Source organism: Paenibacillus paridis, assembly GCF_006345825.1.
Lineage (GTDB): Bacteria > Bacillota > Bacilli > Paenibacillales > Paenibacillaceae > Pristimantibacillus > Pristimantibacillus paridis.
Window position 1 is genome coordinate 403,701 of sequence record NZ_VCIX01000091.1, and the last position, 115,343, is coordinate 519,043.

At 46.1% G+C, this 115,343-nt stretch carries 80 protein-coding genes and 1 riboswitch (1 of these 81 only partly in view); of the genes, 72 read left to right on the top strand and 8 right to left on the bottom strand.

All coding sequences use genetic code 11. The annotated features are described in order from the left end of the window. The 6 genes from FJQ58_RS21895 (at position 1) to FJQ58_RS21920 (ending at position 4,582) form a co-directional block, all read left to right on the top strand. On the top strand, positions 1-744 hold the full coding sequence (locus FJQ58_RS21895) for a M23 family metallopeptidase (RefSeq protein ID WP_139996935.1): 744 nt from the start codon (positions 1-3) through the stop codon (positions 742-744). Positions 745-933: 189 nt separating this feature from the next. Then, a complete protein-coding gene (gene spoIIID / locus FJQ58_RS21900) occupies positions 934-1,221 on the top strand; it encodes a sporulation transcriptional regulator SpoIIID (protein ID WP_053373789.1) in 288 nt (95 codons plus the stop codon). Between the two features lie 124 nt (positions 1,222-1,345). Continuing rightward, positions 1,346-2,338, top strand: coding sequence for a rod shape-determining protein (mreB, locus tag FJQ58_RS21905; RefSeq protein WP_139996936.1), 993 nt, complete (start codon positions 1,346-1,348; stop codon positions 2,336-2,338). Positions 2,339-2,511: 173 nt separating this feature from the next. Then, complete coding sequence (locus tag FJQ58_RS21910; RefSeq protein WP_139996937.1) at positions 2,512-3,375, top strand: flagellar hook-basal body protein; 864 nt, start codon at positions 2,512-2,514, stop codon at positions 3,373-3,375. 33 nt (positions 3,376-3,408) lie between these two features. Further along, positions 3,409-4,251, top strand: coding sequence for a flagellar hook-basal body protein (locus FJQ58_RS21915; protein ID WP_139996938.1), 843 nt, complete (start codon positions 3,409-3,411; stop codon positions 4,249-4,251). Positions 4,252-4,267: 16 nt separating this feature from the next. After that, the gene (locus tag FJQ58_RS21920) at positions 4,268-4,582 is read left to right on the top strand and encodes a DNA-directed RNA polymerase subunit beta (RefSeq protein WP_238404245.1); all 315 of its coding nucleotides are present in this window, start codon (positions 4,268-4,270) and stop codon (positions 4,580-4,582) included. Positions 4,583-4,735: 153 nt separating this feature from the next. Here FJQ58_RS21920 and FJQ58_RS21925 read toward each other — a convergent pair whose 3' ends face one another. Next, the gene (locus FJQ58_RS21925; protein WP_139996939.1) at positions 4,736-6,943 is read right to left on the bottom strand and encodes an Ig-like domain-containing protein; all 2,208 of its coding nucleotides are present in this window, start codon (positions 6,941-6,943) and stop codon (positions 4,736-4,738) included. 216 nt (positions 6,944-7,159) lie between these two features. Between FJQ58_RS21925 and FJQ58_RS21930 the strand changes: the two genes are divergently transcribed. The 17 genes from FJQ58_RS21930 to FJQ58_RS22010 all read left to right on the top strand — a co-directional run bounded on the left by FJQ58_RS21930 (position 7,160) and on the right by FJQ58_RS22010 (position 37,003). Next, the gene (locus tag FJQ58_RS21930; protein ID WP_139997027.1) at positions 7,160-7,732 is read left to right on the top strand and encodes a CDP-alcohol phosphatidyltransferase family protein; all 573 of its coding nucleotides are present in this window, start codon (positions 7,160-7,162) and stop codon (positions 7,730-7,732) included. A 174-nt stretch (positions 7,733-7,906) separates the two neighbouring features. Then, entirely contained in the window at positions 7,907-8,338 is a 432-nt protein-coding gene (gene fabZ / locus FJQ58_RS21935; protein WP_138753720.1) for a 3-hydroxyacyl-ACP dehydratase FabZ, read from the top strand. A 32-nt stretch (positions 8,339-8,370) separates the two neighbouring features. Further along, on the top strand, positions 8,371-10,098 hold the full coding sequence (locus FJQ58_RS21940) for a phospho-sugar mutase (RefSeq protein ID WP_139996940.1): 1,728 nt from the start codon (positions 8,371-8,373) through the stop codon (positions 10,096-10,098). A gap of 35 nt (positions 10,099-10,133) precedes the next feature. Continuing rightward, complete coding sequence (locus FJQ58_RS21945) at positions 10,134-12,281, top strand: DUF5693 family protein (protein ID WP_139996941.1); 2,148 nt, start codon at positions 10,134-10,136, stop codon at positions 12,279-12,281. Next, positions 12,242-13,420 (top strand): polysaccharide pyruvyl transferase CsaB, encoded by a 1,179-nt coding sequence (gene csaB, locus FJQ58_RS21950; protein ID WP_139997028.1) that lies wholly within the window; start codon positions 12,242-12,244, stop codon positions 13,418-13,420. The genes FJQ58_RS21945 and csaB overlap by 40 nt, the downstream gene beginning before the upstream one ends. Positions 13,421-13,484: 64 nt before the next feature. Then, positions 13,485-14,189, top strand: a complete 705-nt coding sequence (locus FJQ58_RS21955; RefSeq protein WP_139997029.1) for a WecB/TagA/CpsF family glycosyltransferase — start codon at positions 13,485-13,487, stop codon at positions 14,187-14,189. A 103-nt stretch (positions 14,190-14,292) separates the two neighbouring features. Next, positions 14,293-15,435 (top strand): glycosyltransferase family 4 protein, encoded by a 1,143-nt coding sequence (locus tag FJQ58_RS21960; RefSeq protein ID WP_139996942.1) that lies wholly within the window; start codon positions 14,293-14,295, stop codon positions 15,433-15,435. Positions 15,436-15,696: 261 nt separating this feature from the next. Next, positions 15,697-19,842: an S-layer homology domain-containing protein gene (locus FJQ58_RS21965; protein ID WP_139996943.1), complete on the top strand. Its 4,146-nt coding sequence runs from the start codon at positions 15,697-15,699 to the stop codon at positions 19,840-19,842. Between the two features lie 522 nt (positions 19,843-20,364). Continuing rightward, the gene (locus FJQ58_RS21970) at positions 20,365-22,914 is read left to right on the top strand and encodes an S-layer homology domain-containing protein (RefSeq protein ID WP_139996944.1); all 2,550 of its coding nucleotides are present in this window, start codon (positions 20,365-20,367) and stop codon (positions 22,912-22,914) included. 209 nt (positions 22,915-23,123) lie between these two features. After that, positions 23,124-25,214 (top strand): hypothetical protein, encoded by a 2,091-nt coding sequence (locus FJQ58_RS21975; RefSeq protein WP_139996945.1) that lies wholly within the window; start codon positions 23,124-23,126, stop codon positions 25,212-25,214. A 78-nt stretch (positions 25,215-25,292) separates the two neighbouring features. Then, on the top strand, positions 25,293-25,790 hold the full coding sequence (locus tag FJQ58_RS21980; protein WP_139996946.1) for a hypothetical protein: 498 nt from the start codon (positions 25,293-25,295) through the stop codon (positions 25,788-25,790). Positions 25,791-25,903: 113 nt separating this feature from the next. Then, positions 25,904-26,182 carry an alpha/beta-type small acid-soluble spore protein gene (locus FJQ58_RS21985; protein ID WP_139996947.1) on the top strand — a complete coding sequence of 93 codons (279 nt, stop codon included), beginning with the start codon at positions 25,904-25,906 and terminating at the stop codon, positions 26,180-26,182. Between the two features lie 159 nt (positions 26,183-26,341). Continuing rightward, positions 26,342-27,556 (top strand): methionine adenosyltransferase, encoded by a 1,215-nt coding sequence (metK, locus tag FJQ58_RS21990; RefSeq protein WP_139996948.1) that lies wholly within the window; start codon positions 26,342-26,344, stop codon positions 27,554-27,556. Positions 27,557-27,741: 185 nt separating this feature from the next. Then, positions 27,742-32,124 carry an Ig-like domain-containing protein gene (locus FJQ58_RS21995; RefSeq protein WP_139996949.1) on the top strand — a complete coding sequence of 1,461 codons (4,383 nt, stop codon included), beginning with the start codon at positions 27,742-27,744 and terminating at the stop codon, positions 32,122-32,124. 197 nt (positions 32,125-32,321) lie between these two features. After that, positions 32,322-35,030: a stalk domain-containing protein gene (locus FJQ58_RS22000; protein ID WP_139996950.1), complete on the top strand. Its 2,709-nt coding sequence runs from the start codon at positions 32,322-32,324 to the stop codon at positions 35,028-35,030. A gap of 76 nt (positions 35,031-35,106) precedes the next feature. Beyond that, on the top strand, positions 35,107-36,267 hold the full coding sequence (locus FJQ58_RS22005) for a sensor histidine kinase (RefSeq protein WP_139996951.1): 1,161 nt from the start codon (positions 35,107-35,109) through the stop codon (positions 36,265-36,267). 7 nt (positions 36,268-36,274) lie between these two features. Further along, a complete protein-coding gene (locus FJQ58_RS22010; RefSeq protein ID WP_139997030.1) occupies positions 36,275-37,003 on the top strand; it encodes a response regulator in 729 nt (242 codons plus the stop codon). A 203-nt stretch (positions 37,004-37,206) separates the two neighbouring features. On the opposite strand, the gene FJQ58_RS22015 is transcribed toward FJQ58_RS22010, so the two are convergent. Continuing rightward, positions 37,207-38,916 (bottom strand): SpaA isopeptide-forming pilin-related protein, encoded by a 1,710-nt coding sequence (locus FJQ58_RS22015; RefSeq protein ID WP_139996952.1) that lies wholly within the window; start codon positions 38,914-38,916, stop codon positions 37,207-37,209. Between the two features lie 31 nt (positions 38,917-38,947). Further along, positions 38,948-39,032, bottom strand: a riboswitch (cyclic di-GMP riboswitch). 249 nt (positions 39,033-39,281) lie between these two features. Here FJQ58_RS22015 and FJQ58_RS22020 point away from each other — a divergent pair. The 15 genes from FJQ58_RS22020 (at position 39,282) to fliT (ending at position 51,212) form a co-directional block, all read left to right on the top strand. Further along, a complete protein-coding gene (locus FJQ58_RS22020; RefSeq protein WP_139996953.1) occupies positions 39,282-39,743 on the top strand; it encodes a hypothetical protein in 462 nt (153 codons plus the stop codon). A 184-nt stretch (positions 39,744-39,927) separates the two neighbouring features. Next, a complete protein-coding gene (locus tag FJQ58_RS22025) occupies positions 39,928-42,036 on the top strand; it encodes an ATP-dependent helicase ComFA (RefSeq protein ID WP_139996954.1) in 2,109 nt (702 codons plus the stop codon). Then, on the top strand, positions 42,033-42,923 hold the full coding sequence (locus FJQ58_RS22030; RefSeq protein ID WP_139996955.1) for a ComF family protein: 891 nt from the start codon (positions 42,033-42,035) through the stop codon (positions 42,921-42,923). Before FJQ58_RS22025 ends, FJQ58_RS22030 begins: the two co-directional genes overlap by 4 nt. 113 nt (positions 42,924-43,036) lie before the next feature. Next, a complete protein-coding gene (locus tag FJQ58_RS22035; RefSeq protein WP_139996956.1) occupies positions 43,037-43,453 on the top strand; it encodes a TIGR03826 family flagellar region protein in 417 nt (138 codons plus the stop codon). A 111-nt stretch (positions 43,454-43,564) separates the two neighbouring features. After that, on the top strand, positions 43,565-43,843 hold the full coding sequence (flgM, locus tag FJQ58_RS22040; RefSeq protein WP_139996957.1) for a flagellar biosynthesis anti-sigma factor FlgM: 279 nt from the start codon (positions 43,565-43,567) through the stop codon (positions 43,841-43,843). A gap of 16 nt (positions 43,844-43,859) precedes the next feature. Continuing rightward, entirely contained in the window at positions 43,860-44,357 is a 498-nt protein-coding gene (locus FJQ58_RS22045; protein WP_139996958.1) for a flagellar protein FlgN, read from the top strand. A 15-nt stretch (positions 44,358-44,372) separates the two neighbouring features. Then, positions 44,373-45,902, top strand: a complete 1,530-nt coding sequence (flgK, locus tag FJQ58_RS22050; protein ID WP_139996959.1) for a flagellar hook-associated protein FlgK — start codon at positions 44,373-44,375, stop codon at positions 45,900-45,902. A 61-nt stretch (positions 45,903-45,963) separates the two neighbouring features. Next, positions 45,964-46,872 (top strand): flagellar hook-associated protein FlgL, encoded by a 909-nt coding sequence (flgL, locus tag FJQ58_RS22055; RefSeq protein ID WP_139996960.1) that lies wholly within the window; start codon positions 45,964-45,966, stop codon positions 46,870-46,872. Positions 46,873-46,986: 114 nt separating this feature from the next. Then, positions 46,987-47,430, top strand: coding sequence for a flagellar assembly protein FliW (gene fliW / locus FJQ58_RS22060; protein ID WP_139996961.1), 444 nt, complete (start codon positions 46,987-46,989; stop codon positions 47,428-47,430). A gap of 1 nt (position 47,431) precedes the next feature. Continuing rightward, positions 47,432-47,668: a carbon storage regulator CsrA gene (gene csrA / locus FJQ58_RS22065; RefSeq protein ID WP_139996962.1), complete on the top strand. Its 237-nt coding sequence runs from the start codon at positions 47,432-47,434 to the stop codon at positions 47,666-47,668. Between the two features lie 119 nt (positions 47,669-47,787). Beyond that, the gene (locus FJQ58_RS22070; protein WP_139996963.1) at positions 47,788-48,555 is read left to right on the top strand and encodes a flagellin N-terminal helical domain-containing protein; all 768 of its coding nucleotides are present in this window, start codon (positions 47,788-47,790) and stop codon (positions 48,553-48,555) included. Between the two features lie 132 nt (positions 48,556-48,687). Then, the gene (locus FJQ58_RS22075) at positions 48,688-49,050 is read left to right on the top strand and encodes a flagellar protein FlaG (protein WP_139996964.1); all 363 of its coding nucleotides are present in this window, start codon (positions 48,688-48,690) and stop codon (positions 49,048-49,050) included. A 16-nt stretch (positions 49,051-49,066) separates the two neighbouring features. Next, complete coding sequence (gene fliD / locus FJQ58_RS22080; RefSeq protein WP_139996965.1) at positions 49,067-50,458, top strand: flagellar filament capping protein FliD; 1,392 nt, start codon at positions 49,067-49,069, stop codon at positions 50,456-50,458. Positions 50,459-50,483: 25 nt separating this feature from the next. Beyond that, positions 50,484-50,885: a flagellar export chaperone FliS gene (fliS, locus tag FJQ58_RS22085; RefSeq protein WP_139996966.1), complete on the top strand. Its 402-nt coding sequence runs from the start codon at positions 50,484-50,486 to the stop codon at positions 50,883-50,885. Continuing rightward, the gene (gene fliT, locus FJQ58_RS22090) at positions 50,886-51,212 is read left to right on the top strand and encodes a flagellar protein FliT (protein ID WP_139996967.1); all 327 of its coding nucleotides are present in this window, start codon (positions 50,886-50,888) and stop codon (positions 51,210-51,212) included. Positions 51,213-51,285: 73 nt separating this feature from the next. Here the strand turns inward: fliT and FJQ58_RS22095 are convergent, their stop codons facing one another. Then, complete coding sequence (locus tag FJQ58_RS22095; protein WP_139996968.1) at positions 51,286-53,229, bottom strand: tetratricopeptide repeat-containing glycosyltransferase family 2 protein; 1,944 nt, start codon at positions 53,227-53,229, stop codon at positions 51,286-51,288. A 233-nt stretch (positions 53,230-53,462) separates the two neighbouring features. On the opposite strand from FJQ58_RS22095, the gene FJQ58_RS22100 reads away from it, so the two are divergent. From FJQ58_RS22100 to argH, 19 genes are all read left to right on the top strand, one after another. Continuing rightward, entirely contained in the window at positions 53,463-54,527 is a 1,065-nt protein-coding gene (locus FJQ58_RS22100; RefSeq protein ID WP_139996969.1) for a glycosyltransferase, read from the top strand. Positions 54,528-54,706: 179 nt separating this feature from the next. Then, positions 54,707-55,489 carry a glucose-1-phosphate cytidylyltransferase gene (gene rfbF, locus FJQ58_RS22105; RefSeq protein WP_139996970.1) on the top strand — a complete coding sequence of 261 codons (783 nt, stop codon included), beginning with the start codon at positions 54,707-54,709 and terminating at the stop codon, positions 55,487-55,489. Between the two features lie 52 nt (positions 55,490-55,541). Further along, positions 55,542-56,261 carry an LbetaH domain-containing protein gene (locus FJQ58_RS22110; protein ID WP_139996971.1) on the top strand — a complete coding sequence of 240 codons (720 nt, stop codon included), beginning with the start codon at positions 55,542-55,544 and terminating at the stop codon, positions 56,259-56,261. Further along, positions 56,236-57,138 (top strand): NAD-dependent epimerase/dehydratase family protein, encoded by a 903-nt coding sequence (locus tag FJQ58_RS22115; protein WP_162341675.1) that lies wholly within the window; start codon positions 56,236-56,238, stop codon positions 57,136-57,138. Before FJQ58_RS22110 ends, FJQ58_RS22115 begins: the two co-directional genes overlap by 26 nt. 118 nt (positions 57,139-57,256) lie before the next feature. Continuing rightward, the gene (gene rfbC / locus FJQ58_RS22120; RefSeq protein ID WP_139996973.1) at positions 57,257-57,823 is read left to right on the top strand and encodes a dTDP-4-dehydrorhamnose 3,5-epimerase; all 567 of its coding nucleotides are present in this window, start codon (positions 57,257-57,259) and stop codon (positions 57,821-57,823) included. Position 57,824: 1 nt separating this feature from the next. Beyond that, positions 57,825-59,639 carry a glycosyltransferase gene (locus FJQ58_RS22125; RefSeq protein ID WP_139996974.1) on the top strand — a complete coding sequence of 605 codons (1,815 nt, stop codon included), beginning with the start codon at positions 57,825-57,827 and terminating at the stop codon, positions 59,637-59,639. Between the two features lie 46 nt (positions 59,640-59,685). Then, a complete protein-coding gene (rfbG, locus tag FJQ58_RS22130) occupies positions 59,686-60,786 on the top strand; it encodes a CDP-glucose 4,6-dehydratase (RefSeq protein ID WP_420799857.1) in 1,101 nt (366 codons plus the stop codon). A gap of 474 nt (positions 60,787-61,260) precedes the next feature. Then, positions 61,261-61,458 carry a cold-shock protein gene (locus tag FJQ58_RS22135; RefSeq protein ID WP_028608231.1) on the top strand — a complete coding sequence of 66 codons (198 nt, stop codon included), beginning with the start codon at positions 61,261-61,263 and terminating at the stop codon, positions 61,456-61,458. A 251-nt stretch (positions 61,459-61,709) separates the two neighbouring features. Then, a complete protein-coding gene (gene hpf, locus FJQ58_RS22140) occupies positions 61,710-62,255 on the top strand; it encodes a ribosome hibernation-promoting factor, HPF/YfiA family (RefSeq protein WP_139996975.1) in 546 nt (181 codons plus the stop codon). Between the two features lie 139 nt (positions 62,256-62,394). Next, on the top strand, positions 62,395-64,902 hold the full coding sequence (gene secA / locus FJQ58_RS22145) for a preprotein translocase subunit SecA (RefSeq protein WP_139996976.1): 2,508 nt from the start codon (positions 62,395-62,397) through the stop codon (positions 64,900-64,902). A 66-nt stretch (positions 64,903-64,968) separates the two neighbouring features. Further along, a protein-coding gene (gene prfB / locus FJQ58_RS22150; protein ID WP_139996977.1) for a peptide chain release factor 2 occupies positions 64,969-66,076 on the top strand; the annotation gives its coding sequence in 2 pieces (ribosomal slippage) (positions 64,969-65,040 and positions 65,042-66,076; 1,107 coding nt in all). 87 nt (positions 66,077-66,163) lie between these two features. Further along, a complete protein-coding gene (locus FJQ58_RS22155) occupies positions 66,164-67,048 on the top strand; it encodes a YitT family protein (RefSeq protein ID WP_139996978.1) in 885 nt (294 codons plus the stop codon). A 479-nt stretch (positions 67,049-67,527) separates the two neighbouring features. Beyond that, positions 67,528-68,577, top strand: coding sequence for an N-acetyl-gamma-glutamyl-phosphate reductase (gene argC / locus FJQ58_RS22160; protein WP_139996979.1), 1,050 nt, complete (start codon positions 67,528-67,530; stop codon positions 68,575-68,577). A gap of 65 nt (positions 68,578-68,642) precedes the next feature. Further along, positions 68,643-69,884, top strand: coding sequence for a bifunctional ornithine acetyltransferase/N-acetylglutamate synthase (gene argJ, locus FJQ58_RS22165; protein ID WP_139996980.1), 1,242 nt, complete (start codon positions 68,643-68,645; stop codon positions 69,882-69,884). Positions 69,885-69,935: 51 nt separating this feature from the next. After that, entirely contained in the window at positions 69,936-70,721 is a 786-nt protein-coding gene (gene argB / locus FJQ58_RS22170; RefSeq protein WP_139997032.1) for an acetylglutamate kinase, read from the top strand. 6 nt (positions 70,722-70,727) lie between these two features. Further along, a complete protein-coding gene (locus tag FJQ58_RS22175; protein WP_139996981.1) occupies positions 70,728-71,930 on the top strand; it encodes an acetylornithine transaminase in 1,203 nt (400 codons plus the stop codon). A gap of 41 nt (positions 71,931-71,971) precedes the next feature. Then, positions 71,972-72,931, top strand: a complete 960-nt coding sequence (argF, locus tag FJQ58_RS22180) for an ornithine carbamoyltransferase (RefSeq protein ID WP_139996982.1) — start codon at positions 71,972-71,974, stop codon at positions 72,929-72,931. A gap of 241 nt (positions 72,932-73,172) precedes the next feature. After that, a complete protein-coding gene (locus tag FJQ58_RS22185) occupies positions 73,173-74,402 on the top strand; it encodes an argininosuccinate synthase (RefSeq protein WP_139996983.1) in 1,230 nt (409 codons plus the stop codon). 26 nt (positions 74,403-74,428) lie between these two features. Further along, positions 74,429-75,844 carry an argininosuccinate lyase gene (argH, locus tag FJQ58_RS22190; protein WP_139996984.1) on the top strand — a complete coding sequence of 472 codons (1,416 nt, stop codon included), beginning with the start codon at positions 74,429-74,431 and terminating at the stop codon, positions 75,842-75,844. 104 nt (positions 75,845-75,948) lie between these two features. Here the strand turns inward: argH and FJQ58_RS22195 are convergent, their stop codons facing one another. Then, positions 75,949-77,400, bottom strand: coding sequence for a VanW family protein (locus tag FJQ58_RS22195; protein WP_238404248.1), 1,452 nt, complete (start codon positions 77,398-77,400; stop codon positions 75,949-75,951). A 298-nt stretch (positions 77,401-77,698) separates the two neighbouring features. Here FJQ58_RS22195 and ftsE point away from each other — a divergent pair, with 298 nt between their 5' ends. The 5 genes from ftsE to FJQ58_RS22220 all read left to right on the top strand — a co-directional run bounded on the left by ftsE (position 77,699) and on the right by FJQ58_RS22220 (position 83,609). Beyond that, on the top strand, positions 77,699-78,385 hold the full coding sequence (gene ftsE / locus FJQ58_RS22200) for a cell division ATP-binding protein FtsE (protein ID WP_139996985.1): 687 nt from the start codon (positions 77,699-77,701) through the stop codon (positions 78,383-78,385). After that, the gene (ftsX, locus tag FJQ58_RS22205; RefSeq protein ID WP_139996986.1) at positions 78,375-79,292 is read left to right on the top strand and encodes a permease-like cell division protein FtsX; all 918 of its coding nucleotides are present in this window, start codon (positions 78,375-78,377) and stop codon (positions 79,290-79,292) included. The genes ftsE and ftsX overlap by 11 nt, the downstream gene beginning before the upstream one ends. Positions 79,293-79,304: 12 nt before the next feature. Then, entirely contained in the window at positions 79,305-80,564 is a 1,260-nt protein-coding gene (locus tag FJQ58_RS22210; protein ID WP_238404249.1) for a murein hydrolase activator EnvC family protein, read from the top strand. Between the two features lie 159 nt (positions 80,565-80,723). Then, a complete protein-coding gene (locus FJQ58_RS22215; protein ID WP_476641273.1) occupies positions 80,724-82,202 on the top strand; it encodes a S41 family peptidase in 1,479 nt (492 codons plus the stop codon). 105 nt (positions 82,203-82,307) lie between these two features. After that, positions 82,308-83,609, top strand: a complete 1,302-nt coding sequence (locus FJQ58_RS22220) for a PDZ domain-containing protein (protein WP_139996987.1) — start codon at positions 82,308-82,310, stop codon at positions 83,607-83,609. Positions 83,610-83,801: 192 nt separating this feature from the next. Here the strand turns inward: FJQ58_RS22220 and FJQ58_RS22225 are convergent, their stop codons facing one another. After that, positions 83,802-90,779: an SdrD B-like domain-containing protein gene (locus FJQ58_RS22225; RefSeq protein WP_162341677.1), complete on the bottom strand. Its 6,978-nt coding sequence runs from the start codon at positions 90,777-90,779 to the stop codon at positions 83,802-83,804. A 515-nt stretch (positions 90,780-91,294) separates the two neighbouring features. Here FJQ58_RS22225 and FJQ58_RS22230 point away from each other — a divergent pair. The 3 genes from FJQ58_RS22230 to uvrA all read left to right on the top strand — a co-directional run bounded on the left by FJQ58_RS22230 (position 91,295) and on the right by uvrA (position 97,563). Then, positions 91,295-92,446, top strand: coding sequence for a response regulator (locus tag FJQ58_RS22230; protein ID WP_139996989.1), 1,152 nt, complete (start codon positions 91,295-91,297; stop codon positions 92,444-92,446). Between the two features lie 220 nt (positions 92,447-92,666). After that, positions 92,667-94,667 carry an excinuclease ABC subunit UvrB gene (gene uvrB / locus FJQ58_RS22235; protein WP_139996990.1) on the top strand — a complete coding sequence of 667 codons (2,001 nt, stop codon included), beginning with the start codon at positions 92,667-92,669 and terminating at the stop codon, positions 94,665-94,667. Between the two features lie 16 nt (positions 94,668-94,683). Next, a complete protein-coding gene (gene uvrA / locus FJQ58_RS22240) occupies positions 94,684-97,563 on the top strand; it encodes an excinuclease ABC subunit UvrA (RefSeq protein ID WP_139996991.1) in 2,880 nt (959 codons plus the stop codon). A 78-nt stretch (positions 97,564-97,641) separates the two neighbouring features. On the opposite strand, the gene FJQ58_RS22245 is transcribed toward uvrA, so the two are convergent. Beyond that, positions 97,642-98,661, bottom strand: a complete 1,020-nt coding sequence (locus tag FJQ58_RS22245; protein ID WP_139996992.1) for a DUF7309 domain-containing protein — start codon at positions 98,659-98,661, stop codon at positions 97,642-97,644. A 461-nt stretch (positions 98,662-99,122) separates the two neighbouring features. Between FJQ58_RS22245 and FJQ58_RS22250 the strand changes: the two genes are divergently transcribed. Further along, complete coding sequence (locus FJQ58_RS22250; protein WP_139996993.1) at positions 99,123-99,338, top strand: hypothetical protein; 216 nt, start codon at positions 99,123-99,125, stop codon at positions 99,336-99,338. Between the two features lie 66 nt (positions 99,339-99,404). Here the strand turns inward: FJQ58_RS22250 and FJQ58_RS22255 are convergent, their stop codons facing one another. Then, the gene (locus tag FJQ58_RS22255) at positions 99,405-100,373 is read right to left on the bottom strand and encodes a sugar phosphate isomerase/epimerase family protein (RefSeq protein ID WP_139996994.1); all 969 of its coding nucleotides are present in this window, start codon (positions 100,371-100,373) and stop codon (positions 99,405-99,407) included. A 312-nt stretch (positions 100,374-100,685) separates the two neighbouring features. Here FJQ58_RS22255 and FJQ58_RS22260 point away from each other — a divergent pair, with 312 nt between their 5' ends. The 4 genes from FJQ58_RS22260 to pcrB all read left to right on the top strand — a co-directional run bounded on the left by FJQ58_RS22260 (position 100,686) and on the right by pcrB (position 107,318). Beyond that, positions 100,686-101,801, top strand: coding sequence for a S1C family serine protease (locus tag FJQ58_RS22260; RefSeq protein WP_139996995.1), 1,116 nt, complete (start codon positions 100,686-100,688; stop codon positions 101,799-101,801). 55 nt (positions 101,802-101,856) lie between these two features. Continuing rightward, complete coding sequence (locus FJQ58_RS22265) at positions 101,857-103,770, top strand: stalk domain-containing protein (protein WP_139996996.1); 1,914 nt, start codon at positions 101,857-101,859, stop codon at positions 103,768-103,770. 142 nt (positions 103,771-103,912) lie between these two features. Continuing rightward, complete coding sequence (locus FJQ58_RS22270; protein ID WP_139996997.1) at positions 103,913-106,447, top strand: U32 family peptidase; 2,535 nt, start codon at positions 103,913-103,915, stop codon at positions 106,445-106,447. A 175-nt stretch (positions 106,448-106,622) separates the two neighbouring features. Beyond that, on the top strand, positions 106,623-107,318 hold the full coding sequence (pcrB, locus tag FJQ58_RS22275) for a heptaprenylglyceryl phosphate synthase (RefSeq protein ID WP_139996998.1): 696 nt from the start codon (positions 106,623-106,625) through the stop codon (positions 107,316-107,318). A gap of 939 nt (positions 107,319-108,257) precedes the next feature. Here the strand turns inward: pcrB and FJQ58_RS33490 are convergent. After that, complete coding sequence (locus FJQ58_RS33490) at positions 108,258-108,485, bottom strand: DUF6199 family natural product biosynthesis protein (RefSeq protein ID WP_476641274.1); 228 nt, start codon at positions 108,483-108,485, stop codon at positions 108,258-108,260. 367 nt (positions 108,486-108,852) lie between these two features. On the opposite strand from FJQ58_RS33490, the gene FJQ58_RS22280 reads away from it, so the two are divergent. Continuing rightward, entirely contained in the window at positions 108,853-114,084 is a 5,232-nt protein-coding gene (locus tag FJQ58_RS22280; RefSeq protein ID WP_139996999.1) for a hypothetical protein, read from the top strand. A 120-nt stretch (positions 114,085-114,204) separates the two neighbouring features. Next, a protein-coding gene (locus tag FJQ58_RS22285) for an S-layer homology domain-containing protein (protein ID WP_139997000.1) crosses the window boundary here: on the top strand, positions 114,205-115,343 show its 5' end (the start). It continues 6,496 nt past the right edge of the window; 1,139 of the gene's 7,635 nt are visible here — the first part of the coding sequence; its start codon is at positions 114,205-114,207; its stop codon lies off the right edge, out of view.

Sequence of the window (115,343 nt, forward strand, 5' to 3'; positions counted from 1 at the left end):
ATGAATGATCAAAACAAACCGAAGCAAAAACCAGAAGAAACTCCCAAAACAGTTCTGGGAGGAACGTCTGCCGCCAAATCTAGCAGTGGATGGAAGAGCCTTTTTGCAAAGCGATGGGTATCTCCAGCAATCTTCATGGCCGCGGCAGCAATTATCGTAACCTTAATGTGGATCTATCAGGGAGCGGATCAGACAAGCACACCTACAACAGGAAAAACCGATACTACTGAAGTTTCACAAGGTGAAGAAGTTACTGCACCAGAAGGCAAAGGCGAAGATACACTCCCGGTCATCGCCGGCGGCGAGCAAATGAAATGGCCTTTGACGGATAAGGCCGCACTGCAAGTCGAGCTTCCGTTCTATGATGAGAAAGCGACAGATGAAGAAAGAGCTGCCGCTGTGGTACAAACCGGAACCAGCTTCTCCCCGCACATGGGCATGGATTTTGTAGACCCGGATGGGAAAACGTTTGACGTGCTTGCCGCATTATCCGGTAAAGTAACCCATGTTGAGCAGCACCCGACGAATGGCAACATCGTTGAAATTACACACGAAGGCGGTCTCGTGACCGTGTATCAAAGCTTGGCGGATATCGCGGTGGCAGAAGGCGATGATGTTGAACAAGGAACCATTATTGCCAAAGCAGGCCGCAACGAGCTCGAGCGTGATCTCGGCATCCACCTGCATTACCAAATCTTGAACAACGGCAAGGCGATTAATCCAAGCTCATTGATCGTGGAGTAATCGGTACAAGCGAAACGGCTTTCGAAAAAAATAGGTCTTTAGACGTACAGGCAGGGGTGAAAACCCTGCCTGTTTTACGTTTTTATGAAAATTTATTCACATTCAGGCTTGTTAGGCTTGACCACAACGAATATATACGTGACCTACTCATATAATGTACCAAACTATCTCGAGTAGGGAGGCGGGAACGTGCACGATTACATTAAGGAGCGAACCATTAAAATAGGCCGCTGCATCGTGGAAACGAAGCACACGGTGCGAACGATTGCCAAGGAGTTCGGCGTATCCAAAAGCACGGTGCATAAGGACTTAACTGAGCGGCTTCCTGAAATAAACCCCGATTTGGCTGATCAGGTGAAGCACATTCTCGAGTACCACAAATCCATTCGCCATTTAAGGGGAGGAGAAGCAACCAAGATAAAATACAAGAAAACGAGTACGAAGAAACGCGAAGTGCTTGCGGCAGGAAAGCTATGAAGTTTTTTCTCGAATTATAGAGGAATTTTGTCTTATTTGGCGAATAATGAACGTTAGCGGTTTCTGCGTCATGGGAACCAAACGTACGTTTTGTAATTATTATTCGTTGGGGGACTTAAGCCTTATGTTGAGCAAGGATATTGGGATTGATTTGGGCACAGCCAATGTTTCCATTCATGTGAAAGGAAGAGGCGTTGTACTCGATGAGCCTTCAGTCGTAGCGATTGAAAGCGATTCGAAGCGCGTACTCGCTGTTGGCGAGGAAGCCCACCGAATGGTAGGCCGGACGCCTGGCAATATTATAGCGATTCGTCCGCTGCGTGACGGTGTTATTGCGGATTTTGAGATTACTGAAATTATGTTGAAAGCTTTTATTGACCGTGTCGAGGGACGGAAGTGGTTTAGCCGTCCCCGAATTCTTATTTGCGCGCCGACGAACATCACTTCGGTTGAGCAAAAGGCGATTCGCGAGGCTGCAGAACGCAGTGGCGCAAAAGAAGTGTTTCTTGAGGATGAACCGAAAGCTGCCGCTATCGGGGCTGGAATGGATATTTTCCAGCCTAGCGGCAATATGGTCGTAGACATTGGCGGGGGCACGACAGACGTGGCCGTTCTTTCCATGGGTGACGTTGTTACCGCCTCTTCAATTAAGGTTGCAGGGGACAAGTTCGACGATGCCATCATGAAGTTTATCAAAAGTAAGTACAAGCTTCTTATCGGCGAAAGAACAAGCGAAGATATTAAAATCAAAATTGGCACCGTGCTGGAATATGGCCGCCAGGAAGAGATTGATATTCGCGGGCGGGACATGGTCTCCGGGCTGCCGCTTACGCTGACCATTCGTTCAGGAGAGATTCGCGAAGCGCTGTGGGATCCGATTATGTCGATCGTCTCAGCTGCCAAGTCGGTGCTTGAGCGTACGCCGCCAGAGCTTTCGGCGGATATTATTGACCGTGGCGTTATTTTGACCGGTGGGGGAGCTTTGCTGGACGGACTTGATTCACTTCTTGCAGAAGAACTCAAGGTACCGGTCCTTATTGCGGAAGATCCTATGCATTGCGTAGTCAAAGGGACTGGCATCCTCTTAGATAACTTGGACAAGCTCGGAAAGAAGTAAGGGGCGACAGCGGCCAATAACTATTCATATGCGCGGGTAGGGAGCCTTAGGGGGGCGTAGCCGAGGCGTAAATGAGTCGTTGGTCGCATGGACAAGCTATTCAGCCAGCCTTGCTTTCAACCGATAACATATATAGGTAAGTTCGATTGGAAGCGGCCAAGGAGGTAACAACGATGTTAAGAGGATTATATACCGCAGCATCAGGCATGATTTCTCAGCAGCGCCGGCATGATACGGTAACCAATAATATTTCAAATATAAATACGCCTGGTTATAAGCAAACCAATGCGGTTACGCGTTCGTTTCCGGATATGATGCTGTCCTTGACGGGAGCAGGCGAACAAAATTTTAAACAGATCGGCAAATTGACGAACGGCGTGTTTGCGGAGGAAAGCTTGTCTATCCATCTTCAAGGAGATTTGACGCAGACGAATAACTCATCTGATTTTGCCTTGATATCGAATATTGATCTGAATGGCTTGTCTTTTGATGCATCAGGTAAAAATGTAGGCCCAGATGGCGAGGTTACGTTCCAGCCGCAAGCGTTTTTTACGATCCAGGATCAAAACGGCGAAACACGGTATACCCGGGGCGGGAAATTCACGTTAACGGAGGATGGCTTCCTTATGGCAAGCGATGGCTCCAGCGTGCTGGGAACGGACGGGCAACCGATCCAAATGCCTGCTGGCGTAGGTCTGGATAGCTTGATTTTGACTCGTGATCAGCGTTTTGTAGATGCGAATGGCGAGGATATCGGCGTTCAATTGTTGATCACCCGCATTGACAACCCGAATCTTCTAGTACGCGAAGGCAACGGCAGCTTCCGCTTCTCGGGCGAAGAGGGCGAGACTGTAGCGATCGCAGCGGATGAGCGAGTTGAAGTCAGACAGGGCTATGTAGAACGCTCTAACGTGGACGTGGCCCAGGCGGCAGTTGATCTGATGTCGGCGCTTCGTGCCTATGAAGCCAACCAGAAGGTTATTCAATTTTATGATCAGAGCTTGAGCAAAGCGGTGAACGACGTAGGTCGTGTGTAGCATGAGGCTTAATGCAGCGGAGGTGCACGAACAATGAACAGCTCAATGATTAACGCTATGGTATCAATGAACGGACTTCAGCAAAAGCTAGATATGCTCGCGGATAATATAGCTAACGTAAATACAGTAGGCTACAAACGCAAAGAAGCTACCTTTGAGGATCTTCTGACAAATCTAAGAAGCCAGCCGGAGGCGTTCAGCCAGCCAGGGCGGCTTACGCCCATGGATTTCACGCAAGGCTGGGGATCGCGGATGACTGCTGTACAGCCTAACCTTTCACAGGGACCTCTGCAAGGCACGGATAAGGATACGGATATCGCTATCGAAGGAAATGCGCTGTTTGAGGTTGAAGTGGACGGGGCGGGAAATCGCGCTTATACGCGTAATGGGGCGTTTCAGTTGACGGTCAGCGAAAACGGTGATACGATTTTGGCAACGGAGGATGGCTATCCGGTTGTCGCTAACGTGAGAGAGCCTCTGACTAACCGTATCGTCGAGGGCAATATCGTATTGCCGCAAGGCTTTAGCCTGCGTGTAAATACGGATGGAACGGTGCTGGGTGTTTCCTCCGACCGTACGGTTGAGCTTGGGAGCATCAAACTGCTGAAGGCTTCACGCCCAGCGGCGCTCACTGCGGTTTCTGACAACCTGTTTGTTGTTGCGAACGGAATTAATACAGGCGACGTGGTTCAGCAGATCGTACCGGATTCGGAAAATCTCATTTCGTTGCGCCAAGGCTCCTTGGAGCAATCGAATGTCCAGCTTACGGATGAGATGACCGAGCTTATTAATGTGCAGCGGGCTTATCAATTGGCAGCTAGAGCGTTGTCGTCAAGCGATACGATGATGAGCCTCACCAACGGGCTGCGCGCATAAGGATAGGATGATGTTAATGAGTATGGCCGATGAACGAATCGACCGTGAAGCAAGCGGATTCGGGAGTCAAGCGGATGAGGGCGGCTCCGAGAAGAAGAAGCGCGCTAGTCGCGCAAAGACGAACGGAAGCGTCAAGAAGAAGCAACGGCCCAAAGGGGTAAGAGTGCTGTTGTGGTTTTTACGCAAGAGCATCGTACCGCTCATCATGGTGATTATGCTTGTCGCAGGACTATATATTGGTTATGTTGTTGTGGGCAAGCAGCCTGAAGATGAAGTGTTTAGCTGGGGCACATGGCAGCATATCTATGATTTGATTTTTGCCGACGCTTAGTCATTATACAATAGAGGGTTGCTCAGAAAGCGGAATGATCTGCTCTTTGAACAACCCCTTTTTTTGCCCAAAAAGTCGCGAATACGGTATATAGTAGAAAAAGCAGATCACGGTTATGTCCGTGGTCTGCTTTTTCTCTGCTGTTGTTTATTCTTATTTCACGGTCACGCGAATCGTTACGCTTTTGCCTGCATAGGTTGCTTTAATGGATGCTGTGCCTTTGCCGACAGCAACAATTTTTCCTGCTACGACTGTTGCGACGCTTGCTTTGGAGGAAGTCCAAGCCGCATCGTCGGTTACGTTAGCGGGATTGCCCGTCGTGTAATTGGCCTGCAGCTTGGCAGAATAGGAGCCGCCAGCACTAAGCTGTACCGATTTGGTCGAAAGAACAAGCGATTTCAGCTTTTGAGAAACGATGACAGGCACGATGATGGTTTGCCCTTGGTAAGTACCGGAAATTTTGGTTGTACCTACGGCAGCGCCTTTAACCGATGTGCTGCTTACGCTCGCTACATTCGGATTGCCGGATTCCCAGTTCATTCTTGAACCTAGGGATACCTGTTTGCCGCTCTTATAATAACCAGTAACCTTGACTGACTTAGACTTGCCTGGATATAGCTCGATCGTCGTCGGTTCTACGACAAACTTAACGATCTCTTCCTCGATCTTCACTTTTACGCTGACGCTCTTCGTTAGGTACGTGGCTGTTAGCGTAACGCTGGAAACATCGAGCCCCTTCATAACGGTATCCTTTAATACAATATCTTCGGACGTCGTTTTCCATTTCACCCTGCTTGAAACGTCTTCCTCTTCACCATCGTCGTTAATGACTGTAACGGATGGGAAAGGCGTTTCTTTGCCTAAAATGACGCTAAGATCCTTTACGCTGGCTACAAGCTTCAATGGCTTGACGTGTACGATCAGGTCCACTTTTGCCTTGTAACCTTGCACGGTTGCGGTAAGCTCAGATTCGCCAAGTGCTTTGGCTGACCATTGCGCGTCTTTAATGACAGCGATCTTCTCATCCTCGCTTGTCCAGGTCGCAAGCTTGGTCACATCGACCTTTGTCCCGTCAAACGTGGTTGCCATTACTTTAGGCAGATCCTCGCTGATGCCAACAAATCCGTCAATAGTTTCCGTTTCAATGGAAATTGCGGTAATGCTTGGATATACGGTGATATCAATACTGCGGCTAATTCCTTTATAGGTTGCCGTAATCTTAGCTGTGCCAACGGCCTTGGGAGTGACTTTGCCCCCATCGACCGTAGCAACTACGACGTTGGAAGAAGACCATTCAGCAGTACTTGTTACGGGCAAGGTAACGTTTGAATTGCTAAGCACCTCGGCTGTAACTTGAAGCGGCGTGTCCTGCAAGAGTAGGTGGTACTCCTTCTCAGGCGATAGCTTGATCGATTGGTAAGCGGTACGTACCACAACATCAATCGTGGAGGAAACTCCTTTATAGGACACCGTTATCGTTGTTTTGCCTGCGGCAACGGCGGAGACGACTCCTTTTTTGACCGTTGCGACCTTTTCATTCGCGCTTGTCCATGTGGCTGTATCTGTCACTACAGACGTCCCGCCTGTTTTTTCTGCAACAGTCGCGGTCAGCTTCTGGTCATCAGAGCCGATGTCCATTTCGATTAGCGAGCCGGGTTTTTCCGGAGTTATCGTGATGGATTTGTAAGGCGACGAGACGGTAACGGTGATGGCATCGGATTTTCCTTTGTATTTTGCCGTGATTGTTACGGCACCAACGCCAAGCAAGGTCAGGGTTCCGTCGTCGACGGTAGCAATGGCCGAGTTGGAGGTTGTCCATACGGCATCATCAGTAATATCCTTTGAGACATTTGACTTCGTGCCGTTTAATTTAAAGCTCAGCGCTTGTCCGATTTCGATATCAGTCTTATCAGGAGCGGTTAGGCCATTCTGTATAAGGGTTACTGAATCGTAGACATAATCAGAAGCAACTTTGATGGAAATGGTGAAGCCTTTATAAGTAGCACTTACCGTCGCAGTTCCTTTGCCGACACCGGTAAGCATTCCGCTTTCTACTTTGACGAGCGAAGCGTTGGATGTTTTCCATGTGACATCTGATGTGACATCCTTCTTCGACGAAGATCCTGAAATGGAAGCAAAAACGGATAAATTGACTTTATCATCTTCAACGAAAGCTTGGAGCGATGATGTGCTGCTGTTGTAATCGGACGCATCGTAAGTAAATTCAATGCCGGTTACGGTATCCTCTGCTGCGTTCACGACGCTAGTTAATGAAGTCATAATAAGTACAAAAGCGAGCAGAGCGGCTAACCACCTGCGAGTATCTTTCAACGACATGCCAAAGCGTAAACTAAAATTCACTACATCCCTGTCCTTTCTTGTTTGAAGTAAGTTTGAAGTAAAAGGTCTTCTATTAATAACGGTAAATGGAAGGTGAAAATGAATAACGATTCCAAATTCTTACAATAAAAGTTTTGTTAAGCTCGGAGCTTTGTTGTTTGTCCCTCAAGTTCTATGGTCATGGGAGCAGCGATAGTTTTATTTTTACGGGAGGTAGTTGTATAATAGTTGGGAACCATGGTGAGCAGTCAGCAACAGGTAGAGGAGCGTGAGAGTTTGAATCTGCCGAATCTATTAACATCATTGCGTTTTGTATTGATTCCAGTCTACATAGCGGTTTTTGCAAAGGGGTATATGATTCCTGCCTTTGTGATTATGGTCGCAGCGGGCGTTACCGATGTGCTTGATGGTTATATCGCACGACGTAGCGGGCAGGTTACCAGACTAGGCATGATGCTCGATCCGCTCGCTGACAAATTGATGCTCATAACCGTTATCGGATCGCTGCTTATTTCCGGCCATATTTCATGGGCTGCTGCTGCAGCGATGTTTTTGCGCGATTTGGGCATGATAGCGGGGGGCCTATATTTTCATTTTCGAGGAAAAAAGACGGTGCCCGCCAATTGGATGGGGAAATTGACTACCGTGCTGTTCTATGTGGCGATTATGCTTATTTTCTTTGAAGTGCCGGACGCACATTCGTATCTGTGGGCCGTCATTGCGTTTTCCTTTGTTACTTCCATTATGTATATTGCAATGTTTAAGGCGCTCAATAAGCCGGCAGCGAAAACGCCAACCGGGCATTTGTGATCATCCTAGGCTTCTACATATGAACAAAGAGGCTTGGCGTAGGACACTTCTGGTCCAAGCAGCCAAGCCCCTTATCTTAACCTTCATAAACTGCAGTTTTATGAGGGATATGTATAGTGTCGTACATTTAGGCTTTTTTTATACTACATCACATCCGAAAGGGGTTTATTTGACATGTTGGATATCAATCAAATTCAAGAAATTATTCCGCACCGCCCGCCTTTCCTGTTAATCGATCGTATTTTGGAGGTTGAGCCAGGCGTACGTGCTGTCGGTCTCAAAAACGTGACGATGAACGAACCTTATTTTGTCGGCCACTTTCCAGGTTATCCGGTTATGCCCGGCGTGCTTATTGTAGAAGCGCTTGCCCAAGTAGGTACTGTGGCTATGCTGATGATTGAAGCGAATAAAGGCAAGCTGGGTTTTTTTGCAGGCATCGACGGCTTCCGTTTTCGCGGACAAGTTAAACCGGGCGATACCTTGACGCTCGAAGTTCAAATTACAAGGCTTAAAGGTTCTATTGGCAAAGGGCAAGGCACAGCAAGGGTTGGCGATCAAATCGTTGCTGAAGGCGAGCTTATGTTTGCTTTATCTAATCCTTCATAAATTAAATTCATGAATGAAAGAGGCTGCTACTTATGACGAATCCGACTAATGATACGGTTATTGCTAAATATGAGGCTTGGCTGAATGATCCGCTCATCGATGCTGCGACGAAAGAAGAGCTTCGCGGTCTGGAGGGACAGGAGAAGGAAATTACGGACCGTTTTTATCGTGACCTTGAATTCGGGACGGGCGGCTTGCGCGGCGTCATGGGCGCGGGTACGAACCGTTTGAATGCATATACGGTAGGCAAAGCTACGCAGGGTCTTGCAAATTGGCTGCTTGCGGGAGCGAATGCAGACGGATCAGGCTCATCTGTCGTGATTGCCCATGATTCGCGTAACTATTCGCCAGAGTTTGCGCTTGATGCTGCCTTGGTGCTTGCTGGGAACGGCATTACCGCTTATTTGTTTAGCGCGCTTCGCCCCACGCCACAGCTTTCCTACGCGGTGCGTGCGCTTAAAGCGTCTAGCGGTATCGTGATTACGGCAAGTCATAATCCGCCCGAATATAACGGTTATAAAGCTTACGGCGCGGATGGCTGCCAGCTTATTCCGGAAGAGGCGGAGCAAGTTATTACGGCAATCGGAGAAATTTCCGGCTTTGATGAAGTGAAGAGAATTACTCGCGAGGAAGCAGAAGCCAAAGGTTTGCTTCGCTGGCTGGGCGAAGAGGCTGATCAGCAGTTCATTGATACGGTTGTCGCTCAGAGCTTGAATGCCGACCTTATCCAAGGCGGGATTGGCGAGAAGTTCAGCGTCGTTTTTACGCCGCTTCATGGGACAGGCAATATGCCGGTTCGCGAGGTGCTGAAGAAGGTAGGCTTCTCCAATGTGCATATCGTACCGGAGCAGGAGCAGCCTGACGGTTATTTCAGCACGGTGAAATCGCCTAACCCGGAGGAGCGTGAAGCATTTACGCTTGCAATTAAACTGGCTCAGCAGGTGAATGCTGATATTATCATCGGTACGGACCCGGATGCGGACCGCATGGGCGCCGTAGTGAAAAATAATGAAGGCGAATATGTTGTGCTTACCGGCAATCAGTCTGGCGCCTTGATGGTTCATTATGTGCTTAGCCAATTGAAAGAACGCGGCCAACTGCCTGACAATGGCGTGGTTGTCAAAACGATTGTCACTAGCGAGCTGGGAGCGGATATTGCGCGCTCTTACGGCGTTGACGTTGAAAATACGCTGACCGGTTTTAAATATATTGGGGAAAAAATGACCCGCTATGAACAGACAGGCGAGCGTACTTTCTTGTTCGGATATGAAGAAAGCTACGGTTATTTGACAGGTACTTATGCGCGGGACAAAGATGCCATCGTTGCGGCCCTATTGATCGCAGAAGCGGCTGCGTATTATAGCAGCCAGGGCAAAACGCTTTATGATGTCCTTTTGGAGCTATATGCGCAATTCGGCTTCTATTTGGAGGGGCTGGAATCGCGTACGCTCAAAGGCTTTGACGGCGTGCAAAAAATCGGCGCAATCATGGACGATTGGCGTCAAAACCCGCCGGCTGAGATTGGCGGTGTCAAGGTTGAGCAAGTTCTCGATTACGGCAAAGGGCAAGACGGCCTGCGTCCTGAGAATGTATTGAAATATTTACGCGAGGACGGATCTTGGTTCTGCTTGCGGCCTTCGGGCACCGAGCCGAAGATCAAGGTTTATTTTGCGGTCAAAAGCGAGTCGAAGGATGCCGCTGCTGCTGCGCTGGAAACGCTGAAAGCTGCCGTTATGGAACGGGTAGACCGGAGCGAATAGAACGATAATCAACCTGTTTAGAACGGAGGAATTACGTGTTTTTACGTTGGCAGCAATGGAATCGGCGCGCAAGATTTGTACTATGGGTAATTGCATTGATCGGAGTAGCGGCAGCTTTGCCGCTTGGCGCGGTTCGTATGGATATGGAGAAATCATCGAAGCAAATCGAGTATGTATTTGATTACCGGGATATCATTGAGGTGGCCGAGAAACAGCCGAGGCCTCAGATTTTTCTCGCTGAAAAGCTAGCTATGCTGAAGGAAGCCGGCATTGCGACGATGGCGGTCTATGAAAGCTCGCTGAAAGAGCTGCAGATTTCAGGCAGATTGACGTATTACAGCTCCAGAGATGCAGCGCTTCTTCAAGGGAAATTTGAGCCGCTAGGTCAAAATTTCACTTATATCTTGTTTAATGGGCCGGAGGAAGAAGAAAAGATCGGGCCGATCGTAAGGGAAGCGTTTGATCGTTCCGACGCTGCCTATAGCAATTGGTCGTACGGTGGCCGCAATGGCATTGTCGTAGAGATTCCGATCGCCGAAGCGATTATGAAAACGCTGGATTTCGATCCGATGTCCCTCGAAACGATACATGATGCCGGTTTTGGCATCCTGCCGCGTTTGTCGGACCGTATCAAGCCTTATGACGAAGCGGCGACGGAAGCGTTGCTTGCCAAATTAAATGGCTACGGCGTCAATCGGGTCTTGTTTGACGGCGACAAAGTAAAAGGCGCCTCGGATCAAGCGACGGATAAAAGCCTTGATAAATTCGGGGAATTGTTGAAAAAATACGATATGGGCGTCGCAGCCATTGAAAATTTGAAAAAACCTCAACAAGGCATAAATAAATTAGCATATATTACAAACTATAACGTAGTCAGACTGTATTCCTTGTCTGAGAACGATGGTATGACGATGGAGCCTGAGGCGATTGCCGATCGTTTTCTGCTGGCAGCCAAGGATCGGAACATCCGGATGTTCTTTATAAATGGAACGGTGGTGTCCAACACCGACAAAGCAAAAATCGTTAACTCCTTGGATAGACTGAGCGAAGCGATGAGCGGCAAGCAAGGTATCGTTGCCAAACTGGCGGACGCGGGTTTTACTCCGGGAACGCCGAAGGCGTTTGACTATGATCCGCCGTCATGGAGCAAACCTGTTCGTGCTGTCGTGGCCGTTGCAGCTGTTGCTTTGATCGCATTATTGGTAGGGGCATTCATTCCGGGAGTATACATTCCTGTATTTATAATTGGGCTACTTGGCAGCGCGGCGCTGTACAAGCTTAACAGCTCGGTTATGGAGCAAGGGCTTGCCTTAGGCGCAGCGATTGCCGCTCCTACGCTAGGATTGGTATGGGTCATGAACCGCATTTATTCCCGTACCGTTGGCGATCGTCGAGTTGTCGGCGGCGCAAGCTGGTCCATTGGCCGGAGCAAGCATGGACAAGCTGCTCCGCAGCCTGGCGCTGTTTATGAAAATACGAGCCGGATGAAATGGGTGTTCCCGGCTTTATCCACGGGACGCCGTTTCGGACTGGCATTGAATTGGTTTATCGTGGCGACGCTGATTTCACTTATGGCTGTACCGGTTGTGTTCGGATTGTTGAGCAACATTACGTACAATTTGGTATTGGAGCAGTTCCGCGGAGTAAGTCTCCTCCATTTGGCTCCGATCGCGCTCGTGGCCGTTTATGTTCTGCTTTATAACGGGCAGTTGTCGATCGGGAAGCTTAAACCGCTGTTATCCAAGCCAATTACGCTGACCTGGATTATTTTGGCCGGAATCATTGGTGTCATCGGTTATTATTACTTGTCTCGCACAGGGAATAGCGGGCAAGTTACTTCACTTGAACTTGTGATTCGACATTTTTTGGAGTCGAACTTTGGCGTTCGTCCTCGCTTTAAGGAGTTTTTGCTGGCGCATCCGCTGCTTCTGCTCGGATTGTTCCTGTCGCTGCGTTACCGCGCGGCATGGCTGCTTGTCATTGTGGGCTCGATTGGTCAGCTTTCGATGGTGGATACATTCGCGCATCTTCATACGCCGCTGTACATTTCCACCATTCGTGTTCTGCTTGGCCTAGGTACGGGCCTAATTATCGGTTGTATCTTAATCGTGGCATGGCAGCTAGTGGAAGGAGCATTACGCAAATGGGCACCGGCAATCGTTCGCAAGTTTACCGAATCGTAATTTCAGGCTATTACGGCTTCCACAATAGTGGTGACGAAGCTGTGCTGCGTTCGATTTTGCTTGCTCTTGGTGAGGAAGGTGAGGCACAAGGCGTTCGGATCGAACCGATCGTCTTATCGGCTGACCCTGCTTGGACAAGCCGGATGTATGGCGTTGAATCGGTTCGGCGCATGCATCCGGGAGACTTATGGCGAGCGCTGCGAAGCAGCGATGGGTTGATCAGCGGTGGCGGAAGCCTGCTGCAGGATGCGACTAGTGCCAAGACGATCCCGTATTATACGGGCGTCATGAAGCTGGCGCAGTTGCTCGGCAAACCCACGTTTGCTTATTCGCAGGGCATCGGCCCGGTCAACCGCCGTTGGATGGATCCGCTTATAAAAGGCGTGATGAATCGCAGCGCTTATGTATCCGTTCGTGATGCGGAATCGGCTGCGTTGCTAGGGCGCATCGGTGTTCCGGCTGAAAGGATCGACGTTGTGCCCGATCCGGTCATGGGCTTGCCGCTTCCGGCGGGCTCGCAGGAAGCGGCGCTTGGCGCGGCGCCTGCGGGACAAGCCGCAGGCGCGCTCATCGCGCAGGCGCCGCCGCTGGTCGGCGTATCGCTGCGCCGCTGGCGCGGCGATGGCGCCGACCTCGCTCGCGCCGCCGAAGCGCTGGTCGCGCTGTCGAAGCGCCAGCCTGTGCGGCTGCGCTTCCTGCCGTTCCACACCCCCTCCGACACGGAAACGTCGGAGGAAGTGATGGAACGGCTGCGCGGCCGGCTCGGCGACGGCTCCACCGCCGAGCTGGCCGCGCCCGGCGACGACCCCCAGCAAATGCTGCTGGAGGTCAGCCGGTGCGACGCTTTGCTCGGCATGCGCCTCCATGCGCTCATATATGCCGCAGGCCAAATGGTTCCTATGATTGGCCTCTCCTACGACCCGAAGATCGATCAATTTCTGAATCGACTTGGGCTAAAGGCGATTGGCACGACGGAGCACCTCGATGCCGATGCATTCGCGGCAGCGGCAAGCGCGCTGCTGGAAGACAAGGCAGGCTGGCAAGCGAAGCATAAGCCGGCGATCGACCTATTAAAACAACAATCGCAAAAACCGGCGCAACAAATCATTCATTTATTGCGTCATACTTTATCGAGGTGATTCCCTCTTGTCGAAACAACTACCGACAGTGCCGATTTATGGCATACCGTTCTCCAAAGCGAGCATGGATGAGACGGTCGATTATTTAACTTCTGCTATCGAAGCAAAACGAATTACACATGTCATTACAGCAAATCCGATCATGATTATGTCTGCGGTTGAGGATGCGAAGTACAGTACAATGATCCGCAAAGCAGACCTTATCGTACCCGACGGCGCAGGTGTTGTATGGGCTGCGAAGCATGTAGGAACGCCTGTTGCGGAACGGGTGACGGGCTTTGATTTGCTGCACCGTCTTCTTGAGCAAGGTGAATCCCGCAAATGGAAAGCTTACTTGCTTGGCACCTCGCAGGAGATTATTGAAGCCGCAGCCGAAAAACTGCAGCTGCAGTACCCTCAGGTGAAAATTGTTGGCTATCGCAATGGTTTTTTTGGGGCTGAGCAGGATGAGGAAGTCGTAGAAGCCATTCGCGAGGCCGCGCCTGATTTATTGTTTGTCGCCCGTGGGGCGGATACCCAAGAGCCGTGGATCGTTAAATACAAGCAAAGGCTTGGCGTACCGCTGATTATGGGCGTCGGCGGCAGCTTCGACGTCGTGTCAGGCAAGCTGAAGCGAGCGCCGATGGCGTTCCAAAAACTTCGTCTGGAGTGGTTTTATCGTCTGCTTCAAGAGCCGAAAAGATACAAAAGAATGCTCGTTTTGCCGAAATTCGTAGTGAAAGTGCTTCGCGACAAAGAAAACGTAACAAAACCTAGGCCTACGCCGTGAAAATCTCGTTAAAACCATGAAAATTGGATGAAAACGGAGTTGGTATTTCTTTTTCAATCGGAGTATAATTCTCTTCGGTAGAAAGAAAAGGGGAGTTGCACAGATGCCGGTTGGCTTGTTGTATACGATTGGGTTCATTATCGCACTAGTTCTTGCCGTTGCGATGACGCCGCTTGTTAAGAAATTTGCTTTCAAGGTTGGCGCAATAGACAAACCAAACCACCGCAAAGTACATACGCGGATTATGCCGCGTCTGGGCGGTCTAGCTATTTATATTGCATTTGTTGGCGCGTTCTTTATTTTGTCGCCATTTATACCGGACGGCTTGCTTCGTCCTCAGGATTCGAATATGATCAACGCTCTTCTAGTGGGCGGAACGATGATTATTATTTTAGGAGCCTTTGACGATCGCTTTGAGCTTTCCGCCAAAGTAAAGCTACTTGGTCAAGTAGCAGCGGCATGCGTTGTCGTCTTTGGCTTTGATGTGAAGATTGATTTGCTGAACATTCCGTTTGGTGAGACGATGCAGCCGATTGCCGGCTGGATCAGCATTCCGCTTACGATTTTGTGGATCGTTGGCGTAACCAATGCCATTAATTTGATTGACGGCTTGGACGGGCTGGCGGCGGGTGTCTCCGGCATCGCAATCGCAACCATTGTTGTGATGGCTTCGCTTATGGGCTTCCAACCGGTCATTCTGCTTAGTACTCTTCTTCTTGGGGGAATCGTAGGGTTTCTGGTGTTCAACTTCCATCCGGCCAAAATTTTTATGGGCGACTCAGGCTCACTGTTTCTCGGCTTCAGCTTGGCAACACTATCTATGCTCGGCTTCAAGCAGGTAACGATCGTCTCATTTGTAACGCCTTTGCTTATTATTGGAGTGCCGCTTTCGGACACTTTCTTCGCCATCGTGCGCCGCTGGGTGAACAAGAAGCCGATATTCGCTCCGGACAAAGGCCATTTGCATCACAGGCTTCGCGACCTTGGTTTTAGCCATCGCCGTACGGTCCTCATTATTTGGGGTGTAGCGGCTATCTTCGGCGGTTTGGCAATTGTACAATCCGCAGTCGTGCAGTCGAGCGCTGCCAACTGGATTACCTTTGCCGTTATCTGCATGCTGATGTTTTTCCTGCAGATCGGTGCTGAGGTTACCGGTATCGTGGACAAAACGCGTAGACCGCTTATCAATTTCCTGAATCGCATGAGGCACCGCCTCAAGGTGGATGCGGAATCCCGTTCGAAATAAGCAAGTGCTCTGGCTCCGATCTGGCGGCCAGGGCTCTTTTTTTTGTGCGAAAGTGCTGAAATAACTAAAAAAATGGGAGTTCGAAACCGATAACAACAATACAGAACTTTTCTGCAGTCAGCGAGTCTAACTGCAAAGCAACGAAAGCTGACCAAAGAGGAAAAGGGAGGAAGGTTTATTCGGAGATAGGCCGCATAGTCGTCAGTCCACTCACTATTTAAATACTAATGCTTGTTATATACATAAAGGAGGAACACTGTTTTGAAAAGAATTCTTTCATTAGCCCTAACGCTGGCATTGTTAATCACATTGCTGCCGCCGTTCGGTTCATCGCAAGTGGCAACAGCCGCAACAGGCAGCTTCAGCTTTCCGACCGAGAAGGATTTATCCACGCAAGCGAGAGTTACAACAGACCCAAGCCTAACGCTGACCGGATCGATTACAGGGGTAGACCCGTCATCGGTTTCTTACAGCGTTGTTCAGGTTATTAATAACAAAGGCAATGATGACCCCGCAGACGATCAATTAGGCTCCAAACGCGAAAATATTACAAGCAACATTTATATCAACGGCTTCAATATTCAAGTGTATAACGTAGAGCTATTTCCTGGCTTGAACCGCATTACCTTTAGAGGTATTCAAGGCGGAGGGGAAGTAACCAACTCTATTTATATTGAATATCACAATGGACCAGTATTCTATGATCTAGTAGCACAACTCGACGGCAACAAATTCAACATCGAAGAAGCTGGCACAACAGTCGTTCACTCCACGGCTTCTGCTGGCCGCCAATCGGCAGATATCAGCCTTACAGGCTTCGCGCCTAATGCGCAGCAAGTAACGGTTGTTGTCAATGGCAGCAGCAAAACCTATTCGGTGAATAGCTCGAACAGCTACCAGTTTGCGGCATCTCCGATTACGCTGCAAAAGGGTAAAAACCTAGTGACGATTAAAGTCCAAAATGCCAACCAAACGGTAGAAACGACACGTGAGGTTGCTTTCTATAATGGCGAGGTCACTTTTTATGATGTGAATTTGAATGGAATTAACGGCGCAGGAACAGCGATTAACTCCTCCGAGCCGCTTGAGTACAATCCTAACTTACTTGTAACGAATACGAACTCGACACAAGTTAAAGGTAAAATTATTGTTCCTAACTTTTTGAAGGATGATTCGGTTCCGCCTGACGGTACTTTGGAGCCCCACCCAAATCCTACACAGAACATTCCTATTAAGTATACAATTACGGGTGGCGGTGTAACGCAGCCGGCGACACCGATTTCACAGGTCGCTACTCCAGTGGGCACCTACACGGGCAACGAGGCCTTCTTTATTTATGAATTTACTGCACCAATCGGTACAGCGTATTCGTTAGCTTTTGATAAATCATACAATATTCAATTCACAGCGAAGAATGCAAGAAAAACAGCGCTTGGCCAGCCTGATGACGAAGGAACCGGCCTTATGGGCTTCTCGCTTCAAAATGCTAGCGCTCGTTTTATCGATACGATTAGCTACTTGAGTGGTTATCGCTCAGGAAACGGCGAGGCGCTGACAGGAACACCTCTTGAAGGGGCGAATCTTTATAGCGTTCCGTTTGCGATGGAAGTGCTGGTAGGCAATCCTGTTCTATCGGATGTTAGTGATTTAGTGACCGTAACGGATATCAAAAATGTATCTAATGCTTCTGCAACTGGCTATGACTATGCTGCGGCTGGAAATATCCAAAACATGTCGTCTAGTCTTGTTAACAAATTTGTTAATGTAAACGGCAAGATCTACAAGCGTGAAATCCTTGTATTCAAGAAGCTTCCTTTTGAGGGCACACAAACGATCACGCTTAATGTAGGCGGAACAACGGGTGTTACGAAGCAAGTCAAATTCACAATGCTTTTTGGCCCTTACGTTAGCTATACAAGCGCATTTGATAATATGACCGTTTATGACGATACAAATAAGTTGAAAACAGAACGTATTGCCGATGCCATCACGACTACTTTGAGTGATTTTAAAGGTATTCTGAATAATATCAACAATACTTCAGAAATCCGTTATGATTTTGACAGTGCGACAAACGCAGCCCAGACCGTATTCTTTTATGTGAATAATACGCCGATTAAGCTGCAGCAGGATGGTTCTGCAACGAACTTTAAGATTTTAACTACGGAACGCGAAAAAGCTTTTGATGCTTTGTTCAGCGGGGAAAATGAAATTAAGTTCCTTTTCCAGGGAAGTAAAAATTCCTACGAGAAAAAAATTAAAGTATATATGATTCCTACGAATCTCCCTGTCATTCCTGTGGAAGGCACAACGATTTATCCTTACGGAATCAATTACACAGAACCACTGCCAAATGATCCAAACTTCGTGAACCGCGGCGGGATTTATACGACTAATGAAGCAAATATGAATGTGTTCGGTACTTTTGACTTCATTGATTTTATCGCTTCTGGCCAAACGAATGCCGATATTGTGAATACGATTCAAAATAAAATCAATCAAATGAAAGTAACAACGAATGGCCTTACCACACCCGATAAATATATTTTGAAAATAGAAAGCAGCGCGTTTACGGCTCCTATTCGCTGGGACCTGAACAAGCAGCTCATTATTATGGACGGTCCTACGGTTATAGGTTCAGTTAACAACACGGCAAATAACGACGTTGCTGGTCTTGCTGTCAGATATGACTACAAAACGAAAACTTTCTCATTCATTTTAGGCGGGCAAGCACTTAATTCGGATGGCAGCTCGAGCGTCTATACGTTTACGGTGTACAATAACGGAGAGACAGGACCAAAAGCTTCTTACCGTTTAGAGGTCGATCCGACATCGCTCCCGTATACAGTTCTTCGTCCGATTTTGCCTAACAAAAGCATCGTTAACCAAAACTATGTAGAAGTTATCATTGACGCACCTGGTGCGACATCCGTAGTTATTAATAAACAAAATGCTGAAAAAATCGATTTCGATTCTGATAATAACCCTGCAACCGTTGAGCAGTTATACAAAAACTCTTACCGAGTATTTGTAGACAAGTTGAAGGTTGGCAAAAATAAGATCGATTTTGTTATCTCAAGCGCTAACGACAAAGTACAAAGCAGCATTGAGATCACTTATGCACCGACCAATATTCCAGGCGCGCAATATTTGGAGACGATGGCTAGCAGCCATAAAGTTTTCGAGGGCGCAGTCAACTTGAAATTTGAAAAAGGAACGACGTTGATCCGAACAGACTTTAACGTTCCAGCTGCGCTGAAGAACCAAGTATTTACAGGCCATAATCTATTGTTTGCCATTGCCAACTCGGAAGATGGAGTCGTTGACCGTCGCGAGCTTGAAGCGCTACCACCGAACTTCAATATTATATTGGAGAGCTTTGGCACAAGATTCCGATTGTCTTATCCAACGCGCTTTACCAAAGCAAGCCCGGTTTACTGGATTGACGCAGGACTTGCCGATGATCCGGCAACGACCCCATATGATCCATTAACAAGGGGTGTTGACCCTTACCAGTTCCCTAACGCAAAAGGTACGGGCGGCACTAAAATACCAACTTATGATGAGCGACCAGACAACCGTGAATTAGTTACTTCTAAGGTCGGTACCCTGACGCTTTCATTTGATCCAAACATGAAAGACAGTGTGGGAACGATCATTACGGTTTACCGTTATGATGTAAAAGCGAAATATTGGGAAAATATCGGCGGTGTCGTCGATGTCAAGAAAAATACGATCACTGTACCATTCAGTAAGTTTGGATATTATGTGGTTGGCAAGATGGTTTACTCTTATACCGATATGACATCGCATCCTTACGCGAGAAATTATCTGGAAGCAATTTTTGCCAAAGGCATTATGAATGCTGCGGGCTTTGACGATTTTGGTTCCAATATCTACATTTCACGTGGTGAGTTTGCACGAATGATGGTTAAGGCACTGGATATTCCGCTTAACTATGAGCTGAGTAAGCCACATTTCGATGATGTGCCTGCAATCATTAATCCAGATGCGTTGTGGGATTACCGCTATGTCGAGACAGCAGCAAGGGAGGGCATCATTCGGGGGACTGGACCGCGTACCTTCCAGCCAAGTGCTAGCCTAACGCGTGAAGAGGCTTCGGTTATCATTGCAAGAGCACTCGATATGAAGCTGGCTACTGACACCGCAAAAATCGACAAGGATCTTGAGAAGACGTTTAAGGATGGCGCTAACGTCAATTACTATGCGAAGAGCTCCGTTCTTGCGATTGCCAAGAAGAAATACATTCTAGGCTCTCTCGTTGATCCAAGCAATCCGAAAGCAGGCTCGGTATTCGAGCCAAGATCAAACCTGCTTCGTTCTGATGCTGCAATTATCGTAGCTCGCATCCTGGCAGATTTGAAGAAGCTTCCAAGCATCGGTTAAATATCTTTCACAATAGAAAAATCTGGTCGTTTAGATTTTTAGACGGCCAGGTTTTTTCGCATAAAGCTTGGATTTTTTGTTCGTGTGAAACATTATCCATGGAAAATGTTTTGCATCGACGCTTTCTATGAAAACAAGCTATACTTACAAAGTATCCAAGTACAAGCGCGCGTGAGGCGAGTCGGTGTCACTAACTGACAACGAAAAAAACTTTAAAAGTTTTTTTCGAAACATCGCAACTTTTCATTGTAACGTGCGTTTAAATACATAGCGTGGTTACATACGCCCTGGATTGATACGCAGGACCTACACTTGCTGGAAAGAAATTGGAATGAATTCTCAACTTCCTCTTTACGGTACGACCTGCCCATTGTATAATGTTATAGTGGTGCAGCGACTCTAGCATTTTTCTACTCATTTTTACAAGTTTCTACGACATGATCTTACAAATGGGTTTATCATGATTGTAGACATCATTTATATCAAATCTATGCTCAACTCTGGAAAGGGGGTGAATCGGCTATGAGGGAAAAGAGCAATTCACTATTTAAACAAAACTCTCAACAACCGCACGTATTTAGAGGAGGAGAAATAAAGGTTATGAAGAAAAAAATAGCAGCATTCGTATTAGCCGCAGCGCTAGTACTTCCAACATCTCTAACAGCTTTCGCAGCAACACCATCGGATGTAGTTGGCAAACCAATTCAATCCGCTGTAGAAGAGCTTACAGCTCTTGGCGTTATTGCAGGATATGAAGATGGTACATTCAAACCTGAAAACACAATTACTCGCGCTGAGCTAGCAAAAATCATCGTTATCGGTTCCGGTAACGAAGGCGCTGCTAACTTGATGCAAACAGTTAAACCAACATTTAAAGATGTTAAAGCAAATGTTTGGTACACTGGTTACATCAATGCAGCTGCTACTAAAGGCTTCATCCAAGGTTACAACGGCAACTTCCGCCCAAGCGACCCTGTTAAATTTGAAGAAGTTGTAGCGGTATTGGTTCGTTCCCTTGGTTACCAAGAGAAGAAATTGTCAGGCGTATGGCCTTATAACGTTCTATTGAAAGCACAAGATATCAATTTGTTCGACGGTGTTGATCTGAATGTTGGCGGCCAAGCACTTCGCGGTGTTGTAGCACAACTAACTTCTAACACACTTAACGCTAAACTGGCTTCGTACAATGTTGATGGCAACGAAGTACTTTCCAGCAGCACATTGATTTCGAAATTGGGTAACACATCTTCAGCTGAACTTCTTGCAGCTTCACTTTCCGACGGTAAAGTTAAACTTCGTTGGACTGAGAAAAACACTGCAGGCGTTGATGAAGTGAAAACTCAATCCATTGCTACTGCTACTAATTTCATCGTTACTGGCGGCAAAACACTAGTTGATTTGCTTGGTCACAACGTAACAGTTGTTAAGAACAAAGCTGGTCAAGTTCTTGCAATTACTGATTCTCAAGATTCTGCTGCTACTTTGACAGGTACTTTGGAAGCTGGCCAAGTTGCTGGTTCCGTTAAAATCAAAGTTGGAACAGAAGTTAAAACTAAAACTACTGCAACTAACGCAGTTTACTTCGTAAACGGTGAAGAAGTTGCAATCTCCAATGCAAGCACAGGCGACAGCGTAACATTGTACTTGGTTAATGATCAAGTTCGTGTTGCAACTGCTGAAAAATGGTCCATCAAGGACGCTCTTGTAACTTCGGTTGAAGAGAAAAATGCTTACCGTGATGCTCGTGTTAACACGAACCAAATCAGCGCATTCATTAACGATGCTACATCCGTAACTATCGATGGTAAAGCGGCTAAAGTTGCTGACCTGAAAAAAGACGATGTAATCAGCGCTGTTTCAAAATCCGGTAGCGTAGCGGTTAAAGTTGCTGTAGTTCGTAACACTGCTACGGGTAAACTTGAGCTTGTAGGTAGCTCAAACGGAACTCCTAAATACACAATTGGTGGTAAAGTATACGAAGCAACTTCAAATGCTGTAGCTGCTGATATTAACACTTTGATCGCTGCTAACATTGGTAAAGAGTTTACTCTTCTACTTAACGCAGACGGCAAAATCGTTAAAGCAACTGCTCCAGAAGCGGCTGTTAACAAACCATACGTTGTAATTCTTGAAGCTAAAACAGCTCAAGTTCTTGAAAATGAAGCAATCGTTGCAAAAACAAAAGTAACTTATTTCGATATTAAAGCTAACAAAAACGAAGTGAAGTACACTGATGCTGCACTTGCGAATTTCCCTGAAAACAGCTTGGTTGAGTTGGTATTCACTGATTCCAAACTTACTGGCGCTACTGCTAAAGTAAACGTAGCAGGTGCAGGCCGTAATGTTGCTAAAGTGTCTTCTACTCAAATCGACCTTGATAACCCAACAACAACTTACCTAATTGATTCCAACACTGTTGTAATCGATGCTACTAAACTTGGTGCGGCTAACCTTGATGACCGTAAATTGTCTGTAGGTACACTTGCTCAAGTAACAAAAGCGGATCTAGTATATGTAAGCACTAATGGTGCTACTGCTGATTACATCGTATTGAAAACTGATACTGATGCAAACGCAGAAACTGGCGCAGCAATCTACGGCTTGTTCGTATCTGCTGACAAACAAAGTGCTACAACAACTACTTCAACTTACAGTGTTACATTGAACGTAGCTGGTCAAGAAGTTAAAACTGAAGTTACTGACACAGCTTACAACGCTGTTGTTGGTACTGCTAAAAACACTATCGTTGAATTGACTGATACTCCTAACTCCAGCAAATTGTATGATGTTGCTGCAGTAGTAGGTACTAGCCTAACTTCAGTATCTATTTCTAACACTCAAACTGCTAACACATTTGGTAGCAGCAACGGTGACTACATCATCTCTGGAAAAACTGCTGTTTATGTAATTTCCGCAGATGGTAACACAATCTATGTAGGTAACTACACAGATGTTAAAGAACAAAACGGTGCAGTACCTAACGCTTCAGTTTCTAGCGTAACTGTAGCTGGAACTGGCAGCAACATTGCTGGCTTCAAAGAAGCTGCTGTAATCGTTGTTAAAAGAAAATAGTAATCATGCTTGCATGATGGAAAAAGGCTGAGGGCTAGTTCCTCAGCCTTTTTTTTGTTCATACATAGTTCATAAACAAAAGTTATAGTATTAGGAATAGCAATATCCAATTCACTTTGAAAGGAGATATGTAAATAAATTTTGTGTGAATCGAAACTTCTTGCTGACAGTTTGCGTCTAGATAGGTATACCAAAAGATACGGAGTGAAATGAAAATGCAAATGGGTTTTAGAAGAGTGCCTATCTTATTATCGTTAATCCTTACATTAGCGTTACTAGTAAGCTCTATTCCTGTTCCGAAAACTGTCGCAGCTGCAGCCGATGTTTTTAAGAAGGTTAGTATTACTAAGGCTTCTTACATACAATTAACGGATGCGAATTTAATTCCTAGCGCAAGTGGTGCCACTGCTAGTTTTACTTTTTCCATTTATAACGGTGACAGTAGTGCTATTAATTTAGTTGATTATTGGGCACGAATGAAAACGACAGGTGGAACGAAATACACTTTGTCTTTACTCGACGCAGATAAGAAGAAAAAAGTTCTTCCTAAAACAACAACCACTTTAACTTATTATAGTGAAGTAGGATCGAAAGTGACGTTGGATCAGTTAATAGTAAACTTTATTAAATTTGATTTCAGCGTGTCTGGTTATGAGAGAACGATAGGACAGTTTACCTTTCCAAAAGGGTACTCGAATTTCGTGAAATCAGGCGGATATAAGGGAGTAATGGCAAATAACTCGTTAGTTAATATTCGAGTTGATCAAATTAATGTAACCAAGTCTGCTAAAAACTACAATTTCAACTTAACTTATGTCGCACGAAATACTGGGAAGTTTGGCGTTGCTTTACCTCAATACAATTATTATGCACAAACAGCTAAAGGATTATATAAGCTATCCTTAAGAAACAAATCAGACGAAACGTTAACGCTAGAGCCCTCTGTACTTAATGCAGTACAACTTACAGGATCTATCCCATTATCAGTTGCAACAACTGGTTGGAGGCTAATTGTAACGAATAATGTCGGTGCAGAAACGAATAAAGTTGAACTGCCAGTTGCAACCTTTGATATTCCATTTAAAGTGACGACCACAACATCAACATCAACTAAAACAGCTTTTACGAATGATAATGGTACTTATGAAGTAGAGTTGGGTGCAGTACAAAGACTACCCTGGAATAATAGTGATAATGTTATTGCAGAATTAGTTGTGAGAAATAATGGTTCAGTCTATTTACCTTTGCCTGATTTAACAGGAACACTTATCGTAGATGATAATATTAAACTGGAAGGCAAAGCGATTAAAAAAGTTGGTGACATCGGATTAGCGCCAGGCGCCTCAACAACGATTAGTTATGTGGGATCTATCCCATATAATTATACTTGGAAAAAATTCAAAATTAGTTTATCTCAGAAGGCTGGAGAAACGGTGACGGAGATCGGTGAACTTACCCGATCAACGATTGTGCCTGTTAAGAAAGTAGAGCTAGGTGCAGTATTTGTTCAGCAAAATAATGGAGCTCCTTATCAAGCACTTATAACTGACGTGAAAACATATAGTGGCGAGAAAACAGATATGTACGCTGTATATGTTGAAATGACTAATAAGCAAAAGAGAATTGCCTCTCTTCCATTATTAGCTGGTTATTTTAAGACAAATGACGGCAATCTATATGAGGCCAAATTTACGAGAGCAACCAATACGATTAAGTCTGAGAGCAAGGAGCAGCTTATCGTTTGGACAGAACTGCCACAAAATGTTGATCGATCAGATATTCAGCTTTTAATAGGCGAAGCGTTTGACGATAATGGACTTCTTCAAGGTACTGCAACAGCCAAAGGATTCTTGCGTGCTGCGCAATTTGTATTGCCCGAAGAGAGAGCAACTAGTACGAGCTTCAAGGACCTTAAGGTTGGACCATATACTGTAGATATGAATTATTTTAATGTCTGGTTAAATGGATCGAAACTAGGCATCAAAATTGGTGCTGATGTTAAAAAGGATTTAAATTATGATGGCTATACTCAATCTAAATTTATTTATGAGCTCGAGTACGAAGCGACAAAGCAAGTCATATATTCTCAAGTTGTAGACCTCGAAGCGAAAGCTGAAAATAGCTTGAAATGGAAGCTTGGAGTTAATTACAGCGATTTATCTAAAGAAATGGGAGACACTTTACTTTGGGAAAATTATCAATTGAATGTTTATGAAGAGTTTAATGGTAATCGCAAAAAGCTAGCTTCAATGCCAATTACGTTCTCACCTGTTACGAACTGGCTTGACGGCTTACACTAATAATTGAAGAAAAACTGGTTTCTCCTACTTAAATCTAGTATCTTTATAGGAGATGCTAGATTGAGAGGAGACTACGTAGTGAAACAAAAGGTTTTACGCGGAATAGCTGCAGTTGTGTTGATTGGAGCCGGCGTTTGGGTCGGCGTAAACTTTGCTTCGCCGCTTGAGGCGGAATCGAATGCGCTGACTCCGGGCTCTGTAGAAGATCCAGTTGTAACGAAAAGTTATGTGGACGAGCAGCTTGCGAAATTAGGCGGTGGCTCGCCAGGAGGCGGTACAACGCCTACTACGCCTGTTGCCGATGCTTCATTGGAAGTAGTTAATGTACCTGTTGGCAAGACGCTAATGGCTGGTCAAGGCACCGAGGTTATCGTTCGTGTGGGCAAGGCCATTGCTTATAGCTCGGATGCAAGCGGAATTGCGGATCTTACAGGAGGAACGGATTTGGTTAAAGGCAAAGCGATTCCTACGAATCACCTGCTCTTGTTTCCAAGAGAAGGCCGAGGGATATTGCCGGATCCTAATCAAAAAAATGGCCTCACTGTACTTGTTAAAGGAAGCTATACCTTGCAATAATTTGGTTGGACAACCTACATTTTACCCGCAATGACAATAGATTATACGCTTCAAAATTGATGACGTGATGCACAATAGAAATGTGCTTTACATTCATTTGGAGGTGTCATATCATGAGTCGTTCGAATAAGGTAGTAGTGCCAACAAGCAAAGCTGCTCTAGATGCATTAAAGTATGAAATCGCAGCAGAATTCGGTTTGACTTCAGGAGCCTATGCAGGCACTGGAGAGGACACGGAGTTTGCTGGTGAATTAGGGGCGTCTTCTGGCGCTGGTGGCGGACAAAGCGTACATTGGTCTGCTCTCTCCACAAGGCAAGCAGGCTCTGTGGGCGGAGAGATTACAAGAAGGCTCATTGCCCAAGCCCAATCGGTACTTGGAAGCTACCAATAATTGCTGGAAATACCGGCGTCCATTGACACAAAGCGACATTTTCGGTATCATACTGTTTTAGAAGAGTTGTCAAACAACCTTTTCCTACGGGAAAAGGTTCATTTTTTGTGTAGAATGTCCGCACTTATTTCATACTATGGTTGTAGGAGGTTGATACGGATGTCGGTTAAAGGACGCCACTTGTTTACATCAGAGTCAGTAACTGAAGGCCATCCGGATAAGATCTGTGATCAAATATCCGATGCTGTCTTAGATGCATTCCTAGAAGCAGACCCTTATGCGCGTGTCGCTTGTGAGGTTTCTGTCGCAACAGGTCTTGTTTTGGTTATTGGTGAAATTAGCAGCCGCGCAGATTATGTTGATATTTCAGCTATCGCGCGCCGCACAATCAAGGAAATCGGCTATACGCGCGCTAAATTTGGCTTTGATTCCAGCACTTGCGCAGTATTGACATCGCTTAATGAGCAGTCTGCTGATATCGCCCAAGGCGTTAACGCAGCGCTTGAGACTCGTGATGGCAAAGATATGAAGCAAGAAAACGAAGATATCGGTGCAGGTGACCAAGGCCTTATGTTCGGTTTTGCAACGAACGAAACTCCTGAGCTTATGCCGCTTCCAATCGCGCTTTCACACCGCATCGCTCGTCGTTTGTCTGAAGTTCGTAAGAACGAGACACTTGCATACCTTCGTCCAGATGGTAAAACGCAAGTTACGATTGAATATGCCGATGGCAAGCCAGTACGTGTAGATACGATCGTTGTATCCACGCAGCATGCAGAAGAAATTACGTTGGAGCAAATTCAACAGGATATTCTAGAGCATGTTATTAAACCGGTTGTTCCGGTTGAATGGCTTGATGCAGAAACAAAATATTTCATTAACCCAACTGGCCGTTTTGTCATTGGCGGACCACAAGGCGATGCAGGTCTTACTGGCCGTAAAATCATCGTTGATACGTACGGCGGCTATGCTCGTCATGGCGGCGGCGCATTCTCAGGCAAGGATCCTACGAAGGTTGACCGTTCAGCGGCTTACGCGGCTCGTTACGTAGCTAAGAACATCGTTGCTGCAGGCCTTGCTGACAAATGCGAAATCCAATTGGCTTACGCGATTGGCGTTGCTCAACCGGTTTCCATCAATGTGGATACTTACGGTACAGGAAGAATCGGAGAAGACAAACTTGTTGATTTGATCACAAGCAACTTCGACCTTCGTCCTGCGGGCATTATCAAAATGCTTGATCTTCGTCGTCCGATTTACAGACAAACAGCTGCATATGGTCATTTCGGCCGTACAGATGTTGATCTTCCTTGGGAACGCGTTGACAAAGCTGACAAACTTAAAGCAGACGCTGGCGTAATTAGCGGAGTTTAATTTTTCAGCTGGCATGCTGTTCTAACAATAAATATATCTAAAAGCCGTAAACCAAGAAGCTGTGTTTCTTGGTTTACGGCTTTTTTGTTTGCCATTCAACACAAAAAAGGGGAATAACCTAAATTTTTCATATCAACTAACCGACAAATAAGGTACGAGTGTAATTTTTTGAGGAGTGAATTGAAATGAATCGAACCAGCAAGCTATCTACCCTTATCGCTGTCATGCTGTTGCTTCAAATAAGCCTGGCAGGCTGGTCTTCGGACCTCCAGCAGGTTGCAGCCGCACCTGCCGGTCCAGTGGTGCTTAGCTTAAGCCCAGCGGATGATTTAACAAATGTTTCGATAACCGCAGATCTCAAAATGACTTTTGATGAGAATGTCACGAAAGGGTCCAATTCAACATCGGTATCCATTTATGATTACGGAACTAGTAATCTGGTTGAAACGATTCCTATGTCATCGAGCCGAATCTCGATTGACGCAACGCAGCGAATCGTAACCATCGACCCTGTTAATAATTTTGCATTAAATACGAATTATTATGTAATGGTAGATGCAGGCGCTTTTTTAAACGTATCTAATGGCGCAGGCTACAGCGGCATTACGAGTGCCAGCAGCTGGAACTTTCGTACTGTTGCTGAAGTAGACGTAACAAGACCTTCCCACACAAGTTTAATACCAACTAGTGGTTCCATTCCAGTTACATCCGCCATTGTTATCACCTTTGACGAAACGGTATATGTTGCAAGCGGCAGCATCCAACTTAGCTCAACTGAGGATAATAGAAGTATTGCCGTTACCTCGAATGCGGTAAGAGGGAGTGGCACGAACCAAATTGTCATTCAGCCGCCGGCTGCCCTTCAGCCTAAGACCTTATATAACGTTACGATTCCAGGAACAGCCTTCCAGGACGCAGCTGGTAATCTTTATGTAGGCACAACTTGGAGCTTTACAACCAATGCGGCACCTGTTAATGTGGCTGCACCGTTTGCTCCAGCAGATAATGCGACCTCGGTTCCGGTCAACTCGACTCTCGGAATTACGTTTGATCAAAACGTTCAGGCCCGTCCTGATAAATTTATTGAAATACGTCGTATTAGCAATAACACAACATTTGAGCGTTTTAGCGCTCAGTCTTCCCGTGTCGTCGTTAATAAGAATCAGGTACAGATCTCTCCAAGCTCTTATTTGGAAGCGAACACGGGTTATTACGTGTTGATTGATGCAGGTGCGTTTACGCAACCTGATCCAAATGGAAGTCAATGGTATCATGGAATTGCTGGCGCTTCGATCTGGAATTTCAGTACAGACCCGGGTTATGAAACGACTCCACCTGCAGCGACAGTGGTATCGCCTGTGGCAGGAGGTTCGATTACAACATTAAATTCTTTGCTGCAAATTACCTTTAACGAGCCTGTTTTTCCGAGTAGCGGAGTTATTGAAATTAGAGATGCAGCGAACGGATCATTGTTCCGTTCCATCCCGGTGACTTCTGAGCGTGTAACAGGTGGAGGAACATACCAACTAACAATAGACGCGAATAAGGCTATTAATGGAGAAGTAGAGAAAGCATTTGTCAATAACACGAAATATTATATTACGATAGGTAACAGGGCGATTCGAGATGCGGCAGGAAACTATTACGCAGGAATCTCGGCAACTACTGCGTGGTCCTTTACAGTGTCTCAGGATACCGTTAGGCCAACACTTGTGCTACTAAATCCGTTGAATAATGCGGTTTCTGTCAGCCTTACCCAGTCATTTACTGCAGTGTTCAGCGAAACCATCAAGAAGGGCGATACGGGGGCCATTACCTTCCATCCTTATGGGGACAATAATCTCCAACCGATCCCGGCTAATTATTATGTTGATGGAACTCATAATAATATGTTGGTCATCACGCCTACACGGGCATTCGAAGCCAATACGGGCTACTATGTCACGATTGATGCGAGTGCGGTTACGGATCTCGCCGGCAATACATTCGCTGGAATTTTGAATGAATATCAATGGACTTTCCGTACGTTCGGCTCCGATACGACGGCACCGGTTGTCAGTAAGCTGGAGTGGAGCGGCTCGACGATTACGATGACATACAACGAAGATTTGAACATTTATGCGGTTCCTTCTATGGGCAGCTTTTATGTGACGGTCAATGGCGCTCCGCGAGCAGTGACAGGTGTCCAAATTAAAGGTGAGGCCGTTATTCTGACATTGGCAAGCCCTATCGTAGCAGGCCAAGTAGTGAAGCTTTCATATTCCAAAGCAGCTATAGGCCTTATACAGGATACCTCAGGCAATCAAGCGATAAGTATTGCTAATCAGGATGTTGCAGGGGCCAAAGACGTTTCAGCACCAACCATCGTAAGCGGCAGTGCTTCAGGCAGTGCAATTACATTGTCATTCAACAAGGATTTAATGACGGTTAACAGTTATGCATACTTACAGTTCTCCGTAAGCGTTGGAGGTGTTAGTTACAGCACGACATCGATTTCCAGCAACGGAGGCAATATTTTGCTTACGATTAACGGCTCGATTCAAAATTATTCGAATGTTAATGTAACCTATACGCCTAGCTCATATCCAATAAGGGATACAGCAGGCAATTATCTGGCAGGGTTCAGCAACTACAGTATATACAGCGTGCCTGACACGGCTATGCCAGCGCTTCAGTCGGTCAGTGTGAGCAGCAACATCGTTACGCTGAAATATAATAAAATCCTGAACTCGCAAAGCGTGCCTTCGGTTAGTCAATTTAGCGTTTTAGTGGATAATATGGCACGATCAGTTCTTCAGGTAAGGATTTCCGGCGATTCGGTTTTATTGACCTTAGCATCAGCCGTGACTACGGGACAAAACGCTTCCGTATCCTATTTGGCTTCGATGTCGTTAATTACTGATCTTGCAGGAAACGCAGCCCCGTCATTTAATAACGTAAGCACAGGCGGCGGAGGCAGCGGCGGCCTGAACGGAACGATTTATAGTGTCATTGCTAAAGGTTCTACGTTGACCTTAACCTTTGCCGAAACGTTGAACAGCGGCTATGTGCCGTCTACGAGTCAGTTTACGGTTACGGGGAACAGCTCCGTTAAAACGATCTCGCGAGTGGATATGAGCGGTTCGTCCGTTATTTTGACGATGGCATCACCATTCGCTGTTGGCGAATCAGTGGCCGTCACTTATTATTCCAGCACTTCTGGTCTCAGAACGAACAGTGGTACGACGATTAACAGCTTTACGAACATAAGCGCAGCGAATCAAACCACCTTAATTGATGGATTGTCAGGCGATTATGAATCATCTGCTGGCGGCGGCGTCGGACTGAAAACATCGGCAGCAACGACGATGATGGATATTTCGCCAGCTGGCAATCAAGCAACCCGATATACCGTATCTGGTGAAAAGGTGCTGACAGCGTTCCAGACGGCCCGTGCCGCGGGTCTCACCGTGCCGCGTGTGGCATTCCAGGTACCGGAATCGGAACGCGCAGCGATCGTTGCCGTTGCTATAAGTACGTTGGATACCGCCTATCGCTTAAGTCCCAATTCCGTATTCGCTGTCCAGTATGGCGACGTGACCTACGAGCTCCAACTGAACTCGGCAGATTTCACGAAAATTAATTCACTGCTTGGCGGAAACAGTTCAACCGGACAGCTTCTCATTCGAATCGATCAGGGCTTGTCTACATTAACCGGAAATATCAGCTCGAAAATAAACAGCTCGAATACCAGTCTGCTAGCAGGACCTTATCACTTCGACGTGACCGCAGTAAATGGCAACGTCCAAAAGGAAGTAACGGACTTTAACGGCTACGTATCAAGGACGCTGCAAACGTATCAGACGGTGGACAGCAGCAAAACGGCAGTCGTATGGTTTGATCCGGCAACGGGCGGGCTTTCTTATGTGCCAACAGAACTCTCGACTAGCGGTGGGAAGACAAGCGTTACGTTCAAGCGCAAAGGCAACAGCGCATACGCCCTTGTATCCAATTCTTCCAGCTTCACCGACCTTTCCAAGCATTGGGCGGCAAGCTCGATTTATATAATGTCGAGAAAATTTATCGTGGAAGGTCGGACGGCATCTTTATTTGAGCCGAATAAATCGATTACGCGCGGTGAGTTTGCCACCTATATTGCAAAGGGGCTCGGTCTAAGCGCGGATAAGGCTTCTGCCGCTAAGTTCAAAGATGTGAATACGAATACAGCGATGGGTGCCTATATAGGCGCTGCGTCCGCGGCTGGAATCGTCGCAGGCAATACGGATGGCACTTTTAAGCCGAATAATCCGATCACACGGCAAGAGATGGCTGCGATGATGATCCGGGCTGCCAAGGTAGCAGGACTTACCGTTGATCTTCCGCAATCAGCCGCTTCTTACCTTCAAAAGTATACAGACCGTGGCAAGGTGGGTTCTTGGGCTCAGACAGATGTGGCGAAATCAGTATATATCGGAGTGATCAGCGGGAAAACGGCAACTACGTTGAGCCCGCAAACGAATGCGACTCGCGCAGAAGGAACCGTCATGCTAATGCGATTGCTGCAGAAGGTTAAGTTCTTAACACCATAATTAACTAACTAAGGGGCTCAACATGCGATCAGGCATGTTGAGCCCTTTGTTATTTCAAGAAGGAAAAAAGTGAGATTAACATAGGGGATATCTATCAGGCTACAAAAAACGATAGCACTCTTTTATCGGACGGAACTTTTCTACCACTCTTGTAGTCTATAACTATTAGATTATGAGATGGGAGAGTTGCTAAACTCATGGGTAAGGTTCACAAAATCATCGGTAGGCAGACGGAGAGCTTGGGGAAACGGGTCATCATTGTTGTATTAGGCGGAGCTTTGCTAGCGCAGCCGCTTGCTTCGGTACTGCCCGGCAATTGGAAGACGTCAGTTATTGAATCCACAGAGGCAGCAGCCAGTGATCCTGTATTAAAGCTGTCCCAGCAATCGTTCGTAACCGCAGGAGCTAAACGGCTGGATTACGTCTTTCATACCACACGAGGCAGCTCAAAGGTGCAAACCGATGTGCATGTCATCGAAATTGATCTAACCAATCCCTACGTATCGCTAAATGCGATGAGCGGAAAAAATAATAGCATTGGACAAGTCAACACCATACTCAATATGGCAAAGGAAAATGGAGCAGTAGCAGCCATCAATGCAGACATTTTTGTGATGGGTAACGAAGGAGCGCCGATGGGCGCGCAGGTGACTGCTGGAACGTTTATGTCAAGCCCATCAAAGCTGACGGGCATGTACGCATTCTCGGTATCGAAGGATCGCAAGCCGATGATCGATGCGTATAATTTTGAAGGTAAGGTTACCGCAGCGGATGGCTCTACTTTTCCACTGGAAGGCCTTAATCAATCGGCTTACGTTCCGGAAACGACGGGTACGGCGTTCAGCCATGTAAATATGATGTATATCTATACAAGTGCCTGGGGCGGGGCTGAGCGTCCGAAGAACTCAGGGTCGACTCCGACTGAGGTGCTGGTTCGCAATGGCGTTATCGAGGAGATTTCGATCGACAAAGCGATTGCCGGTCAGGCACCAACGGATGGTTATATCCTGAGAACACATGGCCTTGCGGCAACGTATGTGAAGGAGCATTTGCAAATCGGCCAAGCGATTACGGCAAACTATTCGCTTGTTTCTCAGACAACAGGAGCAAAAGCAGACCCAACCTCCTTTGAAATGATGGCAGGCGGCCATACGCTGTTGGTAAATGCAGGAGCTGCGACAGCTTTCTCGCGGGACGTTACGGGAGTCAGCGGCTCCTCCTACACCTCCCGTTCGGGTATCGGTTATTCCAAAGACGGAACGAAAGTGTATCTCATTACAAGTGAGCGGAGTGGCAGCAACACCGGTGTAAGCTTAAAGGAGCTTCAACAAATCATGGTACAGCTTAGCATACATAAAGGAGTGAACCTCGATGGCGGCGGATCGACTACAATGGTTGAGCGGCCACTAGGCAGTAATTTGCTGCAGCTTTCCCATTCTACGCAGTATGGCACCACGCAGCGGAGCGTCGCTAATGGAATCGGCGTGTTCACTTCTGCTCCGAAAGGAACGCTTAAAGGCATCTCCGTAAGCGGAGCTAAGTCGCTTGTGATCGGACAGAAAACGGCCTATGCCCTAACAGGCTACGACAACTATTACAACCCTTATGAGGTGGATAATGCAGGCGCGGCATGGAGTGCCGATAAAGCAGTAGGAACGTTCAAAGGAAACGAATTCACGGCGACAAAGGCAGGGAAAACAACGATAACGGTGAAGTCCGGCGCCGTTACGACGAAGCAAGAGGTGGAGGTCGTCGGACAAGACCAAATTGCTTCATTAACGATCGATACTGCAGCGGGAGTATTGGCTAAGGGAGCCACGGTTTCTGTTCCGCTTACTCTTAAGCTGAAGAACGGCAGTACCCATAAGCTTAGCGGCGACTCTGTAAAATGGGAATTTGTTGGCTTTAACGCAGCAGTGAGCGGCGACACGCTAACCGTACAATCGGTGACGGCTGGCGCGACGACGGGTTATGCGATCGCTCGCTACGATGGCTATCCGGTGATGATTCCATTTACACAGGGCGAAGCAGTAAGCACATTTGAGGATTTTGAGAAATCCACGTATCCGATCACCTCGCAGGTGACGCCAGCCGAAACCGCAGGCAGCGTAAAGCTGGTGTCTGACTTACCGGGACAGACAACGGCCAAAGCTTTGAAAATAGAGTATGATTTTACAAACGGTACGGGAACCAAAGCGTCATACGCCGTGTTTAACACATCTGGCCGAACAATTGAAGGCTCGCCCACCTCAATGACTGTTGATCTTTACAGCGATAACAGCTTAAATTGGGTGCGTGCAGAATTTATTGATGCGGATGGCAAAGCCCATTTGCTTGATTTGGCCAAGCAGCTCGATTGGAACGGCTGGAAAAACGTGAAGTTAAACCTTTCATCCCAAGGCATGAAATTCCCGGTTAAGCTGAAACGCGTCTATGTCGTGACAATCGCCGAAGGCCAAGACGAGCGGGCAGCTTCTGGTTCAATCGGACTAGATAATATGAAGCTTCAATACCCGCCTACGGTTACGGTTGATTCAAACGCAAAGGTTGAAATGACGGTTGGCAGCACGGCGGCATCGATAAGCGGAAAAGCGCTTAAGCTGGATGCGGCTCCGCTCGTACTGGCAGGTACGACGTATGTGCCCGTTCGTTTCGTCTCGGATGCTATGGGCTCCAAGCTGCTGTTTGATGGAAACACGGGTCAAATTACGGTATTGCGCGGCAACAAGCTGCTCGCGATGACTATAGGTAAAAAGGATCTGATTCTGAATGGCGTGCGTCAGTCTTCAGACATAGTACCGATTGTACGCAACAATCGTACTTTAATCCCAGTCCGTTTATTCTCGGAGAAACTAGGGCTTAAAGTGGCCTATGACGGCAAGACCAAAAAGATTACCATCGATTAACGATGGACGAAATCGTTCCAATCTGTGGTATGATAGAGTAGATTAACCTTTAATAAAGAAAGGTTGCCGATCTATTGTGGACCACCTTACTGTAGATATAAATAGAGTGATTAAAAATGCAATCGAAGTAATGGAAGACAGTAATTACCAGATTTATGAAATATGTGAATCGGCGCGCACGGAGCTGGAGTCGCTTGAGCAGGAGCTTGAGATTGTGCTTCAGGAAACGGTCAAGACGATTGAAAAAGTCGATCAGCTTGAGCAGGATTATCGCCGTGCGCGTATCCGATTGACGGAGGTAAGTCGCGATTTTGTGCGATACAAGGAAGATGACATTAAATCGGCCTATGAGAAGGCAACGCAAATTCAGCTGGATCTAATGGTTTACCGTGAGAAAGAGTCCTATTTAAAGGCGCGCAGGGACGATTTGCAAAAACGCGTTCGGAATGTAGAGAACTCCATTGAGCGTGCTGAAACCATTGCTTCGCAAATTAATGTGGTGCTCGAGTATTTGGCAGGTGACCTGAATCAGGTTACGAGGATATTGGAATCGGCCAAAACCAGGCAGCTGCTGGGCTTGAAAATTATTTTGGCCCAAGAGGAAGAGCGCAAACGGATCGCCAGAGAAATACATGACGGTCCCGCGCAATCCCTTGCGAATATCGTTCTTCGCACAGAAATTGCAGAACGTATGCTTATCAAGCAGGAATTTGTGATGGTACAGGAAGAATTAGTAGATTTGAAAGGACAGGTTCGCTCCGGACTAGAGGAAATCCGCAAAATTATTTTCAATTTGCGTCCAATGGCGCTGGATGATTTGGGTCTTGTTCCGACCCTGCGCAAGTTTACGCAGGACTTTGAGGAAAAAACGAAAATACATACCGTATTCGAGCTGATTGGCAAAGAAGCCCGAATGCCCTCAGCAATGGAAGCGGCGATTTACCGCTTGGTCCAGGAAGCCTTTACCAATGCCCTAAAGCATGCGAGTGCTTCTCATGTATTGCTCGAAATTAACTATCAGCCGAGTCAAATTTCACTTATTATTCAGGACAACGGCATTGGATTTCACAGCGAGTTAATCGAGCAGGAATCTACCCGGAACGCACATTTTGGTTTGGTCGGGATGAGAGAACGTATCGAGCTGATAGAGGGAAGGATGGATATAGACTCAAATCCCGGTAGAGGGACGAAAATTATGATAGATATACCTACTACTGCCGAATCTAGAAAGGAGTAAGATGATGATGATCCAGAAACCTGCAAGCAATGTGAATACAATCAAAATTTTACTTGCGGATGACCACCAGCTATTTCGCGAAGGACTCAAACGGATTCTGAATATGGAAGACGATCTTGAAGTCATCGGCGAATGCGGAGACGGCATTCAAGTGATGGAATTTTGCAATCATACGATTCCAGAAATCGTTTTGATGGATATTAATATGCCGATCGAGAACGGCGTCGTAACGACAGAGCGTCTGAAGAGCTTATTTCCTGATGTGAAGGTTATCATTTTATCTATTCATGACGATGAGAGCTACGTGTTCGAGACGCTTCGCAAAGGGGCCACCGGCTACTTGCTGAAGGATATGGAAGCGGAGTCGCTGATCAACGCGATTCGTTCAGTTGTTCAAGGCCATGCCTATATCCATCCGAAAGTGACGGGCAAGCTGATCAATCAGCTGCGCCGGATGACTTACCTTGATGAGATGGGAATTGTATCAGGAGCTGCAGCCGCTCAAGAGCCAGGCGTTAAGTTTGTAGCTGGTGATGAAAGCCCGCTGACTCGCCGCGAGGCAGAGGTGCTAAGGCTGATGGCTGAAGGCAAAAGCAATAAGCTTATCGGAGAGTTTTTGTTTATTAGCGAAAAAACGGTTAAAAACCATGTCAGCAGCATTTTGCAAAAAATGGAAGTCGATGATCGCACGCAGGCTGTTATTCAGTCGATTAAATATGGTTGGGTGACATTGTAAAGCATTTTCGCCAAAAGCACTTAAGCAATGAACGCAACATAAAGCGTATTTGAGAGTTGTAGGATACATATTACAAAAATCCCGTATCGGTTGATACGGGATTTTTTGTACGTCATCAGAGCTAAAGCGGCAGGTGCCAAAACAAAATCCGAAGCTGCAGTCGCAGCTTCGGAGAGGATAGAAGTTTATTCGGCTAAATGGCCTTACCTTTGTTTTCTTTGCTTACGCAGCGTGAGGAATCCGGCTGATATGGCAAAGGCACCGAGAAGATAGTAAGTAATTGGACTGGTATCTCCTGTTTTAGGCAGTGTTGCCAGTGGAACCTGGTCATCCTCAGAGTCAATAACGGTATCGATTTCATCATCGGTTCCAGCATTGACGCCGCCGATCGGAGTATCTTCATCGTCGATTTCAACAATTGTTGTTGGCTCAGCCGATGGAGGATCGGAAGGCGGAGCCGTCGGCGATGCTACAGGCGTAGCGGTGGTCGTTGGTGTTGGTGATGAAGTAACTGGTGGCGTAGATGGTGGTGTTGTGCCTGGTGTGTTGTTAGGCGTTGAAGTAGGCGTATTCTCTGGTGTAGGTGTAGCAGATGGCGGTGCTGTAGGCGTAGTCTCAGGTGACGGTGACGGAGTAGCAGATGGCGGAACCGTAGGAGTAGTCTCAGGTGATGGTGATGGTGAAGCAGATGGCGGTACTGTAGGTGTAGTCTCAGGTGAAGGTGATGGTGAAGTAGATGGCGGAACCGTAGGCGTAATCTCTGGTGTAGGTGAAGGAGTAGCAGATGGTGTAGTTGTAGGTGTAGGCGTTGGGCAAGCCTCTCCCTCGCTTACTAGAGTAAGCTCCTTCGCATTGCTCCNTGTAGTTGTAGGTGTAGGCGTTGGGCAAGCCTCTCCCTCGCTTACTAGAGTAAGCTCCTTCGCATTGCTCCAGTATACATTCAAGGTGTTGGAACCTGGAACAGCATTTGTTGTAATGGTGACGGAGGCTTTCGCAGGTATGCTGCCTGCGCCTATTTGGGTGGTATTCGGAATTTGCCAAGTATACGGAACGTCAATGTTGCTTTCGTTGCTTACAATCCAAGTTCGAGCTATATTCGGATCTGCAGAGCAAGCGTTAGCTAGTTTTAGCTTAGGCGTGTTAATCACGATTTTGAGTGCGGATGAATCCACTGTAACTGGTATCCGTTCCTCTACGTTTAAGTCGGTAGTGAAGCCGTCTAGAGTGAGCTCCTTCAGCGTATAAGTACCAATAGGAAGATTATTAAATTGCAAAACGCCATTGCTTCCCGTAACTCCGCTTTGGACGAACTTGCCGTCTTTCCAAAGTTCAAAGGTAATGCCTGCATGCGGCGCGCCTTCTACATTGTTTAAATGTTTGTTAATTACTATGTTACCTGTGCAGGTATTCTGAAGCTTCAGCTTCCATGCTTTAATCTTATCCCCATGTGCGCCAGTGCCTAGGTTAATGAGCAGCAATCCGCTGTAAATATCCAATTGATAAGGAAGGCACTTGGGAATATTAATGGTGACGGTATGGGTTCCGGCCTTTGAATAAACAATAGACTGACCGTCAAAATGAGTTTGCTTGTTATAAGGGATGGTTAGATCATTAGGGCCGGCGATCCAATCGGGTGCGGCTTCATAGGAAGAGAAGCTGACTCTTACGCAGTCTTGTGTGGTTTGAAAGGTTGCTGTTGCGGTACCGTCGCCATTGACTACGATATTGGAATGGTTTGCAATAACAAAATCGCGGTTGGAAGAGTACTCGGGACAGCTGTTTTCTATGGGAGGTTCGGTACCGGCAGATCCGCCGGTATTTAAAGCTTCTGCTGTGGCGAGAGATCCGAGCGCCAATGAAAACAATAATAGAAATGCCAAGCTTAATGAAATCCGCTTTTTAAAATCACGCATGATACACTCTCCTCTTAGATTAGGTGTGTGGTTCTAAGAGGGCCGGTTACACTACTCGCTCCATATAATCCAAGTGTCCAAATTGCAGATTATATATCATCGCTTCCCTAGCTGTTCAAGATGTTTGATGTCCACCTTCTCCCCGTCCTATCTGCTCGCAAACGTACGGATTGCAAGGATGTAGTAAGATGATAACATATATTGTAAATTGCTCAAGGGTGTTTCTTTGTCGTAATTTGACTATTAATTTTAAATCTATGCGGGCATTCCCGAGTGTATTCTGCACATTTTGTCGTCTTGTCCACGGATAGCGTAACCGATGGGCTCTTTGCGGCATATAGTGTCACAAAGAGGAGGTGGCCGCTATGTTTGAGCTTCTGATTTTAGTCATCGGCTGCTATGTTCTGGCTGCATTGTCGGTGCATCTGGCTTATCGCATCTGGCGGAAAAAACAGCAAAGCAGCAAGCATTATGTGTTGATTGCCAACGTTAGCCATAAAAATATCGAATGGCATGCACGCTCGTTGTTTTCTTTTTCGAAGCGGATGGGCCGGAATGTTCGTTTAACCATCTTGGATCGGGGAGTCACGGAGGAAACGCGCGCGATCGTTGAACGCCTGGCGAGGGGCGGCAGAGAGGTCAATGTACATCAAGAGGAGCTAATACCGGAGGCGACGAAGAAGGATGGTAAGCGCTCTCACACAGCAGAGGTAGACGGGACGCAGCTGCTGTGGATGCTTCAGGCTGAAGGCATTGTGTCGCAGGCAGACCATGCGGTGCTCGTTGATTTGCAAAATCCAACGGATTTGTCGAAGATGCCATTTTAAGATATAATTTTGGTAATTCAATATTCAGGGTGAGGCACACTCCATAACGCAGGCTGCGTTGTTGGGTGTGTCTTTTTTGTTTGGGATCGAACCAAAAAAGTGTCACCCTCGCTGTCCTTCGCGGTTATGGCAAGAGCTCCAATTAACATGCTGGTGTTGAAATGCTGAAGGGGAGTGAGCGTACATGAAGGCTCAAGTGTATATCGTGGAGTTGGGCGGGGAATGGGAAGCTCGGCTGACGATTAATTCGGAGGTAGACAAGCATTACTGGCTAGTAGGGAGCTACGGGCATTATGGAAATTTGAATGGCAAGCTTGCCGGTACCGGTTGGTTGATGAAAGAGGAGCTCCCGCTTGGCGATGCCTGTCGCGTTGTTGAGCTTTGGGGCACGGCTAGCAAGAGGAGTAGGGAGAACGAACAAGGCAGCAGACCTGCTTATGCTGGAGACAAAGGTCTACTCCAAGCCATTAGGCTGTTGCTGGCTTGCTCCGAGGAAGCTAGACGAGAGGCGGCTAACGTTGTCGAAACCACTAACCAAAGGTGGTGGCAGCGAAGTGGGCCGCGCTTGCGTGAATTGGAGACGAGTAAGGAGAGCTTGCTGTCGTTAGGCGAATTGTGGTTGACTCAGGGGCATAAGGCTAGAGGCGGGAGTAGGAGAGAGGATCAGTTGGCAGGTCATATGCCAGGAGGGATGAGGGCAAATCGAGAGGAAGCGGGAGACCAGCAGTTCGATAGAGGGCTTGAGGAGCTTGCGGCATGGACGCTGCTTGCCGCAGATGTGATGCAGGGACGTGCGCTATTGCGAAGCGAGGCGCACGCCCTGCTCCTCAGGGCGGCCGGTCCCGGCGCCGCGGCAGGCTGGAGCGGAGTGCTCCAGCTGGCCGCGCTGCTCGGGCGGGTCCGCCTTGGCGGATCGGTCGCCGCCGGTGCTGGCGGGCGACCGGACGCTTGGAGGCGCCGCAGGCGCGAGCGCAGGTGCCAGCGCTGCGGGAGCGGTGAGGCGCTGCTGCACCGCACGGCATGTGCCGCGTGCGGGCGGGAGTGCGCCTATTGTACGGCGTGCATTGGGATGGGGCGGAGCCGGGAGTGCGAGCTGCTCGTGACCGGGCAGCGCAGCTTGCAAGTAGAGAGCCGTCCGCCGGTGCTTCAGTCTTCAGTAGAGCAGCGTCTAGTCAAATGGGGGCTTAGCCCAGCGCAGAGCGCTGCGGCGGCGAAGGCACTAAACTTTGTGGAAGAACAGGCTCCGAAACCCGTGCAAACCAACTGGGATGAGGCTTCAGTAGCAAGGGATTTTCTGCTATGGGCGGTTACGGGAGCGGGAAAGACGGAAATGATATTTCCGCTGGTGGAATCGGTGCTGCTCCGGGGCGGAAGGGCGCTCATTGCTACGCCGCGCCGCGATGTTGTCATTGAGTTGGACCCGCGGATCCGAAAAGCTTTTCCAGATGCTTCAGTCGTTACCCTTTACGGCGGCAGCGAACAGCGCTGGGAGAGCGGGGATATTACGCTTGCTACCACTCATCAACTGCTTCGTTTTTACCGAGGCTTCGATTTGGTTATCGTAGATGAGCTCGACGCTTTTCCTTTTGTGGGAGACAAAATTCTTCATTACGCAGCGGACAAGAGCTGCGCACCCGGGGCTGCAAGGCTGTTGCTGTCTGCCACGCCGCCAAGCGAGCTGCAGCGCGCGGCGCGGCGCGGCAAGCTCCAGCATGCGAGGGTACCGGTGCGGTATCATCGCCATCCGCTGCCCGTTCCGAAGTTATATCAAACGCCGACGGTTTTGCAAATGCTTCAGCAGCGGAAGTTGCCTGTCAAGCTGCAGGCGGCGATGCTGGGGTCCCTGAAACGCGGTGCCCAGCTGTTCGTTTTTGTGCAGAAAATTGCCCAGACCGAGCCAATGGCGGCTATGCTGCGCAATCGATTACAGCACTCTTTTGTAGAGGCAACATCTTCGCAGGATGCAGAGCGTACGGACAAGGTGAAACGGTTTCGATCACGCGAAATCAGGGTGCTAGTTACGACGACAATTCTAGAAAGAGGCGTCACCATTCCGAAGAGCGATGTCTATATCCTCGACGCAGATGGCGGTTTATTTGACGAGGCCTCCTTAGTCCAAATGGCAGGTAGAGCGGGGCGCTCAGCGGATGATCCGTTCGGACAGGTGTATTTTTGCAGCCGAGAGCGCAACCGCGCACAGCTCTCAGCCGTGCGACACATCCAAACAATGAACCGCATGGCTCGCAAGCAGGGCTTCCTGCTCCCCACAAGCAAAGGAGGCTCGGCCAAATGAAGGCCTCGCCTCTCAGCTGGCTCCAGCGCCTTCCGGCCGCATTCGCCACAGCCGCGCAGCTGCTCGCTCCACGATCAGCGGTTTGCCTGCTATGCGGCAAACCGCATGATTCGGCCCGCAGCGCGGCCACTGCGGGCCAAGCGAAGCTGACTTTCCAGCTTCGGCAGTCCCTTTGTGGAGCGTGCCTCTCCGCAATCCCCTGGCTTACCCGCATCGCGTGCAGTCGCTGCGGGCGAGGCATCCCTTGCGATGACTGCATTCGCAGTCCGCAGCGTACGTTCGTATGCAACCGCAGCGCGGTTCGCTATAACCCAGCTATGAAGGCGATGCTCGCTCTTTATAAATATCGTGGAAACGAGCAATTAGCGCCGTTGCTAGGCGATATGCTGTTTCCGGTTTTTGAAGCTATGACCGCTGAATTGCCCCTAGAAGTTAGTACCGCGGCAAAAAGAAAAGCTGCCATGAGAAACCCCGCCGACTACTGGGATGCCATCACGTATGTGCCAGTAAGCACAGAGCGGGCAAGAGAGCGGGGTTTTAATCAAGCGGAGCAGCTGGCGAGCCACTTGGCTGCGCATTACCGTCTGCCTCTTGTACATGTGCTGCTGCGGGCCAGACACTCCGAGAAGCAAAGCTTCAAGTCGCGCTCGGAGAGAATGCGGGATACGAAAGCTCTTTTTAGCTTCAATGAGGTGGGGCTTAATACGATTCGAATATTGTCTTCCGCTTCTTCGGAAAAGTCGCATAAAGTTAGCGAATTCATAAGAATCCTGCTAATTGACGATATATATACAACAGGAAGCACGGCAGAGGCTTGCGCCCAGGTATTAAAACAACAAGCACAAGCTCCTCTGGAGATCTATGTATTAACATGGGCTCGCTCCTAACGCATTGATGATGTAGAAGATGTTTAGATAGATAGGTAGTGAAAAAGTTAACACTATCGATTAGAATGGAAATAACAGATTATTAGATTGAACGAAAAAGGGGGCTCAGCGCGATGAATTTAGACAATTGTCCTCGCTGCGGAAAGCTATTTGCCAAAAATTTTAGAGATGTGTGTCCTACATGTATACGTGACATTGATAAAGAGTACGAGCTTTGCGCAAACTACTTACGTGAATTCAAGGGTTCGATTATTACTGAGGTTTCTGATGCTACCGGCGTATCTATCAAGCAGATTACTAAATTCATCCGCGAAGGCCGGATTTCCATTATGAACGCTCCTAATATGTCTTATCCTTGTGAATCCTGTGGCTCGCTCATCCGCGAGCACAACCTTTGCGATAACTGCCGTCATCGTATTGAGAAGGATAAGAAACACATGTTTGATGATTTAGCAAGAAAAGAGCAGCTAAGAGGTTTCGATAAAGCAACTGGCGTATACAAAGGACTCGAAAGATACAAGGATAAATAATTGATTTCTTGCTAATATTCTATTGACTATAAAAAATCACTTGACTGAAGCCGATAATACTTGTAAAGGTAATCGGCTTTTTTAGTTCTTGTAAATAATGAGGTGGATAAAATGAAAATAAATGAGACGAATCAGATAAACAGGTTAAATTCTTACCAGAAGCAAAATGAAGCGCGCGTCAGCGGAACGAGCAAGGCTCGTCAGAAGGACGAGGTCCAAATATCCGCAGCCGCCAAAGAAATGCTTACAACGAGTCAAATGACTAGTGCGGAGAGAACTCAGCAAATCGAGCAGCTTAAAAGCTCGGTAGCATCGGGTACCTATCATGTAGAAGCTGGCAAGATTGCCGAGAAGCTTCTTCCGTATCTTAAAAACAACCAATCGGAATAGGAACGGGTGAAGCGGCATGTCTATCTCCCATATTGTGGCGACACTTGAGCAGCAGCTTAAGCTGTATGAGCAGCTTCTTGAGCTGGAAGTGAGTAAGAAAGCGCTTATTATGCAAAATAGTATCGTCCAGCTGAATAGTGTCACACAGAAAGAAAAACTGTTGACTGCTCAGGCTGAGAGTCTGGAGCAAAGCAGAATTTTAATGACCGCCCGCTATTTCATTGACAATGGTTTTCGGAACCGCAGTGGAATATTATCGGATTTAGTTAAGTTAGTCAGTAACGCGGAAGATAAACAACATCTTATGCACCTGCATGAGACTTTAACGAAAGTGCTTAAGGAATTGAAGCATGTCAACGATTTAAATCAGCAGCTAGTTAAGCAATCACTTGATTTCATAAATTTCTCAATTGACTTAATGGTCGAAGATCCCAATGAAGAACTCGTTTATCAGCATCCAATGAAACAGCTATCGGGAAATCGTAGTAATCGAATATTTGATAACAGAGCATAATTAGGAGGGAAAACGGTGACCTCAACGTTTCATTCACTAGAAACATCAAAGCGAAGCTTAATTACCCAGCAAGTTGCTTTAAACACATTAAGCCATAATATCTCCAATGCCAATACTGAAGGTTATACAAGGCAAAAGGTTACGATGGTAGCGACAAGACCAATTGAAGCCTATGGCATGTCTAAATCAACGGCTCCGGGACAATTGGGTACTGGTGTGGAGTACACTTCTATTACACGTATCCGTGATGCATTTTTGGATGAGCAGTATCGTAATCAATCAGACATATCAGGAAGTACGGAAATTCAAGCCGATACACTAAGTAAGCTTGAATCATTTGTGAATGAGCCTTCCAATACGAGTATCCGTACGGTTCTTTCACAATTTTGGAGCGCATGGTCTGATCTAAGCAAGGATCCCGAGAATGTAACAGCTCGTGAGATCTTAATCGAGAGGACGCAAGCGCTAACGGATACATTTAATGGTTTAAGCGGGCAGTTGGCAGACCTCGATTCGGATATCAATACAACCATTAACACAACAGCTGCGACAGCTAATTCGATAACGAGTTCAATAGCGGCTCTTAATGACCAGATCAAAAAGATTGAAATGCTTGGCGATCACGCAAATGATTTACGCGATCAGCGTGATCTGCTTACGGATCAGCTATCTAAGCTTGTCAATATAAAGGTAACGGAAACTAATGATGGTTACTCTATAACGATGGGCGGGGCTCCTCTTGTAGAAGGCGGGCAATCGAACGAACTGACCCCTGCTTCATTGGAGAATGCATACGCATCTGGAACGTTAACAGGCGGAAAAATACACGGTATGTTTGTCTCGCTGGATAACGTAGAGGAATTTGTTAAACAGTTAGATACACTGGCTAACACGATCGCAAACGGTGAGTTTGAGGTAACGATTCCAGCAGGCTCGGTTCTTCCAGGGACGACAGTTCCAACGGCAGCAGAGCAGAAGATGATAGTAAAAGGTATAAATGGTTTGCACAAGTTAGGATACACTTTATCTGATCCGGCAACTGCTGGTGGAGATATTTTCACGATAAAGGATGGCGCAACCACCATTACCGCTGCAAGCATTCAGTTAAATAAAGATATTGCAACGAACTCAAATAACATCGCATCTTCTATGCGGACAACGACTATTAATGGTGTTACAACCGTAATAGCAGGAAATAATAGTATGGCTTTGCTCATGTCACAGTTGTCGGATACAAAGTTTTCCTTCGACGAAACAGCATCTGGAGGTACTGTGAAGAGTGCTACTATTGGCGACTTCTATAGCGCTGTTGTAGGAGCACTCGGTGTGAAAAGCCAAGCTGCTACTCGTGAAAATGCGAATGCAGAAGCTCAGCTGGCTCAAGTGGATGGCAGCAGAATGTCGATTAGCGGCGTGTCATTGGATGAGGAAATGTCAGACATGATCAAATATCAATATGCTTATACCGCCTCTGCACGTTTTATGACGGCTTTTGACGAAATGTTGGATAAATTGATTAACGGAACAGGAACGGTCGGCCGTTAATGATATTGAAAGCATTCAATAATGACCAGTTACAAACAGTTTAAAATAGGAGGTAACGGCAATGGCTCTTCGCATTACGCAAGGTATGATGCATTCGCAGCTTACCCGAAACATAAATAAGAACCTGAATACAATGTCCGGAATTCAGCAACAATCCTCTTCGGGACTTAAACTGAATAAAGCTTCTGATGATCCCGTTGGGATCACATACTCGCTTCGTTACCGCTCAGAGCTGGCTGCAAACGAGCAATTCCAAAAAAATACAGACCAGGCTCTCTCGTGGTTGGATTTTTCAGATTCAGTCATTAGTCAAGCGGGTGATGTTATGCAGCGGTTAAAGGAGCTTGCCACAAAAGCGGCGAATGGTACTAATCCACAAGAGGCACTTAATGCGATTCAAAGTGAAATATCAGAGCTCAAAACGCAACTTGTCGATATTGCCAACAGCAAAATGAATGGAAAGTACATTTTTAATGGAGAAACTTTCAACAAAATTCCTTATGATACGACTGATCCTCTTTTTGATGCTAAAACGGTGCAGACGGATAGCGGTCAGGTCAATTACGCACTTGGAACAAATGTAACAGTGGGGATTAGCTTGACTGGTAATCAAGTTTTTGGGGATGCCAATTCAACTAATAATGTGTTTGCGGTACTCGACCGTATTACGTCAGCTTTAATCAATGGGGACTATAGTGGCGTATCTGCTGAAATTAAAAATATTGAAAATAGTTATGATACGATGCTAAATGCACGAGCTCAAATAGGTGCTAAAACGAATCGTGTTGAGTTGATGCAAGCTAGATTAGCTGATTTTAACCTCAGTCTTACGGATATGCAGTCCAAAGTAGAAGATGCAGACTTGGAGCAAGTGCTTATTGATTCTACAACAAGTCAGACAATTTATGAAGCTTCTTTATCTGTTGGTGCTAAGGTTATCAGTAGATCATTGGTTGATTTCTTAAGGTAACCTAGTCTGTATGTTGCATTTAGTATACGAGAATGGTCATAAATTCTGAAGCTATGGAATCGGTAACGATGCTATAGCTTCTTCTATTAATACAATCTTTGGAGCGTGAATGAGATGGTAATTGAAACAAGCAGATTTGGTTTATTGGATATTGAAGAAGAACAAATTATTTCCTTTACTGGCGGAATTCCGGGATTTAAAGATTACGAGCGCTATACGATTGTTACAATAGAGGATAGTCCATTCCAATATTTACAATCCATTGAGGAAGGCTCTCTGGCCTTCATTATCGTTTCACCGTTTGATTTTTTTAAAGAATATGAATTTGATCTGCCTGAGCAGTTGAAGAGTGAAATGAATATTAGCAGAAATGACCAGATTCAAGTTTATAATATAGTGAATGTACACGGTGATCTCGCCTCAGCGACTATAAACCTAGCAGCTCCTGTCATAATAAATACAGTCGATCGTATAGGCATCCAGTATATATTCCCGAATGGGGCTTATTCGATTCACGAAGCTTTGTTTGGTAAGCATCTATCGGCAGGAGGAGAGTAACATGCTCGTATTATCTAGGAAGAAGGGCGAAGCTGTACTCGTTGGAGAAGATATTGAATTTAGCATCTTAGAAATAATAGGCGATACTGTTAAGATTGGAATCAAAGCCCCCTCAGAAGTTGGGATTTTGCGCAAGGAGCTCTATGTTTCTGTTGAGCATATGAATCAAAATGCAGAAAAATCTAGCATCACAGCAACGGAACTAATGAATCAATTTAAACAAATAAAAAAAAAATGAAAAGGCTATAAACATTTCCCTAATTATACCGATAATATATTTAGAGCTAATAAGGGAAACCGAATTAAGCTTACCACATGGATGTGGGACTAAATAACCATTTCAGGGAGGAAATAACAATGCGTATTAATCACAACATTACTGCTTTGAACACTCACCGTAACATGGGCCTTAACAACGCCGCTGCCGGTAAATCAATGGAAAAACTATCTTCAGGTCTTCGCATCAACCGTGCAGCTGACGATGCTGCTGGTCTTGCAGTCTCTGAAAAAATGCGTGGCCAAATTCGTGGTCTTGAGCAAGCTCAAAAGAACGTACAAGACGGAGTATCGTTTGTACAAACAGCTGAGGGTGCAATGAACGAAGTTAGTTCCATGCTTACTCGTATGAAAGAGCTTAACGTTCAAAAATTGAACGGTACTTATTCCACAGGAGATACAGCTAACATTGATGTTGAGCTAGGTCAACTTGGAACACAAATCGGCAAAATTATGACGGATACGAAGTTCAATGGTATGGCGATCACAGGTGGAGCTACGATTCAATCGGATGATTCACTTCAACAAATCGCTATTAACTCCATCACTACTGCGAGCTTTGCTTCACTGACATCTGCTTCTACACTTACTGCTGTTGAAACAGCTATTTCAGCTGTTTCCACTGAACGTGCTAAGCTTGGTGCTGTTCAAAACCGTTTGGAATACACTTCAAACAACCTTGGAACGACTGTTGAGAACCTTACTGCTTCCGAATCCCGTATTCGCGATACAGATATGGCTTCCGAAATGGTCAAACTTACAAAGGACAACATTCTTCTTCAAGCGTCTCAAGCTATGCTGGCTCAAGCCAACTCGCAACCACAAGGCGTATTGTCCTTACTTCGTTAATTTGTTTCAAAGGGAAGAGGCCTTGGTGTTTACCAAGCGCCTCTTTTCTATTTAAATAGCAATAGCATCTAATAAACCGGGCATCAATGTCCGATAATATAATTAAATAATAATTGTAGGGGTGGGCATAGGATGATAAATATCTCATCTGTAAACACTACGGCTGCATTCACTTCTGAGGCGAAATCAAACATCGGACCGAGAAAAGAAATAGGAACGGATCCTGTTGCAAAACCCGTTAATAGGGATGATATGGGCGGGGTAACTGTAACGGAAGAATTTGTTAGAAAAAGTATTGATAAAATTTTATCTGCAATTAAATCCCCCGAAACAACAATTGATCGTTCCATACATGATGTTACGAAGCAGGTTATATATAAAATAAGAGACAAGCAAAGTGGAGAGATTATTAGACAATTTCCAGAAGAGAAACTTGTTGAAGCAGCAGCTAGACTTATTGAGCTTACGGGCATGGTATTAGACAAAAAGGCGTAACAGGAGGTATCTAAGAATGAGAATATCCGGATTAGCATCTGGTCTTGATGTGGATTCAATGGTCAAAGAGTTGATGAAAGCTCGCAAATCCTCATATGACACCATGATTAAAAAGAGAACTCAAGTCGAGTGGCAACGGGATGATTATCGATCAATTAGTTCGAAAATTGTAGATTTCAGAAACAATAAGCTTTCAAATTATAACCTTTCTAATGCAATTAATGCTAAAACTTCACAGATTGCTGGAGATACGAGTGCGATTAAAATGAATACGACATCTTCAACTGCTGCTGGTATAATGACGGTAAATGTGGATCGTGTTGCTACTAGTGCTAGAGAAATATATACTGTGGGACAAGGAAGTTTGGGAGCGACTACGATAACAATTAATGGTGAACCGATTACACTAGAGGCCTCGGCTTCAACGGGTGCAGATCTGGCTGCTGCAATAAATGCAAACATGAGCAAGACAAAGGCGACTGCGCTGTACAACGCCAATACGGGTGAATTATCAATTACTGCAACTGAGACAGGCAAGGATAAACTAATTATATCATCTGGCCCTCTTGTACCTACGAATAACCCTGGAAATGTAGAAGGTGTGGAAGCGAGAGTTATTATTAATGGTATGGAATATATTCAAGATTCAAACCGTTTTGTTGTAAATGGAGTTGATTTCACTGTCAAGGCAAAATCAACCGTAGATACTACAATATCAGTAGAAAAAGACACGAGTAAAATTATGGATACAATAAAGTCCTTTGTATCGGAATACAATAACTTGCTCGGACTGATTAACGGTGAACTGAGTGAAGAAAAAAACCGAACTTATTTACCATTGACAAGTGATGAGAAGGCAGCGCTTTCGGATAAAGAAGTCGAACAATGGGAAGTAAAGGCGAAAAGTGGAGCATTACGTGGTGATTCGACTCTGTCCAAATACGTTTCTGATTTAAGGAATATAGTAACTTCTTTAATTGGTGGAGCAGATCTTGGTGGGGGCCAGCGCTTGTCAGTGGGCATAACAACGGCTAGCTATACGGAAAAAGGCAAGCTCGTTCTAGATGAGGAAAAGTTACTTAAAGCGTTAGAGTCGAATCCAGACGAGGTCACTGCATTGTTCTCAGATAGTACAACTGGAGTATTTAGAAAGATGATGGACACATCTTTAACTACTTTAACTGATCTATCTAAAATTGCGGGTACATCTATGTCTAGTTCAGATGCTAATGCTAGCTTTCTTGAAAGTTCATTAATTGGTGATCGAATAAGAGATATGAAGTCGAAAGAATCACTAATGTTGGCGAGACTTAACAGTCTCGAGACAACATATTACAAACAGTTTTCCGCTATGGAAAAAGCAATTAACAATTTTAATAGCCAATCTTCTGCCATTTCAAAATTATAGTAGGTAAGTTAAGGAGTGATTCAGCATGATTAATTCGCCATATCAAATATATCAACAGTCTTCCGTTCAAACTGCGAATGGTGGACAGCTTATCATTATGCTTTATGAAGGTGCCATTCGTTTTACAAAGGCTGGAATTGAGGGCATTCAAACTCGCAATTATGAGAAGGCTAATACAAGTCTAAAGAAAGCCCAGGCGATTATTCATGAACTGATTGCTGCCTTAAACTACGATTACGAAATTTCTAAGGATCTACTACAAATTTATGAATATTTGCTTTATCAATTAATTGAATCAAATATGAAGAAAAATGAAGTAATGGCACACGATGTCGTCGCTCATCTGGTAGAACTTAGAGATGTGTGGAAGCAAGTCATAAAAGGACCTGTATCATCAGAAACTAGAATTGAATCTGGAGTAAAATAAATGACGCTACAGTTAGAAACACTACACAAATTAACATTAAAGATTGCTCAACGAATTGATAATACTAATATTGAAGAATTGTTATCCCTAGTACAACTTCGAGATGATGCTATAGAATCTCTAAATGCAAAGAGTATTATCTCTGAGGTAGAACAAAGTCTCCTTCAGCAAATTCGAAAGGAAGACGATCTTATTCTCTCTCGCATGACGGCACTGAAAGATGAGGCTGCTGAAGGACTTAATAAAATTGCAAAGATTCGGATTCAGAAAAAGACTTATGAAAAAATGTACGCAGGGGACAGTTATTTTTTTGATAAGAAAGAATAAAGTATTTTTAATTTTAATTTATTATCGTGTAAACAAACAAACCGTCGGATTTTACTCCGGCGGTTTGTTTGTTTTAGAAAAGCGATTGTAAAAAAGAAAGTTTACGGTATTGAGGGAAGCGATCAAATAGTTGTTTCCAATATTGTTTTTTAATATCTTGATCTTTACAGTGAATTAACAATTGAATATATAGGTGTCTAGAGTTGGGTGATATCTTAATGGCCTCTTCGTAAAATGGAATGGCATCCTCATAAAGTTCATCATTTACATGAATAGAAGCTAAATTTATATAACTCAGAAAAGACAATTCGTTTGAATTAAGTAGGTTATTATAATAGCTAATGGCAATATCATACTTATGCTTAGAATAGAAGTAGTTAGCTAATAAATCAATCATACTCGGATTAGTAAATTTAGTGATGTAAGTATCGAATATATCATACTGTCCTAATTGGAATAAGTCTGTGATTAACTGGAATAATTGAGCTTGGTTTAGTTCAATCCATTCATTAGTGAACTTTTTACTAATCAGCTCTTGATAAAATTGATTATTTGTACGCAGCGGATCGTCATCTTTATCTATTAACAATGAAGTATCAATCTCAATATTCCAGATTAAATTAGCAAGTGCAAGCACATGAAGTACATCTTTATCTACTAGCTTGATCTTACGTTCTTTGAGAATCTCTTCAAACATGACTTTTTTCTCACATAATATTGCAAACCGAAGAGTATCGTGAAGCGAAAATAAATCTTTATTTGGAACTAAGTTGTAATAGGTTGAAGCTAAATCAAGCTGTCCAAGTGTTAGGAAGACTTTGAATAATAAATAGTAATCTTCTAGTTTGGCGTTAGGGAATAATAATTCAATAAATTTTTTAACGGCTACGTCGTCTTGATAATTTAGCGTTAATTCTAATAATTGAACTAACGAAGCATAATCTGTGGGATCACTTTGAACTTTTTTTGTTAAGTAGTAGGTCGTTTCCTGAACATTGTGCTCTGTCATTGAAATAGTGACTAGCTTCGTTAGTGGTATTTCCAATGCGAAAGCTGGGTTTACTAACCAAAATATAGGTTCTTTGGTAGCTAACGCTTCAGATTTAGTTATTGCAGTCTTAAAGGATTGTTTTGCTAGCTCGAATAAACCTAAAAACTCGTAAATGATGCCTTTCATACAATGGTAGTCAGGATAGTGATGTTTGTCTCTATTTTCTTTTTCGAGTAACTCCCATGCTTCATTTACTCGATCTAATCTTAAATAGTTATTGATTATTTCAAATACGCATAGATAATGCCAAATGGTTGATGGGTCTGTTTTTTTATAGGCTTTTTCGTAATAATATAATGCTTTCTTAAAATCATTTTGCATAGAATATTCATTTCCGATTGTAAAATAATCATAGGATGTAAATCCGGATTTACTTTTTAATTGATTAAATATTTGTTTGTTTCTAGAAGATTTATCTTTCGTACTCATAGTTTCATCTAAATAGCCGGTATGAAAAATATTTATAGCAGCCTTTTTAGAAAAGAGAGGAAGACCTTCTTGGGAGCGGAACTGTTCATGAATTGGTCTATCAAATCGTATACCGAAATGGTTTGGGATTAATCTACCTACAGCACCCTCAGTGATTTTCCCCTTACGAATGTTTTCCCCAAGAAAGCTGAATACAGAGACTACATAAATAGTATTCGATAAAGGTGTTTCTTCTTGTAAAAATTCTCGAATAGAAGGTACTTCTTTGATCTCAATATATTCATCTGCATCAAGCACTAATACCCATTTGGATGTCGCATATTTTAAACTTTCGTTACGAGCTGCAGAAAAGTCATTACACCATTTAAAATCATACACATGCTCCGTATATTGTTTTGCTATTTCTTTTGTACGGTCGGTGGAGCCGGTATCTATGATAATTATCTCATCTGCTAGAGTGCTTATACTTTTTAGACAGCGTTCTAAAACCTCCTGTTCATCTTTTACTATCATACAGATAGAAAGTAATTTACCCATAATATCTCCTTTACAATACGTGGTAATGAACACGATGAATATACTTCATATATCGACATTATATCAGTAATTATTACATGCAGATATTAGCAGTATAAAATCCTACAGTATTTATCTGAATATGACGATAATAAACATAAACACTTATAGACAAAGGAGGATAGCACTTGAAATACTTGCGTTTTATAGCTTAAAACCTTTTAGCACATCGATAATTGTACAAGGAGTAAGTTATGAAAACACTATCTATAGTAATGATAGTCCGAAATGAAGAGAAGGTACTTGGACGTTGTTTAGAAAGTATAAAGAACTTAGTTGATGAAATTATTGTCGTTGATACTGGTTCAAAAGATACAACGAAAGAAATTGCTACTTCATTTGGTGCAAAGATTTATGATTATGAATGGAATGATAGTTTTTCCGATGCTAGAAATTATGCTTTAGAACAAGCAACAAGTGATTGGAATCTAGTATTAGATTCGGATGAATATTTATCTAATGAATCTGCTGATGAGATACATAATTTTATTAATAATAATAACAATACAATAGGGAGAGTTAAGAGAATAGACAAGTTTAAGGATAAGGCGGGAGACTCTTTTGCACAAACGTTCATTTCTCGTCTTTTTCCAAGAAATTTACGTTATAAAGGAAAAATACACGAACAGATTGATTCGAGCCTGCCCCGAGTTAAGCTTTCAGTTGAGGTACAGCACGATGGATACTACAATCAATCCCGTTCAGAGCGGAATATTCCACTTTTGTTACATGAAATTAAAGTAGCACCTCAAGAAGCGTACTATCATTACCAAATAGCTAAAGAATACAGAGGGTTGGAAAAACATGAACTATCGTATCATCACTTGAAACAAGCATATTCTTATATAGATAAGACAACTAGTTACTATCCTAATACTATTGTTGATTATATTTATGCTGGAATGGCTAGCGGCGAATTGGATGAGATATTACAGGTGATAAACGATGAAAATAATCGCTTAAGCGATTTCGCTGATTATCAATTTGCATCGGCTTTATATTATTTAGAGATTATTATGAAGAATACCAATAAGTATGTACATCTATTACCGGAAATTGAAATCTGTTACCAAAAGTGTTTGCAAATTGGTGAAACGGATAAGTATGATAGCGTAATGGGTACTGGTAGCTTTTCAGCACTACATAATCTAGGTGTATTCTACGAAGTAACAGGTCAAACAACTAAGGCAATAGAATGCTATAAAAAAGCAATTGAATATGATTATAAGCCTTCATTACAAAGACTTCAGAATTACTAGATGTTATTTACAAAAAATCTATAACCCACAGACATATTGAATATTAATATTTATCGCTATTTATTAAGAATATAAATAATTGAAAATAGCAATTATGTAATTAAGGATTAAAATATTTTAAAATCTTCTAATGATTAGGATATATGGTTAAATAAAATCAGACGGGGAAGTGAGCAGACATGAAGGTTGTCATATTGGCTGGTGGCAGGGGGACACGAATAAGTGAAGAATCGCATCTAAAACCGAAACCTATGATTGATATTGGTGATGCCCCAATTTTATGGCATATAATGAAGACCTACTCCTATTACGGTTATCACGAATTTATTATTTGTTTAGGTTACAAAGGTTATGTTATTAAGGAGTATTTTGCAAATTATTATAGACATATGTCTGAAGCGGTCACATATGATTTTACTTCTGGAAACGCCGTGGAAGTTCATCAAAATATGGTGGAACCATGGAAAGTGACTTTGGTAGAGACAGGTCTTAACACTATGACTGGTAGTCGCATTAAGCGAATCGAACCATATATCGGGAATAATCCATTCATGCTTACGTATGGAGATGGTTTGGCAGATATTAACATTAACCAACTTATTCAACGTCATAAAGAAGGTGGTAAGCATGCAACTATAACTGCTGTGCAGCCCGATGGAAGGTTTGGACGTCTAGAATTGGACGGAGACAGGGTAACAGGTTTTACTGAAAAAGTTAAGGGAGACGGCGGCTGGATAAATGGGGGATTTATGGTTTGTGAGCCTCAAGTTTTTAACTATATACAAGATAAAGAAACAACAATTCTTGAACAGGAGCCTTTACAAAATTTAGCTCGAGATGGCGAACTTAATGTTTACCAGCATGATGGATTTTGGCGGCCAATGGATACTATTAGGGAAAAAATTATGCTCGATGAGCTTTGGGAAAACAAAAAAGCGCCATGGAAAGTATGGGCAGAGTGATATCTAGATATTTAGATTTTGCAAAAGAAGACATTATTTCAAGGAGATGACTATGTTTAAACTGTCCCTACCAGCAGATGATTTACAGACCTATATTTTTAATCAGTTAGGTCATTTTTATCCAGACAACCGATTGTCTCCCAAGGATGAAAGATTCACCAAGTCTTTTCAACAGGCTTTGGAACGTACGGAATATTGTTTTAAGCATGTGGCATTAAAAGCATACCATAACGAAGGTACAACATTTTTTTCTCATCTTCATTCTGATCAATATTCGTTGTTCTTATGGTTTTTGTCTAATTCAGTATGGCGCGAATTTGAGGACATAGAACTTGCCTCCAAACTCTTTAATTTAAATAAGACTTTAAACGGCGTAATATGCATGTATGATGCGGAGATGCCTAACATCTTTCTAATACTTCATGGTGGAGGTGTGGTATTGGGAAAGGCATCCTATAATGATTTTTTTGTGTGTTGTCAAGGATGTACAGTTGGGGCAGTAAAAGGCGTTTATCCTGTTTTAGGTAAAGGGGTAGCTATGGCCCCGCAGTCAACGATTGTAGGGAATTGCATTGTTGGTGACCATACGACCATCGGAAATCAGGCGTTATTACGAAATACAAACTTGAGTAGTGGTTCATTATATTATAGGCATATTGATACTGGGAAACACGAGATACAGCTAAAAGACCAACCTTGGGCGCAGTCATTTTTCAATGTTCCGATTCCACGTAATGGAGAAAGTTATGAGAATAAAAACTGTATTGATTAGTGGTGCTGATGGATATATAGCGCTTCATATGACTCAGATGTTAAGAAAGCATAACTATAAGGTTATAACTGCAACAAGAAATGAGTGTGGGGATTTCAGAATGGATTTTTCAAATCCAATTGAAATAGCATTGTTGAAGAAAAGTGGAATCGACGCCATGTTACATATGGTTTCTCCTAATGAAACGCTTTACAAAACTAATCCTTATCGAGCATTATCAGAAAATGCAACAGGGATACACGCTGCACTTGATTTTTGCAAAAGCAACAGTATTGGAAATTTTATATACTTATCCAGCTTTCACGTTTTTGGCACACAAGAAGGGAGATTGACTGAGAATATTTCAGTTGCTCCACGCAACGACTATGGATTGGCTCATTATACCGCTGAGCAAACCGTCCAGATGTTTGACCGAACTAAACAGGTTAACGGTTGGATAGTCAGGCCATCAAATCTTTTTGGTGTTCCAATGAATCTTGAAAAGTTTAAACGTTGGAATTTAGTTCCTTTTTTATTCTGTAAAGAAGCTGTAGAGAGCAATACAATAACGCTCCTGACTCCTGGTAATCAGCTTCGAAATTTTGTAAGTGTATCTGACGTATGCAAGAAAATATTATGGATATTGGAGCAGAGACCTACGGAACATATATATCATGCCTATGGAAACGAAACATTAAGCGTTTTGCAATACGCTAAGTTAGTACAGAAAGTTGCAAAAGAAATATTTCGTCTGCCAGTACAAATTATTCGTCCAGAAGGGAATGATCAAATAGTAGATTTTGAGTTCACTAGTCTAATCAAGAATCCTATTATTGAGCCTACAGAGAATTTGGAGACTTTTATAAAGGAAATGCTTAAAGTATTGCTCAACAGATAAATGTGCAGTTATTTATCTAATATGTGAAAAATGAATGTTGGTATTATTATATATTACTAATATGTAAGGCTTATCTATAAGCTTTTTAAATAATTTTCAAGGTATAAGGAGAATGCATATGTTAGTTCAACCTATACTTTTGCATCGGGCAGCGATAATAGAAATGGAGCCCATTAAGGACAGCCGAGGTCATTTTTCTAGGAGTTTCTGTAAAAAAACGTTAGAGAATCATGGAATATTTTTTGATGTTGTTCAAACCAATATGGCATTTAACCGTCATCATGGTACGATCAGAGGAATGCATTTTCAGGTCCCTCCTTTTAGCGAAGATAAGATTGTTTCTTGTTTTCAAGGTGCTATTTACGACGTTATCGTAGATCTTAATCGTGAAAGCCCCACCTTTGGAAAATGGTTTGGAATAACTTTATCTGCGGAAAACAACTTATCTTTATATGTACCGAAAGGCTTTGCACACGGATATCAGACGCTTACTAATAACACGAGTATTCATTATATGGTTAGTGAGTATTACACTCCTTCTCATGAAGCTGGAATTCGATGGAACGATAAAGCAATTGGAATTGAATGGCCTCTTAAAGATGACCTTATTATTTCATCGAAGGACGAGCAATGGAGAGAGTTTAATACAAGTGTTGATGGAATGATTTTATCTGAGGGAGACTGAAATGGATCATAATATTACTACGCAGATAATTGGAATATTAGAAACTGGATATGAGGCAATTTGTTATTTGGAAGATTGTATACAGAATGGTGAGCTAAACCTATCAGATATTAAGGTACTGGATAACATGCTTGAATTGGTGGATGCGCTTGACAAAGTGACAGTGAATGTATCAGTTCCAAATCGGGTTAAAGAGATAAATGCGAATATTATATTCTATATTAATCAACTGGAACAGAGTGTAATGAATGATAAAATAAACGAGTTTTTATATGATTTTCGCTTTCACTTTCGCTCTTTGTTTCGAATATTAGAGTTTGAGGTTGCTTATATCATAGAGAATTTTGTTAATAAGGAGGATCATCCTCGTCTTTATCCTGAAGTAGGGATCGTAGATCATAAAGAAATTGCCTCGAAAGGTAAAGAGACTTTCTGTAAAGCGAGTGTTGTTCTGTTAGCTTATAATAACCTCGATTATACACGCGATTGCGTAGAAAGTATTCTAATGAATACGGATGATGTGGATTACGAATTAATTTTGGTAGATAACGGATCAACGGATGGAACAAAAGAGTACTTTGATTCCATTGTCGGAGCAAAGGTCATCCACTTGAAATATAACCTTCATGTTGTAAAAGGCTTTAATATTGGCATGATGGCAGCAGAAGGGGAATACTGCGCCACTGTATGCAATGATTTTATATTTACTCCAAACTGGTTGAAAAATTTGATTATTTGTATAGAGTCGGATCCATGTATCGGATATGTGTCTCCAGGAGCGACTTTTATCTCCAATTTACAGCAAATTTCAATGCCATTCTATTCTAAAGAGGATTTCCAAGAGAAGGCGAGAGAGTACAATATAAGTGATCCTTCTAAATGGGAAGAACGAGTAGTACTTTTGCCCAATGTCTTGTGCTGTTCAACAGCTCTTTTGGATCGAATAGGCTACTATGATACTCGATTTTTCCGTGGTGAATTTGCAGACGACGATATTAGTTTCAGAATCAGACGTGCGGGGTACAAGCTTATTTATTGTGCGGATACAGTGACACATCATTATGGTAGCTTAACGACTGTAAGTGACCATCAAACCAATTCATTGGAAGAAGGAAGACAAACATTTTTAGATAAATATGGTATGGATGCTTGGTTGGATGCGCGAATGAATCCTACATATTTGAAAATAGATTTTAGTCAGTTGTCCAATGTGAAGTCTATTCTTGGAATTGATGTTAAGTGTGGAGCCACTTTGATGCAAATAAAAAATCAAATTTGGTCAAGTTTTGGTGCAAAACCACAGTTGAGTATTTGCACAACAGAACATAAATATGAGATTGATGTAAAGTCTATTTCAGAAGATGTGATCCTGCTTGATGATTTACGCCACTTTCCAGAGAAACTTAACCATAAGTACGATTTGGTTTATATAGAAAAGCCATTGGATTGTTACTCTGATGAATTGGATAAGATATTTAGCAATCTTTCTAAAGTTATGAATATGAACGGTAAAATAATATTTACGGTTAATAATAGTGTTTATATAGATACAATATATGACATGCTTAATTCTTCTAATTTTATGCACAATCGAAAAATTTATATACGTGACATGCTTTGCTTGCAAGCAAAAATATATGGGTTTGAACAGAACTCAATTATCAGCTTTCTCCATGACCATAGTCCTGAAAATAGTAAAATTGTTGGGAAACTGGCGAATTTTTTAGCTGGTGAAAAGGAATTAGAAACGAAATATATAGAATCGATATTAAGCACTAAATTAGAATTGTATCAGATGCACTATCAAGACCATTAAGAAATATGAATCAAAATAAAATTGTATGAAAGTCAGGAGTGCCTATATGATTAAAGCAGGCATGGTGGATCGTAGTTTCTGGATAGGTAAGCGTGTATTTCTCACAGGGCACACAGGATTTAAAGGTAGCTGGCTAAGTTTATGGCTTCATAACATGGGGGCTAAGGTAACTGGCTATTCTTTATCTGCACCTACTGCTCCGTCTTTATTTGAACTGGGGAATATGGAGGAGGTATTAGAGGAGTCTCTTTTTGGTGATGTGACCGATTTGGAGCTGTTGAAAAATTCACTACAAAAAAACAAACCTGAGATCATTATTCATATGGCAGCGCAGCCTTTGGTTCGAGAATCTTATGAAGACCCGGTGCAGACCTATACAACTAATGTGATGGGAACTGTGAATATAATGGAGGCTGCACGTACCTGTAGCACGGTGCGTGTAATTTTAAATGTAACAACAGATAAATGTTATGAGAATCAGGAGTGGCATTGGGGATACCGTGAGAGTGAGCCATTGGGAGGATATGATCCGTATTCCAGTAGTAAAGCTTGTTCGGAACTCATTACTTCAGCATATAGTCGTTCTTTTCTGAAATCAGCTAGCATCAGAGTGGCTACGGCGCGAGCAGGAAATGTTATCGGTGGAGGAGATTGGGCCAAAGATCGGTTGATTCCTGATTTGATTAGATCGTTGACTAAAGGTGAACAGATTCAAATTCGAAATCCCTACGCTATTCGTCCATGGCAGCATGTCCTGGAGCCGTTGTCTGGCTATCTACTACTTTGTCAGCTTCTGTATTCGGAGGAAGGTGAAAAGTTTGCGCAAGCCTGGAACTTTGGCCCAAGAGATAGTGATGCTAAGTCAGTGGAATGGATTGTCAATCAAATACTAGGCAAGTGGCCTAATGAACACCCTGGCTATCAAGTAGAAAGCCAAAAACATAGGCATGAAGCAAATATGCTCAAACTGGACTGTTCTAAAGCATTAAATGAGTTGAATTGGACTCCAAAATGGCAATTAGAAAAGGCTTTGGATTTTACTATTCAATGGGTTACTGATTATTTGCAGGGTAAAGATATAAAGGAACTGTGTGAGTGGCAGATTAGAGAATATGAGGCTGAATGTTTACTACAAATACAAGGGTAAAGATGGACTTTTATTTAGAATCTCGAAGGGAAAAGGCATTTGTGACTTTAATAGTGTAAATGAATTTTACTTACATTATTAGATTAAGTTTAAGTGTCTAGTGTTGGGCGCCATCATTATTAACTACTTGTTGCGGTTCCAAATGATCATATAATTAAAACCCTCATCTTGTTTACGGGGTGGGGGATAAATTAGAAAGTTTCTAACAAAACATCGACAAAGTGTGTAGAAAAAAAAGAAAATGAAGCAAGAGAATGATTATTTTTAAGTATTTGCATATAGATAAAATCCTCTTAACAATCGTAAATTATCGATTCATTGGGCTATAGCTGTACAGAGATTCCCTGTTACCGCCCAATTGAATCCGCTTACAACAAATTGTTTGACAATTCCGTTAAGTGGGTGTTATAGTCAAATTGTGGGTTATACGATGAGATGCCTCACAGTATTTGAAGATGAAGGGAATGTTTGCACATGCAAGGTAAAGTTAAATGGTTTAACGCAGAGAAGGGTTATGGATTTATCGAGACTGAGCAAGGCGGCGACGTATTTGTTCATTTCTCCGCAATCCAAACTGAAGGTTTCAAAACACTTGAAGAAGGCCAATCCGTGGAATTCGATATTGTAGAAGGCGCTCGCGGACCACAAGCTGCTAACGTAGTTAAATTGTAATCATTCGGCTGATCCAGCCAACCTATATTTTGGATCACTACACATGTCACTTACACAAAGCTCCGGGAAACCGGGGCTTTTTTTGTTGGTTTTTTTGCACGTACCTTTGTAGGGGCAGATGCCCCGCCAGTTGTGAACATTCTATTACATCTATGATTTAATTTATCTGAAAATTCTAAATTAATTAAAAACTATTTTGATTCGAGCGCTTACATATGATATAATAAGCACATGTAAAGGAGGAGTTCCCCATGAACTACAACATTCGAGGTCAACACTTTCAAGTGACAGACGCATTGAGAGACTACGTCGAAAAGAAACTCAGCCGATTGGATAAATATTTCGAAGCACCAATCACCTCCGATATTAACGTAACCCTATCCGTCACCAAAGGAAAACATGCAGTAGAGGTGACCATTCCACTCACCGGCGTCATGCTAAGGGCCGAGGAGAAAAGCGAGGACATGTACGCATCGATCGATGTGGTTGCGGACAAACTCGAACGACAAATACGCAAACATAAAACAAAAGTGAATCGCAAGTTCCGCCAAGGCAGCGGCGTTCGTGCCTTATTTAAGGAAGAGGGCTCCGCAGTGGGCGTTCTGGAGGAAGAAGACGATTTGGAGCTTGTACGTACCAAGCGCTTCGCTCTGAAGCCGATGGACGTGGAAGAGGCGATTTTGCAAATGAATATGGTTGGACATAGTTTCTTCGTTTTCTCGAATGTAGACAACAAAGAAGTGAGTGTTGTATACAAACGAAGCGATGGAAAATATGGGCTAATCGAGCAGGGCTAGCAGCAATTATACTTAAATCGAAGAGCCTTTTCTCCTTTTTGGAGAGAGGCTTTTTCTTTTCCAACCATCCTCGTTGCGGCGGTGTCGACAAACTGATACAATTTAATGCAAAGAGGCGTCATTACGAAAGGGGAATTCCATGCTCGGACTAGTGAAAAAGATATTTGGTGACCATAACGAGCGCGAGGTAAAACGGCTCCAACGGACGGTAGATGAAATCAACGCAATCGAATCGAAATTTACAGGCTTATCCGATGAAGCGCTTCGTGCTAAAACTGAGGAATTCAGAGCAAGGATTGAAAAAGGCGAAACGTTGGACAAAATTTTGCCTGAAGCTTTTGCAACGGTAAGAGAAGCTTCCAAGCGTACGCTCGGCATGCGTCATTTTGACGTGCAATTGATGGGCGGCATGGTGCTGCATGAAGGCAAGATCGCGGAGATGAGAACGGGTGAAGGTAAGACGCTCGTTGCGACGCTTCCGGTTTATTTGAATGCACTGCTAGGCAAAGGCGTACACGTTATCACCGTCAATAACTATCTGGCACAACGTGATAGTGAGCTGATGGGAGAGTTGTATGGTTTCCTTGGCATGACCGTTGGCTGTAACTTGCACGGCTTGTCGCATGATGAGAAGCAAGAAGCTTATGCTTGCGATATTACGTACGGAACGAACAATGAATTCGGGTTCGATTATTTGCGTGACAATATGGTGCTTTACAAGGAACAAATGGTACAGCGTCCCCTTTATTTTTCCATCATCGATGAAGTGGATTCCATCCTGGTCGATGAAGCGCGGACGCCGCTTATTATTTCGGGACAAGCTGCGAAATCGACGGAGCTTTATTTTGCCGCTGACCGCTTTATTAGCCGTTTGAAGCCTGAAGAAGACTTTACGATTGATATCAAGCTTCGCAGCGTAATGCTGACTGAATCAGGCGTAGAGAAAACGGAGAAGGCCTTCCATATCGAAAATCTTTTTGACCATGCGAACGTAACGCTTAACCACCATGTTCAACAAGCGTTGAAAGCGAATTTCATTATGAAACGCGACGTGGACTATGTTGTTGAAGACGAAGAGGTCGTCATTGTCGATGAGTTTACCGGTCGTCTCATGTCGGGCCGCCGCTACAGCGATGGCTTGCATCAAGCGATTGAAGCGAAGGAAGAACTGAAGGTTCAGAACGAGAGCATGACTCTTGCCACGATTACGTTCCAGAACTACTTCCGGATGTACCGCAAGCTTGCCGGGATGACCGGTACTGCGAAAACAGAGGAAGAAGAGTTCAAACGGATTTATGGGCTTGATGTTATTCAAGTGCCAACCAACCGTTCCATGATCCGTAAGGATATCGCGGATGTGGTCTACAAGTCCGAGATGGGCAAGTTCAAAGCGGTTGTGGAAGAAATCGTTGAGCGTCACAGCAAAAACCAGCCGGTTCTTGTCGGTACGATTTCTATCGAAAATTCCGAGAAGCTATCCGAGATGCTGAAGCGTAGAGGCGTGACGCATAAAGTGCTTAATGCAAAGTTCCATGCGGAGGAAGCAGAGATTATCTCTCGTGCTGGCCAAGCGGGATCGGTAACGATCGCTACGAACATGGCAGGACGGGGTACGGATATTTTGCTTGGCGATCAGGTTGCAGATCTTGGCGGCTTGCATATTATCGGTACGGAGCGCCATGAGAGCAGACGGATCGACAATCAGCTGCGTGGACGTGCTGGACGTCAAGGCGATCCAGGCTCTTCCCAGTTTTATTTATCGCTTGAGGATGAACTGATGCGCCGCTTTGGTTCTGAAAATATTATGGGCATGATGGACAAACTAGGTTTAGACGAGGATCAGCCAATCGAGAGCCGGATGATCTCTAGAGCGATAGAATCGGCGCAGAAGCGTGTTGAGGGCAACAACTTCGACATTCGGAAAGTCGTTTTGCAATATGATGATGTCATGAACCAACAGCGTGAGGTTATTTATAAGCAGCGCCGTGATATTCTAGGCTCGGACGACATCCGCCAAGAAGTTATGGACATGCTGAAGCCTGTCATTGAGCGTATTGTGGAAGCACATACCTCGGAAGATATTCCGGAGGAGTGGGATCTTCAAGCGATCGTGGACTACGCACTTGCAACCTTCCTGCCGGAAGGAGCTTTGTCCAAGGATGAGATTTGGGGCAAAGAGAAGGACGAGATCGTTGAATATATCTTGGCAGAGGTTGTTGCTACTTATGATGAGCGCGAGGAAGAGCTTGGAGCAGAGACCATGCGCGAGTTCGAGAAGGTAGTTGTGCTTCGCGCCGTAGACAGCAAATGGATGGATCACATCGATGCGATGGATCAACTTCGTCAAGGTATCCACTTGCGTGCCTATGGCGGTACCGATCCACTTCGTGAGTACCAGTTTGAAGGCTTTGAGATGTTCAAGGAAATGATTGAGAGCATTCAAGAGGAAGTTGCCAGATATATCATGAAGGCGCGCGTAGAGAGCAACCTGGAGCGTCAGGAAGTGGCTCAAGGGCAAACGACGACGACGAGCGGCGGCGGGGAAGCGATCGAGAAGCGTCCCGCTAAGCGCGAAGAGCGCGTAGGACGCAACGATGCTTGTCCATGCGGCAGCGGCAAGAAATACAAGCAGTGCCACGGCAAGTAAGGTACGGTGCTGGGCGGCGCGGCATACGATATGGAACGAAGAATGATTTTGAGGTGAAGCGAAGCTATGATAGACATAACGGTTAAACAAGACCTGCGTGAAATGGCTAAGCGTCTCCAAGAGCTCAGGGGGTCTCTTTGACTTAGATATTAAGCAAGAGATTATCGCCAATTTCGAAGAGAAGATGACGATGCCTGATTTTTGGGATGATAATGACAAGGCACAGGGCGTCATTTCGGAGATGAATGCGGTCAAGTCGGTCGTTGATCACTATTCTGGGCTAAATAGCGAGCAGGAAGACCTGCAGATGCTGTTAGAGCTTGCGGAAGAGGAAAGCGATGAGTCGGTTGCTGCGGACGTTGTGAGCGGCGTAGAGAAGCTTATGAAGAAGATCAGTGAGTTTGAGCTCCAACTGCTTCTGAATCAGCCCTATGACAAGCTTAATGCAATTCTGGAGCTGCATCCTGGGGCTGGCGGGACCGAGTCGCAGGACTGGGGCTTGATGCTATATCGGATGTACACGCGCTGGGCGGAGAAAAGCGGCTTCAAGGTGGAGCTGCTCGACTATTTGCCGGGCGACGAGGCCGGTATCAAGAGCGTGACCATACTCGTTAAGGGTTATAACGCCTACGGTTATTTGAAGGCGGAGAAAGGCGTGCACAGGCTCGTCCGCATTTCTCCTTTCGACTCCGCTGGTCGTCGCCATACTTCCTTTGCATCCTGCGATGTTGTACCGGAAATTGACGACAACATTGAAATCGAGATTCGTTCTGAGGATCTAAAGGTTGATACGTACCGTGCGAGCGGCGCGGGCGGCCAGCACGTCAACAAGACGGAATCTGCGATTCGAATTACGCATATTCCTTCCGGTATCGTGGTGGCGTGCCAGCAGGAGCGCTCGCAAATCCAGAACCGGGAACGGGCGATGAAGATGCTTCGTTCCAAGCTGTATGAACGCAAGATCGAGGAGCAGATTAAGCATCTTGCTGAAATCCGTGGCGATCAATCCGAGATTGCTTGGGGCAGCCAGATTCGTTCTTATGTGTTCCATCCTTACAGTATGGTTAAGGATCACCGCACCTCGGTGGAGACAGGAAATGTAGGCGCAGTTATGGATGGAGATATCGATGCATTTATCGATGGTTATCTGCGCCATCAAATTCGTCATGATTAAATAAATAGCTACGGGGAAGAGTTCCGACACGAGAGACGTGTGGAGCTCTTCTTTTTGCGAAAATAAGCTTGCGGGGAGATCGGTGGCATGAACGAGGGGGCTTTAAAAAGAAAAAAAGGCGGCCGTGTTTGGAGTCCGCGCGCTCAGTCGGTGTGGAGCATCGTTCAGTTGCTGATTGGCTCGGCCATCGTTGCGATTAGCTTTAATATGTTCATGGTGCCCAATGGCATTGCTTCGGGCGGGGTGTCTGGGGTGTCTATTCTCGTACAGCGAGTAGCAGGAATTACGCCAGCGCTTACGCAATGGGCGATTAATATTCCTTTGTTTATTGCAGGCTTGTGGCTGCTCGGCAAACGCTTCGCAGTCAAAACCGCACTGGGTTCGGTTATTTTGCCGTTGTTCGTGCTGATCACGGATGGATGGCCTTCACCAACCGATAATCCGCTGCTTGCAGCGATTTATGGCGGAATCGGCGTTGGGCTTGGATTGGGTCTTGTTTTTCGTGGCGGAGCATCAACAGGCGGCTTGGATTTGGCGGCGCAAATTTTGCATCGTTATACGGGCCTCCCGCTTAGCCTAGCGATTGTTTGCTTTGATGGTTGCGTGATTATTGCGGCGGGTATCATCATTTCGCCTGAGGTAGCTCTTTATGCGCTGATCGGATTGTTTGTCACGAGCAAGACGATTGATTTTGTACAAAGCGGACTTCAATTGTCGAAAGTTGCGTTCATTATCAGCGAGCATTCCGAGCCGGTTGCCGAAGCGATTCTGAATGATTTGGACCGCGGTTTGACGCGCTTGGATGGACATGGGGGATACACGGGAGCAGGGCGCACGGTATTGATGGTCGTCGTTGGGCAAAATGAGGTCCCTAAGCTCAAACAGCTGGTGCGGGCAATTGATCCAGGCGCCTTCGTCATTATAAGCAATACGGCAGAGGTGCTGGGGCAAGGGTTTAAGCTGGAGAGTTAAGTAGTTGTGAGTATGAAATAAAGCTGAGTGGCTTGAGGTGGAATTATTTTATTGCCGCTGCTGACGCTTGGCTTTTTTATTTGATGCGTGTGTCAATTCCAGGAGTATTGTGATATCATCAAAAGGGAACATACGTTCTTTTTTCGTGTGTTTATTATTGGAGAATGAGTTTATACATAAAAGCTGGAAAAATATTGATTGAACTAAAAGTAGCAAGAGTTATCGAGTGAAATGTTGGAAAATCGAGCGATTCACCTGAGTTTTAGCGTTCAAAAACATCATGATTTGTCCGTTGTATTATTATTAATTCGAATGTATAATAATACGAAAGAATGTGCGTATTTCCATCAACTGCCGAATGTTGTACAATTATAAGTTGAAGAAGATGACAACCTTTCCGCGTGCGGAAAGAGCAATAGAGAGAGCTGCAGCGCGAGCCGAACTCAGCGTGCAGCATCTAGTTTCGAGGAGAGATTAACATGAGCACAAAGGTGAAAATAGCAATAATCGGTTCAACCGGCTACGGCGGTGTAGAGCTCATTCGATTGCTCGCATCCCACCCGTTGGCAGAGATAACTTCGGTCATTTCTTCCTCCGCGGCAGGCACTCCAATTACAGAGGGCTATCCGCATTTGCTGGGCATTCGCGAGGAATTGCTAGATGACGTAGATCCAGCTGCCATTAAAGCTAAGGCAGATGTAGTGTTCCTGGGAACCCCTGCTGGCGTCGCGTCTAGATTGGTACCGTCTTTGCTTGAAGTTGGTTTAAAAGTCATTGACTTATCCGGTGATTTCCGTTTGAAATCGCCTGCATTATATGAAGAATGGTACAAAAAGCCTGCGGCGGATGAGGCTTATCTGAAGCAAGCGGTTTTTGGCTTGGCTGAAATTTACGGGGATCAGGTCGTAAACGCCCCTTTTATCTCCAATCCAGGCTGTTACCCGACCGCGACGCTGCTTGGCCTTATTCCAGCAGTCAAAGAGGGCTGGATCGATCCGGCCACTATCATTATTGACGCAAAATCCGGCGTATCCGGCGCAGGGCGGGGAGCTTCGCTTGGCACACATTATTCGGAGCTGAATGAAAATCTTAAAGCTTATAAATTGAATAAGCATCAACATATTCCGGAAATTGAGATGGTCCTCTCGGACGCAGCGAACAAGCCTGTGGTAACAACGTTTACTACCCATCTTGTACCGATGACGCGGGGCATTATGTCTACGATGTATGCGACGCTGCAAGGCGATAGAAGCACGAATGATTTTATCGAGCTTTATCGTTCCTACTATGAAGGCCGCAAGTTCGTGCGCATCCGTCCAGAAGGACAATGGCCGTCTACGAAGGAAGTCTGGGGCTCCAATTATTGCGATATCGGTTTTGCGGTTGATGAGCGTACGGGCCGTGTGACGATAGTTTCCGTTATTGATAACTTGGTTAAAGGCGCTGCAGGTCAAGCGATTCAAAACCTGAACCTGATGATGGGCTGGGACGAGACGCTCGGTCTGCAATTTGTTCCCGTTTACCCTTAAGCAGCAAACATAGCTTTTGAACTTATCATCCATACTTATACAGGTGAAGGAGATACGATTTTACGATGGGACAGGATACTACGGCAACCTCGTTCTCAGTCGTCACGGACGGCTCGATAACGACTCCCCAAGGCTTTAAGGCAGGCGGACTGCATTGCGGTCTCAAAAAAACGACGCGGCACGATTTGGGCGCGATTGTGTGCGAGGTTCCAGCTGCGGCAGCAGGCGTATATACGACGAATGTATTCCAGGCAGCACCGCTGCAAGTAACGCGGGAGAGCATCGGCTCTGACGGTTTGCTTCGCGCTGTGCTGGTGAACAGCGGCAACGCAAATGCCTGCACAGGCAAGCAAGGCGACGAGGACGCATATGAAATGCGTTCCAGATTCGCAGAATCCATCGGCGTAGCAGCTGATCAAGTAGCGGTCGCTTCAACGGGCGTAATTGGCGAGCTATTGAAAATGGATAAGGTACGCACCGGAATTGACGGATTGCCTGTTAAGCTGGCAGGAAGCCGTGAAGGAGCGGATGATTTTTGCCAAGCGATCCTGACAACGGATTTGGTGCAAAAAATGGTCTGCGTCGAGCTTGAGCTAGACGGCAAGCGCGTGTATGTGGCCGGCGCGGCAAAAGGCTCAGGCATGATTCACCCGAATATGGCAACGATGCTTGGCTTCGTGACAACGGATGCAGCGATCGGCAGTGAGGCTCTTCAACAAGTGCTGCGCCAATCTACGGATCTGACGTTCAATATGATTACGGTTGACGGCGATACAAGCACGAACGACATGCTGGTCGCTATGGCGAGCGGTCTTGCAGGCAACAACGAGCTGACGGCAGCGCATGAGGGCTGGGCTGCATTCGCAGCTGCCATTCGTTACGTATGCGAGGTGCTGGCGAAGGCCATTGCCCGTGACGGCGAAGGCGCGACGAAGCTCGTTGAAGTACAGGTGAACGGTGCGGTAAGCGACGATTCAGCTCAAGCCATTGCGAAAACGGTAATCGGATCATCACTTGTCAAATCAGCTGTTTTTGGAGCGGATGCCAACTGGGGACGGATTATTGCGGCAGTAGGTCGTGCAGGCCAGCCCGTGAACCCGGAGACGGTTGATATCCGTCTAGGCGATATTGTGACATTGGAGCAATCGCGTCCGGTCGGCTTCGACGAGGAAGTTGCTTTGGAATATTTGAAGGGCGATACGGTCGTCATCCGGGTAGACCTTCATAACGGCGAGGGAACAGCGACGGCATGGGGCTGCGACCTGACCTATGATTATGTCCGCATTAACGCGGCTTATCGGACGTAAGCAAAGAAGAGGCTTGGAGGGTATGAGACAGTGACGGAGCAACGATTTGTAATGAAATGCGGAGGCAGCACGCTAGCGGCGCTTCCAAACAGCTTTTTTGACGAACTGAGGGAGCTGCAGCTCTCCGGCGTGCTTCCGGTTATCGTACACGGAGGCGGTCCCGCTATTTCCGAAACGCTGGGCAAGCTTGGCATCGAGACGGGGTTCGTGAACGGGCTGCGGGTGACGAATGATGCGGTCCTTGACGTGGTAGAGATGGTGCTAGCGGGACGAATCAATAAGGAAATCGTGCGTAAAATCCAAATCAACGGAGCTAAGTCGCTAGGACTATCCGGCGTAGATGGTATGCTCATACAAGCGCGTCCTGTTGCCAATGCGGCGGAGATCGGCTTTGTCGGCGATGTCACGGATGTGAATGCAGCCATCATTGAAGGCGTTATGGAGATGGGGTATATCCCTGTTATTGCTCCAATTGGCATTGATGGGCAAGGCCAGCGCTACAATATCAATGCAGATACGGCAGCGGGGGCGGTTGCTTCCCATCTGGGCGTAGAGCGAATGATCGTTGTCACGGATGTGCTGGGCATTTTGAAGACGGTGGACGGGCAAAAGCAGGTGCTTCCTGTTGTCTCGGTTGCGGAAATCGAGGAAATGATCACGAGCGGCGAAATATACGGCGGCATGATTCCGAAAGTGCGCGCAGCGATTCAATGCATCCAAGGACGTGTAAGCGAAGTGGTTATCGTAAGCGGCGAGGAGCCAGGCGTATTAACCAAGGCGGTTCGCGAGGGCGGCGTTGGTACGCGTATTGTTCAGACGAATGAAGGGCGGGTGTAGAAGGCGATGAGTGAAACCAAAACAGCGGCAGCTGCGGATGAATCCCTATTTCCAACCTATGCAAGATATCCGATGGCTTTGGTCAAGGGAGAAGGAAGCTGGCTGTGGGATGATAAAGGGAACAAATACCTTGATTTTATGAGCGGGATTGCCGTTACGAATCTTGGGCATGCTCCTAAACAAATCAAAGCGGCGCTTATTAAGCAGCTGGATGAGCTTTGGCATGTATCCAACCTGTTTCACATACCAAACCAGGCGGAAGCGGGCAAGCTTATCACGGACAACAGCTGTGCGGATGCGGTTTTCTTCTGCAACTCAGGTGCGGAAGCTAACGAAGCGGCCATTAAGCTAGCCCGTCGTTATAACCAGAAAGTGCTGAACAACGGCCGCTTTGAGATTATTACCTTCGAGCAATCCTTCCATGGACGTACGCTTGCTACTCTTACAGCGACGGGCCAAGCGAAAGTGAAGGAAGGCTTCGCCCCGTTGCCAGCCGGATTCAAAACGATTCCGTTGAACGATATAGCTGCGCTTGAGGCAGCTGTTTCGGATCAAACAGCAGCGGTTATGCTGGAAATGGTTCAGGCAGAAGGCGGCATTTACCCTGTTGATGCTGAATATTTGAAATCGCTTGTCGCGCTTTGCGAGAAGCAGGGCATCCTTCTGATCGTAGACGAGATTCAAACCGGGATGGGGCGTACGGGCAAGCTGTTTGCCTATGAGCATTTTGGCATCGAACCGGATATTTTCACGATGGCTAAAGGGCTTGGAAGCGGGTTCCCGGTCGGCGCCATGGCTGCGAAAGAGAAGCTTCGCGAAGGCTTTACGGCAGGAAGCCACGGTTCAACCTTTGGCGGCACGCCGATTGCAACCGCAGTCGTCAAGGCGACCTTGGAGACGATTGTCGGTGAAGGCCTTTCAGCACGAGCGGCTCAGCAGGGCGAATATTTGATGACGCAGCTTCGCGAGAAGCTAGCAGGAAATGCTTTTGTGCGTGAGGTTCGCGGTTTGGGGCTGCTTGTTGGCATCGAATGCGAGGAGCCGATTGGCGAGATTTTGAATCAAGCGCAGGAACGCGGGCTAATTGCCATTTCGGCAGGTCCGAATGTCATTCGCCTATTGCCGAATTTGCTCGTAACAAACGAAGAAATCGACATCGCTGTTTCCATATTGGTAGATCTGCTCGATAAACAGCAGCAAGCCGTTTAAATAAGCAAGCAGAAGGCTTTTAACTGAAGGAGGGCTCTATTATGCAAGGAGCTGTAAAAGAGGAATTGGCGCAAAGCTTGAAGGGGCGCGATTTTCTAATGCTGGTTGATTTCAAGCCGGAGGAAATCCGTTACTTGATCGATTTGGCTATTGATTTGAAACAAAAGCAAAAAGCAGGCGAAACCCATCATGTTCTTAAAGGGAAAACGCTGGGCATGATCTTTGAAAAGTCGTCGACACGCACGCGCGTTTCGTTCGAAGTAGGGATGTACCAGTTGGGCGGCCAAGGCTTGTTCCTAAGCGGCAATGATTTGCAAATCGGACGCGGCGAGACCATTTGGGATACAGCCCAAACGTTGTCACGTTACTTAGACGGCATTATGATTCGTACATTTGCGCACCGTAAAGTGGTTGAGCTGGCTCGCGGAGCAACGATTCCAGTCATTAACGGCTTGACGGATCTTTCGCATCCATGCCAAGCACTCGCCGACTACCAGACGATTTTGGAGCAAAAGGGCCGTCTGGAAGGGCTGAAAATCGCTTATATCGGCGATGGCAACAACATGACGCATTCGTTGCTCATGGGAGCAGCCAAGCTTGGTCTTCATATGTCGGTTGCCACGCCGGAAGGCTACGAGCCGGATGCTGATATTATCCAGCAGACGAAGGACCATGCGGCTGAGACGGGCTCGCAAATCCACATTTGCCGTGATCCGAAGGAAGCGATTGCCGATGCGGATATCGTTTATACGGATGTATGGGCGAGTATGGGCCAAGAAGCGGAACAGAAAGAACGCGAGGTTGCTTTTGCAGCTTATCAGGTGAACGAAGCTTTGGCGAAATACGCGAAGAAGGATTACCTCTTCATGCACTGCTTGCCCGCGCACCGCGGCGAAGAAGTGAGCGAGGGCGTCATTGACGGCGACCGTTCGATTATTTTTGACCAGGCGGAGAATCGTCTCCACGCGCAAAAAGCAATCATGGCAGCTATTATGGCTTAATTTAGATTTTGGAAATAGATAAGTTGAGCAAAAGAGTTTAAGGTTTAGCGAAGCGAGAAGATCGTTCTGTAGAAACGAAGTGTTCGCCTTTGTAGTCGGATTCTTACCTTATAAGGTTTAATTCAATAAAAGAATCTGGCTGCAACCGCGATCGTAAGAATGATCTACTCGCGCAGCGACTAAAACATAATTTTTGGTACCACTTATAGATCAATTCATTTGAAGGGAAGTTATCATTACTATGGCAAAAGAAAAAATCGTACTTGCATACTCGGGAGGCCTGGATACATCGGTTATCCTTAAGTGGCTGAAAGAAACGTATGACGCTGAAATCATCGCTTTCACGGCAGACATCGGACAAAAGGATGAGCTGGACGGCTTGGAAGCAAAAGCACTCGCGACAGGCGCGTCAAAAGTATACATCGACGATCTTCGCGAAGAGTTCGCGAAAGATTTCATCTATCCGATGTTCCAAGCGGGAACGTTGTATGAAGGCCAATATCTGCTCGGTACTTCCATTGCCCGTCCGCTTATCGCTAAGCGCATGGTTGATATTGCCCGTGCAGAAGGCGCGACTTACATTGCGCATGGCGCAACAGGTAAAGGCAATGACCAAGTTCGTTTCGAGCTGACAGCTGCTGCGCTTGCACCGGAAATTGGCGTTATTGCGCCATGGCGTTCGGAAGCGTTCCGTGAAGAGTTCCCGGGCCGTGCAGAAATGATCGCTTATGCAGAGAAGCATAACATTCCGGTTACAGCTTCTGCTGCAAAGCCTTATTCGACAGACCGCAACCTGCTGCACATTAGCTTTGAGAGCGGCATGCTGGAAGATCCTTGGTTCGATCCGAGCTCCGAAGAGAACGAGAGCATGTATGTGCTTAGCGTATCTCCAGAGAATGCTCCAGATCAAGCGGAGTACGTGGAGCTTACTTTTGCAGAAGGCAACTGTACAGCCATTAACGGCAAAGAACTGAGCCCTCTTGAGGTTATGGATACGCTCAATGATCTTGGCGGCAAGCACGGCATCGGCCGTGTGGATATGGTTGAGAACCGCTTCGTCGGTATGAAGAGCCGCGGCGTGTATGAAACACCGGGCGGAACGATCCTGTTCACGGCTCACCGCAAAATGGAATCGTTGACGATGGACCGCGAAGTCATGCATCTTCGTGACTCCTTGATTGCCAAATACAGCCAGCTTGTTTATAACGGCTTCTGGTTTGCTCCTGAGCGTCTTGCTTTGCAAGCACTCGTAACAGAGTCTCAAAAGAACGTAAGCGGCGTTGTTCGTCTGAAACTTTACAAAGGCAACGTAATTGGTGCAGGCGTGCAAAGTCCAGTTAGCTTGTACAATCCTGACATTGCAACGATGGAGGCCGATCCTTCACAAGCATACGATCAAGGTGATGCGACAGGCTTCATCCGCCTGAATGCTTTGCGTTTGAAAGTGTCCTCTGCAGTCAGCAATAAATAAGGTTTACAAGGGAGTGTAACGAACCAGTGAGTAAATTATGGGGCGGTCGTTTTACGAAGAAAACAGACCAATTGGTAGAGGAATATACGGCTTCGATTATGTTCGACAAGGAGCTTGCCGAAGAGGATATCCAAGGCAGCATTGCTCATGTTACGATGCTTGGCAAACAAGGCATTTTGCCTGCTGATGACGTTGAGAAAATTAAGGACGGCTTGCACCGCGTCCTTCAACGCATCAAGCGCAACGATATCGAGTTCTCCATCGGAGATGAAGATATCCATATGAATATCGAGAAAACGCTGATCGACGATGTTGGCTCGGTAGGCGGGAAGCTGCACACAGGACGCAGCCGTAACGACCAAGTGGCGACGGATATGCATTTGTGGCTTCGCAAACGCGTAGTCGAGTTCGTGGACATGCTCTATAAGCTGCAATTTGCGCTTATCGAGCAAGCCAAAGCGAATATCGATACGATTGTGCCGGGATACACGCATTTGCAGCGTGCGCAGCCGATCTTGTTCGCTCATCATTTGATGGCTTATGTATCGATGTTCGGGCGTGATATCGAACGTCTTCAGGACAGCTACAAACGGATCAACGTGCTCCCGCTGGGTGCTGGCGCTTTGGCGGGAACGACGTTCCCAATCGATCGTCATTTTGTAGCGAGCCAATTGAAATTCGACCGTGTCTACGAGAACAGCCTGGATGCGGTAAGCGACCGCGATTTTATCGTTGAGTTTCTTGCGGATGCGTCCATTATTATGATGCATCTCTCGCGTATGAGCGAAGAGCTTATTCTTTGGTCGAGCACGGAGTTCCACTTCGTGGAGCTTGATGATGCTTTCTGCACAGGCAGCAGCATTATGCCGCAGAAGAAAAATCCGGATGTGCCTGAGCTTGTCCGCGGCAAAACCGGACGGGTTTACGGCGACCTTGTTGGCTTGCTGACCGTACTGAAGTCACTGCCGCTTGCGTACAACAAGGACATGCAGGAAGACAAGGAAGGCATGTTCGATACCGTGAAGACGCTGCAAGGCGCACTTCAATTGTTCGCCCCAATGATTGCGACGATGAAGGTGAACAAAGACCGTATGCGCCAAGCAGTGAATCAGGATTTCTCGAACGCAACGGACATCGCGGACTTCCTCGTTGGCAAAGGCTTGCCTTTCCGCCAAGCGCATGAGGTTATTGGCAAAACGGTATTGTATTGCATCGAGCAAAACAAATATCTGCTGGACCTAACGCTTGAGGAATTCAAAAAATTCTCGTCGCTGTTCGACGATCGGATTTACGCCGTGCTGCAGCCGGAGCAGGTTGTTAATGCCCGCAACGTCTATGGCGGTACAGCGAAAACGCAGGTACAGGATGCTATCGGACGCGCTGAGCTTGCACTGGAGCAAACGGCTGCCTGGGTAACCGAGTACTTGGAGCGCAGCAGATAATACATTCTCAGCAATCGTAAATAGAAAGCAGTTCAGAGGCGCCTTGTAGGTGCCGAGCTGAACTGCTTTTTTTCTGCTGGGAGCGGAAAATCGAGTTTTAACGTTTAAATCCCGTCTTCAAGCAAGGGCTCTTGCGAACGAGCGGGTGGCGTAGGGGTTGCTGTAGGGCTATTGCCACTTTTCATTGAGCCGACCTCGATGATCGTTGGTTGTGCCTTGTAAGTGTCGCGCGACACTCGGTCTTTTGAAACGGCTTTGCCATCACGCAACAGCGTTCGATAGGTTTCGACGACATAGCCCGGCTTGCCTTTTTCAAGGGTGACTTTTTGACCAGGGGATAAACGGTCACTGCTGCTTTCCTGCACCGCCGGTGCAATCGTTTTGAGTGTGACCGATTCAATATCATAACGCACGTTTTCGTTCATGGTGCCGAATAGTTTAACGGTGAGCTTGCGGTCTTCGACTTCCGTCCGGATGATGAGGTGTTTTCCTGTTGTATTTTTAAAACGGAAATTGATAGCCCCGCCCGCATAGGTGGCGTCCTGGCCGATGGGCAGGTAGGCAACAGGCAGGGAATGGTTGCGTCGTTCGACAATCTCCAGGCCGGTGCGCAGCACAGCATTATACAGTGTGCTGGATACCTGACAGATACCTCCGCCGATACCCGGTACCAATTTTCCGTTTAAAATGACGGGCGCCTCTCGGTAGTCATAAAGATCTTCAGCCTTTGCAATCAGCTTGCCATAGTCAAAAACCTCGTTAGGCGCGAGCTCCCAATCGTTAAGCGCCTGGGCGGTTACGGTGACATTATGTGCCCTTCCTTCGGCACTCGTCCGAAAGTCGGTGGAAAATTCGATTATTTTACGATCAATGCCCTCATCTTTCAGCTTCTCCAGCGTTATGGCGGGATGAATCGCCTTAATCGGCAGCACGCCTTCAAAGGCATTTTCTACGGATGCTCCCAGTTGCTCCTGCTTAATGACGATCCATTCATTAACCTGCGCCTTTAACGGTTCAAGATCAATGCGGTACGCATCCAGATGCGGCTCATAAACGACTTTATCGTCATCCGTAATGGCACGGGTGGCATTTTTGGCTTCATTTTGTTCGATATAACTCCATTGCTTTCGAACTGCGGCATCAAAGGCATCTGGGTTCCAGCTTTGTTCGAGGGTATATGTTTTTTGAAAATGGTAGCGATATTGGGCACGTTCCCAGCTATCTCCTTCATCCAGCTTGGCTAACGCTTCGCGAATGCCTTGAAACTCAGCTTTGTAGCCAAGCTCGGCAGCAGTCCACTGTTTCTTGTCATCTGCGGATGCTTCGGTATGAATCGCAATCGTGCGCTGCAGCAGCGAATCTTCATACTTCTCAAGCTTCTCCAGCGCTTCATGAATAGGCAGGCCTCCGATAGGTATTCCTCCAGCTACGACCTCATTGGGGACGGTTTTTTGATGCGCGTAATTCCAGACAAATCCCCAGCCGACAGCTGCTATGAGCAGCAGGGAGGCAGCGACGATAATCGTAATGTGTATTCGTTTGACGATACGAATCACTCCTTTCTGCTTGTTAAGCGAAACGGCGGTCGCCGAGCTTGGCGCTAAAAAGTCCGTTTCACGGTGAAATGGAGAATCCCTTTCATTAAAAAATGTTCTATTTCGATAGGTTGAAAAAGACAGTCTTACATGTATATGCAAAGACTTGCTCATATTTGTCTAATGGGCAATAGAAGCTTGATTCGACAAAGCTTTTGATTATGAGATTTGTGAAAAATGAGGAAAGGCTGCTCCTTATGAAGGAATTCAGCACAAACTGTCGAAATAGTAGTACTGACTATAAACAGGATGTGATAATGTGATTGAGATGCAAGACATATGGAAAACGTACATCGACGGAACGCATGCGTTAAAAGGCGTCTCTGTTCGTATAGATCGCAACGAATTTGTTTACCTCGTAGGACCTTCAGGCGCGGGAAAATCAACATTCATGAAGCTGATTTATCGCGAGGAAGTACCGACCAAAGGACAGATTTCAGTCAACGGATTTAATATAGGCAAGCTGAAGCCGCGCAAAATTCCTTTTGTCCGGCGCAATATTGGCGTTATTTTTCAGGATTTCAGACTATTACCCAAATTAACGGTTTTTGAAAACGTGGCGTTTGCTATGGAGGTTATCGAAGCGCCCACACGCATAATCAAGAAGCGAACGATGGAGGTGCTGGATCTCGTTGGTCTCAAGCATAAGCATGCCAGCCTGCCGGCACAGCTCTCAGGCGGCGAGCAGCAGCGGGTGTCAATCGCACGCGCGATTGTCAATAACCCATCGGTTATCGTAGCGGACGAGCCTACAGGAAACCTTGACCCGGAAACGTCGCTCGGAATCATGAACCTTTTGGAAGAGATTAACTTTCGAGGCGCAACAATCGTAATGGCTACTCATAACAAGGACATCGTTAACTCCATACGCAAGCGCGTCATAGCCATCGAGGATGGAAACATTGTTCGTGACGAGGCTAGAGGGGAGTATGGCTATGAAGCTTAGAACCATACTTCGGCATCTGAGGGAAGGCGCCAAAAATATCATTCGAAACGGCTGGATGTCATTCGCCTCAATGAGTTCAATCTTTATATCTTTATTTATTCTCGGTATGTTTTTGCTGCTTGCATTGAATGTGAATCATATGGCTGCCCAAATTGAAAGCCAAGTGCAAATTCGCGTATTTCTGCAGTTGAATGTGGAACAAGAGAAAATTACGGAGCTACAGAACAAAATCGGAAATCTGACGGAAGTCAGAAGCGTGACGTTTGTATCCAAAGCAGAGGGGCTTGAGCTGCTGCGCAAAAACTTGGGCGAAGAGAACAAGGATTTGCTGGATGGTTATGAAAAGGAAAAAAACCCGCTGCCGGATTCCTTTACGGTAGAGGTTTACGATCCCCAATCGATTGATGATGCTGCCAAGCAAATCGAAGCGATCAATACAGCAGATGAGCTTATCCCTATTGCCAAAGTGAAATACGGACAAGGCACGGTAGAAACGTTATTTAAAATTACGAATGCTGTTCGTTACATAGGCATTGTCATCGTTATAGGCTTATCGGTAACCGCAATGTTCTTGATCTCGAATACGATCAAGATGACGATTATCGCAAGGCGCCGGGAAATTGGCATTATGAAGCTCGTTGGCGCAACCAATTCTTTTATCCGCTGGCCGTTTTTTATTGAAGGTGCTTTGATTGGCATTATAAGTTCGGCCCTTACGACAGCGGCAGTATTAGCGGGATATTCACAGCTCGTGAAATTTACACAAATGGAATTGTCACTTATGATGATAAAGCTCGTCACGATACAAGAGTCTGGCTTGATGACCGGAACTCTGCTCATTGTACTTGGAACCTTGATTGGCATTTGGGGCAGTACGATTTCGATACGAAAGTATTTGAAAGTGTAGGTGGAAGCGAACGTGAAGAAGAGAAAATGGTTATTATTAACAGTAATGATGATGCTGACGGTATTTGTATTGCAGCCGACTGGAGGAGAAGCTGCTTCCCTTAGTGATATCAAGAAGCAAATTGCAGCTGCCAAGGCCGAAATGAAGGAAGCGGAGCGGCTCGCTGCGAAAGCCGAGCAGCAGGCAGCCAATGCTCAGAAGCAAGCAGTTAATGCAAAGAACGAAAAGGGCGATATCGTTACGAAAAAAGCAGAGGCGGAAGCTTCTATTCAAAATCTGATGGCGGAGATCGATAATGTCGTCATTAATAAAACAAAAACGCAAGCGCAAAGCGACGCCAAGGAAGAAGAGCTTCTGCAAACCGGGTTGGAGCTTGAGCAGGCGGAAGAGCGCGTAAAAACGAGAGACGAGCTGCTGCAATCCCGGATGCGGCTAATGTATACGAATGGGTTTGTCTCTTATATGGACGTATTGCTAAGCGCGACAAGCTTTACTGATTTTATTGATCGCTTTGATGCGCTTCAGTCCATTTTATCGCAGGATCGTGATATTTTGGCTGAGCAAAGAGAAGAGAAGGAGCTTGTCTCCCTCAAGAAAATTGAGGTGGAGAAGCAGTTTGAAGAAGTGAAGGCAATCTACGCGAAGCTTGAGCTATATGAGGCTCATCTCGTGAAGAAGGAACAAGAGAAGGAAACGATGATTGCCAGCTACAACGAAAATATTAAGGAGATTGACAATAAGCTCTCGCAAATCGACAGTACACTTGAAGAGCTTGAGGGCATTAGCAAGGAACAAGAGGAGCTGCTCATGGCCCTTGCTTCCAAGGTATCGAAGCTGAATGCCGAGAAAAATAAAATCTCGAACCCTTATACCGGTGGCAAGCTTGGTATGCCAATCAGGGACAGTTACCGAATTAGCTCGAACTTCGGTACGCGGGTTCACCCGATTTCCGGTAAAAAGCATACGCACACAGGCATTGATTTTGCGGCACCGCAAGGAACCGACATTTATGCAGCTGAGGGGGGCGTAGTACTCGTAGCCCAAACATGGAGCAGCTACGGAAACTGTGTCATTATCGATCATGGCAACGGGCTTTGGACGCTGTACGGGCATATTCGCAATGGTGGGATCAAAGTTGAAAAAGGCGAAACGGTGAAGAAAGGCCAGAAAATTGCCGAGGTTGGCAGTACAGGCAACTCGACGGGCCCGCATCTCCATTTCGAAGTGCGCGTCAACCAAACGCCAGTAAACCCAAGCAGCTATCTGAAATAGTTCCAACTCCATAACGAATGATCAAAGGCAGCCCTTGTGGCTGCCTTGTTTGAACTATAGAACGTCAACCTGGAAAATGATCATCTTTACCGTATAATACAAATAATTCTAACCCATTTGTCATATACTAAGGTGGTCTTAAATCAAAGACCGTGTAAGATGAGAAGGTGGTGTAGACAGGTGCATTTCAAAGGACGCACAGTAATCGCGTTCGTTATGCTGACGATGATTGCATCCGTGCTCGTGACGCTGACGATTGCGGATCAAATCATTAAACCGGACAAGCCATCGCTGGCTGCACTCACCGCTTCCGCTGCTGGCGAGGGTGAGCGTTTCAGGCTGAATGAGGATGAGCTGACGAAGCTTAACGCGGTGCTGGAATTAATTGAAACAAAATATTACCAAAAAGTCGATCGCCTCGAGCTGCTCGACGGCGCTGTGAGCGGAATGATGTCATCACTGGACGATCCCTACTCGGTTTATATGGAGAAGGATGTGGCTCAGCATTTCTCGGAGTCCATCGAAGGCTCCTTTACGGGCATCGGTGCAGAGGTTACGCTTGAGAATGGTCGAATTGTCGTTGTTTCCCCGATTAAGGGCTCACCGGCGGAGCGCTCAGGCTTGCTTGCCAAGGACATTCTGCTTACGGTTAACGGTGCGAAGCTTGACGGATTGAATTTACAGGATGCGGTAGCAAAGATCCGGGGGCCTAAAGGTACCAAAGCTAAGATTCAAGTCCAGCGAGCGGGTTTCTCTGATCCGATTCAGCTCGTGTTGATCCGTGATGATATCGATGTGGAGACGGTGTACAGCAGCCTGCGTCCGGATGGAACGGGTGTCATTGAAATCAGGCAATTCTCCTTGCATACGGCAGAGCGATTTAAGCAGGAGCTTGCCAAGCTGGAGGAGCAAGGATTGAAAGGGCTTGTGCTGGACGTGCGCAACAATCCAGGCGGTGTGCTGCCCGTTGTTGTGGATATTGCACAGACCTTCCTGCCTAAGGGAGCGACCGTCGTCCAAGTCGAAGACCGCGACGGAAATCGGGAGAAGACGTTGTCCAAGGGACAAAGCAAGAACTACCCGATAGCGGTTCTGATGAATAACGGAAGTGCTAGCGCTTCTGAAATATTGGCAGGAGCACTGCAGGAAAGTGCAGGAGCCAAGCTTGTTGGCGAAACCTCGTTCGGCAAAGGTACGGTACAGGTGAGCTATAATAAAGCGCTTGGTGACGGTAGCCTCTTGAAAATGACTATTGCCAAATGGTTAACGCCAAACGGCAATTGGATTCATCAAAATGGGATTAAACCGGATATCACTGTGCAGCCGCCTGATTTATACACCGTGGCCAGGCTGACTCTGCCGGAGACGCTTAAGCAGGATATGCTGGGTGAACAAGTGCGCAGCGTTCAAATTATGCTGCACGGCCTTGGCTACGAGCCGAAGCGTGAGGATGGTTATTATGGCGCAGAAACGACAGAGGCCGTTAAGAAATTTCAAACGGAGCACAGTTTATCGGTTACGGGACAGGTCGATAAGCTGACTGGCGAAGCGCTGGAGAAAGCGGTCATTGGTTGGATTCAGGATGAGAAAAATGATACGCAGCTCCATGAAGCAATTAAGGCAGTAGGCAGGAAATGATACAGGCACGTCGAATGAATAAGAGGTTGACTCTGTTTAACGGAGTCGGCCTTTTATTTTTTTGTGCATGGAAGGAAATGCGGAACGTACGAAGGAGTGTTAGCTTTGGAAACGGCGATGGAAGTGCTGGAGAGGCTCGGACAAGCGGCTGTTCAATTGGTGGCACAGCCATTTTATTATATTGCGGTGTTATTTATTATTCTGCAGTACACAAGGCAGATCAGGATGGAGAGGCAAATGTTTGCGGTTAAGCTGCACCATTGGCCGAGTTTAGTTCTTAAAGCGCTGGCTGCTGGTTTGTTGGTTGGGATTTTCGTTTCCGCTGCCGGTGTATTCATTGGTGTAGCCTTGACAGGAGAAGCTGTCATTTGGCTCTGGGCTACTGCGGCTGTTCTCATGCTCGCACGAATACGATATTTATGCTTTGCCTACAGTGCAGGTGTCATCACGCTGCTGCAATGGCTGATAGGCTGGACCACTTTGTCTGATCGAACCGATTGGCTAGGAGCAATGGCAGCGTCCCTTGCGGGAATTGATGCTGCGGGATTGCTTGTGCTGGTTGCGATCTTACATTTGGCAGAAGCGATTCTTGTACGCTGGCAAGGAGCTAAGCTGGCAACGCCTTTGTTTCTTGAAGGCAAGCGAGGAAAGCTGATCGGAGGTTATATGCTGCAAGGCTTTTGGCCTGTGCCACTATTAATGCTTGTACCAAGTGGTGTAGGCAGTGCATCTGCATTGACGCTTCCTTGGACACCGCTATTTGGCGCAGATGGATCGCAGGGCTGGACGTTCGTGGCTTTGCCTATGATTATCGGGTTTACAGAGATGACGCGTTCCTTATTGCCCCGAGATAAAGCCAATCATGCGGCTAAAGGCTTGCTGTTATATAGCATAGGATTGGCGGCTGCGGCTGTTTTAGCCTGGTGGCAGCCTATTCTCCTTCCACTTGCAGGGCTTGCCTCCTTATTGCTGCATGAAGCGATTATATGGCGCAGTCGTGCCATAGAAGCGGCACAGTCTCCATTGTACGTTCATGATTCCCGGGGCTTGCGTATCCTGGGCATTGTGCCTGGAACGCCAGCTGCAGCCATGGGACTTGTTACAGGCGAGATCGTGCATAAGGTTAATGGTATCCGTGTGAAAACAAAGGAAGAGCTGTATGAGGCTCTTGTCCAGAACTCTGCCTTTTGCAAGCTGGAGGTACTGAATCTGGCAGGAGAAATCAAGTTTGCGCAGCGCGCTCGATTTACAGGCGAGCATCATCAGCTTGGCGTAATATTAGCTCCGGACGAGCAGGCGAACTATTATGCCTCTACTGGACCAGCTTCATTACTAGAGCTGCTTAGAAGCTATCATGCCTCGAACAGGCGCGGCGAGCGGGCAGAGAGGGCAGAAAGCTTCAAGTAATTGCATGGACAGTACTGCCACAGAGTATGTTGAATAAAAGCTGTGAAAAGATAAAAAAGCCCGTTGAACGAATTCGTTCAACGGGCTTTTTGCAATATAGGAAAGTAGATCATTTTGCTATTCATTCCCTATACTTCTCGGAATGAAACGCGCCACGCCGCCAAAGGACGGCGATGGCCGTTTCACCTTACCTTACATTTTTCTGCGTTTAAAGCCAAGTGCTGCGCCTAGCAGAATGAAAGCAAATCCGAGGAGCTGCATAAGCAGATAGCTCTGCTCGCCGGTCTTCGGAAGCGTAGTAACTGGAGGCGTGCTGCTGTCTACACCGCCAAGAGGTACTTCGACATCAATTTCAAAGAAGATCTCTTCTTCATTTCCGTCTTTGTCTTTCACAATGATGGAGAACTTGTCTTTGCCGGTGTAGCCAGGGTTAGGAGTATACACCCATTTGCCGTTTTCGTCGATCGTAACAACGCCATGCTCTGGCTTTTGGCCGACGCTTGGTTTGCTGTCTTTTGGAACATCGACGCTGCCTTCAACAGGCTTGTCCTGCTCAGTTGTTTCGTGCTCAACCGGCGGCTGGCTAGGCTGCGGTTTAGTTGGTTCTTCCGTCTCTCCAGGAATCTCAGGATCAACAGGATCAGGTCCTGGCGTTACCGGAGGAAGCACTGGAGGAGGAGTAGTAGGAATGACAGGTGGGTTAGGCGTAAAGTACAAGCCTAAATCAATCGTCAAATCTTCCCATCCGTTAGGAGCACTCTCTCCAATGATGATGGCTTCGGTATAGCCGTCTACCCGTTTGTTTGAATCGTTTGCAGGCGTAGTTCCGTCCGCTTCAGCATAGGTAGCCATATGGCCGGCTGGAATAACGAATTGGACATAGTATTGCCCGCCTATCAATTGATCGAACAAGTAGTAGCCTGGCTTTCCGCTTGCATCATCTTTTGTTCTGGTTTCTGTAATGAATGTTTTGTTAGCATCATACAGTTTGACCCAAACATCGTTCATTCCACGGTTGTCAGCTTCATCCTGTTTGCCGTTGGTGTTGGAATCAAACCATACGTAGTTACCGATCTTGCCTTTGGCAATCAAGCCTAAATCGATACTATGGTCGATCCAACCAGCGGCGTGACCAATGGTTATTACAGATGTGATGCCTAGTGTATCGGTTGTGTTAGAATCAAGAGCTTCATCCGAGCCTTTGCCAGCAGTTGTCTTTTCGTAATCAACAGGAAGGACGAATTGAACGTAATAATCGCCTTCGCGCAGATTTTCAAAAAGATAGTAGCCAGCTTTTCCGGTTTTGTCATTTGCGGTAGTGGTTACAGCAAATGGCGTTCCGGAAGCATTGTCTTTGAATAGTCTTACTTCAATGCCATTAATGCCTTGTGCTTCATTTTCATTTTGTATGCCGTCACGGTTCAGATCCAGCCATACATAATTACCGATCTCGCCTTTGGCAATCAGGCCCAAATCAATGCTGGCATCAATCCAGCCCGCCGCTTCACCGATTTCGATTTTTGCAGTGGTGTGGGTACCGTCTGTTGCATTGGAATCGGTGCCGTCATTATCGCCGCTTTCCGCTTTCGTTTTCTCATAGTCAGTCGGCAGAACGAATTGTACGTAGTAGTCGCCTTCAAGCAGTTCTTTAAAGCTGTAATAGCCAGGCTTGCCGGTAGTATCATTGGCTGTAGTCGTTACTGCAATCGGAGTTCCAGTAGGGGAATCCTTGTAGAGCTTGACTACGACGCCATTAATGCCATCTGACTCGTCTTCATTTTGAATGCCGTCACGATTGCGGTCATGCCACACATAATCGCCAAGGCGGCCGATACCGATTAATCCTAAATCAATGGTTAGGTCATGCCAGCCATTAGGAGCCGTCGCGCCTATGGAAATAACACTTGTAAAGCCATCAACAGTCGGATTAGAATCGTTAGCGCTCGTAGTGCCTGCTGCGCCAGCCTTAGTTAGATCAAAGATAGTTGGCACTTCGAATTTCACGAAGTAGTTGCCGCTTGTAAGCTGCTCGAATAAGTAGTAGCCAGGCTTGCCGGAAGCATCGTTAGCCGTTACGGTCTCTTCAAGGAGCTCCTTGTTTTGATCGTAAAGCTTCACTTTGATACCATTGACGCCGTCTTGCTCATCCTCATCTTGCTTGCCGTTGCTGTCCCGATCAATCCAAACGTAGTTGCCGATCGTTCCTTTGGCAACTAATCCGAGGTCAATCGTGTGATCAACCCAGCGAGTGGATTCCCCAATAACGATTTGCTGCGTTATTCCGTTGTTGTTCGTTACATTGGAATCGGTTCCTGATCCAGCGGTTGTTCCTTCGATCGTTTTCTCGTAATCGTCAGGAATAACAAATTGTACGAAATAGTTGCCCGAAAGCAAGTGGTCGAACAGGTAGTATCCAGGTTTTCCATTACTATCATTAGCAGTGGTTGCCGTTGCAATGGGTATGCCTGACGTATTGTCTTTGTACAATTTCACTTGAATCCCATTGATGCCGTCTTTTTCGTTCTCATCCTGAATTCCGTTGCGGTTGCGATCGAGCCACACATAGTTGCCAATCTCACCACGAGGGTACAAGCCGAGGTCGATAGTCAGATCATCGGGCTGTGCGCTAGTAATGGTAATTAGATTCGTTTTGCCAGAAGCATCGATGGCATTGGAATCTAAGTCAGAAGTGGAACCTGATACTTCCGGCTTCGTTACCTCATAATCAGCAGGAACAATAAACTGGACCCGATAGCTTCCAAATGGCAAACCTTTGAAAATGTAATGACCGGCTTTGCCGTCTTTCTCTCTCGTATACGTCTGTGACACGAGGGTATTGGAGCTGTCGAACAGCTTGACTATAATGCCATTAATGCCGTTTTCTCCTGCATCCTGAATGCCATCCTCGTTGCGATCGAACCACACATAATCCCCGATTGAACCGCGTGCATCGGTAGTAACCGGAATTTCATGAGTATCCGTAACCGGTGGCGTTTCATCCGGGTCGGCCGTAACGATGTTAATGATGGACGTAGCTGCCACATCTGCAGCAGTCAGTTGGTACGGGTACGTAATTTCAATTGATTTACCGGAAGCTAGCGATGGGATCGCAGGTATACTGGAAACCTTCGTATCCGTAATGACAATGTTCGTCAATTCGCTGCTGCCTGTGTTGGTTACCGTAACAAGGTAATCAATCCAATCTCCTTCATCGAAGCTTGAAGCTGAAGTTCTGCTGCTTGATTTCTCGACTTTTACGGCGGCAGTAGGGATGCTTGCTTCGTCTTCGAGCGGTTCTTTGGATTCATTGTAGTAAATCGTTGCTTTGTTATCCAAATCCGTTAAGTCGAAATCATCTGCTGTAACGGTATAAGTGCCTTCGAGCTCGATTTCGCCGCCAGGCGAAAGGTTCTTCACGATGACATATGGCGTCGATCCAGCATTACTCACGCTTGAAATGATATCAGGGCGGGAGTGGGTATTGCCGTTTATTGAAATGGAAGTACCGTTATACGTCAGTTTGTTGAAAGCAAAGCCTGTTTGCGCACGGTCCAGTTCATCCTGTACTTTAATGTTATGCAGGGTAACGGTGGACGTGTTCTTAAAGTTGATTTTGTAATTGACCTGATTGCCCACAACGACATAGCTTTGGGAAGGCGCTGCAGTGGAGCTGCCTTTCGCTACGCTGGTAATCGACTTATCGATGGATGCTGATGGATAAGACGGTACGGTTGGACCGGCTTCAATCAGGCCTAGGTCAATCGTATAATTTTTGATTTTGTCAGCGGACAAAACATCGATTGTAATCGAGTCCGTGCGGTATGGGGTGTAACCATCCGCTGTTGCCAGTTTGGTAACCTTATTGGAATCGGTGTTATCGATATGCGTTGGATCTAATCCGGGAGTGTTCGCTACGGTCGGAGCATAATGTTCCGGCAGCACGAACTCAACCTCGTAATGACCGGTTGGCAAACCTTGGAATAAATAATAGCCAGGGCTTCCGGACTGGTCATATCCAGTAATCGTATCCTTAAACGGCGTGGCAGCTCCGTCTTTATAAAGGTTTACTTTAATGCCGTTGATACCGGCACTTTGTGAGTTATCGCCAGGGTATCCTTCATTTTGCAGGCCATCGCGGTTGCTGTCGAACCATACGAAGTTTCCGATTTCGCCAAGCGGCGCATGTTCGTCATTCGGGTGAACAAGGAAGCCTACTTTGTTTGGTTCCGCTGGCAGCATCGTTCTGCCGCTCGCAGCGCTTGTAGCTTGAATGGCGAAGGAGTTCCAGGCGACTTTACCTGATTCCGTACCTACCGGCGCATTCATTTCCCAATCAAGTACGATATAATCGCCAGCTGCTAAGTCTGAAGCGCCATCGCTGCCCTTGATATTCGTAATCTCAAAATAAAGGGACTGGATGTCGGTCAGATTATCGCCTGCAAAATTAGTCTGGTTGATCCAGCCGTTTCTGCTGCCGACGGCATTCGCAAAGTTAACGATGCTGCTTTTGTCTGACGACAGACTGTAAAATACGCGAAGATCATAGGTCACGGTTTTAACCGCTCCACCGTCTTCAGGCGTATAGGAGAACGTTTTGCCTGTGCCGGATTTTGGCGTTGTTGCTAGGTTTGGACGCCATTCGGAATTACGGTCCACATTCGAATTCGGGTGAACAGCTTTATCGCCGATGAATGGCAGGATATCGATTGCATCAATCTTCGATAACCGCGTGTTACCGCTGTTTTGAATAACCAGCTTATAATCTGCGGATCCGCCTTCATAGGTTGTGCTGAAACGTGGGAACTCTGTATATTCAGGCGTTCCTAACGTCCCATTGTCGAAAGGTGTGTAGGAAATCGATGGCGGGCCGCTGTAGCCTCCGGAATTGGCAACGTCGAAGATGGCAGGCAAATCGCCTTTGTTCCATTTAGTCGACTTGACAATAGCGGCTAGGCCGACAGTGACTGGAGCATTCGCATCGACATAATAGTGCTCAACCGGATCGCTTGCGTTTGGTTTGAATTGCAGCGTCGTACCTGAACGGTCTGGATTAGCTGCTGCCCATGCTGGGAAACCAAGCGGGCTAAACTGATTTTTGTTGCCGTCATGCCAGAACTGGGTAGTCGCGTCAGCCGTTGTTGCAAATACTTTGTTGAGATAGCTGACCGAACCGCCAGAAGGCAAAGCGCCGGAGCGAACTTTTCCTTTGTAAGTAATCGTTAAGCTGGTGCCTGGATCTAAGGACAAGCCGCTTGGCCATGACCATTTGACTAGAGCCCGTCCATTCACATCAGCAAGCTTGACTAGGGTTGGATTAGCTGCGCCAGAAGGCAAGCCCGTGATCGTAAATGAATTGGCTAGAGCCGTTACGAGATTTGTTTGCTTTGGATCCGTGTAATAATCGAAATCCTGAGGCAGCAAATCGTAAATGACTGGATCTACCCATGGGCCTGTCGCGTCTATCTTATTGCCCACCGTCAGTGAGAATGGAACTTCGCTTAACGGGAAGAAGGTGCCGCCGCCTGGTTGGCTTTTAGATGCTGTCAACCAAGGTTTTGGTTCATTGATCTTAAAAATGGCTACAGCCGTAGCAGGTATCTGTGCTGTATATGTCCAGTTGCCTGGCGTCGGTTGAGTCAAGGCCTCATAAGTGACAACCGCACAGTTTTTGATGGTATCGCCTTGGTTAACTGCGGAGTCGGCGTTAGGAATTGCTGCTGCTCCACATGCTGTGTTTTCGCTAGATCGGATTCCTGTAGCTGTATCCAGCACCAAGCCGCGCAGCTCTACGCCGCCGATCGTCTGGTTTACCGGAAGCGAATCAAAGGTCCAGGAAACGCTGACTAGCGAATCGCCAGTCGGTACGTTGAGATCAGAACCGTTTCCGACCGTAAGTTGTTTATTAGGCGTTGCTTTCTCCAATGTGGTGCCATTGCTGTTTGGAGTTATCGTTGTTACTCCGCCGTTCTTTAATGTATAAGTGAAGGAAGTCCATTGGCGGTTAGGCATTTTTAAGTACGTGTACTGAAGCTCGGAAGGAAGTGTATCCGTAAGAACAATATTCCGCAGCTCGGAGTTTGCTCCGTTAGCTGAGTTTGTAATACCGCCTATCGTGAACCGTTGCTCTTGGCCATGCCAGCGATAATCGTAAGTACGGTTCTTGGTGACTTGTCCTCCTCCGGAGACTGGAGGCCCGAATTTCGTATCGATAGATGCATTCGGATTCGTTACTTCGCCCTCAATAGGGCCTTCAATCGTATACTGTGTTATTGCAAGATTGTTTGTTGTATTAACAGCTCCTGCCCAGCCTAATGTAGGAGGGTAAGAAAGCTTAACGCGAGCCTCGAACTTTTGACCGGAATCCAATCGCGGAATAACCCATGTAATCGTATGGTTGACATTATCGATCACAGGAGTGATCGACGGGCCGGCTACTGGCGTAATATCCGCAAGAGTTACCGTTGCTTGCGATGGATAAGAATCCACAAGAGTAATGTTTGTGAGTGCACCTGCCGGTGTTACATTGCCTTTCTGGACAGCGTTAATCCCGACATTGTAATGGACTGAACCGCCAACAATCGCAACGCCGCTCGCATAGCCGGTGTCTTGTGTTTTAAAGGCAGCCCATTTATCATAAGTCGACTGAACAGGCGTAGGCGTGGCTGTTGGCGCCGGTGTAGGCGATGGCGTTGCATCTGCCGCGACGGTTACCGTAGCGCTGGCCGAACTAATGTTGCCGCTGGAAGCTTCAGTTGCGGTTGCCGTATTGATTTTATCTACCGGCGAATTGGTATACGTATTGCCGACCTTCACTTCAATTTCAATTTCCAGGGAATCGCCGGGGTTGAAAGTGCGGTTTAGGGTGACTGTATTCCCGGTGAAGCTTGCCCCGGTCGTGTTTAAAATGGTGAACGGAGCTGGAACGATATCTTTAATTACCAAGTCCTTGCTCAGCCCAACCGTACTGGAGAGCTCAATTTGAATATAGTAAGTAAAGGTATCTCCGACATTGACATTGGTTTTGCTTGCGGATTTTGTTATCGTTAGTCCATCAACCGGTGTAGCCGCCATTGCTGGCGATGCAAAGGGCAGTAATGCTGTTTGCAGCAGCAAGGCGAACAACAGGATGAGGGGGACCATACGGCCTCTCCGCAATTTCTGTAATAGCATGGTTTCTTTCTTCATTCCTTTCGATCTGTTTTCACGTTTACGTGAAGCAGGAAGACGCGTCGTTCCAAAAGAACGGGATTAACCTATGATCAGCCTCCTTATTCTAGTCAACCGCTGGATAAGTTAGAGGATTGCCAGTGGGTATGCGGCAAGAACATGATAATATCAGCATCGTGCCAGCTGGTTCACTTATCGGCAAAGTAATAAACGCCGTATAATAGCTTGCGGCCTGCTCGCTTCGCAAATAAATTTAGCAAGCTGCACGGATCCTGTAACAAAATGTAACAAGTGCAACTGATCTTTTTTTGAACAAACATTGCTAATTCTCGTCAGAATGCAACAAGATTTGTCTTTGTTCGCATCATGACTATTGTATTAATGGGAACTATACATTTTCTGAACAATCTTCGCGGGAACAGGTATAATAGAGGGATAGGGCATAATCGTTTGTTCGGACGACGCCGATATGAGATATAATTTAGGAACGATATGAAGCTAATATAGGAGTGAAGCAAGTGAAGCTGCTTTTAGTTGATGATGAAAGACTGGCGCTCGTACAGCTTGAGCGCATGCTCCGCCAGTCGACTGGGCTGACGTCAATTGAAACCTATCAAAATCCGGTACAGGCGGTGGAGCGGGCAAGCGTGCTGATGCCGGATGTTGTATTTCTGGATATCCACATGCCTGAAATAAGCGGCATTCAAGCAGCTGAGCTTATTCAGACGGTCTGTCCGCAAGCCCATATCGTGTTTGTAACCGCTCATGATGAATATGCGATTCAAGCTTTTGAGCTGAATGCGATCGATTATGTGTTGAAGCCGGTGCAAACTGCACGTATTCAGAAAACGCTGGAGCGGTTAATGAAGCGCAAGGGCGTTCAAGCGGCACCTGAAGCTCCTGTGAAGAGCACGGAAATGATATATTGCTTCAAAATGCTCCGCTTCCAGACGAATGGCCAGCCGGCCGAGCTGCCTAAGTGGCGTACCGCCAAAGCGCAGGAGCTCTTTGCCTATCTGCTCCATCATCGCGGCCAGATTGTTCATAAATCGACGCTACTAGAGTTGTTTTTTCCTGAGATGGATATGAAGCGGGCGATGACTCAGCTATATACGGCTATCTACCAAATCAGGCAATGCATTCAAAAATCAAATCTAACGATTGTTATTCAAAATACGAGCATTCAGGAAGGTTACATCCTTGAGATCGGGCAGGTGGCGTTGGACACCGAACGGTGGGAACGGGAACTGGAAAATCTAATGGGGCCTGTAGCGGAGCACTATGACCGCGCGATTCAACTGTTAGAGGATTATGAAGGACATTATCTTCAGGACCATGGATATATATGGGCCGAGCATGAGAGAGAGCGCCTTCGCCAGCTTTGGCTGAGTCTGGCAAGGCAGGTGGCCGCTTACGATCTGGAACGTCCAGAAAAATGGAGCGAAGCTTTGCAATTATATGAAAGAATACAAACCATTGATCCATATAATGAGACAGAGGGTCTTCTCGTGATGAAGCTTTATGATGAATTAGGTCATTTTGACAAAGTGACAGCTTATTACGAGCGGCTGCTGCTAACGATGGAGAATGAGCTCGGACTCGTCGTTCCGCAGCCAGTTGAAGCTTGGTATGGCCAATGGAGCGAGAGAAGAATGAGCAAGGAACAGTAACAGTGAGCGCGCAAGTCGCAAAATCCGAAAATCTCGCAGCCTATCTCTTCTTGAGACAGGCTGCGGGATTTTTTTTATGTAAGGATCATTGCGTCGGTTGACAGTACACGGTATAATAAACGGGAACAAACATTCTTATTTTTAAAACACTACTGAAATGAAATTCATATAATTGACTATAATGATAAGAGCATTTCGAATAACGGAGGTGGATAGAGGCGTGAGTGAACTCGCAAAGGAAACGAAGCTGTTCGAATTGAAGTCAGACTATACGCCGCAAGGGGACCAGCCGAAGGCGATCGAGCAGCTTTTGGAAGGCATTAAGGCAGGAAAGAGGCATCAAACTCTGCTTGGGGCGACGGGTACGGGCAAAACCTACACGATTGCGAATATGGTGGAGAAGCTTAATCGGCCTACGCTCGTCATCGCGCACAATAAGACATTGGCTGCGCAGCTGTGCAGCGAATTCAAAAGTTTTTTTCCGGACAACGCGGTTGAATATTTTGTCAGCTACTATGATTACTACCAGCCGGAAGCTTATATCCCGTCATCGGATACCTTTATCGAGAAGGACTCCAGTATTAATGATGAAATAGATAAGCTTCGACATTCGGCGACAAGCTCGCTGTTCGATCGGCGCGACGTCATTATCGTTGCCAGCGTTTCTTGTATTTACGGTCTCGGATCTCCATCCGAATACGGAGGCATGGTGTTGTCGATGCGAGTCGGAATGGAAAAGTCTCGGGATACCATTTTGCATAAGCTAGTCGATATTCAATACCAGCGCAACGATATTAGCTTCACGAGGGGAACATTCCGTGTTCGTGGAGATATCGTGGAAATTTTCCCAGTTGCCAATAATGAACGTGCCATTCGCGTAGAGCTCTTTGGAGACGAGATTGAGCGTATATCGGAGATCGACGTGCTTACAGGCGAAATTATCGGCGAACGCGAACATATCGCTATTTTCCCGGCCTCCCACTTCGTGACCCAGGAAGAGACGATGAAAGTGGCGCTAATCAATATTGAACGGGAATTGGAGGAGCGGCTTGCCGAGCTGCGCGAGGCAGGTAAGCTGCTTGAAGCGCAAAGACTGGAGCAGCGTACACGCTACGACCTGGAAATGATGGCCGAGATGGGCTTTTGCTCCGGCATCGAGAACTATTCAGGACCGCTAACCTTTAGGGAGCGCGGCGCTACGCCTTATACATTGCTTGATTATTTCCCTGACGACATGGTTATTGTTATAGATGAGTCGCATGTATCCCTGCCGCAAATTCGGGCCATGTACAACGGTGACCGGGCTCGGAAGGAAATGCTTGTGAATCACGGATTCAGGCTGCCTTCGGCAATGGATAACCGGCCGCTGCGCTTCGAGGAGTTCGAGGCAAAGGCGAAGCAGCTGGTTTATGTGTCGGCTACCCCAGGTCCGTATGAGATTGAACATACGGACAAAATGATCGAGCAGATTATTAGGCCAACGGGTCTTATTGATCCGATTATCGAAGTACGCCCTACGAAAGGGCAAATTGATGATTTGTTAAACGAGATTCGTGACCGCATTGCCAAGGATGAGCGGGTGCTCGTTACGACGTTGACCAAGAAGATGTCAGAGGATCTGACGGATTATATGAAGGAGATTGGCATTAAGGTTCGCTACCTCCACTCCGATATCAAGACTCTAGAGCGGCTGGCTATTCTTCGTGACCTAAGGCTTGGCGTGTTCCATGTACTGATCGGCATTAACCTTTTGCGGGAAGGGCTGGATTTGCCGGAGGTATCGCTCGTATCGATTCTCGATGCGGATAAGGAAGGTTTCCTACGCTCTGATCGCGCGCTTATTCAGACCATTGGACGTGCGGCGAGGAACAGTGAAGGTCGCGTAATTATGTACGGGGACAAAATAACCGATTCGATGGACCGAGCGATCAAAGAAACAGAACGCCGTCGGACCATTCAACTGGCATACAATGAGAAGCATGGCATAACGCCGCAGACGATTCGCAAAAAAGTCCATGACGTCATCGAAGCTACGAAGGTGGCTGAACAGAAGGCGGATTACTTAACGGATGCAGGCGTCGGCAAGATGAACAAAAAAGATCGTTTGGCGCTGCTGCAGAAGCTGGAAGTAGAAATGAAGGATGCAGCAAAAAATCTTCAGTTCGAACGCGCAGCAGAGCTACGGGATGCGCTGCTTGAGCTGCGGGCAGAGATGGGCTAAGTAGGAGGAGAAAAGATTGGCTAGCGATAAAATCGTAATCAAGGGCGCACGTGCCCATAATTTAAAAAATATTGACGTTGTCATACCGCGCGACAAATTCGTCGTGTTAACAGGCCTTAGCGGTTCGGGTAAATCCTCACTGGCTTTTGACACCATCTATGCGGAAGGACAGCGTAGGTACGTGGAATCCTTATCGGCCTACGCTCGTCAGTTTTTAGGTCAAATGGAGAAGCCGGACGTCGATTCGATCGACGGTTTATCTCCGGCCATCTCGATTGACCAGAAGACGACAAGCCGGAATCCGCGGTCTACAGTAGGAACCGTAACGGAAATTTACGACTACTTGAGGCTGCTGTTTGCCCGTATCGGAAAACCGCATTGCCCGGAGCATGGCATTGAAATTACATCGCAGACCGTGGAGCAGATGGTTGACCGGATCATGGAATACCCCGAGAAAACCAAACTGCAAATCTTGGCTCCGCTTATTTCCGGCCGCAAGGGCGAGCATACCAAATTGCTTGCTGATATTCAGAAGCAAGGGTTCGTGCGCGTCCGGGTGAATGGCGAACTGCGTGAGCTGAGTGAAAAGATCGAGCTGGAGAAAAACAAAAAGCATAGCATTGAAGTAGTGGTTGACCGGATTGTAGTGAAATCAGACATTCAGACTCGCCTTGCGGATTCTTTGGAAACGGCGCTTAAGCTGTCAGAGGGCCGTGTTCTTGTAGATATTATTGATCAGGAAGAGCTGCTGTTCAGTTCGAATTTGGCTTGCCCGGAATGCGGCTTCAGCATTGAGGAGCTAGAGCCACGCATGTTTTCCTTCAACAGCCCTTACGGTGCTTGTCCGGATTGCGATGGCTTGGGCGTCAAGATGATCGTCGATCCCGAACTGCTCGTACCGGATATGAGCAAATCGGTTGAGAATGCTGCGTTTCTGGCTTGGGCAGGCAGCACGTCCAACTATTACCCGCAGTTTCTTAGCGCGGTATGCGTGCATTACGGCATTCCGCAGAACGTACCTGTCTCGGAGCTTAGCCAAGAGCAAATGAAGAAGATTCTTTATGGTACGGGAGGAGAGCGGGTTCGCTTCCTGTACGAAAATGATTTCGGCCACCGTAAGGAAGCGTTTGTTCCGTTCGAGGGTATCGTCCATAACCTGGAGCGGCGCTACCGCGATACGGCATCGGACATGATGCGTGAGCATATCGAGAATTATATGAGCGCTAAGCCATGCGCGGGCTGCAAAGGGCATCGCCTTCGCAAGGAGACCTTAGCTGTAACGATTAATACGCAAAATATTTCGCAAGTAACTTCGCTATCAATCGGTGATGCTCAGCGTTATTTTGATTCGCTTAAGCTTTCACAAAAGGAACTTGCGATTGCCAATCTGATTATGAAAGAAATCAACAGTCGACTAGGTTTCCTAGTTAACGTTGGCTTGGAATATTTATCGCTAAGCCGTGCTGCGGGCACTCTTTCCGGGGGGGAAGCGCAGCGGATCCGATTGGCTACTCAAATCGGCTCAAGCCTGATGGGCGTGCTTTATATTTTGGACGAGCCGAGCATAGGGTTGCATCAACGCGATAATGACCGATTGATCGAGACGCTGGAGCATATGCGCAACCTCGGCAACACTTTAATTGTAGTCGAGCATGACGAGGACACGATGCTTGCAGCCGACTATATTATCGACATCGGGCCTGGCGCCGGCATTCATGGAGGCATGGTTATTGCTGAAGGAACGCCGGAAGAGGTAATGGCGAATGAGAATTCGCTAACGGGTCAATACTTGAGCGGACGTAAGTTCATTGAAGTGCCTGCCGTTCGCCGAAAAACCAATGAGAAGTGGTTAGAGGTACGTGGCGCTAAGGAGAACAACCTGAGAAACGTGAATGTGAAGATTCCGCTTGGCGTTTTCTCGGCGGTCACGGGTGTTTCAGGCTCCGGCAAATCAACCTTTGTTAATGAAATTCTCTATAAGACGCTCGCGCGTGATTTGAACAAGGCCAAGACACGTCCTGGTCAATACAAAGAGCTGCGCGGCATTGAGCACTTAGAGAAGGTTATCGACATTGACCAATCGCCGATTGGCCGAACGCCAAGATCAAACCCGGCGACGTATACCGGCGTGTTTGATGATATTCGTGATTTATATTCCAATACGAATGAATCAAAGGTACGCGGGTACAAAAAAGGCAGATTCAGCTTTAACGTCAAGGGCGGCCGCTGTGAGGCATGCCGAGGTGACGGCATTATCAAAATCGAAATGCACTTCTTGCCAGACGTCTATGTGCCTTGCGAAATTTGCAAAGGCAAGCGCTATAACCGCGAGACGCTGGAAGTGAAATATAAAGGGAAAAACATTGCAGAAGTTCTGGATATGACGATTGAAGACAGCTGTCTCTTCTTCGAGAATATCCCAAGAGTGCATCGGAAAGTACAAACGCTGCTTGATGTAGGACTTGGCTACATGAAGCTTGGGCAGCCAGCCACGACCTTGTCTGGCGGCGAAGCGCAGCGTGTCAAGTTAGCGGCTGAGCTGTATCGCCGTTCCACAGGCAAAACATTGTACATCTTGGATGAGCCAACCACAGGCTTGCATGTGCATGACATTGACCGATTGTTGACGGTCTTGCATCGGTTGGTTGATTCAGGTGAATCCGTCCTCGTTATTGAGCATAATCTGGACGTTATTAAAACAGCGGACTATCTAATTGATTTGGGACCAGAAGGTGGCAACGGCGGCGGTATGATTGTGGCAACTGGAACGCCAGAGCAGGTCATTAAGGTGGAGCAATCGTATACCGGTAAATATTTAAAGCCGATCCTAGAGCGTGACCGTGAACGGACGAATACATTGCATAAAGAGAAGCAGGTAGCGGCAGCAATGGAATAAGCGGAAAACAGCAGGCTGAGCGATCAGCCTGCTGTTTTTCTTGTTTCGTTAAGTTCGATCGCTCATAATTGCTGCTCGTTATCTGCCCATGCGATTAAATAATGAATCTTTGAAGTCGTCCATCATTAGCGGACCATTATAAGTAAAACATTTTAAATTAAAGCTTTCGATGACTTCGGATAATAAATCAAAGACTTTAGCATCATTAGCGACTAATTTGGCCGGCAGGAGCTTAGCGGTTTCCAGCAGCTCCAGCATTTTCTCAGGTACAATAGAAGCTGCTTCTTGCTGCTCGAATAAGTTCATCGAAATAATTTGATTGGAGTCCTGATCAATAACGGCAAAGATCATCGGATAATAGGGTCTGCCCTTATCCTCTACAGGAGAAGGCATGAAGAAACAACCGACTTCCCAGGTGCCGTTTGTTTTCTTGAGCGTTTTCTTCAGCTTGGCGAGCTGAAGCTCATTAAGTACGGAAGCAGTTTCGATGACTTGTTCCATCTTGTCTTCTTCGGGTACCAACCATTCGCTATTCCATTGCAGGCTTCCGTCGGCTTGAGCGGTTGCTATGCGAGTGAGCAGCTTCTCACCCTGAGGCTGTATATAGCTGTAAGCATCTTCAGGGGCAGCAATTGCGACTTGGATGACTTGCTCCAAAGCTGCGGTTAGGAAGAGAACGTCTTCAGCTTTCTCAAGAATCCAGGGATAATACCCGGGCTCATGAATTTTGAAGGCAGGCCAGGCATTGCGTCCACGATATTTTAGACCGAGCGATTTGATTTGTTTATACTCATCGGGATGCAAGTCCTCGCGGTCATCGAAGGAGAGCATTAGACAATGCTGAACAAATAGAGGATCATCATGCAATTCGCCATCGAGCATAGCGTAGATGGTATCCAAACCTCTCTTGCCTAAATATAGAGCCAAACCAAAAAGCTGGCCCCCAGCACCCATAATGCAGCAGTAGCCTGTTCTGCCAGTGTAAGGGTCTTTGACAGCAAAAATATCGCTATCTTTAAAGACGCTCCAAGGCGCAGCTGCTTTAAAGGCGTTTGCTGCTTCATATAAGTTTTTCCATTGCTCTTGTGTCGGTTGCATGTTAATCCTCCATTAATTTTGATTGATGAAAAGTTGTATTTGGATAAAAACCAAATTAATCGTTTTAAGATATATGTATATGTACAAAGATGTATCTAATTAATTTCTTGTATTTTCAAGGTTGTAAATAAACAAAAAACAAAGAATGAACATTATCTGTAGTGTGTGTATAGATGCATGAGTAAAAGATATTTTTGAATGCCATTCGTTATAGTTTTTGCCATAGATGGACATTTTATAATTAACCAACAAGAAACGATTCAGCCGTCCTCTGTTCGAGGGTGGCGATCCGTTTCTCACAGAAAGATAAGGCTGCTTTATGCTGTAAGGCTTATAAAGTCTTATATTTCAAAAAAAACGTGACAAACTTGTTACGAAATTCGATTCTTACTTGCGTCAGGAGCCACAAAAAGCTAACATATAGTAAAATAGGTTACGTGCGAAAAAAAGGAGGTCCCTTCATGTTTTTGGCAGAAGAAGCAGTTCAAGAAGCAAGTAAAATCGGTACTTTCGATTGGTTCATGCTTGCCTTTACCGTACTGATTGCAATTGGGTTTGTGCGACTATTAACGGCTCGCCCGAAGAAAAACATTTTTGCGATCGGTTTCACTTTCGTTTCACTGGCATTGTTTTTGCTGATTGACTTTATTATGATCACGCAGGTTTGGCTAGCTTAGTATCTAATGTAACAAAACAAAGGCGTACTGGACAAGTCCAGTACGCCTTTGTTTTGTTTATAAGGATTAAACCCACCACATCTCGCCTAGCGGCTCGCGGATCAGAATTTGCTGTAAGTTCTGAACGGCCTTCGTGAAGCCCTCGTCTACCGACATCAAGCCGTCCTCATGCTCAATGCTGACCACGTAGTCATAGCCAACAAGGCGAAGCGCGCTAAGGATATCAGCCCATGTCTTCAAGTCATGGCCATAGCCGACAGTACGGAACTGCCAAGCGCGATCAAGCATAAGCGCGTATGATTGCATATCCGTTACGCCATGGTGATTGACGTTAATCGGATCGATCGTTGTATCCTTCGCATGGAAGTGATGAATTGCTCCGGCACGGCCAAGAATATGTACCGCTTGTACCGGATCGATGCCTTGCCACCACATGTGGCTTGGATCAAGATTGGCGCCGATCGCATTGCCAGCCGCTTCACGCAGGCGAAGCAAGGTAGCAGGACTGTGAACGGAGAAGCCGCCATGAAGCTCAAGGCCGATTTTGACGCCGCCTTCTGTAGCCAGCTTTCCAATCTCAGACCAATATGGAATAACTTTTTCTTCCCATTGCCATTTCAGGATATCCTGGAAATCATTCGGCCAAGGAGCAACCGGCCAGTTCGGGTATTTTGCATCCTCATGGTCGCCTGGGCAGCCAGAGAACGTATTGACAACGGATACTTCAAGACGGTTGGCAAGCTCAATCGTTTTGCGAATAACCGCATCATGGTCAGAAGAAATAGCCTTCTGCGGGTGAAGCGGATTGCCGTGGCAGCTAAGTGCGCTGATCATCAGTCCGCGTGATTCTATTGCATGCTTAAACGCTTTCAGTTTGCCTTCGTCCGCTAGCAATGCATCCACATCACAGTGTGCGTTGCCCGGGTATCCACCCGTGCCGATTTCGATTGCATCCAGACCTTTGGAAGCGATGTAGTCGAGAGCTTCCTCGAATGGTTTTTGTGCAAAAAGAACGCTAAATACGCCTAATTTCATTTGTCCTTTTACCTCCCGAATCCATTGAGATGGATTGAATTAGTAGTCCCACATAGTATACCACTTTCATAATCAGAACACATAACCGAAACGACAATTGACAAAATCGCATAATAATTAAGCAAAACGGGCATAGTGCAGGCCGGAGGGTCTATTTCCATTCTGTATCTTTTTACCTATAAATCTAGCTAATTTTGATTGTCGTTTATTGGAAAATATGCTATGTTACGAGGGGATTGCTAAATAGAGAAAGCAGCGCCAAATCGGGGCTAAACCGGCGTCTGCACAGAGAAGGATAGGGAGAGTGGGTTCATGAAGAGAAGCATGCTTCGAGTTTGCAGCTTTATTGCGATTGGAGCAATTATAGCGGCTGGGACTGCATGGGCTGCCGGCACAGGAGGAACAAGCACGCATGCTTTAAGCGCGACAAAGATTAACGGTGAGGTTTACGTCAAAGCCAGCTCGCTTACGAGTGCGCTTGGCGGCACAGGTACGTTCGACTCCAAGAGCAATACATACGCCTATACCCCCGCAGATATTCCATCAGTCATCAAGAAGGTGTCTCCTTCTGTCGTAGCGATCATCGGCAAGCCGAAGGATGTAGGCTCCGCTGATCCAAGATATGCCCTCGCTCATGGCACAGGCGTAATCATCCGGGCAGACGGCTGGATTGTAACCAATGCGCATGTCGTGGAGGACATGACGAATTTGGTCGTGGTTACTGCAGACGGCAAGAAATATGACGCTGAGCGGACACATTATGATGAACCAAGCGATTTGGCACTAGTCAAAATAAAAGCAACGAAGCTCCCTATAGCCAAACTAGCGGCTACTCCGCTTAATGTGCAGGTAGGCGAGACGGTTGTAGCGATTGGAACCCCAGTCTCCTTCTCGCTGCGCAATACGGCAACCAGCGGCATTTTAAGCGGCATGAATCGCAGCATTTCCTCAGCCTACAAGCTGCTCCAGACAGACGCAGCCATTAATCCGGGAAACAGCGGCGGGCCGCTCGTGAATATGAAGGGCGAGGTCATAGGCATTAATTCTTTGAAATTCGTAGAAGTTGGGGTCGATAATCTTGGATTTTCCATTCCTGCGGATACGGTACAGTATGTGACAAATCATTTTTTCAAATACGGGCATGTGAAGCGTGCTTCATTGGGATTAAGCCTGGAGGAAAGCTGGTCGGCCTTAATCGGCATCCCGACCTCTGATCCACTCACCGTGAAAACGGTGCAATCGGCATCTGCCCAAAAATTAGGGATCAAAAACGGCGATTTGCTTTATAAGGTTGCGGGCAAGCAAGTATCTACCATCGTAGAGCTGAATGAGCTGCTCAAAAGTTATTTGCCGGGCCAACAAGTAGAGGTCATGCTGCAAATGGATGGCGATCTCGTGACGAAGAAGCTGACGCTGGTTGAAGGTTAGGCAATAGAAGCAAGAGTGAATTAGCAATTATCTGAGATTAGAGGAGCAATTATAAATGAAAAGATTTTTAACGATGCTGCTGCCAGTACTGCTGGTATTGGCGATGCTGCCGATGGCGGTGTTTGCCGCAGACGCAGACAGCAAGGTAGAGGTTCGATTGAAGGCGGGTAGCACGACCGTCAAAATTAACGGCAAGGCATCAACGGTAGAAGCTCCGTTTGTGAGCAGCGGCACGACGATGGTACCTTTGAAAGTCATTACCAATGCATTTGGCGCAGGCCTTAAATTGGAAAACGGGAATGTGATTACCTTAACGTACAATGACCGGAAGGTCGTGTTAACGTTTGGCAGCAAAACGGTCAAAATCAACGGAGCAGCAAAAACGGTTGCCATTGCTCCCGTCGTAGTTAAAGGCTCCACAATGGTTCCACTTCGCATAATTGTAGAAGCCTTTGGAGCTAAGATTTCCAATGACGCCGCAACAAAAGAAACGGTCATTAATGGCGTTCGAGCGCAATCCTCAGGCACGGGCGGTACTTCCATCGATTCCGATTACGGAAAAACGAAGGTTGGCGATAGCTACTACGGATGGACATTAAACTACCCGGCTGGTCTCGTTCAAGTTGCGCAAAGCGATAGCGGAGATTATATAAGCTGGGCGGACACCGCAGACGCTTCCAAAGTAGCTGCGCAGGTGAATGTCTTCACGGAGCTCGTCGGTGACGATGAGCTTACAGTCGAAGAACAGCGTGATTTGCTGTATAGCTATTACGATGGCGATGAAATTACCGTGGATAAGCGTACGATTACAGTAGGCGGCCAGCAATTCGAGAAGATTGTCTCTTACACGAAACAAAGCAAAATGTATTATGAATATCGCGGCGTCCAAAAAGCGGATAAATACTTTATTATCCTCGTTGGCGTGAAGGGCTCCGACAAGTCTGTGCTCGCGAGCTACGACGTTTTGTTGAACAGCTTTACGCCTTCGTTTAATGTATCTGACAAAACCGTGAAAAATATTACGAAGGTCCAAGATGGCATGATTACGTTTAAGGATGCCGATTATGGCTTCTCCGTTAAACTACCGGCGGGATGGTATGATGATTCTGACGGCTCTACGCCATCATTTGCAAACAAAACGGACTCTTTCTTGTTTTCCTTTGGATCGCTTTTGGCTGGAGATACGCTTGACAGCTGGGCAGTACGCCATGAGAAAAATCTTCGCGAAGAGTTCGTCAGCTCCAACATTCGCAATGTAACTACGGCACCGGTCACCCTGAAGAACGGAAAAGCATTGAGTCTTTCTTATGATATTTCATACGGTGAAGACTATTGGATTACTTTTAATGAAATTGCTTATATTTCCGGGGATTACCGTTATTCGCTCGTTTACCTACATCCGGCATCGAACAGTGCCAAAAGCAAAGATACCCTTAAGCAAGTCATTGCTTCGGTAACGATCGATACGGCGTATATTGAGAAAAACTTTGGAGTGGTTGATGATCAGTTAGATCTTATCGACCGCAGCAAAAAAATAACAAAACGCAGTGCCACTTACGGCTACTCTATCGAGATGCCGGCATTCTGGACAGGCGAGCAAAACAATTTTAACGAGGACGATGTGTATTATTCGTTTAATGCTGGCGAAGCATTAATATACGAATCGGAGAAAACACCTTCCGCGATTGTCGCTGAAATTTCTCAGCTTCCAAGCTCACCGGATGGGATTTTACAGGGCGTTTCGATTAAAGAAAACACGACTTTAACGATAAACGGGAAATCAGTACGTAAAGTGGTGCTGCATGCAGCTAAGCCGAGAATTGGTATTCCTTATTCACAAATCCTTTATTTGGTTGAGCGGGAAAGCGGATCAATGGTATTTAATTTTACGCTATATGACGTTCATGCAACTGAAAGCAATTTGAAGCTTATCAACGACGTTGCGCAGTCCATTCGTTTCAATTCATAAAAATCAAGGCTCTAGAGCCGGTTCCCTGATGAGGGAACCGGTTTATTTTGCGTGATGCCAGTATTGTGTAGTGGTATAGATGACCGTGGTTTGTTAAGATAGTAGCAACAGGTTTCAAGAATGAGAGGAATGGATTGTAATTATGACTGACACAATAATAAGATCGGACATAGAGCTGCTGGCTCCGGCCGGCGATTGGGATTGTATGAGGGCTGCTGTGGCTAACGGCGCCGATGCGATATTTTTTGGAGTGGAGAAATTTAATGCGCGTGCCCGGGCGAACAACTTCCGCAGCGAAGAGCTTCCGGAAATTATGGCTTTTCTGCATACGTACGGAGTAAAGGGCTTTCTGACGTTTAACATTCTCGTGTTTGAGGACGAGCTGAGAGACGCGCAGAAGCTGATTGAAATGTGTATCGATGCGGGCGTGGATGCGGTTATCGTGCAGGATTTGGGGCTGGTGAAGCTAATCCGCGAGCTATCGCCGGATTTCCCGATTCATGGTTCGACGCAAATGACGATCACGTCGCCGGAGGCGGTTGAATTTACGAAGCCGTTCGGGCTGGAGCGCGTAGTGCTCGGCCGCGAGAACAATTTGAAGCAAATTCGCACAATCGGCGAACAGGCGAAGCTGCCAATGGAAGTATTCGTGCACGGGGCGTTATGCGTGTCGTATTCCGGACAGTGCTTGACGTCGGAAATGTGGGGCGGACGCTCCGCGAACCGCGGGGAATGCGCGCAGGCTTGCCGCTTGCCGTACGATCTGATGGTTGACGGGGAGATTCAGCCGATGGGCGACATCGCGTATTTGCTGTCGCCGAAGGATTTGGCGGCGATCGATATCGTGCCGGAGCTGATCCAAGCCGGCGTGAAGTCGTTTAAGATCGAAGGGCGGCTGAAGAGCCCGGAGTATGTTGCAAATGTCGTGAGCAAGTATCGACGCGCGATCGATAAATATTTTGACGGCGACTTGTCGAAGCCGTCGGCGGAGGATGTGCGTGAGCTGCAGCAAAGCTTCTCGCGCGGCTTCACGCATGGTTTCCTGTCGGGAACGAACAACAAGATGCTCGTTGAGGGCACGTTCCCGAAAAGCCGCGGCGTCTACCTCGGCCGCGTGGAGCGCGTGATGCGCGATGCGGTTTCCTTGCGGATCGACGCGCCTCTAAAGCGCGGCGACGGCATTGTGTTTGACGCCGGCGACCCGACGAAGAAGGAAGAGGGCGGCCGCGTGTACGATATTCGCCGCCAGGGCGTGAAGATTGAGGGCGAAGCGCAGGAAGGCACGCTGATCGAGCTTGTAGCAGGACGCAATGATGTTGACTTGCGCAAGGTGCATGTGGGCGACCGCGTCTGGAAAACAAGTGATCCGGCGCTGGATAAGCGTCTGAGAGCCACTTTTGAAACGGAAAAGCCCTACCGCGTGTTCCCGCTGCATGTACGAGTGACGGGTGCGCTTGGCCAGCCTATGCGTACTTGGTGGACGGATGTACAAAAAGGCACGACCGTTGAGGTTGCCACGGAGCTCGAGCTTGAGCAAGCGCAGAAGCGTCCGATGGATGCAGCGCTGCTGGAGGATCAATTGGGCCGTTTGGGCGGTACGGTGTACCAGCTCGAGAAAATGGAGGTTGAACTTCAGGGCGATCTGATCGTGCCGATCCGTGAGCTGAACCGTTTGCGCCGCGAAGCGGTAGAGCTGCTTGCGGGCGAGCGTCCAAAGCCGCCGGTATATGTGAAGAATCCAGTCGCTTCGCGCGAAAATCTTTTCCAGGCAGACTCGGCGAAGAAGGATATTTTGGCACCGCAAAGCGGCAAGGACGCGAACCTGATCGCCTTGTGCCGCAGCTTGGAGCAAGTGCAGGCAGCCGTAACAACGGATGTATCCTATGTGTATGCTGATTTTGAATTCATCAAGCAGTTCCCTGCTGCAGTGGCTGCGGCCCGTGAGGCGGGCAAGCCGATTGCACTGGCAACGCCGCGCATTCATATGCCGGGCGAGAATGGATACCATGCGAATATTTTGAAGCTGCAGCCGGATGCGGTACTCGTGCGGAACACAGGAGCGCTGTATTATTATCTGCGCGCCCGTGCAGCTAACCCGGACAAGCCGTTCCCGAAATTGATCGGCGACTTCTCATTGAACGTAGCCAATCACAAAGCAGTGAACTTGTTCACAGAGGTTGGGCTTGATCTGATCACTCCTTCGTATGACCTGAATATTCAGCAGATGGTCGATTTGCTGGAAAACTCGGATACGTCGATGCTGGAGATGGTCATCCATCAGCATTTGCCGATGTTCCATACGGAGCACTGCGTATACTGCACCTTTATGAGCGAAGGAACCGACTTTACCAACTGCGGCCGTCCGTGCGAGGAGCAGCGCGCTTCCTTGCAGGATCGGATCGGCATGGCGCACCCCGTGCGCGTAGATGAGGGCTGCCGCAATACCGTATATAATGCGATTGAGCAATCAGGCGCAGAGTATATTCGCAATTTTGTCGGCTATGGCGTCTCTAACTTCCGCGTAGAGTTTTTGGAAGAAACGCCGGAGAAGGTGCTTGAAGTATTGGGTCTTTACCGCGACGCGCTGGATGGAGGCATCAGCGGCACGCAGGTTTGGCGCAGCCTGAAAGCGATCAATCAGTTGGGCGTTACCCGTGGTCAACTAGTCAAGAAATAGGGATAGTTTTGACGTGAAAAGGTATGCCGCTCTCCTATCCGTAGGAGGGCGGCATTTTTCCATTTGATGGCCGGCGCAGGACAGGTTTGACACGCGATGGGCGCTGGCATAGCATAGAGGGATAGCGCAATTATGAGACATTCGATTTTGGCGAAAAAGCGAGGTTTGGTCATTGATGAGTGAGGTTTGGTTTTCGGGCTGGCGGCATGTGTTTAAGCTTGACCCCGAGCGTGAAATAACCGATGAAGCACTGGATCTAATATGCAATTCAGGGACGGATGCGATTATCGTGGGCGGTTCCAGCGGAGTGACTTTTGAGAATACCGTTGATCTCATGGCACGGATTCGCAGATATGCGGTAGACTGTGCGCTGGAGGTATCGACGCTGGAAGGCGCAGTTCCTGGCTTCGATGGATATTTTGTGCCGCTCGTTCTGAATACGGACAAGGCGGAGTGGATCACCGGACGGCAAACCGCTGGACTGCTCGAATACGGCTCGTTTGTTCCTTGGGAAGAGACAGCGGCGCAGGGATACATTATTTTGAATGGTGAGGCGACGGCCGCAAAGGTAACCGATGCACAGACGGAGCTGACAGAAGCAGAATTGATCGCTCATGTGCGAATGGCTGACCGGCTGATGCGCCTGCCTGTTATATATTTGGAATACAGCGGCCGTTTCGGCGATATGCAGCTTGTGAAGCGGGCACGGGCAACAGCCGTTCAAGCCAGATTATTTTACGGCGGTGGCATTGACACTGCGGACAAAGCTTTCCAAGCGGCGGAAGCCGCACATACGGTTGTGGTCGGAAATGTGATTTATAGCGATTTGGACGCGGCTCTTAGTACGGTTGGGGCTGTGAAGGGAATATGAGGGATGTATTGTGAGCACTGCAAAGCCGAATAAGTAGTGGATAAGTTGAAAATAAAAGGCATGAGCTAGGTACAGTACCGAATTCATGCCTATCGCCTAGCAAAATGAAGACGAAGGTAGATTCATATTATTCAACAAAAGATTATGACAAAATGAATATCAAGCTTAATATAATAAGAACTATGCCAATCATTCTATATACATAAATCGTTTTGACCGATATAAATTTCTGTTTATCATATTTATCCATTGGTCCTGCATTACCGTTCATATTATCTAAGTTAAACCATCCAATCTTTGAAAATGTTTTTGGAAAAAACAACAGTAGTAATCCAAGAAGAAATAATACAATCCAATTCATAATTTGGCGCCACTCCCGCAAATTTATTTCCACCTGCTCGATCGTGTATAGGCTACGAAGTTGATAATCAACCGTCTACGATAACTAATTAGTGTTCCGCACGCTCTTTGTTTTTATTACATCCTTGAGTCTAATGATCAACAAAATTTGAGCAATGATACAAGAAATAATTCCGATCACAATGACAACTGTAGAGAACGTTGATAACCAATATTGTTCTTCGGGAAGGTTTAAGTTATTTTTGTAAATATACAATGAAATTACAATATAACTCAGGTTATGGCCTAAGATTATGATTAGTATGACGAATATAAAACCTAGAAAAAAGAACCGGTTTCCAGCTTCAAGAAAGAACTTATAATTGAGATAACAAATAAAACATGGCAAAAATAAAATCTCGACAATGAAGTAGAATATAGTATGAATGGCTGGATCTATCCATGATGTAGCGAATGCTACTGCCCAATAAACGAGAACCATGCACAAATTTTTTTGTAATAAAACCTTTAGCTTAAACTCCCCTTGAGTTAAACGATTTTGCAAACGAATATCCTCCTTTACCATGCTAGTAAGACAAATTATATTCCCAAACCTCCCATCCAGACCCCTGCAATCATGATTAAACCTAAGAATATGGAGATATATGCTCCGATTTTATATAAATAAATGATATCCTTTGTGGGTTTCTTTTGTTGTCTTGCGCTTGATGATGTTTTAACCATGAATTCAGGGAATAAAATAGTTAATATCCCCGATCCGCAAAATACGACTAAAAAGAACATGGTCATTATGACTCTATCCGACATTTAATTGCCCCTTCTAATTCTTACAAGCGGTTTCTCTCTGCGAATCTATCATAAAGGAATTGTATAGTTTTGGATATAATAGGTACACTTTGATTTTTATAGAATAGTAAGGAAGTCAGATGGGATCCGGCTTTCTTTTTTTGATTTGCTCAGATTTCTGAGTGAAAGGGGACTAAAGACCCTATTCTGCACAGAATTTGCACAGAGTGATTTGGTACAATTTCATAGGATGTCGATAGATGACGGAATAGAGCATTTATTGCTGATTTATAGCGATCTATAAGAGGCTCATACCGTTGAACATGGAAGTGAGGCAGAACGGTTGACTAGGCAACGGAGCAGGATTACAGAGAGGAGTCATAAGTTTATGTTTGTAAATCGAAAGGCTTTTAGAAGTATTGCAACGGTGATCATCGTATGCCTGCTAGGAACGATGTTGCAAGGCTTGTATGCAGTAAAGGTCGAGGCGGCACCTGCTGACTTGGAAGTTATTTTTGGAGCTGGTACACACGTAGGTAACTTGACCTATGAGGCAGATAACTCGCTAGTTAATATTTATGCGAATACGCCAGGATTTAGCCAGCCTGACTCACCTACCCAACAATACTCGCAAATTGATTGGGGAAATGGCGATGTTATGACAGGCAAGGAAGACAAAAATACATTAGTCATATTTGAAATCGATATTGCAAGCAATCCAGCACTGAGAGCACTTGCGGAAAGCGGCGAGGCCGAAGTAGTGGTTGGTTGGAATAGATTGAAATTTTACGAGGGAGGGTTTATCCATTGGGAGCGTGATACAAAAGTAAACTTCTATCTCAGTGGTGAAAATATACTATCAGGTGACACAGACGGAGATGGCGACTTAGGCCCCCGTTCTGCAAAAAAGATAATTACTCCACAATCAAAACTAAGAGTAACTGTATATGGAGACGGTAACGGAGACGGTAATGGCGAGCTTACTGGTGCCAGAGGTCTGTATATTAAATTCCAGGATACAAACCGTCCGAAAATGTCAAGCTACATCTTCACAGGCAATGGCGCGGAGCGTACGAATACAACGATTAACCAACAAGAGCTCTATGTTAAGCAGCAGGAAAACATAACGCTTGATTATCAGTTTACAGAGCCGGTTAGGCCTACTGCATTGAACTCGGCTTATTATGAGCATTTCTTGCGTCATCCTCTTTTTGCTAATCCAAGCGGAACAGGTCTGCCAGCAGCGGGGCAGACACAATATTTGGAAAATAGAACGTACACAGCTAATAATCTAAATACCTACCAACGACATGTCCAGTATCAGTATGTGGGCGTTAAATATCATAACAGCGGTAACTTGCCACTAGAACCGTTGATTACGGGAACTTCAACAAGCGGGATTCCTCTTAACCAGACATTGGAGGAGAAATTCAAGGGCGCGGTGTTTGCAGATACAGCAGGTAACGTGGCTATTACTGATTTTCCGACTTTGGGAAATAACGCTAGCAATGAGCATGTGCGCGGAAAAGTTGTGAATCCATTTGATTACAACAATGGCGGTTATCGCGTCATCGTTGACGGAGTCGCACCTAAATATACGAAGACCGGAAACGGTATTCAACCGGAAATTGTGACAGGCGTTACGCTGAATAAAAACGATACGGTTGATTTCACGATGCAAATGACCGAGGAAGCGGTCGTGAAGAAAGGCTGGGTCCCCGAGAAAACATTTATTCTTTTTAACACGGGTTTGAAGGCGTACTACGTTACGGGAAGCAATACAAAAAATTGGACTTTCCGTGCCCATATTACAGAAGAGCTCCTTATGGAGACGCCGCTGTTGAAGGTGATTGCGGTATCGCATGATGATAAAGGAGATAACTCCGATATCAATGTCATTCAGGATTATGCGGGCAATCTTCTCATTCAACCGGCCAATTATGATGGCATCCATATTGATGGGGATGAATCATTAGTCAATTCTAAGATTGATTGGGCACGACTTGCGATTGACAATAAACCACCAATTATTGACTACCACTACGAAGTTGGCGGAGCTACAAACCAGACGTACCAGAAGAACGGAAAAATAACGATTGATGCGAATGACCCATCCGTGTTTATTCCTGCACTTGATCCAGTCATAGAAGAACGAGGACAAGAAAGACCTAGCCGCGGCATATATCGTCCATCCAACAATACAGGTGCAGGTTCGCCATCTGTTGGGTTAGTCTATTACGTTTGGACACAATCACCGAATGACCCGTTTGCAGAGGAGTCTGCGGATCAATTCGCTGCAATCAAGCGCTACTCTTTATCGGCTAAGCAGCCAAGTGAGGAGCTTTATCCAGGGAAGTATGCGAACCTCTCTCTTCAGGTCGTTAATAACAAAACAAATATGATTGCCCCACCGGCCGAAGCGCTGACCTCGGAAAACAGCGGTGATTGGTACTTGCATACTTGGACGGCAGATATGACATGGGATTCTGCTAGAGAATTGATGCAATATAAGAAAAAAGCGGATTATGTCATTCAGCACGCAGATCAATATGAAGCTTGGAAACAGGAGCTAACTAGCGGCTCCGATGCCGACAGAACTTTTTACGCAGATAACAAAGCACTAGCTGCTGTTGGTGACTATGGAAATGTCAGCTCGTGGGACTTGAATGATTTTAAATACGACGATTCCAATTGGACTTACAATTCGACAGTCATCAAGCTTGATAACCGCAAGCCAGTAGTAACAATCAAAGAGGTTAGCGGCGACAACACGTTTAACGTGGAAATCAGCGCTGATATCGTAGATGACCATAGCGGAATTAAGAAAACTTCTTACCAATGGGTATTGGATGGCAAGCAGCCTAAGGATATCAATTGGAAAATAGCAACTCTTACGGAGGGGGAGCTTAGCGTTTCTACCTTGAACGAGGTGGAAGAAGATGGACTTTATCGCTTATACATTAAAGTGCTTGATCAAGCGGGCAATGAAGTAATCACCTCGTCAGAAAGTCCGGTAAAGGTTAATTCGGAAGAAAAAGTACTTACCGAATTTTCTCCACCAGCAGATACGAACTATGTGAAAAGTCATGATGTTCAGTTTAACATCAGCGGCGTTACACCGGATTTTGTTGGCTATGCGATTAGCGCTAACGCTACACGTCCAGTAAACAACGACGACTACAAAGCATTGAATGTTTCCGGAGGAGGCAGCGTAAACGCTGGCTTCGATTATATCGTTCCGGTGAATACAGATTTGAACGGTACCCGTTACATTCATATGATGGCGAAAGCAGGAGACCGCTATTATTATTTCTCGAAAGCTTATTATTTCGATAACCAGGCGCCAACCATTGGCTTTAGCAAAAATGGAGTAACCTATCCCCTTGAATCACATAAGGTAACGGTATCGATTAATGAGCCTTATAGTGTCAACGGTTTGGTGAAGAAATACCAATGGGTGAAGCTTGGCAAAGCGGCTCCAGATGCTGATTCACCAGACTGGATTGAGCTGCCGGAAGGCGGAGTAATCGAGCTTGACAGCAAGGCGCTGGAAGAGGGTGAGATCGCAGATTACAGGCTTTATGTATTTGCGGTAGACGGTGCTGGAAACAGCACGATCAAGAGCACGATCGGGACGTTTAAGGTTTCCAAAAATGCAGGAGCGGAAATCCCGCCAGCACCATCTCACTCCGATTTGATTTATTTATATGGGGACGATACCGATGGTTATACAGCGATCTTGAAGCTGACTCTGGATACAGAGGATAAGAAAGGCTACGAGTATTCCATTTCAGAGGACAACGGAGCAAGCTGGAACAAATGGCGGACGTTTACGAGTTTTGTTTCGGTGAAAGCTGTTTCGGATAGAGCAGCAGCGTTGCCGATTCAAGTGAAATACCGAACGCCAGGCGGCGCGGTCAGCGATCCGCAGAAGATTAATATCGCAACACTGTCTACGGTTGAGCCGGTTTATGCGCTTACTACGCTGAGCACAACGAGACCGATTAGTCCACTTACTGGTGTAAACATTGAGGTATCGGTGCCGCTCGGCATTAAAGTAGTTCCAACGGACGTTAATCCTTCTATACCGGAACGAACAGGCAATACGTTCAAGGTTAAGGAGAATGGCTTCTATACGTTCGATCTTACGGATATCAATGATGGAGAACGCAAGGATACTTTGTATGTTGTGATTAACAATGTGGATGGAACGCCGCCCGAGGGCAGCATTGAATATCTTATTACAGATGAGACAAACAGCAATGTGACCGTTCGCTTAGAAACGTCCGAGCCTGTTCAAGTAACGAATAACGATGGAAGAGGTTCGTATACCTTTAACGATAACGGATCCTTCACCTTTGAGTTTAAGGATGAAGCGGGAAATATGGGGACAGCTACTGCCGTTGTCCAAAATATTAATAAAGAGGGCCCTAAGGTGCTTTTAGTGCGCTCTTATACGTATGGCAAAGATGGGGCGAAGACATTCGGAACCGTTCAAGATGCTAATGGAAATGTCCTGTTCTCTTCAGGCGTAACGCTAGAGGTGCAAGCAGAGCCGGGAGAAACGAAGGAAATTAGTATCGTAAAAGGAAGCAAAACAGTAACCTTGCAAAGCAATGGTACGCAAACGTTTGTTGTTTCCGATCAGTTTGGCAATACGAAGGTATTGACGGCTGATATCGATAATATTATTGCAGCGCCTCCTCAAGTGGAAAGCGTCACGTATACGTATGTTGATGAGGACGGACAAGCCTTGCCGCAAAACAAAATTGTGACTATCGACGGCAAGACGTATGCAAATGGAAACATGAGAGTAACGTTAAGCGGTCATACAACTGCTCCGAATAAAGTATTTTCGGGCGTTGTACCAATTGCACAAAGTGGCAGCTTTACTAATCAAATCAGCGATGATGAAGGCAGCTTCCAATATTCAAGAACGTACACGGCTAACGGTTCTACGACGATCGCCGTATCTGACCTGCTAGGCAACGTGAATAAAGTGACGGTGACTGTTGATGGAATAGATAATAAAGCACCTGAGCTTGTATTGAAACGTGCTTCAGCAGCTGTGGTTCAGAATAAAAAAGACTTCAATTTCGCTGTTGATTTAGGTGGTTTTACAGTTTCAGATAACGTATCGAAGCCTGAGAACATTAAGGTATCGATTAGCAAGCTGGATCTAACCAAAGCAGGATATCAGCCAATTACTTACACGGCTGTGGACCAAGTAGGCAATACGGTTACTGCCGTGCAGGACGTGTATGTGGTTAAAGATGGAGGAATCTTAATTTTTGCAAATGATATGCTGATTTCATCCTCTGCAGGAGAGACGGCGTTGTTTGACCGCAGCACACTGACTTTCAGCATTTCCGGCTACAACCTCATGAACGTTGGCGGCAAAGACCAAGTTAATGAACTGGGCACCTATGATTTGCTCTATCAGCCAGGTCTCTATCGCGAAGGCCAAATGAAATATATTGCAAGTAAAATTACGTATAAAGAACTGATAAGCGGTCAATTTAAAGTGACTTTCCCTGGAGCAGGCTGGTACACCATTATTGTGAGAAACCAGGAGCGCGAGCGGGAATATGCTACATTCTTCATTTCGAAGGCGCAGTAATTGATCCGCAGTCCAAGTACCGGCCGTGCGTTTAGTGCGGCTGGTTCTCGGCCTGCTGCTCTGTTGGTGTATTGGAATAATGCGAGTACTAGATTTAGTCAGACGACAGGAGGCATTTAGGTGAGATTAGCTAGAAAAAGCGGCATATTCATGCTCGCCTTGTTATTATTTATAGCTTCAAACTATACAGGCATGGAAGCCGCCGCAGCTGCGGTAAGCAGTCCTAATACAACGGTGATTCAGAACGATTTTATTAAAATTACAGTAGATAATAGCACGGGCCGCTTCGGCATTCGTACGGTTGAAGGACAGCCGGTGCGCAAGAAGGATCAAAACGTCGATATGCTTTTCCGCGGTGATGATCCGGAAACCTCGTTTACGACGTTCAAAATTGACGGCACGGATTATATTTTCGGCAATCCTTATAAATTTGCTGCCAATTTCTTCTCGGAGACATCAACGCCGAAAATTATTCAAAATATTAACGGCACAAAGCAAATCGAAACGATTTGGAAAATTAAAGGTGTCGAGATTAAACAAATCTTGATGCTTTATTTGGACAGCGCGGACAAGTTAAATGCCGGTAATGTTAACATTCGGTATGAAGTGGTTAACAAAAGCGGTGTGGACGTCGCGCTCGGCAGCCGTATTTTGCTAGATACGATGGTAGGCGGCAATGATGGCCCGCAATTCCAAGTCGGTACGGCTTTCAAATCCCCATTGCTAGTGGAAAGGAAGCTTGTACATGATCCAGAGAAGCTGGGTATCCCTGAGGAAGATCAGGCTTATTACAAAATACCAGCCTATTGGGTTATGCGTGACAAGCTGGAGTTGGACAACCCGCTCGCCACGAATGTAATGGCTTATGGTTTCAATAATATAGCGGAAGCCAATATCAACATTGTTGATGAAATGACGGTTGCGCATTGGAACAACTTAGCGAATACCAAGTGGGATTATACACCTAATCCAAATTTGGATTTCACACGGGATACCAATGATTTCGGGACAGCTGACTCGGCAGTAGCCTTCTATTGGAACCCGAAGAAGTTGGCCAAACATGCGGCTCAAACCTTCGAAACGATATACGGTCTTGGTGAAATCGTAGCTCCAGATAAAGTATTCTCGATTCGCTACATGGACCCTGTGCAGCAGCTTGCCACGCTGCCTGATGCTAGCAATTATGTCGATGAAGGCGTTTTTGAAATAACAGCTGAGATTGAGAACTTGGCGATGTATAACATGGAGCATACGCAGAT

Coding starts and splice junctions, on each gene's coding strand:
- FJQ58_RS22045 (WP_139996958.1), top strand. CDS start 43,860: ATGTCTATCTCCCATATTGTGGCGACACTTGAGCAGCAGCTTAAGCTG.
- FJQ58_RS22100 (WP_139996969.1), top strand. CDS start 53,463: ATGAAAACACTATCTATAGTAATGATAGTCCGAAATGAAGAGAAGGTA.
- FJQ58_RS21895 (WP_139996935.1), top strand. CDS start 1: ATGAATGATCAAAACAAACCGAAGCAAAAACCAGAAGAAACTCCCAAA.
- FJQ58_RS21920 (WP_238404245.1), top strand. CDS start 4,268: ATGAGTATGGCCGATGAACGAATCGACCGTGAAGCAAGCGGATTCGGG.
- FJQ58_RS21930 (WP_139997027.1), top strand. CDS start 7,160: ATGGTGAGCAGTCAGCAACAGGTAGAGGAGCGTGAGAGTTTGAATCTG.
- FJQ58_RS22070 (WP_139996963.1), top strand. CDS start 47,788: ATGCGTATTAATCACAACATTACTGCTTTGAACACTCACCGTAACATG.
- FJQ58_RS22175 (WP_139996981.1), top strand. CDS start 70,728: ATGAGTGAAACCAAAACAGCGGCAGCTGCGGATGAATCCCTATTTCCA.
- fabZ (WP_138753720.1), top strand. CDS start 7,907: ATGTTGGATATCAATCAAATTCAAGAAATTATTCCGCACCGCCCGCCT.
- FJQ58_RS21910 (WP_139996937.1), top strand. CDS start 2,512: ATGTTAAGAGGATTATATACCGCAGCATCAGGCATGATTTCTCAGCAG.
- FJQ58_RS22125 (WP_139996974.1), top strand. CDS start 57,825: ATGGATCATAATATTACTACGCAGATAATTGGAATATTAGAAACTGGA.
- FJQ58_RS22030 (WP_139996955.1), top strand. CDS start 42,033: ATGAAGGCCTCGCCTCTCAGCTGGCTCCAGCGCCTTCCGGCCGCATTC.
- FJQ58_RS21985 (WP_139996947.1), top strand. CDS start 25,904: ATGAGTCGTTCGAATAAGGTAGTAGTGCCAACAAGCAAAGCTGCTCTA.
- rfbC (WP_139996973.1), top strand. CDS start 57,257: ATGTTAGTTCAACCTATACTTTTGCATCGGGCAGCGATAATAGAAATG.
- pcrB (WP_139996998.1), top strand. CDS start 106,623: ATGAGTGAGGTTTGGTTTTCGGGCTGGCGGCATGTGTTTAAGCTTGAC.
- FJQ58_RS22250 (WP_139996993.1), top strand. CDS start 99,123: ATGTTTTTGGCAGAAGAAGCAGTTCAAGAAGCAAGTAAAATCGGTACT.
- FJQ58_RS22215 (WP_476641273.1), top strand. CDS start 80,724: ATGAGAAGGTGGTGTAGACAGGTGCATTTCAAAGGACGCACAGTAATC.
- csaB (WP_139997028.1), top strand. CDS start 12,242: ATGGGCACCGGCAATCGTTCGCAAGTTTACCGAATCGTAATTTCAGGC.
- FJQ58_RS21960 (WP_139996942.1), top strand. CDS start 14,293: ATGCCGGTTGGCTTGTTGTATACGATTGGGTTCATTATCGCACTAGTT.
- FJQ58_RS22155 (WP_139996978.1), top strand. CDS start 66,164: ATGAACGAGGGGGCTTTAAAAAGAAAAAAAGGCGGCCGTGTTTGGAGT.
- rfbG (WP_420799857.1), top strand. CDS start 59,686: ATGATTAAAGCAGGCATGGTGGATCGTAGTTTCTGGATAGGTAAGCGT.
- fliW (WP_139996961.1), top strand. CDS start 46,987: ATGGTAATTGAAACAAGCAGATTTGGTTTATTGGATATTGAAGAAGAA.
- FJQ58_RS22280 (WP_139996999.1), top strand. CDS start 108,853: ATGTTTGTAAATCGAAAGGCTTTTAGAAGTATTGCAACGGTGATCATC.
- FJQ58_RS22270 (WP_139996997.1), top strand. CDS start 103,913: ATGACTGACACAATAATAAGATCGGACATAGAGCTGCTGGCTCCGGCC.
- FJQ58_RS22265 (WP_139996996.1), top strand. CDS start 101,857: ATGAAAAGATTTTTAACGATGCTGCTGCCAGTACTGCTGGTATTGGCG.
- FJQ58_RS22035 (WP_139996956.1), top strand. CDS start 43,037: ATGAATTTAGACAATTGTCCTCGCTGCGGAAAGCTATTTGCCAAAAAT.
- ftsX (WP_139996986.1), top strand. CDS start 78,375: ATGAAGCTTAGAACCATACTTCGGCATCTGAGGGAAGGCGCCAAAAAT.
- FJQ58_RS22245 (WP_139996992.1), bottom strand. CDS start 98,661: ATGCAACCGACACAAGAGCAATGGAAAAACTTATATGAAGCAGCAAAC.
- mreB (WP_139996936.1), top strand. CDS start 1,346: ATGTTGAGCAAGGATATTGGGATTGATTTGGGCACAGCCAATGTTTCC.
- argC (WP_139996979.1), top strand. CDS start 67,528: ATGAGCACAAAGGTGAAAATAGCAATAATCGGTTCAACCGGCTACGGC.
- FJQ58_RS22255 (WP_139996994.1), bottom strand. CDS start 100,373: ATGAAATTAGGCGTATTTAGCGTTCTTTTTGCACAAAAACCATTCGAG.
- fliD (WP_139996965.1), top strand. CDS start 49,067: ATGAGAATATCCGGATTAGCATCTGGTCTTGATGTGGATTCAATGGTC.
- FJQ58_RS22075 (WP_139996964.1), top strand. CDS start 48,688: ATGATAAATATCTCATCTGTAAACACTACGGCTGCATTCACTTCTGAG.
- FJQ58_RS22010 (WP_139997030.1), top strand. CDS start 36,275: ATGATCCAGAAACCTGCAAGCAATGTGAATACAATCAAAATTTTACTT.
- hpf (WP_139996975.1), top strand. CDS start 61,710: ATGAACTACAACATTCGAGGTCAACACTTTCAAGTGACAGACGCATTG.
- FJQ58_RS22115 (WP_162341675.1), top strand. CDS start 56,236: ATGAGAATAAAAACTGTATTGATTAGTGGTGCTGATGGATATATAGCG.
- rfbF (WP_139996970.1), top strand. CDS start 54,707: ATGAAGGTTGTCATATTGGCTGGTGGCAGGGGGACACGAATAAGTGAA.
- FJQ58_RS22260 (WP_139996995.1), top strand. CDS start 100,686: ATGAAGAGAAGCATGCTTCGAGTTTGCAGCTTTATTGCGATTGGAGCA.
- fliT (WP_139996967.1), top strand. CDS start 50,886: ATGACGCTACAGTTAGAAACACTACACAAATTAACATTAAAGATTGCT.
- FJQ58_RS22185 (WP_139996983.1), top strand. CDS start 73,173: ATGGCAAAAGAAAAAATCGTACTTGCATACTCGGGAGGCCTGGATACA.
- flgL (WP_139996960.1), top strand. CDS start 45,964: ATGGCTCTTCGCATTACGCAAGGTATGATGCATTCGCAGCTTACCCGA.
- FJQ58_RS21970 (WP_139996944.1), top strand. CDS start 20,365: ATGAGGGAAAAGAGCAATTCACTATTTAAACAAAACTCTCAACAACCG.
- argJ (WP_139996980.1), top strand. CDS start 68,643: ATGGGACAGGATACTACGGCAACCTCGTTCTCAGTCGTCACGGACGGC.
- csrA (WP_139996962.1), top strand. CDS start 47,432: ATGCTCGTATTATCTAGGAAGAAGGGCGAAGCTGTACTCGTTGGAGAA.
- FJQ58_RS21995 (WP_139996949.1), top strand. CDS start 27,742: ATGAATCGAACCAGCAAGCTATCTACCCTTATCGCTGTCATGCTGTTG.
- fliS (WP_139996966.1), top strand. CDS start 50,484: ATGATTAATTCGCCATATCAAATATATCAACAGTCTTCCGTTCAAACT.
- FJQ58_RS22000 (WP_139996950.1), top strand. CDS start 32,322: ATGGGTAAGGTTCACAAAATCATCGGTAGGCAGACGGAGAGCTTGGGG.
- FJQ58_RS22135 (WP_028608231.1), top strand. CDS start 61,261: ATGCAAGGTAAAGTTAAATGGTTTAACGCAGAGAAGGGTTATGGATTT.
- FJQ58_RS22095 (WP_139996968.1), bottom strand. CDS start 53,229: ATGGGTAAATTACTTTCTATCTGTATGATAGTAAAAGATGAACAGGAG.
- flgM (WP_139996957.1), top strand. CDS start 43,565: ATGAAAATAAATGAGACGAATCAGATAAACAGGTTAAATTCTTACCAG.
- FJQ58_RS22025 (WP_139996954.1), top strand. CDS start 39,928: ATGAAGGCTCAAGTGTATATCGTGGAGTTGGGCGGGGAATGGGAAGCT.
- FJQ58_RS21915 (WP_139996938.1), top strand. CDS start 3,409: ATGAACAGCTCAATGATTAACGCTATGGTATCAATGAACGGACTTCAG.
- metK (WP_139996948.1), top strand. CDS start 26,342: ATGTCGGTTAAAGGACGCCACTTGTTTACATCAGAGTCAGTAACTGAA.
- FJQ58_RS21940 (WP_139996940.1), top strand. CDS start 8,371: ATGACGAATCCGACTAATGATACGGTTATTGCTAAATATGAGGCTTGG.
- secA (WP_139996976.1), top strand. CDS start 62,395: ATGCTCGGACTAGTGAAAAAGATATTTGGTGACCATAACGAGCGCGAG.
- FJQ58_RS33490 (WP_476641274.1), bottom strand. CDS start 108,485: ATGTCGGATAGAGTCATAATGACCATGTTCTTTTTAGTCGTATTTTGC.
- FJQ58_RS21955 (WP_139997029.1), top strand. CDS start 13,485: ATGGATGAGACGGTCGATTATTTAACTTCTGCTATCGAAGCAAAACGA.
- FJQ58_RS22020 (WP_139996953.1), top strand. CDS start 39,282: ATGTTTGAGCTTCTGATTTTAGTCATCGGCTGCTATGTTCTGGCTGCA.
- FJQ58_RS22225 (WP_162341677.1), bottom strand. CDS start 90,779: ATGCTATTACAGAAATTGCGGAGAGGCCGTATGGTCCCCCTCATCCTG.
- FJQ58_RS21975 (WP_139996945.1), top strand. CDS start 23,124: ATGAAAATGCAAATGGGTTTTAGAAGAGTGCCTATCTTATTATCGTTA.
- argF (WP_139996982.1), top strand. CDS start 71,972: ATGCAAGGAGCTGTAAAAGAGGAATTGGCGCAAAGCTTGAAGGGGCGC.
- FJQ58_RS22110 (WP_139996971.1), top strand. CDS start 55,542: ATGTTTAAACTGTCCCTACCAGCAGATGATTTACAGACCTATATTTTT.
- argB (WP_139997032.1), top strand. CDS start 69,936: ATGAAATGCGGAGGCAGCACGCTAGCGGCGCTTCCAAACAGCTTTTTT.